At 69.8% G+C, this 108,557-nt stretch carries 63 protein-coding genes, 2 pseudogenes and 1 riboswitch; of the genes and pseudogenes, 33 read left to right on the top strand and 32 right to left on the bottom strand.

Annotated elements, in window-relative coordinates; translation table 11 throughout:
* Window positions 1–20: 20 nt before the first annotated feature.
* Window positions 21–470 (bottom strand): cold shock domain-containing protein, encoded by a 450-nt coding sequence (locus tag ACFW01_RS23130; RefSeq protein WP_234960508.1) that lies wholly within the window; start codon window positions 468–470, stop codon window positions 21–23.
* A gap of 168 nt (window positions 471–638) precedes the next feature.
* Between ACFW01_RS23130 and ACFW01_RS23125 the strand changes: the two genes are divergently transcribed.
* Genes ACFW01_RS23125 through ACFW01_RS23115 form a run of 3 tightly spaced genes read left to right on the top strand, consistent with a single transcriptional unit; the run spans window position 639 to window position 3,810 of the window.
* Entirely contained in the window at window positions 639–1,181 is a 543-nt protein-coding gene (locus tag ACFW01_RS23125; protein WP_384506201.1) for a PadR family transcriptional regulator, read from the top strand.
* Window positions 1,178–2,026, top strand: a complete 849-nt coding sequence (locus tag ACFW01_RS23120; protein ID WP_384506198.1) for an ABC transporter ATP-binding protein — start codon at window positions 1,178–1,180, stop codon at window positions 2,024–2,026. The genes ACFW01_RS23125 and ACFW01_RS23120 overlap by 4 nt, the downstream gene beginning before the upstream one ends.
* A gap of 2 nt (window positions 2,027–2,028) precedes the next feature.
* Complete coding sequence (locus ACFW01_RS23115) at window positions 2,029–3,810, top strand: ABC transporter permease (protein WP_384506195.1); 1,782 nt, start codon at window positions 2,029–2,031, stop codon at window positions 3,808–3,810.
* 367 nt (window positions 3,811–4,177) lie between these two features.
* Here the strand turns inward: ACFW01_RS23115 and ACFW01_RS23110 are convergent, their stop codons facing one another.
* The 6 genes from ACFW01_RS23110 to ACFW01_RS23085 form a co-directional block, all read right to left on the bottom strand.
* Window positions 4,178–4,927: a class I SAM-dependent methyltransferase gene (locus tag ACFW01_RS23110; protein WP_384506192.1), complete on the bottom strand. Its 750-nt coding sequence runs from the start codon at window positions 4,925–4,927 to the stop codon at window positions 4,178–4,180.
* Entirely contained in the window at window positions 4,896–6,179 is a 1,284-nt protein-coding gene (locus ACFW01_RS23105) for an MFS transporter (RefSeq protein ID WP_384506189.1), read from the bottom strand. Before ACFW01_RS23105 ends, ACFW01_RS23110 begins: the two co-directional genes overlap by 32 nt.
* Window positions 6,172–7,413, bottom strand: coding sequence for an ATP-grasp domain-containing protein (locus ACFW01_RS23100; protein WP_384506186.1), 1,242 nt, complete (start codon window positions 7,411–7,413; stop codon window positions 6,172–6,174). Before ACFW01_RS23100 ends, ACFW01_RS23105 begins: the two co-directional genes overlap by 8 nt.
* A complete protein-coding gene (locus ACFW01_RS23095) occupies window positions 7,410–8,432 on the bottom strand; it encodes a cysteine synthase family protein (RefSeq protein ID WP_384506183.1) in 1,023 nt (340 codons plus the stop codon). The genes ACFW01_RS23100 and ACFW01_RS23095 overlap by 4 nt, the downstream gene beginning before the upstream one ends.
* Complete coding sequence (locus tag ACFW01_RS23090; RefSeq protein ID WP_384506180.1) at window positions 8,429–9,352, bottom strand: hypothetical protein; 924 nt, start codon at window positions 9,350–9,352, stop codon at window positions 8,429–8,431. The genes ACFW01_RS23095 and ACFW01_RS23090 overlap by 4 nt, the downstream gene beginning before the upstream one ends.
* Window positions 9,353–9,486: 134 nt before the next feature.
* Window positions 9,487–9,652: riboswitch (cobalamin riboswitch) on the bottom strand.
* 211 nt (window positions 9,653–9,863) lie between these two features.
* Window positions 9,864–11,330 (bottom strand): non-reducing end alpha-L-arabinofuranosidase family hydrolase, encoded by a 1,467-nt coding sequence (locus ACFW01_RS23085; protein WP_234960552.1) that lies wholly within the window; start codon window positions 11,328–11,330, stop codon window positions 9,864–9,866.
* Between the two features lie 620 nt (window positions 11,331–11,950).
* Between ACFW01_RS23085 and ACFW01_RS23080 the strand changes: the two genes are divergently transcribed.
* The 3 genes and pseudogenes from ACFW01_RS23080 (at window position 11,951) to ACFW01_RS23070 (ending at window position 15,809) form a co-directional block, all read left to right on the top strand.
* Entirely contained in the window at window positions 11,951–13,381 is a 1,431-nt protein-coding gene (locus ACFW01_RS23080; protein ID WP_384506177.1) for an endo-1,4-beta-xylanase, read from the top strand.
* Between the two features lie 171 nt (window positions 13,382–13,552).
* Window positions 13,553–13,966, top strand: a pseudogene (locus ACFW01_RS23075) (DUF2399 domain-containing protein); the annotation flags it as partial.
* A gap of 190 nt (window positions 13,967–14,156) precedes the next feature.
* Window positions 14,157–15,809, top strand: a complete 1,653-nt coding sequence (locus tag ACFW01_RS23070; protein WP_384506174.1) for an N-6 DNA methylase — start codon at window positions 14,157–14,159, stop codon at window positions 15,807–15,809.
* Between the two features lie 9 nt (window positions 15,810–15,818).
* Here ACFW01_RS23070 and ACFW01_RS23065 read toward each other — a convergent pair whose 3' ends face one another.
* Genes ACFW01_RS23065 through ACFW01_RS23055 form a run of 3 tightly spaced genes read right to left on the bottom strand, consistent with a single transcriptional unit; the run spans window position 15,819 to window position 21,053 of the window.
* Complete coding sequence (locus ACFW01_RS23065; protein WP_234960555.1) at window positions 15,819–17,978, bottom strand: UvrD-helicase domain-containing protein; 2,160 nt, start codon at window positions 17,976–17,978, stop codon at window positions 15,819–15,821.
* Window positions 17,979–18,018: 40 nt separating this feature from the next.
* Complete coding sequence (locus ACFW01_RS23060; protein WP_384506171.1) at window positions 18,019–19,254, bottom strand: McrC family protein; 1,236 nt, start codon at window positions 19,252–19,254, stop codon at window positions 18,019–18,021.
* Window positions 19,251–21,053 carry a DUF4357 domain-containing protein gene (locus ACFW01_RS23055; protein WP_384506168.1) on the bottom strand — a complete coding sequence of 601 codons (1,803 nt, stop codon included), beginning with the start codon at window positions 21,051–21,053 and terminating at the stop codon, window positions 19,251–19,253. The genes ACFW01_RS23060 and ACFW01_RS23055 overlap by 4 nt, the downstream gene beginning before the upstream one ends.
* Before the next feature lie 191 nt (window positions 21,054–21,244).
* Between ACFW01_RS23055 and ACFW01_RS23050 the strand changes: the two genes are divergently transcribed.
* A complete protein-coding gene (locus tag ACFW01_RS23050; RefSeq protein WP_384506165.1) occupies window positions 21,245–23,494 on the top strand; it encodes a DUF2786 domain-containing protein in 2,250 nt (749 codons plus the stop codon).
* A gap of 101 nt (window positions 23,495–23,595) precedes the next feature.
* Here the strand turns inward: ACFW01_RS23050 and ACFW01_RS23045 are convergent, their stop codons facing one another.
* The 7 genes from ACFW01_RS23045 to ACFW01_RS23015 all read right to left on the bottom strand — a co-directional run bounded on the left by ACFW01_RS23045 (window position 23,596) and on the right by ACFW01_RS23015 (window position 32,370).
* Entirely contained in the window at window positions 23,596–25,233 is a 1,638-nt protein-coding gene (locus tag ACFW01_RS23045) for a hypothetical protein (RefSeq protein WP_234955464.1), read from the bottom strand.
* A gap of 11 nt (window positions 25,234–25,244) precedes the next feature.
* Entirely contained in the window at window positions 25,245–25,667 is a 423-nt protein-coding gene (locus ACFW01_RS23040; protein WP_384506161.1) for a hypothetical protein, read from the bottom strand.
* Complete coding sequence (locus ACFW01_RS23035; RefSeq protein WP_384506158.1) at window positions 25,664–26,656, bottom strand: hypothetical protein; 993 nt, start codon at window positions 26,654–26,656, stop codon at window positions 25,664–25,666. The genes ACFW01_RS23040 and ACFW01_RS23035 overlap by 4 nt, the downstream gene beginning before the upstream one ends.
* Window positions 26,657–27,311: 655 nt before the next feature.
* Window positions 27,312–28,550 carry an McrC family protein gene (locus tag ACFW01_RS23030; RefSeq protein ID WP_384506155.1) on the bottom strand — a complete coding sequence of 413 codons (1,239 nt, stop codon included), beginning with the start codon at window positions 28,548–28,550 and terminating at the stop codon, window positions 27,312–27,314.
* A complete protein-coding gene (locus tag ACFW01_RS23025) occupies window positions 28,543–30,666 on the bottom strand; it encodes an AAA family ATPase (protein ID WP_384506152.1) in 2,124 nt (707 codons plus the stop codon). Before ACFW01_RS23025 ends, ACFW01_RS23030 begins: the two co-directional genes overlap by 8 nt.
* Before the next feature lie 293 nt (window positions 30,667–30,959).
* The gene (locus ACFW01_RS23020; protein WP_384506149.1) at window positions 30,960–31,394 is read right to left on the bottom strand and encodes a hypothetical protein; all 435 of its coding nucleotides are present in this window, start codon (window positions 31,392–31,394) and stop codon (window positions 30,960–30,962) included.
* On the bottom strand, window positions 31,384–32,370 hold the full coding sequence (locus ACFW01_RS23015) for a hypothetical protein (RefSeq protein WP_384506146.1): 987 nt from the start codon (window positions 32,368–32,370) through the stop codon (window positions 31,384–31,386). The genes ACFW01_RS23020 and ACFW01_RS23015 overlap by 11 nt, the downstream gene beginning before the upstream one ends.
* A 382-nt stretch (window positions 32,371–32,752) precedes the next feature.
* Here ACFW01_RS23015 and ACFW01_RS23010 point away from each other — a divergent pair, with 382 nt between their 5' ends.
* Entirely contained in the window at window positions 32,753–34,114 is a 1,362-nt protein-coding gene (locus ACFW01_RS23010; RefSeq protein WP_234955478.1) for an endonuclease domain-containing protein, read from the top strand.
* 92 nt (window positions 34,115–34,206) lie between these two features.
* On the opposite strand, the gene ACFW01_RS23005 is transcribed toward ACFW01_RS23010, so the two are convergent.
* Complete coding sequence (locus ACFW01_RS23005) at window positions 34,207–35,511, bottom strand: hypothetical protein (RefSeq protein WP_384506143.1); 1,305 nt, start codon at window positions 35,509–35,511, stop codon at window positions 34,207–34,209.
* Between the two features lie 119 nt (window positions 35,512–35,630).
* Entirely contained in the window at window positions 35,631–36,110 is a 480-nt protein-coding gene (locus ACFW01_RS23000; protein ID WP_384506140.1) for an ATP-binding protein, read from the bottom strand.
* 167 nt (window positions 36,111–36,277) lie between these two features.
* Between ACFW01_RS23000 and ACFW01_RS22995 the strand changes: the two genes are divergently transcribed.
* Window positions 36,278–37,129, top strand: coding sequence for a Scr1 family TA system antitoxin-like transcriptional regulator (locus ACFW01_RS22995; protein WP_384506137.1), 852 nt, complete (start codon window positions 36,278–36,280; stop codon window positions 37,127–37,129).
* Window positions 37,126–37,311: a DUF397 domain-containing protein gene (locus tag ACFW01_RS22990; protein ID WP_384506134.1), complete on the top strand. Its 186-nt coding sequence runs from the start codon at window positions 37,126–37,128 to the stop codon at window positions 37,309–37,311. The genes ACFW01_RS22995 and ACFW01_RS22990 overlap by 4 nt, the downstream gene beginning before the upstream one ends.
* A gap of 114 nt (window positions 37,312–37,425) precedes the next feature.
* Here the strand turns inward: ACFW01_RS22990 and ACFW01_RS22985 are convergent, their stop codons facing one another.
* Genes ACFW01_RS22985 through ACFW01_RS22970 form a run of 4 tightly spaced genes read right to left on the bottom strand, consistent with a single transcriptional unit; the run spans window position 37,426 to window position 52,278 of the window.
* The gene (locus tag ACFW01_RS22985; protein ID WP_384506131.1) at window positions 37,426–38,781 is read right to left on the bottom strand and encodes a hypothetical protein; all 1,356 of its coding nucleotides are present in this window, start codon (window positions 38,779–38,781) and stop codon (window positions 37,426–37,428) included.
* Window positions 38,782–38,834: 53 nt separating this feature from the next.
* Entirely contained in the window at window positions 38,835–42,929 is a 4,095-nt protein-coding gene (locus ACFW01_RS22980) for an Eco57I restriction-modification methylase domain-containing protein (protein WP_384506128.1), read from the bottom strand.
* A complete protein-coding gene (locus ACFW01_RS22975; protein WP_384506125.1) occupies window positions 42,929–45,895 on the bottom strand; it encodes a helicase-related protein in 2,967 nt (988 codons plus the stop codon). Before ACFW01_RS22975 ends, ACFW01_RS22980 begins: the two co-directional genes overlap by 1 nt.
* A 29-nt stretch (window positions 45,896–45,924) precedes the next feature.
* The gene (locus tag ACFW01_RS22970) at window positions 45,925–52,278 is read right to left on the bottom strand and encodes a protein kinase (protein WP_384506122.1); all 6,354 of its coding nucleotides are present in this window, start codon (window positions 52,276–52,278) and stop codon (window positions 45,925–45,927) included.
* A gap of 342 nt (window positions 52,279–52,620) precedes the next feature.
* Between ACFW01_RS22970 and ACFW01_RS22965 the strand changes: the two genes are divergently transcribed.
* The 4 genes from ACFW01_RS22965 (at window position 52,621) to ACFW01_RS22950 (ending at window position 62,435) form a co-directional block, all read left to right on the top strand.
* Window positions 52,621–56,295 carry a sigma-70 family RNA polymerase sigma factor gene (locus tag ACFW01_RS22965; protein WP_384506119.1) on the top strand — a complete coding sequence of 1,225 codons (3,675 nt, stop codon included), beginning with the start codon at window positions 52,621–52,623 and terminating at the stop codon, window positions 56,293–56,295.
* A 64-nt stretch (window positions 56,296–56,359) separates the two neighbouring features.
* Complete coding sequence (locus tag ACFW01_RS22960; protein ID WP_384506116.1) at window positions 56,360–59,497, top strand: helicase-related protein; 3,138 nt, start codon at window positions 56,360–56,362, stop codon at window positions 59,495–59,497.
* Window positions 59,494–61,347 (top strand): DrmB family protein, encoded by a 1,854-nt coding sequence (gene drmB, locus ACFW01_RS22955; protein WP_384506113.1) that lies wholly within the window; start codon window positions 59,494–59,496, stop codon window positions 61,345–61,347. The genes ACFW01_RS22960 and drmB overlap by 4 nt, the downstream gene beginning before the upstream one ends.
* Entirely contained in the window at window positions 61,344–62,435 is a 1,092-nt protein-coding gene (locus tag ACFW01_RS22950) for a DNA helicase (RefSeq protein ID WP_234955499.1), read from the top strand. Before drmB ends, ACFW01_RS22950 begins: the two co-directional genes overlap by 4 nt.
* 1,116 nt (window positions 62,436–63,551) lie before the next feature.
* Here ACFW01_RS22950 and ACFW01_RS22945 read toward each other — a convergent pair.
* The 3 genes from ACFW01_RS22945 to ACFW01_RS22935 form a co-directional block, all read right to left on the bottom strand.
* Window positions 63,552–64,421, bottom strand: a complete 870-nt coding sequence (locus tag ACFW01_RS22945; RefSeq protein WP_384506110.1) for an IS5 family transposase — start codon at window positions 64,419–64,421, stop codon at window positions 63,552–63,554.
* Between the two features lie 368 nt (window positions 64,422–64,789).
* Window positions 64,790–65,266 (bottom strand): hypothetical protein, encoded by a 477-nt coding sequence (locus ACFW01_RS22940; RefSeq protein ID WP_234955501.1) that lies wholly within the window; start codon window positions 65,264–65,266, stop codon window positions 64,790–64,792.
* 19 nt (window positions 65,267–65,285) lie between these two features.
* Window positions 65,286–72,134, bottom strand: coding sequence for an RHS repeat-associated core domain-containing protein (locus ACFW01_RS22935; RefSeq protein ID WP_234955503.1), 6,849 nt, complete (start codon window positions 72,132–72,134; stop codon window positions 65,286–65,288).
* Between the two features lie 638 nt (window positions 72,135–72,772).
* On the opposite strand from ACFW01_RS22935, the gene ACFW01_RS22930 reads away from it, so the two are divergent.
* Window positions 72,773–77,602, top strand: a complete 4,830-nt coding sequence (locus ACFW01_RS22930) for an FG-GAP-like repeat-containing protein (protein WP_384506107.1) — start codon at window positions 72,773–72,775, stop codon at window positions 77,600–77,602.
* Between the two features lie 4 nt (window positions 77,603–77,606).
* On the opposite strand, the pseudogene ACFW01_RS22925 reads toward ACFW01_RS22930, so the two are convergent.
* Window positions 77,607–77,883, bottom strand: a pseudogene (locus tag ACFW01_RS22925) (hypothetical protein); the annotation flags it as partial.
* A 366-nt stretch (window positions 77,884–78,249) separates the two neighbouring features.
* Here ACFW01_RS22925 and panD point away from each other — a divergent pair.
* The 3 genes from panD to ACFW01_RS22910 are packed head-to-tail and all read left to right on the top strand — an operon-like array spanning window position 78,250 to window position 79,743.
* The gene (gene panD / locus ACFW01_RS22920; RefSeq protein ID WP_234955507.1) at window positions 78,250–78,669 is read left to right on the top strand and encodes an aspartate 1-decarboxylase; all 420 of its coding nucleotides are present in this window, start codon (window positions 78,250–78,252) and stop codon (window positions 78,667–78,669) included.
* Between the two features lie 31 nt (window positions 78,670–78,700).
* On the top strand, window positions 78,701–79,045 hold the full coding sequence (locus ACFW01_RS22915; RefSeq protein WP_234955509.1) for a GNAT family N-acetyltransferase: 345 nt from the start codon (window positions 78,701–78,703) through the stop codon (window positions 79,043–79,045).
* Between the two features lie 29 nt (window positions 79,046–79,074).
* On the top strand, window positions 79,075–79,743 hold the full coding sequence (locus ACFW01_RS22910) for an aspartate/glutamate racemase family protein (RefSeq protein WP_384506102.1): 669 nt from the start codon (window positions 79,075–79,077) through the stop codon (window positions 79,741–79,743).
* Between the two features lie 520 nt (window positions 79,744–80,263).
* Here ACFW01_RS22910 and gndA read toward each other — a convergent pair.
* Window positions 80,264–81,703, bottom strand: coding sequence for an NADP-dependent phosphogluconate dehydrogenase (gndA, locus tag ACFW01_RS22905; protein ID WP_234955514.1), 1,440 nt, complete (start codon window positions 81,701–81,703; stop codon window positions 80,264–80,266).
* Window positions 81,704–81,996: 293 nt separating this feature from the next.
* On the opposite strand from gndA, the gene ACFW01_RS22900 reads away from it, so the two are divergent.
* The gene (locus ACFW01_RS22900) at window positions 81,997–83,328 is read left to right on the top strand and encodes a transglycosylase family protein (RefSeq protein ID WP_384506098.1); all 1,332 of its coding nucleotides are present in this window, start codon (window positions 81,997–81,999) and stop codon (window positions 83,326–83,328) included.
* Here ACFW01_RS22900 and ACFW01_RS22895 read toward each other — a convergent pair.
* Window positions 83,318–84,541: a DMT family transporter gene (locus ACFW01_RS22895; RefSeq protein ID WP_384506095.1), complete on the bottom strand. Its 1,224-nt coding sequence runs from the start codon at window positions 84,539–84,541 to the stop codon at window positions 83,318–83,320. The genes ACFW01_RS22900 and ACFW01_RS22895 overlap by 11 nt on opposite strands.
* Before the next feature lie 227 nt (window positions 84,542–84,768).
* Here ACFW01_RS22895 and ACFW01_RS22890 point away from each other — a divergent pair, with 227 nt between their 5' ends.
* From ACFW01_RS22890 to ACFW01_RS22860, 7 genes are all read left to right on the top strand, one after another.
* Window positions 84,769–85,629 carry a (2Fe-2S)-binding protein gene (locus ACFW01_RS22890; protein WP_384506206.1) on the top strand — a complete coding sequence of 287 codons (861 nt, stop codon included), beginning with the start codon at window positions 84,769–84,771 and terminating at the stop codon, window positions 85,627–85,629.
* 55 nt (window positions 85,630–85,684) lie between these two features.
* Window positions 85,685–86,848, top strand: a complete 1,164-nt coding sequence (gene glgA, locus ACFW01_RS22885; protein WP_384506092.1) for a glycogen synthase — start codon at window positions 85,685–85,687, stop codon at window positions 86,846–86,848.
* 51 nt (window positions 86,849–86,899) lie between these two features.
* Window positions 86,900–88,120 (top strand): glucose-1-phosphate adenylyltransferase, encoded by a 1,221-nt coding sequence (gene glgC, locus ACFW01_RS22880; protein ID WP_234955521.1) that lies wholly within the window; start codon window positions 86,900–86,902, stop codon window positions 88,118–88,120.
* Window positions 88,121–88,285: 165 nt separating this feature from the next.
* A complete protein-coding gene (locus tag ACFW01_RS22875; RefSeq protein WP_384506089.1) occupies window positions 88,286–90,904 on the top strand; it encodes a PA14 domain-containing protein in 2,619 nt (872 codons plus the stop codon).
* A gap of 48 nt (window positions 90,905–90,952) precedes the next feature.
* Window positions 90,953–93,271 (top strand): GH92 family glycosyl hydrolase, encoded by a 2,319-nt coding sequence (locus ACFW01_RS22870; RefSeq protein ID WP_384506086.1) that lies wholly within the window; start codon window positions 90,953–90,955, stop codon window positions 93,269–93,271.
* A 166-nt stretch (window positions 93,272–93,437) separates the two neighbouring features.
* Window positions 93,438–94,778 (top strand): wax ester/triacylglycerol synthase family O-acyltransferase, encoded by a 1,341-nt coding sequence (locus ACFW01_RS22865; RefSeq protein WP_234955527.1) that lies wholly within the window; start codon window positions 93,438–93,440, stop codon window positions 94,776–94,778.
* Between the two features lie 103 nt (window positions 94,779–94,881).
* Window positions 94,882–96,375, top strand: coding sequence for an SDR family NAD(P)-dependent oxidoreductase (locus tag ACFW01_RS22860; protein WP_234955529.1), 1,494 nt, complete (start codon window positions 94,882–94,884; stop codon window positions 96,373–96,375).
* 19 nt (window positions 96,376–96,394) lie between these two features.
* Here the strand turns inward: ACFW01_RS22860 and ACFW01_RS22855 are convergent, their stop codons facing one another.
* Window positions 96,395–96,835, bottom strand: coding sequence for a hypothetical protein (locus ACFW01_RS22855; protein ID WP_234955531.1), 441 nt, complete (start codon window positions 96,833–96,835; stop codon window positions 96,395–96,397).
* A gap of 471 nt (window positions 96,836–97,306) precedes the next feature.
* Between ACFW01_RS22855 and ACFW01_RS22850 the strand changes: the two genes are divergently transcribed.
* A complete protein-coding gene (locus ACFW01_RS22850; protein WP_234955534.1) occupies window positions 97,307–97,483 on the top strand; it encodes a hypothetical protein in 177 nt (58 codons plus the stop codon).
* Window positions 97,484–97,539: 56 nt separating this feature from the next.
* Window positions 97,540–98,022, top strand: a complete 483-nt coding sequence (locus ACFW01_RS22845; protein WP_234955536.1) for a GNAT family N-acetyltransferase — start codon at window positions 97,540–97,542, stop codon at window positions 98,020–98,022.
* A gap of 17 nt (window positions 98,023–98,039) precedes the next feature.
* On the opposite strand, the gene ACFW01_RS22840 is transcribed toward ACFW01_RS22845, so the two are convergent.
* Window positions 98,040–99,383, bottom strand: coding sequence for an amidase (locus tag ACFW01_RS22840; RefSeq protein ID WP_234955538.1), 1,344 nt, complete (start codon window positions 99,381–99,383; stop codon window positions 98,040–98,042).
* Window positions 99,384–99,495: 112 nt separating this feature from the next.
* Window positions 99,496–100,542: a LacI family DNA-binding transcriptional regulator gene (locus ACFW01_RS22835; protein ID WP_234955541.1), complete on the bottom strand. Its 1,047-nt coding sequence runs from the start codon at window positions 100,540–100,542 to the stop codon at window positions 99,496–99,498.
* A gap of 242 nt (window positions 100,543–100,784) precedes the next feature.
* Here ACFW01_RS22835 and ACFW01_RS22830 point away from each other — a divergent pair, with 242 nt between their 5' ends.
* From ACFW01_RS22830 to ACFW01_RS22810, 5 genes are all read left to right on the top strand, one after another.
* Window positions 100,785–102,077, top strand: coding sequence for a sugar ABC transporter substrate-binding protein (locus ACFW01_RS22830; protein ID WP_234956166.1), 1,293 nt, complete (start codon window positions 100,785–100,787; stop codon window positions 102,075–102,077).
* A gap of 6 nt (window positions 102,078–102,083) precedes the next feature.
* Entirely contained in the window at window positions 102,084–103,010 is a 927-nt protein-coding gene (locus ACFW01_RS22825; RefSeq protein ID WP_234955544.1) for a carbohydrate ABC transporter permease, read from the top strand.
* On the top strand, window positions 103,007–103,921 hold the full coding sequence (locus ACFW01_RS22820) for a carbohydrate ABC transporter permease (protein ID WP_234955546.1): 915 nt from the start codon (window positions 103,007–103,009) through the stop codon (window positions 103,919–103,921). Before ACFW01_RS22825 ends, ACFW01_RS22820 begins: the two co-directional genes overlap by 4 nt.
* 31 nt (window positions 103,922–103,952) lie before the next feature.
* Window positions 103,953–105,239, top strand: a complete 1,287-nt coding sequence (locus ACFW01_RS22815; protein ID WP_234955549.1) for a cellulase family glycosylhydrolase — start codon at window positions 103,953–103,955, stop codon at window positions 105,237–105,239.
* 126 nt (window positions 105,240–105,365) lie between these two features.
* Window positions 105,366–108,389: a glycoside hydrolase family 38 C-terminal domain-containing protein gene (locus tag ACFW01_RS22810; protein ID WP_234955551.1), complete on the top strand. Its 3,024-nt coding sequence runs from the start codon at window positions 105,366–105,368 to the stop codon at window positions 108,387–108,389.
* Window positions 108,390–108,557: the final 168 nt, after the last annotated feature.

The following is a 108,557-nucleotide window of genomic DNA, read 5'->3' as shown; positions in this document are numbered from 1 at the left end:
CGTGGGGCCCTCTCCCATGCTCAGCCTTCGACCCAGCCGTGCCTCCTGCCGTACTCGACCAGGCGCTGCCGGAGCCGCAGGATCTGCTCCCCGGACAGCGACGGAGCCGCGCTCAGCATCAGTTCCGTCATCTCGTGGGTGAACTCCGCGGCGCCCAGCACGTCACACGTCGGCTCCTCGGCCTCGTGGAACGAGGGCATCGGCGAATGCGCCGGTGCGGCGGACCGCGGCGGCGCGACATGCGCCGGCGCCATGGACGGCGGCGGTCCGTCGGCCAGCTGGACGGACGAGGCCTTCAGCCCGCGGTCGCCCTCCTCCACCTCGAACTTCACCCAGGCCCCGGAACGCACGGACGTCTCGGGGATCAGCAGATCATTGGCATGCAGGAAGACGTCCTCCCCGCCGTGCTCGGGGGCGATGAACCCGTAGCCCCGCACCCCGTCGAACCTGACAACCCTGCCTACCGCCATCTCAACCACACACCTTCTCGCACCTCTGAGCCCCAGCGGCTCCACAGGATGGTAACTCCGGACCGCGCAACCCATCCCCGACGGACAACGAACCGGACACCGGCCGCCGTGCCTTGACGCCTCCATGGATAACCGCTATCCAATGAGATCGCTGAGGAGGGCGGCCGGATGCAGGACGTGGTGCTGGCGCTGCTGGTCAAGGAGCCGTCGCACGGCTACGACCTGCGCAGGCGGCTGGCGGCGGCGCTCGGACCGTTGGGAGAGACACTGAACGCGGGGCAGATCTACGTCACGCTCACCCGGTTGGAGAAGGCCGGACTGGTCGTCCGGGAACGTGAGGACGTGCCGGTGCGCGGCCCGCGACGCAAGGTGTACGCGCTGACCGCGGCCGGGCAGGAGCGGGCGGCCGCGTGGATGACCGAGGGCGGCGGGCCCAGAGCGGACGTGGCGGAGTTCCATCTGAAACTGGTGGCCGCCGGAGTCTCGGGTCTGGCCGACCCGGTCGCGCTCGTCGAGGCACGGCGGCGGGAGTTGCTGCGCAGCCTCGCCGAGGCCCAGCACGCCGCTCTCCTGGAGGACACGGATTCAGAGGCCGGGCTGCTTCTGGAGGGCATCGCGCTCCGGTTGCAGGCCGATCTGCGCTGGCTGGAGGCGTGCGAGCGGACCTGGTCCACCCGCGCCCCGCGTGGGAAAGGCGGAGCATTCGGATGACGAACGACGGTCGGCGGGCCAAGGGCCGGTCACGGCGCAGGGGCGCGGACGACGGTCCGGGCCCGGCACCGTTGGGGTACGGGTCCGACGTCGGAGGCGGCGACATGCGCGCACCGGTACTGCGGGCCATCGGTCTGACGCGGGTCTACGGTGAGGACGAGAGCGCGGTGTGGGCGGTCGACGGCGTCGACCTCGACGTGCCTGCCGGGCAGACACTCGCCGTGACCGGACCCAGCGGCTGCGGCAAGTCGACGCTGCTCCAGCTTCTCGGCGGGCTCGACCGGCCCAGTGACGGCGAGGTCTGGCTCGGCGGCCGGCGCGTCGACGAGCTCGGCGAGCGGGCGCTGGCCAGGCTGCGGCGCCGCGCCGTCGGCTTCGTCTTCCAGGACTTCCATCTGATGGACGAGTTGACCGCCGCGGAGAACACCGAGCTGCCCGCGCTGCTGGCCGGTGCCTCGCCGCGCGCCGCCCGGAACCGCGCCGTCGCACTCCTGGACCGGGTCGGGCTCACGGACCGGGCCCGGCATCTGCCCTCAGAGCTGTCCGGTGGCCAGCGCCAGCGGGTCGCCATCGCCCGCGCCCTGGTCAACGAGCCGCTGGTGGTCCTCGCGGACGAACCCACCGGCAACCTGGACAGCGCGGCGACCCGCGACATCCTGCGCCTCTTCGACGAACTGCGCGCCGGCGGGCAGACCCTGATCACCGTCACCCATGACGAGCGGGTGGCCGCGACGGCGGACCGCGTCGTCTCCCTGCGCGACGGCACGCTGGCCGGGGACACCCGCCTGGGCGGCGGCGGTGGCAGCGGCAACGAGCTCGGCGCGCTGCTGAGCTGGGAGGGCTGACCGTGGGCCGCCTGCTGCTGATCTGGCGTCTGGCCGTGCGCGACATGCGCCGCCGTCCCGGTGAGTCCGTGATGTTCGTGGTCGCCGTCACCGCCGCCATCGCCTCGCTGACCCTAGGGCTCTCCACCAACGACGCCGTCACGACGGCGTACCTGAAGACGCGCGAGGCCACCGACGGACCCGACATCGTCGCCATCACGACGGCCAAGGACCCCTCCGGCCTGGCCGGACGGCTGGAGCGGACACCCGGGGTGGCCGAGCAGGCCGATCCCGTCTTCGCCTTCGAGACCGAGATCCGGACGAACGGCCACACCGCGCGCTCCGCGATCGAGGGACGCGGTGACGAGCCGGCCAAGGTCGACCAGCCGCTGGTGACGTCCGGTTCGTGGGTGCGTTCCGGCGGCGCGGTGGTCGAGCGGGGCTTCGCGCAGACGCTCGACCTGCACGTCGGCGACCGCGTCACGATCAGCGGGCGCGACTACCCCGTCGTGGGCCTCGCGATCAGCGCGGCCACCCCGGTGTATCCGTGGAACGACTGGGCCCAGGGGCCCGGGACGTCCGACTACGGCGGCGGCAGGATCTGGCTCACCGCCGCCGACACCCGCGCCGCCGCGGGCGACACGGCGGGCGTCCACCTGTTCCATCTGAGGCTGAAGGACCCGGCCGCGACCCTGACATGGCGGGAAACCGTCTTCACCGACGAGCGCAGGGGCCCCGAATGGGTCAACACCCACCACTGGCAGGGCATCCTCCGGACCGACGCGAGCATGATCAAATTCGCTCAGCCCGCCCTGGTCGTCGGCGGCTGGCTGCTCGCCTCGGCCGCCCTCGTCACCCTCGCCGCGCTCGCCGCCGTACGCGCCACCCGTGACAACCGCCGTGCCGGGCTGCTCAAGGCCGTCGGCGCGGGCCCCGGCCACGTCGCCGCCGTGCTGCTGGCGCAGTACCTGCTGCTCACCGTGGTGGCCACCGCCCTAGGGCTGACCGCCGGGACCCTGGCCGCACCCGAACTGGCCGACCCCGGTGCCGGGTTGCTCAACACGGTCAGCGCTCCGACCACCGACACCGTCGTGGCCGCCGTGTTCCTCGCCGTCCTGGTCTCCCTGGCCGGGACACTCCGCCCCGTCGTCCGCGCCGCCCGCTCCAGCACGGTCCACTCCCTGACCGACTCGGCGCATCCGTCCACCCACCACCCACGGCTGAACGCCATGACCGCGTACCTGCCCACCGCGCTCCTGGTCGGCATCCGGCTGCTCGCCCGCCGACCCGGCCGCGCCGCCCTGACCGCCATCGGTACGGCGACCACCAGCCTCCTGATCACCGCGGTGCTCGCCTTCCACGCGGCACCCGACACCAGTACCGCTTACGCGCCGGACAACCCCCTCGCGGCACGCAACCTCGTCACCAGCCAGGCGCTGCACGGCGTCACCCTCGTCCTGGTGGCGCTGTCCGCGCTCAACACGATCTTCCTCGGCTGGAGCACCGCCGTGCAGGCCCGGCGCGCGCTGGCCATCACCCGCACCCTCGGCGCCACCCCCCGCGAGGTGGTCACGGCCCTGTGTGCCGCCCAACTCCTGCCCGCACTGCCCGGGCTGGTGGTGGGCATGCCGAGTGGACTGCTCGTGTACTGGCTGGTCAGCCCCGAGATGGCCATGCCCCCGACGACATGGCTGCTCGCCGCCGCATTCGGTGTCCTCCTGGCCGTCGGATCCCTGACCGCCCTGCCCGCCTGGACCCACACCCGCACCCCGGCGGGCCGCGCCCTCAACGCCGAACGGGCCTGAGCAATCGGGTTCGGCCGACCGCGCACAGCGCCGCGACCGTGGCGAGGTGGAACGTAGCAGGCGCACGAGAGCCTTCCCCTGTCCCCCTTCCCCCGGCCGAGGACTCCGACTGGTCTCCCCCGGCAGCCGGGGCTCGCCGCGCCCGGGACGCACGCGGCGACGAGCCAGAGCGGCCCGAGCCGACCAGTCGCGCTCCCATGCCGAGGAAGTCGGCGAGCAGTGCGGCCACGGTGATGTCGGCGGCGGGACCAAGACGCTTCTCCCGTGCTCCCGTGCTCCCGTGCTCCCGTGCTCCTGGGCAACGCGGTCGGGCCCGAGCCGGCGACGCATGGGCGCGTGAACCCGGCCGCGTGCCCACGCGCCTCCCTCAGGCTTCGCGGACCGCCCGGAGGACGAGCCGCTCGGCGTTCTCGTCGTAGGCCCGTCCGTCGAACCCGCCGAAGACCTCCACCTGGCCGAACCCCGCCTCCTCGGCCATCCGACGCAGTTCCACCGCGCTGTACACGAACCACGTCAAGGTCGCCCGCGTCACCCGCTCGCCCCTGACCAGCACCCACTCGCTGCGCAGCCGCGCCCACTCGTCGAGCACGGTGTCGGTCTGCACCATCACGTCCTCGCCCCGCCGCACCACCTTGGGCGGGGTGACCCTGCGGGCAAGGAGCTCCTTCCCGGCGAGGTCCAGGACGAGCGTGCCGCCGGGCGCCAGACAGGTGTGCATGGTGCGCAGCACACGTGCGTTGTCGGCAGGGTCCTCGAAGTACCCGAAGGAGGTGAACATGTTCAGGACCACGTCGAAGCCGCCGGGTTCGCTGTACTCGCGTGCGTCGGCCCGCACGTACGTCACGTCGGCACCGGCGTCGGCCGACCGCTTGCGCGCCCGGTCCAGCATGGCCGGGCTCAGGTCGACTCCGGTCACCCGGTGACCCCGGCGGGCGAGCGGCACGGTGAACACCCCCGGCCCGCAGCACAGGTCCAGGACACGTGCCCCCTCGGCGAGGGCGAGCAGGGGGGAGGTGTCGAGCAGGTCCTCGGCCTGTGCGTAGCGCTGCTCGGAGAAGAGGAAGTCGTGGAACTCGGTCCAGAAGTCATCGTCCTGGAATCCGCCCGTCCGTGTCATCGTGCGTCAGTGCTCCTTCATGGTAGTCGTCGGGGACGGGGCGCCGTGCCGCGCGGTGGCGCACCGTCAGCAGAAGAGGGGGCAGCAGCAGACATTGGGCGGCTGCCAGCAGCCAGAACCAGCCGGTGTGTCCGGCCCGTTCGCCGAGTCCGTACGCCTGCCCGCCCAGCACGCCGCTCGCGCAGGCGCCCAGGCCCGCCGCCAGCCGCTGCTGGCCGAAGACCACGGCGTCGGAGCGCGGACTGCGGCGCAGCGCCTCCAGGTCGTTCTTGAGGAACAGCACGATGTCCCCGAGGGTGATCAGCGCGCCGCCCGCCAGCAGTGCCGCCCGGGTGCCGGCCGCCAGCACGGCCATGCCCGCGGCCAGGCCCGTGAACCCGACGGCGAGGGCCAGGACGTACGGCATGCGCCGGATCAGGCCCGACGCGAGCGGCTGGACGACGATCACCAGCGTGAAGCAGAGCAGCAGCACCATGCTGTAGAACGCGGCGGAGGCACGCTCGACGGCGTACACCGCCAGGAAGTGCTGGAAGTGGAAGTAGAGGTAGAAGGCCAGCGCGTTGGCGGCGAACGGCAGGAGTGCCAGGCCGGCCAGGAGCCCCGGAGGAGCCGTCTTCCGCGACGCGGCGTGGTTCCCGCCGTCCGCGCCGTTCCCGTCGCTCCCCGGCAGCCGCGCGTGTCCCGCCGTGACCGCGAGGAACAGCGCCGTGACGGCCGCGAAGAGCCAGCCGGGCGACGACAGGACGAACGGTCCGGCGATGAGCGGGCCGACCGCCATTCCGGCGTTGATCGCCGCGTTGCCCGCCGACAGGAAGGCCGGGCGGCGCTCGTCCTCGACGCCGTGCACCAGGTACGCCTTGTTCGCGGGCAGGTACAGCGCGGCACCGCAGCACGTCAGGACCAGCGCCCAGATCGCGAGGGGCGGCCAGCGCAGGGCCGCGAGGAGCCCGGCGAAACCGGCGGTGCGTACGACGAGTGCCCACACCATCGTGCGGCGCAGCCCGATCCGGTCCGCGAGGGCTCCGCCGACGATGCCGCCGGAGAACTGCACGAGCGACGCCGCGGCCAGGACGACGCCGACCGTGCCCAGCCCCAACCCGAGCCGCTCGTGGAGGAAGACCGACATGAACGGCAGGACCATGAAGCTGCCGAGCGGAATGAGGAACGAGCTGAGCAGGAGGAACCGCAGCGGACCCGTGAGCGGGAACAGCGCGGCGCGCGGGCCCGGTCCCCGGGTGGTGCGCTCACCCACCGGGCGCGTCCCGGCCGGCCGGGACGGTGCGTACCCGCAGGGCGTTGGCGGCGGCCACCGCGCGGTGGGTGGCGAGTTCGGCGGTCTCCGCCTCCGCGTACACGATGCCCGCGTATCCCCGGCTGTCGCCCAGGTGCTCGATGAGTTCGCCGGCCTGCTTGGTCGGGTACCAGGCGGGTCTTCCCGGCATGCCGGTGAGCCGGTCCAGCCCGGCGACTCCGGTGAACACGCCGGGAGCGGCCGGGTAGCCGAGGACGAAGGCGACCGCCGGACCGCCGGGAAGGTCCACGTCCATGAGACCGGGGCGGCGGCCGAGCGCCGCCTCGACCATCGCCTCGTACACGTTCACGCCGAGGCTCCGGCACAGCCCTTCTCCGACCAGCGCGCCCCCGATGCGGGGATTGACCTCCACCACTTCCGGGCCGTCGGCGGTCAGTACGAACTCCACGTGTGCGAAGCGGTCGGTGTAGCCGATGGCTTCGAGGACCCGGTCGAGCCAACGCTCCAGGGACGTCGCCTGCGGGGCGGGGAAGGCGACCGGGAAGGCGGTGATCTCCTCCCGGAAGTGCGGCTCCGGTGACATCAGCCGGCTGGACACCCCCAGCAGCCGGGTCCGGCCCGCCCAGGTGAGCGTCTCGGCGCTGTATACCGGGCCGCTGAAATAGGGCTCCGCGAACAGGCGTCCCTTCAGCTCCCGGCCGGACGCCTGCGCCAGCGCCGCGTCGAGTTCGTCCTCGTCGCGCACCAGCCACACGTTCTGGCTCCCGGTGCCCGCGGTGTCCTTGAGCACGAGCGGCAGCCCCGCCTCCTTCAGCAGCAGCCCGCGAGCCTCGCGGTCCGGGTATGCGCCTTCGACGGCCCTCGCCCGGGTGAGACCCGCATCGTGCAGCCTGTTGCGTACGGCGGCCTTGTCCCGGGTCAGCCGCAGGACGGCTGGGTCGAGACCGGGCAGGCCGAGGCGTTCGGCGAGGGCGGCGCCGCTGAGAGTCCAGGTGTCGGTCGAACTGATCAGACCGCCCAGCCGCGGGATGCGGCGGAGCAGCGCGGTGACCCGGTCCACGTCGAAGGTGTCGGTCACGACGACTTCGAGGGCGCCGGCGGGCAGCCGGTCCAGTTCGTAGGCGTAGTAGGCGGGATCCCGGGTGAGGAGCACCAGGCGCTCACCGAGCCGGTCGGCGGCGCGGACCAGACGGCCGAGGCCGAAGGTCAGTGACTCCAGGCAGGCCACGGTCATGCGGCACGCTCCTTCCGGTCGGCCGGGCAGCCGGTGCGCCGCCACGTCATCCTCGACCAGGGCATGGCCATCTCCTCCGGAGTGCGGACCTCGACGGGTTTCAGCGCAGCTGGTTCCAGAGCCTCGGAGTGCCTGGCGAACACGCGCTCCACGTAGCGGTGTCCGGTGTCGGCCCCGATCACCAGGTGCAGTCGGTCGGGATGGCGGCGGCCCTCGTACGTCGCCGTGAGGTAGCCGGCACCGGTGGACAGCCCGGCGAACACCGCGTGCTCGCGCAGCAGGGCGACGGCACCGGACATGGCGTGGGTGAAGTCCAGCCAGTGCACGGTGTCGTAGAGATGGTGCCGGACGTTGTCGAAGGCGATGGACGAGCCGATGCCCGCGATGATCGCCTCGGGATCGTGATGGTCCTGGCTGCCGAAGGTGACGCTGCCGAAGGGCTGGACGCCGACCAGGCGCACCGAGGGGTCCGTGCCGCGCAGGCGCTCGACGATGCCGCCGGTCGAGGCGCCGGAGCCCACACCGCCGACGACGGTCAGCGGTGTGTCCGGGAACTCCGCCGCGATCCGGTCGGCGACCTCCTGGTAGCCGAGGTAGTGGACGTCGTCGTGGTACTGGCGCATCCAGTGGTGTCCCGGACGCTCGGCGAGGATCTCGCGCACCCGTCGCACCCTCAGTTCCTGGTCGAGCTTGAGGTTCCGCGACGGTCTGACCTGTTCCACGGTACTGCCGAGGATCTCCAGTTGGGCGAGGGTGGTGGCGTCGACCGTGGTGGAGGCGACGATGTGGCACCGCATGCCGTACCGGTGGCAGGCCAGGGCGAGGGCGTAGGCGTAGATGCCGCTGGAGCTGTCGATCAGGGTCTGTCCCGGACGGACGGTGCCCCGCTCCAGCAGATGGCGGACGGCGGCCAGAGCCGAGTAGATCTTCATCGACTCGAACCGCAGCAGGACCAGCCCGTCGGTGAGCCGGACGAGGTCCGGTGCTTTCAGGGCGTCGGCGATGTGGGGGTGGATCACCCGTAGCCTCCTTGGGCGAAGGTGCACTGGTGGCCGAGCGAGCGGAAGAACGCGGAGAGGTCGGACTTGACCCGGGCGCCCGGGCGCGAGGCGAAGAGATACCCGGCCAGGCAGCCGGTGTGGGCGACGAAGACGCCGTCGGCGCCGAACCGCTCACGATGGGCCTGCAGGCTGCCGAAGGTGGCCTTGGGCAGAACCTCCTGGGACAACGCGGCGCTGACCGACGCGGCACGGGCGACGGCGGCCGGGTCACCCGAGTCGAAGCCCTTCACCAGATCGGTCAGACACCGCTGGTACTCCTCGCCGCGGCGCCGGTAGTGGTCCAGCAGCAGGGGAGTGACGGCGGCGGTGTCCACCGTGCCGGGTTCCGTGACGTAGGCGGTGTGGAAGCCGAGATCCGGTCCCAGCCGCCGCACGACCCGGTGCCGGCCACTGAGGTACAGGGCGAACTCGTCGAGGAAGACGCTGTCGGAGCGCTCGATCCGCGCGAGGACGCCGCGGACCACCTCCGTGTCGTACGGCAGGGAGAAGACGCGGAACAGGCAGCGCAGCGTCGCCACGATGTCCGCCGTCGAACTGGCCATCCCCACGCCCACCGGCAGTTCGGAGTGGGTGTGCCAGTCACCGGGGGGCAGCGTGAGGCCGTAGTGGTCCAGGAAGAGCCGGACCGCCTCCACCGACTTCTTCCCGAGCGGCGGTGCGTGCGGCGGAGGGCCGGCCGCCGTCCTCGGAGTGAAATAGACCCACGCGTGGCGGTCCACGGGAAAGGACACCACCGCGATCTCGGGATCGGCGCCCACGCGCAACGGGCCCTGGTACAGCTCACCCAGAGTGCCCTGGCAGACACCGGACACCGTGCCGCCGTCCACGTCCGGCTCCCGGGGGCTGTACGGCCGACGCGAACCGGCTGGGTCCCGCACACCATCCTCCTCCGTACCGGGCCTTGAACGCCGACGGGGCAGGAGGCGCGGCCACCCGTACGACGTACGACCGCCCGTACCGCCGACCCAGTCCACGAGGTCACGTGCACAGCCCGCGCGGGACGCGGGCGCAGTGGCAGGTCTTCGGACTCGCGGGCACGTCCGCCGGAAGGGCGGACACCTACCGGCCGTCTCTTCCCCGGCCCTGACGGGGGCCCAGTGACATCGACGGCTTCCGTTCCCACTCACCGCTGCGGGACAGCCCCGGATTCGCACCGGGTTCCCTCTTGCGTCGCACCACCGGGCGCCCGGTCGGGCGGGAGGCGCGAACCGACTGCGGACATCAGCGTAGGGGGCCTCCCACGCCTGCGACAGTGCGGCTTCGACGGTTGTCCTGAATGTGGAGGGCGGCACGAACAGTGTCCCCTGTTCGGTTGTGGTGGCGGCTGTGGCCGGATAACGACTCTGGTGACCGCGCTGCCCGCAGTTCGTGCAGGATCCGCGTCTGCCGTCAGCGCTGCAGGGTCAGCAGTCCCGGACGGTAGGGCAGGAGGCCGTAGTCGCCGCCGGAGTTGGGGCTGCGTCCCTGGTAGAGCAGCTGCAGATTGCAGGGATCGACGGTCATGGTCTGATCGGGGCTGGTGCGGATCAGTTCGCCGTGGCTGATGTCGTTGGTCCAGGTGGCGCCACTGTTGGCCTTGCCGGCGAAGGGGTTGCTCTCGGTCGCGGCCTGGGGGGTCCAGGAGCCGTTCAGACTGGTGGCCGTGAACGAGCGGAAGTACCGGCCCTGTGAGCCGATCGCCTCAACGATCATGAGATAGCGGTTCTGGCCCTGCAGTTTGTAGACCTGCGGGGCTTCGAACAGGTTGTTCGTCGTATCGCTCATGATCACCGTCGAGGTCGAGCCGAAGCTGCCCGGGAAGTTCCCGATCGGCATGGCGGCCCGGTAGATCTTGCCGTTGTCACCGGCGAAGAACAGGTACATGTTCGTGCCGTCACCGATGAGTGTCTGGTCGATGGGGCCCGTCCCGGAGCCGGAGATGCTTCCGGAGAAGAGCACCTGCTCGGACGACCAACCGTTGGGGTTGGTGGGATCACTGGACGTCCGGTAGGAGAAGGCGGTCCCGCCCCACTGGTAGGCGAGCACCCAGATGTTCTTCGGCGCGAAGTAGAAGAGCGTGGGTGCGACGGTGGAGTTGTTCATCGTGTTCTGGCCGGCCGAGGCCATCTCCGGCCAGTTGGTGAACAGGCCGAAGTTCATCGAACCCCACCTCGTCCCCGTGTCATGCGTGGTGGCGTAGACGAGTTGTCTGCCGTTGTACGGGGCGACGGTGAAGTCCTTGAGCGAGACCCACCCCTGTTTGGGCTGCGCCAGCGCGCCCGTCGACGTCCAGCGGTAGTTCGACGGGAGGTCGCACGAGCCAGGGGTGCCTGCGCCGACCTCGACGAGCCGCCACTGCTGGTTGGTACCGCCCCAGTCGTCGTACTGGACGATGTTCGCGTTGTCGGCGGTGGAGGCGCCCTGTACTTCGAGGGCCTTGTTGCTGTGGCGCGAGACGAGCCTCACGTAGCCGTCCGGGCCGTCGGCCAGCCGCCACTGCTGGTTGGCGCCGTTCAGGTCGGTCCACTGGACGATCGAGCCGCCGTTCGCGGTGGACCAGTTGTGGACGTCCAGGACCTTGCCCGAGTGGCGGGACTTGACGCGGTAGTAGCCGTCTCCGGAATCGACGAACTGCCACTGCTGCTGGCTCTGGTCGTTCCTGGTCCACTGGGTGATGCGGGCGCCGTCGCCGGTCGCCATGTTGTAGACGTCCAGGGCCTTGCCGCTGCTGCGGTTGACCAGCACATACGAGGCGTTGGGGTCTACGGTCGCCGCCTCGGCGGGCTGGGCGCCGAGGAAGGCGGCCACCAGCAGCAGGGGCGCGAGAACCCCGAGTACGCGTCTTGGGCGGACCGGGAACGGGTGGCGAAGCCACATCAGGGGGCCTCCTTTGGGGGCGGGGTGGGGCGCCGCCGATGAACCCTGGAGCGGCAGCCGCGCCGGGCGCAGAGGATTCGAAACTTTCGCTTCGCTCTCGGATCTGTGACGCCACAAGCTAGGAAGGCGCGGTCCCCCGGTCAAGGTCTGTCGCCGATCTGTCCGCAAACAGCTCCTCCCCGAGTGTGATGAGCGCGCGCGTCACCTGCGGATCACCAGGTAGTTCGCGAAAGCGGCTCGCTGGTGCTGGGGTCCGCCGACCTGAACGGGTTTCCGAAATTTTCGATTTGACGGCGGAAATATTTCCGACGCAAGAGGATTGACGAGTCACCGTCAACCCCTCAATCATCTGTCTGGTAACTCGACCGAAGACCGAGATATCGAACAGCGCGGGATCGGGGCGGGCTGCGCCGTATGCAGAGCCGCGCACACCTGCCCCAACAAATCCGCGCGCCGAGACACCTGCGCCACTCCGCATGTCGTCCCCATGAGGCTCGCACCGGCACCCGGCGTACGTCACTCGGCGGACGACCGGGCCCGTCCGTGCCGATGGAGACCCTCCCGGGTCCCATGCCCCCGATGCCCGGTGACCCCGTTCTTCCTGCCTTGGAGGCACAGCCATGGGCTCATATGCCCTTCCCGGACCCGTTGTCCGGCGGAAAACCCGCGTTCTGCTGCTGGCGTTGGTCGCCGGCGTCCTGGGAGTGGTCGCCGCACTGGTCGCGCCGCCGCCCGCGCAGGCCGCCGAGAGCACGCTCGGTGCCGCGGCGGCGCAGAGCGGCCGCTACTTCGGCGTCGCCATCGCCGCGAACAGACTGAGCGACTCGACGTACGCGACGATCGCGGCCCGCGAGTTCAACTCGGTGACGGCTGAGAACGAGATGAAGATCGACGCCACCGAACCGCAGCGGGGCCAGTTCAACTTCACCGCCGCCGACCGCGTCTACAACTGGGCGGTACAGAACGGCAAGGAGGTGCGCGGCCACACCCTGGCCTGGCACTCCCAGCAGCCCGGCTGGATGCAGAGCCTCAGCGGCAGTGCGCTGCGCCAGGCGATGATCGACCACATCAACGGCGTGATGAGCCACTACAAGGGCAAGATCACGCAGTGGGACGTCGTGAACGAGGCCTTCGCCGACGGAAGTTCGGGAGCGCGACGCGACTCCAACCTGCAGCGCACCGGCAACGACTGGATCGAGGTAGCCTTCCGCGCCGCGCGCGCCGCCGACCCGTCCGCCAAGCTCTGCTACAACGACTACAACGTCGAGAACTGGACCTGGGCCAAGACCCAGGCCATGTACGCCATGGTGCGGGACTTCAAGCAGCGCGGGGTGCCGATCGACTGCGTCGGCTTCCAGTCGCACTTCAACAGCGGCAGCCCCTACAACAGCAACTTCCGGACCACCCTGCAGAACTTCGCCGCCCTCGGCGTCGACGTGGCCGTCACCGAACTCGACATCCAGGGTGCCTCTGCCTCGACCTACGCCAACGTGGTCAACGACTGCCTGGCCGTCTCGCGCTGCCTCGGTGTCACCGTCTGGGGTGTGCGCGACAGCGACTCCTGGCGTGCGGAGCAGACGCCGCTGCTGTTCAACAACGACGGCAGCAAGAAGCCCGCCTACACCGCCGTCCTCAACGCACTCAACGGCGGCTCCACCACACCGCCCGCGGACGGCGGAACGATCAAGGGCGTCGCTTCGGGCCGTTGCCTGGACGTGCCCGACAACAGCACCACCGACGGCACCCAGCTCCAGCTGTGGGACTGCCACAACGGCGCCAACCAGCAGTGGACGTACACCGATGCCGGTGAGCTCAGGGTCCACGGCGACAAGTGCCTGGACGCCGCGGGCACCGGCAACGGCGCCAAGGTGCAGATCTACAGCTGCTGGGGCGGCGACAACCAGAAGTGGCGCCTCGACTCCGGCGGATCCATCGTCGGCGTCCAGTCCGGTCTCTGCCTCGACGCCGTCGGGGGCGCCACCGCCAACGGCACCCTGATCCAGCTCTACTCCTGCTCGAACGGCGACAACCAACGCTGGACCCGGGCCTGACCGGCGCGGCGCCAAGACACCGCTGACGGCCGCGAGGGCCGCCGCCGCCACGACGGCGGCCCTCGCGAAGGGCACGGCACGGCACTGCATGGCTTGGAGCGGGTGACGTGCTCGGTCGCGGAGTACTCGGCTTTCCTCGCGATTGTGGTGCGGGAGTCGGGAAGGCCGGCCATGTGCCGGTGTGAGTCCTTCAACAGAGCAGAGGAACCGGGAGTTCCTTCGCGTTTCGTACGTCAGCAAGCGGTCAGCATGAGTGCTTGTTCGGTCTTGACGCCAGACGAGGGGCGCCGTGCGGTCGGGTGTGGGCCGCGGCCTCGACCACGCGTGGGTTCTCGCAGACGTGGACCGGGGTGCCGGACCGGCATGGCCAGGGTCAGGGTGCGTAGTTCGCGCACCACGGTGACTTCGACTGGCCCGGCATCGCCCTGGCCAAACCGGGTCATACAGCGGTACGCGGCCCAGCCGTGGCGCATGCGCGCGGCCGACTACGAGTACCTGGCGACCCGCACACAGCTGAACGGCACCCCGTCGATCGCCCTCACCGGGCCGTCGGCCGAGGCGGTGTGGGACACGGAGCTGGCCCCCGCCATGGACGTCCTGGGCATCGCCCTGCACGAGGAGGCGGCGCTCGATCTGCTGCTGGAGGTGCCCAGCCGGTCGTGTCGATCGAGAAAGGCTGTTACAGCCAGTACACGACGTGTCGCCAGATCCTCGTTGACGGCGTCAACAAATGCATACATTGATAGAGGCATGAGCCCTGTGTACGGTTGCCCGTATGACGGACACCCCCGCCTCGAAGGCCACCCCGCTGGTCACCGGCTCCGAGATCGCACGGCTGGCTGGTGTCACCCGTGCCGCGGTCTCGAACTGGCGGCGACGTTACGGCGACTTCCCCACGCCTGTCGGCGGCGGCGTCAACAGTCCGCTGTTCGACCTGGCCGAGGTGCAGGCCTGGCTGGACAGGCAGCACAAGGGGCAGGAAGTCTCCGTGGAGGTGCAGTTGTGGCAGGCGCTGCGTGGAGCCTACGGCGACGACATGCTCGCCGGGCTCGTGGACGTCGCCCGCTTCCTCATCGAGGGAGAGGCTGTTGAGGAGCTTCCGGCGGACGTCGCCCGGCTCGCGCGCGATCTCGCCGAGAGCGGTGGCGCGGCAGAGGCGGTGAGCGCCCTGGCGGAGCGCTTCACCGACTCCGTACGCCGAGCAGGATCGGACCAGGTCACCCCATCACGCGCCGTTCGCGCCGTACGCCACTTCGCCGGTGAGGTGGCACCTGACGCGACCCTCTTCGACCCGGCCTGCGGGATCGGCTCCCTCCTGCTCGCCGTCGGCTCAGAGCGCGGTCCAAGGCGCTGCGGGCAGGAGGCCGACGCCCGCAGGGCCACGTTCGCACAGCTGAGGGCCGTCCTCACCGCGAACGTCGGTGCCGACATCGTCGCCGGCGATTCCCTGCGCGATGACCAGTGGACGACCCTCAAGGCCGACCTGGTTGTCTGTGATCCGCCGGTCGGTGAACCGGACTGGGGACGCGAGGATCTGTTGCTCGACTCGCGCTGGGAGTTCGGTACCCCCTCTCGTGCCGAAGGTGAACTCGCCTGGTTGCAGCACGCGTACGCGCACACCGCGCCCGGCGGCCGGGTCCTCATGGTCCTGCCTGCCTCGGTCGCCTACCGCAAGGCCGGCCGCCGTATCCGCGCAGAGCTCGTACGACGTGGCATCCTCACCCAGGTCACCGCCCTTCCCTCCGGCACGGCGGCCTCGCATGCGCTTCCGGTCCACCTCTGGCAGCTGCGTCGCCCTCCGACCCCGGGGGATGCCGCCACCAGCGTCCGCATGGTCGATCTGACGGCCGTCGATCCGGACGGCTCACTGGAACCGGACCCCGAGCAGATCGCGGACGTGCCCCTGATCGATCTGCTCGACGATGCCGTGGACCTCACGCCAGGACGTCATGTCGAGGATTCCCATCGCGACTACGCGGTCGAATATCAGACCCTGCGAAGGGAGTTGACGGAGCACGTCCGGCTGCTGGCCGAGTTGCTGCCGGCCTTGGTCGCGGGCGACGGCCCCAACTCTCCGGACGGACCTACCGTCAGCGTCGCCGACCTCGCGCGCGCAGGGCTCGTCGAGTACGGAGATCCGGAACCGGTCTCGGCCAGCGACCAGCTCGACACCGACTATCTCCAGGGCTTCCTGCGCAGTGCCGGCAACACCCGGCGCTCGACCAGCACCAGCGGCACCTTCCGTCTCGACAGCAAGGGCGCCCGCATCCCGCAGATGGACATCACCGAACAGCGGCGTTACGGGGCGGCCTTCCGCGCGCTCCAGGAGTTCGAGGAGCGGGCGCGGAGAGTGGTCGAGCTGAGCCGGGACGTGACAGCCCTGGCGAGGGACGGGCTCGGCAACGGAGCACTCACCCCGGAGAAGTGACGCAGCCCGTCAGATCGTCTCGTCCGCGGGCCGATCAGGTCGGGGTACGAACGAACTGGCTGGCCGACCGCTCCAGGTCACCGACAGTGCCTCCCGTGCCCGGGTGCACGCCACGAACAGCAGACACCGCTCGCGCAGCAGATCCGCGTCGCGCTGCAGTGCGTCCACGGAGGCCGGCGTCACCTCGCGGGCGAACGGCACCGCGCCGGCCGTCACGCCCAGGACCGCGACACAGCGGAACTCCAGCCCCTTCATGGCGTGCATGGTGGCGAGCCGTACCCCGTCCTGGTCGGGCCCTGGGCTGTCCCTGACCCGGACGACGGGGATCCCGGCCGCGGCCAGCTTGCCGTAGGCCTTGTCGAGCAGCACGTTGAACCGCGCGCACACCCCGATCTCCGACGGCCGGATGCCCTGGGCGATCCAGCCCTCGACGCGTTCGACGAGTGCGGCGACCTCCGCCTGCTCGGAGCCGTACCCGTTCACGTACGGCCGGCGGCCGTGCAGCAGGGAGCGGTAGCCGGCCAGGGTGTCGCTGCCCTCGCCACCCAGGTCGTCGACCGAGACCGGGCTGAGAATGCCCGTCGACCAGACCAGGATCTCCTCCGTCGAGCGGTAGTTGATCCGAAGACGGTGCGTCCTGCCGGTCACCGGGATACCCAGGGAGCCGAGGGACACCTTCGAGTCGTAGATGCGCTGGTGCGGGTCGCCCGTGATGAACAGGTCGTCACCGCCGGCCGCCACCGCGCCGCGCAGGACTCGCCACTGCGCGGGATGCAGATCCTGCGCTTCGTCGACCACGACGTGGTCGTGCGTGGGAGCCGTCCCGGCCAGGAGGTCGGCCGCACGCGCGCACACCTTCAGGTGTGTGGTCGCCTTCTGCGCGCGCAGCATCGACTCGAACAGCTCGACGGCCGACCACAGTTGATCGCGTCGCGCCGACGGCAACGCGCTGCCGCGTCCGCGCCGCAGGGCGCTGCGGTAGGCGTCGGCGGTGCGCAGGTCCTGAGCGAGAACGACATTCCGGTACTCCTGGGCCAGGAACTGTTCCGTCCACGGCAGGCCCAGCTGTTTGACGACCCGCTGCCACAGCTGCCTCTCGTCCCGGTCGTTGACGGGGGAGGGGGCCCGGCCGTCGAGGCGGGCCACGACACCGTGCGCGTAGGCGTTGACCGTGGTCACATCGACGCGGCCGAGCAGCGCCTGGTCATCGTCCAGGAGCAGTGACAGGTTCTCGCGCAAGGAGGAGGCCAGCGCGTTCGTGTAGGTGGTCAGCAGGACGCGGGTCTCCGTCGAGCGGGAGAGGAGGTGCTTGACGCGGTGCAGGGCCGCGACCGTCTTGCCCGTGCCGGGGCCGCCCGTGATCTGGACCGGGCCGCCGTACGACACCCGGTAGGCGACCCGGCGCTGTGAGGGGTGCAGGAACACCCGCCAGGCCGTGAACGGCTTCTCCAAGATGTCCGCCAGCTCTTCGGGACCACTGACCAGCTTGATGCGGCTCGTGGTGTTGGCGATGGCGACGGCGAGGCTCTCGTCGGGGTCGGGGCCCGCGTCGACCGGGCGGCGGACGGCGACCACGTCCCGGTACACCTCGTCGGGACCGAACCCTTCGGCGAGGTACTGGAGCACCTCGCACTGGTCTTCCGGCAGCAGTGTCTCGAACGCCTTGAGCTGCGCCTCGTCGACGATGGTCCGCACCGCGCGCAGCACCTGCTCGTCGATGCCCAGTTCGCGCAGCACGCCGTCCGAGTACTTCGCGAAGAGCAGGGAGTCGGCGGCGGCAGCCGCCTTCTCCAGGGCCGGAGTCAGCTGTTCGAGCGCGACCACGTTGCGGACTTCGAGGGCGCGCGTCGCGGAGTTCGTCGTGTACAGCCGCTTGGCCGCCCAGGTGTACGCGTCGTCGTGCCGCACGACGTTGACGAGCAGGAACACATCGCTGCCGTCGTCCGGGGCGAGGACGACTCCGCGCCAGAAGTCGTTGATGCGGATCGTCCGCATGCGGGTGTCCTGCGCGTTCTGCACGGACTCGAGGTGGAGTCCCTTGTCCGCGTGCAGCTGGGGCACGGAGAGCAGCTGGAACTTCTGCATCGCCTTGCGCACGCCGGCCTTGACGGGCTTCTCCAGGGAGTCGTAGCTCTCCCAGAAACTGTTGGCGAACGCGAGCTGCGGCACGAGGTGAACTCCCCACCCTGGTCGGACACTCCGCAGTCGATCATACGCGCGGGGTGTCCACCAGCCGCTGGGCCAGTTCCCCGACCTCCGTGAGCAGTCCGGCGGGCTGCAGGCCCAGGTCGAGGGCGTGCTGATGGATGACGGTGCCCGCGTGACGTACCTGGTGGGAGGCGTGCGGGGCATTGCCCTTCGCATAGACGAGGTGGCCCTCACGCAGGTCGAGGGCTGTGCAGTACGCCAGCATCTGATAGAGGTCGGCGTCCGGGTAGCCGCCCCGTTTCTCCGCCTTGTACTTGGCGTCCACGACCGCGCACGGGACGCCGGCGCGCCCGTACAGCACGAAGTCGGGCTTCATGCGGATCGCCGCGGCCTCGTCGAGGTGGTGCGCGTCCTGGAACCGGACGGTGTGACCCGAGTCCATGGTTCGGAAGGCCTCACGCAAGGCGACCGTCACGAAGTCCTCGAAGAGCTTGTTCATGTCGAACAGAAACCCGTCGATGCGCAGACCGCCGGGCGTGTGCTCGACGGAGGCACCGTCCAGGACGACGCGTGCGAGACGCAAGGCCCGGTGATAACGGGAGTTGAGGCGGGTGGGACGCCAGTCGGGGATCGGCTGTCCGCGCACGATGGTGGTGACGTCGGCCAGCCGGGCACGTTGGTGCAGCAGTCTGCGACGGACGTCGCGCGGTATGCCGGGCAGCCGGAGGAAACGCTCGACGGCCGTGCGCAGGATGCGGTTCTCCGCGATGTCGGTCGTGAACTCGTCGTACGCCACCTCCACCGGCAGCACGGCCCCGAACCGGCGCCGGATCTGTTCGGCCTCCCTGATCCGGCCGCGGACGACGAGCGCTGATTCCTCGGTCTCCCGGTATCCCTGCAACAGGCCTTGTCGCAGGGCCCGGTCCACCTGCCGCTCCACGGCGTGGGCGAGCGCCGGCAGCAGGTCGCGGTGCTCGGCGACCGCGACCTCCCCGTCCCGCCAACTTCGTCGCGGATCAGACGTGTAGCCGAGCAGGAAGAAGAGCCGGGCGATGGACACCTTGGGTGTGACCCGCACCGTGACCGGGGCCCCACCCCCCGGGGCCGTGACGGCCACCGCCCCGACCTTGCTGCCGGCTCTCAGGGACCAGAACCCGGGCGTGTACGGGTCCGGGGCCGCGTCCACGACGTCGGAAGCGGCAAGGGCACGACCGACGGCGTCCGGCAGCGCGAGACGGGTCGCCGGCGCGTGCTCGACGAGTTCCACGGACCGCACGGCCTCCCCGGCGGGCGTCACGCCAGGGACTCCCGCAGCGCGGCCAGCCCGTACCGCTTCTCGATGTCCAGGCCCTCCCCGTAGTGGTGCTCTTCAAGGAGGGGGAGGATCTTCGTACGCCAGGTCCGCTCCAGGCCGCCCTCGCGGTACACACCCTTCTTCATCAGGTACGAGGGCCCGATGTGGAAGTCGGGATCGTCGATGCGTGAGTTCAGCACATCGAGCAGGTCGGCGGGCTCCGGGTCCTTGCCTTCTCCGGCCAGCCAGCGGCGCAGCAGGCCGCGTGTGGGTTCCGTACGCGGTGACAGCTCGACGAAGGCGAATCGGCGGCGCATCGCGGCGTCCACGAGAGCGATCGAGCGGTCGGCGGTGTTCATCGTGCCGATCACGAACAGGTTCGGCGGCAGCGCGAAGTCGTCGCCGGAGTAGGTGAGCCGCACCGACTTGTTGCGGTATTCCAACAGGAAGTACAGCTCGCCGAAGACCTTCGCCAGGTTGGCCCGGTTGATCTCGTCGATGATCAGGAAATGCGGGATGTGCCGGTTGCCCTCACGGGCTGCCAGGTCGGCGAGTTCGCGCAGCGGGCCCGCGGAGAGCCGGAAGGCGACCTCCCTGGTCTGCGCGTCCTCCTGGGGCCGGAAGCCCTCGAAGAAGTCCTCGTAGGCGTACGACGGGTGGAACTGCACGAGCTTGACCTGCTCGGGACCGCCGCCGAGGAACTCGGCGAGTCTCAGCGCCAGGTAGGTCTTGCCGGTACCGGGCGGCCCGTACAGCACCAGCTGCCGCTCGTCTGCCAGCAGTTCACGCACCTCGCGCAGCCACGCGGTGTCGTGTACGAGCAGCTCGCCCGCCAGTTCGTCCGTGGGGTCGGGTAGTTCGGGCTCGCGGCGGGCGACGATCGCCGGGAGTTCGACGCTCGGGTCCCGGTCTATGGCCCTGGCCTCCGCCGTCAGCTCTTCGTCGCTTCGGCCCAGTCCTTCGACAAGGGCCTGGACGGGAGTCAGGTCGACGACGTCGTGCTGGATCGAGAGCTTCTGCTGGAGGGCCTCCGGCACCTCGTCGTACGGGATTCCGGACGGCCTCCACCTGGCCCTCCGGCGCAGATTGGACAGCCCGCCCTCGGACTCGACCTGCTCGGCCTCACCGGTGACCGTGCCCACGTACAACTGCCCGTCGGAGATGGCGCAGAGGGTGTCACCCAATCGCATCTGTGTCAGGAAGTAGTGCAGCTCGTCGACCATGGTCTGCTTCTGGCTGTACGAGGTGGTGGCGTCGTACCCCTCCTGGACGTACCGCCGCAGCACGCTCTTGGTGGGGTCCGCCTCGTCCACCTGCGGCAGATGCGTGGCCGCGAGCGTCACCCAGCCGTCCGGCACCCACAGCCGCCGCACCAGGTCGCGTCCGGACACATTGGATCCCCGCACCAGCCAGGTCTTGTGCGGCGTGCGCCACGAGCTTCCGAGGTAGTCGACGAGCGGGAAGCCTTCCTCCGTGCGCCACTGCGCCAAACCGTCGGTGCTGCGCCCCGCCACCACGGAGGCGGCCGCGGAAGGGGAGTTGCACTCGATGTCCCGTGTCGTCTCCCAGTGATCCGGCCACCGGTCCGACTCCCTGCGGATGCCGCCGTCCGCCACGAGCTTCTCCCGTTGGGCCGCGGGGTACGGCGGGATGCCGGGGGTTGCCTCGGGATGTACGGGCGAACCGGCGAGGACGAGGAATTTCAGACTTCCGTTCATCCCCTTCTCGGGGAGCACCCGTCCCCGGGCCGCCATCTTGCCGTTCGGCAGCCTCAGCCGGAACTCGGGAAACTCGTCGGCCATGGACATCCCCTCAGCACGTACCGTCCTCTGCTGCCTGCAGCGTAGTGGCCACCGCCGACAGCCCGGCTTCTCTCACACGCGACCCGGCTTCCTAGGATGTCCTTTCGCATCGGGGAGGGGATCACATGACAGCGATGAGCGGTACGGGCGGGTTGTCGGAGCAGGAGTTCCGGCAGGGGCGAGCGGATTGGATGAAGACCAGAGCCGGGGACCTCGCAACCGTCCTGGAGACAGCGGGGCCGCGGCTGTTGAGGCTGCTTCCCACCGATCTGGGTGACCTGACACTGGTCGCGGCGGTCACGACCGCGCGGGTGGCCGCGGACGAGGCGCGGGCCCAGTCCGTGGCGGAGACGGTCCACTGGCTGGAGCGGCTGATACCCGGGGGACCCCTCCACGATCTGGAGGGAGCGGTACGAGAACTCCGGTCCCGGCTGGCGGCGAGCGTTGAGCCGGCCTTGTGGTCCTGGAACGCCGAAGGCTGGGAGGAGATGCTGCTGTGGTGGTGGAGTCGGATTCAGCCGGGAACCGGTGACCCGGCCGCCGACTTCGCGGGGTGGCGGGCACGGTGGTCGGCGGAGATCCCGTGGGACGGTGAGATCGACCGTCCGGAGTCGATGCCACGCCGACACGGCAGGCAACTCCTCACGCCCGCCGAGTTCTTCGCCGACGAGCCGGAGCCGTTGCGGTTTCTGGCACAGGCCGTGCTGGACGCACCCGGTACCCTTGCCGCGGTCCAGGACGCGGTGCTGCTGCGGGAGGAACACCTCCAGGGCGCGGGGCACCTGGTGTGGCTGGCCGAGCAGCAGGCCTGCGTCGAACAGCTCGAAGTGTGGCGCCGCAGACAGCAGGCCACCGGATCGGAGGCCACCCGGGCTTTCCTCGTGGAGCTGTCCGAAGCGGTCAAGCGATACATGTCGCTCGTACTCCAGCCGGTCATCGACGCCCTCTCCCTGTGCGAGCGGGCTCTGCTCGGTGACAGCAAGCACGGTGCGCGACGCTCCGCCGCCGACTACCTGGACGCCTTCCTCGACGCGCAGGAACAGCCCGGCGCGGATGCCTGGCGGGACGAGCGGCTCGGCACGGACGTCGAACAGCAGGCGCGGGAGCACCATGATCGGGGGGAGACCACCTGGCACGGCATGCTCGGTACGGTTCCCGTCTGGTACCGCGTCGTGGCCTCCCGCGAAGAGCGGGCGGCCGCGCTGGCCTACTCCGGGAAGCCGTCGACGTCCGTCGTGCGGGTCAGGACCGGCACGGCGACGCAGAGCCTGCTGACCGACCTGTTCGGATTCGGGGGCCCGGACGACGAGCAGGAGGAGTGGTACCCCGAACCCGGGATCGAGATCGCCTACGACCCGGACCGCGCCTTCGACCTGTGTGCGCTGCTGGCGGTCGCCCAACTCGGCCACGCACGGCTGGAGTTCCTCGTACGGCGTGCCGACGGAAGTTTCCAGCGGCTTCGCTCGGTGCGAGCACGGGTCCGTCGTGACGACACCGTCGCGTGGCGGCTCTGGGCGCTCAAGGTGCTGTCGGAACTGGTCCCGGACCCGGAGGACCTGGCGGACCTGATCGCCCGGGAGGACGACGAAGGCAGGGACGAGAGCGACGCGGCGGACGCCCGGACGCGCGCCGACGACCGCACCTCGTCCGGCTCCGGCATGTCCGGGTCCGGCCCCCGGGCCGTGCGCGACGGACTGCCCGAGGCGCTGCTCGGCAAGGTCAGGTCGCTGCTGCGGAAGGCGGAGAACGCAGGCGCCACCGAGGAAGAGGCCCGCGTCTACCTGGCCAAGGCCACCGAGCTCATGGCCAAGTACGGCATCGAGCAGGCCATGCTCGACGACGTGACAGAGCCCGAGCGGCCCGCGGACCGGATCGTCGACCTGCACCCGCCCTACGTCAAGGAGGGGCGACGGCTGCTCGCCAGGATCGGCTACGAGATGCGCTGCCGATCGGTGTACCCCGGTGGGAAGGCCAACCGTCACCGTGTCCACCTCTTCGGTTTCGAGGCCGACATCCAGGCCACCGAGGTGCTGTTCGCGAGCCTGCGTCTGCAGATGTTGGAGGGCGCGGACCGTGCGGACCGCCTGCATCGCCCCGAAGGCGAGGACGCCCGCGCCTACAAGCGTTCATGGATGCTCGGCTTCATCCGTGAGGTGACCGCTCGGATCGGTGCCGCCCAGCAGGCTGCGAGGGCCGCCGCCGAGCAGCGAACCGAAGCGGAGGGAGAGGGGCGGGACGGCCGCAGCGTGGCGCTGGTCCTCGCCGACCGGACAAAGGTGGTCGAGGCGCGGCTCGCCGCCCAGTACCCGAAGCTGAACAAGACCCGTCCGACGAAGTTCAAGGGCACCGGCTACTGGCAAGGGGTCGCCGACGGGCGGGACGCCGACATCGGTGGACCTGCCTTCGACGAAGAGGGCCAGGCTCCCCAGCTCGCCCTCTGAGCCACGTGTCGCCTGGTGACCAGGAGGTTGCGGGGCGGGGAAGCCCCCCGTCCCGCACCGGTCGGCCGGGGCGCGGTGGTCCTTGCGGGGGCCGCGTCAGGTCATGTCATGGTGTTGGTCAGGTGCGGACCCATGTAGCCGACGTAGATTCCGTGATCGGTACAGGCTCCGTCGTAGTAGTGCAGGCGGGGCGCGATGGTGTTGCCACCGCCGATCCGCAGGTGGGCGCCCATGAACAGCTTCCCGTCCGGATGCACGTGGCGGGGCACGGGGAATGTGCGCGCCCGGCTCCACTCACCGTTCGCCTTCACGGACTTCGACTCGTCCCTGACGACCTTGCGGGGCGAGATGACATGCGCTCCGTCGGGTGCGTCCGCACACCACTGCTTGAAGTCGCAGTTCGCCTCGCCGCTCGCGACGGCTTCCGCGAAGTCCTGGAGTGCCAGCAGTGCGTCCCAGGCCATCCGGACCCAGGACGAGCCGTAGGCCTGGTCGTCGAGTTCCAGGGTGTCCTTGCGCCGGCCGCTGAAGTGGACGCGCCGCATGTCGCCGATCCGGTCCAGGATCTCGGCGAAGGAGGTGGGCGCGTCCAGCGAAGGTTCTACCGCCGCGTACGCCTGCTCGGCGGCGCCGAGCCTGAGGAGTTCTCTCTGAAGTTCCCGTATCTGCGCCTTGGCCCGGTGGAGTTCCTTGTACTGCTCGTCGTAGTCGACGACGGCCTGCACCTCGTTGTTCTCCGCCTGACGCAGCTCCCGCTTGAGGTCACGGATCTCGTCGGCCCTGACGCGCTGTTCGCGTGCCGCCTCCTCCAGGATCTCGTGCAGGGCGTCGTTCTCGTCGCGCAGCCGTTCCTGTTCGGAGCCGCCGACTCCGTCCCTGGCTCGTGTCCGCATGAGCGGCACGGAGTCCAGGGCGTCGGGCAACGGCAACCGGGTGGCCAGTCCCTGAGGGAGCTGGTTCAGGATGCGGGCGGCGAGCCGAGGATTCTCCGTGATCAGCCGTTTCGACATCACACGGTGCCGCTGGCCGTCGGCGGGCCAGGCCGGGTCGACGCCCGGCAGGTAGGTGCGGATCCCGCCGTTGTACACGCGATGGTGTTCCAGGGCCCGGTTGAAGACCGACTCGGCTTTCGGGGTGAGCACGTAGAGGATCGCCAGCCCGACCAGGGGACGGACGAGAGGGTCGATCGTGCCCTCCAGCCAGTCGTCGAAGTCGACGTCGTACGGCGTGCTCGCCATGACGACGGGGAGGCGCCGGTCGGCGTCGCACAGTTCGTCGATGACCGCCTCGACATCCTCGGCCTCGACGACTTGGGGCATGGCCGTCACGTCTGCCAGGCCGTCGTGCGCGTCGAGCGCCTCCAGCAGGTGCCTCGCGAGCCGGGGAGTCTTGGCCGGCACCGGGGCCGCTTCGGCGTCGTCGGGAAGGTGCTCGACGTCGAGCTGGACCCAGGTCGGCCCGTCGGTGATCTGCCGCGTCACGAGGGTGGTCTGCCAGGTGCCGCCGGGCGCGGTCTCCCGGAGCCGCCATCGTCCGTAGGCACCGGAGACCCCTGTGACGGAGTCGTGGTCGAGCGTGACTCCTCCGGCTATCTCATTGCGGCCCTCGGCGAACGCGTCGACGTTGTAACGCTTGGGTGGTTGGGCGAGCCAGCGGCGGAGTTGCTCGTCGACGAGTGCACCGGTGCGCACGTAGTCGGTTCGGCTGGTGACCACCATGCGGTAGCGGCGTGTGTCCATCGGTCTGCTCCTCACGTGTTGCGGCGGTGTGGTTCGGGCGCGGACGCGGCCAGGATGCGCAGCAGTTCGCTCACGTCCTGGTGCCAGGCCCGTACCTCGGCGGGGGTGGGAGGCAGGTCGTACGTGTGGTAGTGACACGCGGCGCTGAGGCCGGACCAGACGGTGTACCACTGGCGTGCGACGGAGGGGCTGACGTACCACTGCAGGCAGAGCATGCGGGTGCGGCCAGTGCTGCGGGTCATGCGAGGGCTGACCGACCGCCAGAAGACGTCGAGGGTCTCGTCGAGGGCCAGCCGGAGCAGGGTGGCCGCGGCGCGCGCCCGGACACCGGGGGAGAGCGTGGTGCCGTCCGATGGATTGAGCAACTGCTCTGCGGCGGAGAGAAGTTCGCTCGTGGGGAGGACGCGGGGGGATGAGCGCGCGGGAGTGGTCACCGGGCCAAGACCTCCTTTGCGAGGCGCTTCGTACGGTCGACCAGGGCCGCGCGGTCCCCGACGGGCTTGGCCGGTGCCTGGTGCGATGCCTGGTTCAGCCCCTGGATCAACTCCCTGGCCCACGTGCCATGGTCGCGGGCGACGGCGTCCAGCACCTCGCGTCCCTCCTTGCCCGGCATACCCATGGCGAGGGCCGCGAGGCCGGTGAGGGGACCTGGCCGGGTGACCCGCTCCTGGATGTCGCGTTGCCCGACCCCGGCCTCGCGCAGAGCGCGCCGCGCGGTGTCCTGGTAGGCGGCCTCCAGCGCCAGACGGCACATCGAGGGCAGCACCCGGTCGGCGACTTCCGGCGGCAGGTGCGGATCGAGGGCGATGGCCCGTGCCTCCGCCAGGGCCTGGCTCACGGGGTCGCTGACGGAGGCGACGTGGACGACGGAGTCGGTCTGCCGGGACACCCGCAGGACCGTCGCCCGCAGACCGAGGCGCTGGACGGCCTCTTCGAGCCGGGTGTCGTGAGTGAAGACGACGACCTGCCGGTGCTGCGCGTACAGGTCGAGAACCTTGGCGAGGCCGTCGACCTTCTCCGGGTCCATGGACTGCACCGGGTCGTCGATGACCAGGAAACCGAAGGGACTGACCCGGTGGGTGGCGCGCGGGACGAACAGGGAGAGGGCGAGTGAGTGCAGTTCGCCCTGGCTCATGACGCCGAAGGCGGGCGCGTCGGCGTCGTCCACGGAGACGGGGAGACTGACCTGCCGCTGCGGGCCGACACCCGTGAGCCCGATCGCACCCAGCGACACGCTGCTGCGCTCGCACAACAGCCGCCAGATCTGCCCGGACTGCTCGGCGAACGGCTTGAACCTGGCGTCCCGCAACTCGTCGGTGAGCGCCCGCACCCAGTCGCGTACGGCCTTGACCTGCTTGCGGGCGGGTTTCGCCGCCTGCGCGGCCTCCGCCTGCACCAACCATGTGGACAGGCGTACGGCCACGGGCTGCCAGCGGCCGTCCTGCACTGTGACGCGTCGGCGGGCGTCCTCACGGACCTGATCACAGGCATCACCGAGGACTGCCTCGGCGCGTTCCGCACGGTCGGCCAGCTCGCGTGGGTCACGAACCGTTTGCCGGAGCCGTTGCGACCCGCCACCAGCGTCAGACCGGGGCCGGGCTTCAGCCGGACGGTGGCGGTGGGGCCGATGCCGCGCCAGCCGGAAGCTGTGATGGACCGCATGTACACGGTCCCGGAATGGCGACTGTTCCGGGGCTGAGAGGCGGGCAGCAGATCGCGCAGCAGGGCCTGCTCCTCGGCAGAGAGCCCTGATTCGGGCAGCCGGGCGAGAAGCAGGTCACGAAGGCTGGTGGTGTCGCTCATCGCTCGGACTTCCTTAGGTGCTCTGGACGGCTGCGGTGGGTGTGCCCAAGGCGACGCGAGGGGACGATGAGCCGTTGTCGATTCGAGCATGGCGGAAGTGTGTTAGCGACGTCAACAGGCTTTCATGGATTCATGGATGAAGCCTTCTGTGTACATGTGCTCTAGTGTCATACCTGACTCGGGAGCGTGTTCGACTGATGCGTCCGTCGAGATGGACGCCCGCCGACCACCTCACGACCCGCGGCGGCCGTCATCGACCGCTCGGCGTCGGATGTTCAGCCCAGCACTGAGCCGATCCAGGCCGCCGCCTGCTCGGGTGTGGCGCGGGTGTCCACGCCGAGGACGGGGATGATGCCCAACAGGCCGCTGGGGCCGCGCACCCGGAGGGTCCGCTGGGCGTGGCCGCCCGGCCGGGGATGGACGATGACGGCGAGCGGCGTGTCGGCGGACGCGTAGCCGCTGCTGTAGGTGAGGAGCTGGTGGACGTCGTCCGAGCTCACCGCGTGACGGTCGTAACGCTTGTACTTGGCGTCCACCGGCAGCAGCGTGCGCTGTGCCGCGTCATGTCCCGGAAGGCTGAGCAGGAGATCGGGCCGGAAGGCCGAGCCGTTGCCCAGGTCTCCGCGGACGGTGATGCCGACGCCGCTCCCGCCGGATACGGCGTGGCCGCCGTGCGGGCCGAAGGCCTCGGTACCGAGGCGGCGGACGACGGCTTCCCAGAGGGCGGGCATGGCGAGCAGAAGACCATCCGCCATGGCGCCCTGGTCGCTGAGCAGGTCCGTCACACCGCCCCCGCGCAGCAGCAGGCGGGCCCAGGTGTGGGCGGGGCGGTAGCGGGTGTTGAGGCGCGTGTAGCGGGTGCGGTCCAAGGCGCGGAGTGCCGCGGCCGGGGTCGGGGCCTGCGGGAAGGTGCCGGCGGCTCCGTGCAGGGCACGGGCCAGGTCAGGGCTGGCAGTGAGACCGAGAGCCGCCCTCAGTGCGCTCCCGAGAACGCGGTTGTCCCAGATGTCCGCCTCCCGGTCGAAGGTGCGCACGTGCAGCTGGTCCAGTTGCCCGAAGCGGCGGGTGGCCTGGGCGGCCACGTCCAGACGCCCCCGCAGCACCGGTTCGACACTCCGGCGGCGCACGTAGTCCCGGCGCAGTCCCTCCCGCAGGAGCCGCTCACACTCTTCGAGCAGGGCGGCGGCGACCAGATCGGCGTATCCCTCGGGGCCGGTGGCCCACCGCCTGGCCGTCGCCGGGACGGGCGTGCCGAGTGCGTAGGCGAGCCAGCTCATGAGCTGCTCTCCGGGAATGGCGAACTTGGGCGAGATCACCACGCGGACACGGTCGAGGACCAGGACTCCGACGGTTGCGTCGGCCTTGAGCCGCCACCCGGTGCGCTCCCTGGTCAGGGTGAGACGGCCCCGTGCCTGGAGTGCGTGCAGACGGTCGATGTCCCGGGAAGTGAGCTGACCGGGCTCGAGCGGAGCGGACTCGTACTCGCCGAGCTGGACCGGCGTGCTGTCAGACATCCGGACCGTTGGCGCCGCTGGTGAACTCGGTCGCCAGTGCGTCCGCCAGGTCCTGCGGGGGCATGAGGAGCGGACGCCCGGTCTCGGCGTCGACCAGGGCGCCGAGGATGCGGTGCAGCAGATCCGCCCGGCCGAGGCAGTAGTCCTCCAGGAGGGGGATCACCTCGTGGTGGAAGGCCGCGGCCAGATCCTCCTCGGTTGCGAGGGGCTCACCGTCGCGCAGCAGATACGCGTGCCCGATCTGGTGGTCGGCGTCGAGATGGTGGGAAATGCGACTGTTGAGGGATTCGAAGAACGCGGCCAGGTCCAGGGGGCCGACGGTTCCGGAGACGGCGTCGGGGTCCGGGCCCACGTGCAGGAAGGCGAAACGGCGGCGGACCGCGGCGTCCAGGTGGCTGATGCTCCGGTCGGCGGTGTTCATCGTGCCGATGACCCGGACGTTCGGCGGGACGGAGAAACTTCGCTTGCTGACGGGCAGGGCGACCGGCAGGTTCCGTTTGTCGAGTTCGAGGAGCGTGATCAACTCGCCGAAGATCCGGGGCAGGTCACCGCGGTTGATCTCGTCGATGACCAGCAGGAACGTCTGATCGGGATGGGCGGCTGCCCGGCTGCACAGGCCGTGGAACAGACCGTCGGTGAGGGCGAGGGAGAGCCCCGGGCCGGTAGCACTCAGGTCCGGCTTGAAGCCCTCGACAAAGTCCTCGTACCCGTACGAGGGATGGAAGGTGACCATGTGGATACGGTCGCCGTGCAGCATCTCGCTCTGCGCCCGGGCACGTTGGCGGGCGTCGGCATCGGCGCCGAGCACGCCCGCGCGGCCGTCCAGGGCGAGGGCGGCGCCGAGCGCGAGCCGCGTCTTGCCCGTACCGGGCGGTCCGTGAAGGATCACCTGGCCTTTGCGTTCCAGGGCGTCCAGTACGGCCTGTACGTCCTCGGGCAGTGCGACGGGCATGCCCGCCTGTGCCTGGTTCGCACCCGCGGCGGAGTCGGAGCCGGAGCCGACGTCGTGCGCGGTGAACCTGGCGAAGAGGGAGGGGTCGACCTTGGCGAAGGTGGACCGCCAACCGTGCTGGGGCTTGGACAGTTTCTGCGCGTGGGAGAGGTCCCAGGTCACCGGGACGACGTGGTGGAACTCCGGCCGGTCCGGGTCGTAGCGGTAGCTCCCGTCGACCTTGCCGGTGGCCAGGACCTCGTCCGTCCCGCGGTTGGCCACGATCCGGTCTCCCGTCTCCAGGTCCCGGAAGGCCAGTAGCCGGCGGGCGAGGGTCAGGCTTCCGCCACTGCTGCGCGGCCAGTGCGCGCCCAGGGCCTGCTTCAGCTCCGTGTCGCTCTGGTACTGGCCGAGATCGCCGAGCTCGTCCCACCCGACGCAGATGAACCCGCCGTCCCGGCATTCCTCCCACAGCCGGCCGCGCTCGCCCGGGGCGATCTTCCAGATGGTGCGTTGCCGGGGCCGAGGGTCGAAGTGCTCGTACAGGAAACGCATCACTTCATGGCTGGTCCAGCCGTCGAACTCCGGCTGGACGCGGACGAGTTTGAGCAGGCGGCGATTGACGCGCCAGGCCGAGGCGTCGCCCTGGTCCACGTCACCCAGAAGCAGGGTGACGAACCTGCGTAGGTGTTCCCCCGCGTAGATCGGCAGAAAATGCTCGGGGAAGTAGGTCGCCAAGGTCTTCGTCACCAGTGCTGGTCCGTAGCGCAGCACCTTGAGGTCGTCCAAGGCGTCGAAGTCCCCTGCCCCGACGGCGTCGAAGGCCCGGACGAACTGTCCTCGCAGTTCCGCCCAGGCGTCCTGCGGATCCATCCCCTTCAGCGGAGCGGCCAGGCGCCATTCACCGGAGTTGTGGTGGAACATGATGTGCTTCGCGGCACTGCCGCCCTTGATGCTTCCCAGGTGCGGGGTGCCGAATTCCATGAGCCGGCAGTACGTCGGCCCCGACCCGGGCGCCTCACCCTGCCCGAGGGCGTAGCGCTCCAGCGGCAGCTCCGCCCACTCCTCCAGCGGAAACCGGGAGAGCACCTGCTTGCGCTCGTCCTCGGCGGCCGACTCGGCGTCCGCTACTGCCGTCCGGTCGAACTCGGCCGCAGCCGCGCGCACATCCACCCCGTTCGTCATGGGGCCATCATGCCGGAGTGCGACGTGGCGCCCCATCGCTCGGCGAAGTTGGGTAACTTCCGGAGTGCGACCAGGTGGCCGGCAGAGAAACAACGCAGGTACGCACTGGAGGAAGTTGCCGCAGGATCAATGCCCCTCAGCCGGCGGTGAGTCACCGGTGCTCCGGGGGAGCCTGACACCTTGGTCAGGACTTCTTCGGACAGGTCTTTGAACACGCGCGTACGTACTTGGAGGCCTGCGCCGCTGCCGGAACAGTTCGTGTCGGCAGCGGTGCCACTCTTAACGCGTCGCGGTCAGAGCTCCCATACTTGATCCGGGTCGTCCAGTGCCGCCCGGACCTGAGAGAGGTCTCCGATGTCCGCGAGCGGCGAGCTCTTGGCGATGTCGACGATCCCCCGCACGACGGTGTGCAGCACTTCGCCGTTGCCCTCGTCGAGTGCCCTGTCCAGCCGGGCGAACATCTCCTCGTAGAGGTTGCGTCGTTCCGCGAATGCCTGCGCGAAGTAGTCCTTGAGGACGGCTTCAGCGGCCCGGATCCGAGCGACTTCCGTGGCTTCGTAGGCCTCCAGCCGGGCTCTCTTGGTGCTCTCGACCTCGTGAATGTGGATGCACTCTCGGGCGGCATCGACAATTTGGTTCAACGCGGCGAAGCCGTCCATCGCCCGAACGGAGCTCTTGGCCGCGTTGACGACCTTGCCTACATGCACCTTGGGCCGGTCAGTCATCATGAGTCTCCTCGGTCAAGGGTCTGTACCTGATGGTGAGGTTTGCGCTGCGCTCGTCCAACTTGCCTTCACTGTCGACAATCGGAGTCGCTGCCACGTCGCGGACCGCCATGGTCAGTGTCATGGCCCGCTGGAAGCGCGCGGCGTGCCTCGGCGGGTTGAACGGCTCGGACTCCAGAAGCTCCAGTGCGTCGAGGGCTCGGAGGGCGAGGTCCGTGAGAAGCCCGTGCAGCTCAGCGGCGCGGACGTCGACGCCTTTCAGGCGGGCGTCCGTCTCGTCAAGCTCAGCCATTGCCACGGCGATCTGCGCCTCGAACTCCCTCGCCCGGGTGAGCGCCTTCGTGCCCTGGCCCTTGACGACCAGTCCACCCACGAGCAGCGCGGGGCCGATGGTGACGAGGTTGAGCGCCGTGGCTCCCAGGGCCATCCCGCCGCCACCCGATGCGAGCGACCCACCACCCAGGAAGGCGAGGGCCGCGCTCTCGGCCGCGGCGCCCGTCAAGCCGGAGATCGCCACTCCGGTGCTCGCGACTCCGAAGCTGCTCGCCGCCGCCGTGATCCCGGCGCCCGCGCCCGCTCCCGCCGCCGCGGATCCGAGAGCCCCGCCGATCCATGTCACCGCGTCGACATCGAGGTCGCGAAGCCCGGGGATCTTGGTCATGGTGGCGTCGACGCCCTCCACCAGCAGCCGCTCGCTCTCGCGCACCTGTCGCTCGTGGCGACGCAGGAAGTCGCCCATGCGTACGACGACATCGGTGAACGCCTGCCTCTGCTGCTCCCCCAGTGCCTCAAGGGCAGTGTTCGTTGCCGCCAGTGCGTTCTCGGTCTGGGCTCGGCGTCGCTCGTAGCCCTGGCCCGCCTCCTTGAGCCGCTCTCTCGAACGCTTCAGGTCGTGGGCGCCTTTGCCGCCGAGGATGACGCCGCTACCACCGGTCGCCACCCCGACACCGATGAGTAGGACTGGAATGAAGAATGGCACGTCTCCCCCTTGGTGCCCCTTGCCCCTGGGTGAACCAGTAGGTTCAGCCGTCTGTCCCGTTGCTGGGTGCAGCGGAAGGGGCCACGCGTGCTATTGATGCGCCTTGTTGGCGCTTCAAGCATGGTAATAGCTTGTTAGCGTTGTCAACGCCTTGTTCGATTTGCGAGTATCCGAATGTGTGTACGCTCTGGGGGTGCCGGGCCGGTCGAGCGATCCCGCCAAGGTGCTGTGCCGGCGAGAAGCGCTGCCGCTCGGGCACATGCGCCGCTTCAGGCCCGTCCATCTCGGCCCAGGCGGTCTTGCCGCTCGGCGGGTACGGCTCCACGCCCCAACGGTCGGCGTTTGGAGCCCGTTGCCGCGTCGGCGCCGTTAGCCTGTGGGCATGTCGGAGCGTGTCATGCCCGGTCGCACGGACGGCCTGATCACCCTGGGTGCCGCGGACGCTCTGTGGGTCGATCTGACGGCCGACAGTGCTGTGCCGACGGCTTCTGGGGCATTCACCTGCCCTCCCGCCCATGCCCGGGTGGGGTACGTCCTGCTCGGCGGCCATGTGGTGGCGACGGTGAGGGCGAGCGCCGGTCAGTGGAGTGTCCCGGAGGGCGAGGTGCGCCGGGCGGCCGCGGAACTGAACGCGGTGGGGATGGATCGACAGGACCTGGTCCGCATCGGTCCGTTTCGTGGGGCGCCGAGGCAGGAGCGCGCCGAGGAGACGCTGCTGCGTTGGCGCCGGCGCATCACGGGGGAACTGCGGGAGCCGGGCGGCCCCGAGCGGGCAGCACGACGTGAAGTCGGCCGGCCGTACCATCTGGCGGGGATCGACTGGCGACAGATACTCGTGGAGCAGACCCGCGACGGGACGCAGCGGACGTGGTGGCTGCCGCGCACCGTGGTCAGGCTGCTCGACGCGGCCGAGCACACCGAAGCGCGGTGGGTGCAAGCCGCGCGGACCCGCCAGGCAGGAGCAGCCGCCACCGAGCCACGCTCCCGCCCTCGGCGGGCCCGGGACGCCGGCGGTCGGCGAGACGCCGACGGCCGGCAGACGACAAGCCCCGAGGGCCCCACCGCCTCACCGCGCCCGTACAACGCAGAGCTGGAAGGCCAGCTGTACTCGGTGCTCAGCAGGAAGCCGGGCACCTCCCGCAGGGTGGCCCGGTGGGCCTGCGCCGTCTGCCGCACTACGCCCGCCACCGTGCTCGACCACTGCCACGAACACGACTACGTCCGCGCCCCCGTCTGCCAGTCCTGCAACACACTCGAACGCCCCGACCACCTGTACAGCAACGACATCCGCGTGGCGAACCGCTACACACGCCTCTTCCACACCGACACCGACGACTGGCTCCGCCACTGGCACCGCTGCCCCGGCTGCCGCGCACGCACCACCCTGCCCCTGCCGCACCTCGCCGCTTGGACCGCCCACACAGCCTGCCGATCGCTGCGCCCGACCCACCGAGCCCCCCGCGGGCGCACGCCCTGCGGTGTCCTGCGCGTGTCCTGGACGGGCAGTCAGAACGCGCCCCGTTCCTGCCTGCTCACTGTCGCCGTCGACTGCTGCCCGTCCGGCGAGCACCGTGTCCTGGCGCGAGTCCCCTACCGCGAAGCCGCCGAACGGTTTCGCGCTTGGCTGGCCGAGACGGCCCCCGCCGTGGCCGCCGCGGCCGGTCCCGACCGCGTGGACGGCCTCCCCGCCCAGCCCCGGCCAGTCATCGCGGACACCAGCGGCGAGGGCCTGGCACTGTTCTGAGCGGGCACCGGGAGACTGACGCCCCAACGTCCCCCCCCCGCGTGGCAAGGTTGGCCCACTTCCTGGCCCCGTGGGCCGGGCGGAGCTGGAACTCAGTCGGGCAAAGTGTTCGACCAGGGTTCCAACTCCCGCTCGGCCGGCTTCGTGTGCGGCAGAAGTGCTTCGCGGGCGCGTGCGTTCAGGGCCATGAGCTTGCCCGCCGTGTGGTCGACGCAGAAGACGAACGCCTTGGCAGTGTCGGCGAAGTCCGCTGCCGGGCGGCTGATACCTGCTGTCGTGACCACGATGAGTCGCTTGGGTACGTCCTCACCGGCCGCCGCGGCCAGCCCGTTCAGCCGCTGCACCTCGGAAGTGGACAGGTTCTTGGCCCGGTCGTGCCATTCGACGTGGAACGTGTCGGACCGGATGGGGCTTTCGGCATCGCCTTCTTCGACGTCGCCGAAACCGAACGCCGTCAGCTGATCGAGAACCGTGTCGGTGACGTGCCGAGGGCTGGTCGGGCGCCGCGAGGCCCTCGGCGTCGAAGGCTCGATGAAGTGACCGAGTTCGACGTCGAAGTCGTCCAGCGGCTCGGGCAGAGCGGCTTCGTCCGCGAAGAGGGACTCCTGCCACTCGGACCGGCGCCCGGGGGGAACCGGTTCTCCGCTGCCGACCGGCTCGCATGACACCTCCACGTCCCAGGCCTTGAGGCCCTTGCCGAGCACGTCGGCGATGTCCGCCACCGACGCGTCCGCACGGGGAATGCCTGGCGCGGGCCGGGTACTGCGCCAGAGGTTCCAGCCCAGATCGACACGGCCCCAGGCCCCGCACTCCGCGAGATACACATCCACCAGCCAGCCGAGGGCGGGCTTCAGTGAGGCGCGGACGAACGCGTCAGGGAACTCGGCCTCGACGAAGCAGCCGTCGTGTCCGCCCACGATGTCGAGTTTCGGCGAGTGGCGTGGGCCGTACGGGAAATAGCCGTTCCCCGCCGCCACGCGACGCACTCGCACACCTCGGGCGTCCAGGAGGTCGGCCAGCTCGGTCATGTCGGACGGCTCGCACTCGTTCCAGCGCCACGGTGAGGAAACCGGTACGCCGGTGAGGTGCGCCGACGCCACGGCGTAAAGGGCGTCGACGAGCACCTCGTCAGGTGTGTCCAGCGGCCAGAGGGACGGCTCACTGTTCAGTACGGGATCCAGCACCGCCCAGACGATCGAGTACTCCATGCGCACCTGCGCCAGAGCGACCGACTGTCTGCCGGACAATGTGACCTTCAGATACATCAGGCGGTTCGCATCGTCGAAGTGCACCCGGTCGGCCAGCTCGGGATGACGCTCGCACAGAGCCTGCTCCAGGCTCTTGAAGTGCAGGTGTCTGCCGAAGGCAGCGACCATGTCACCGGGCGGGAAAGGCAAGGGACACACTCCTGTTGAGTAGTGGTGTGGCGGCGTGGTGTGGCGTGGCCGGGGATGCCGTGATCCGCTGACGGAGCGTAGGTCGAGCGAATGCCGCTACTCAAAGCCTTTCGCCGCCTTCAACGGCATTGGACGTAGGTTTGGCCGGATACCGCCTTCGGTCGTTCGCCGTGCTGGTCGATCTCCGCCCAGACGGTCTTGCCGGAGGGCGGGCGGGGTTCCGTGCCCCAGCGGTCGGCCAGGGCGTCGACCAGGAGCAGTCCGCGCCCCGACTCGTGGTCCGGGCTCCGCTCTGGAGGGATAGCGGGGCGGCGCTCGCCCCGCATGTCGCTCACCGCGATGCGCAGGGTGCCGGCCGCCTCGTCCAGGGTCAGCGCCAGCAGGAAGTCGCGCCCTTGGACGCGGCCGTGCAGCGCCGCGTTCGCCGCAAGCTCCGCTACGACGTGTTCTGCTCGCTCGATGACTTGAGGTGACGTCTCCCAGGCGCTCAGCCGTTCCACGGCCAGGAGCCGGGCGAGACGGGCGCCGCGGCGGGTGGAGGAGAGCTGCTGCGCGAACGTGCGTGCGGTGGCGTGGGTGTGGGGCGTGGAGGCGTGCATGGGACAACCGTGGCGGGCGTGCGGGCGCGTGTTCCAGTAGCGCGGCCCGTACGCTGCGTCAGCGTACGGGCACATTCTGTGGACGGTACGGGGATCTTGCCGTCACTCTGGGTGCTGTCGATCGCGGAGTAACCGCAGAGGACGTACGCACCTGGAGGTGGCCGCGCATGACGGACAGCACCGACGTGACGACTTGCGACTGGGAGCGCGAGCCCGACCCTTCCGACAGTCTGCGGACCTTCGGCGCAGTCGTCCAGGCCCTGCGCGAGCACGCCGGGTTCAGCCGGGCCGAGTTCGCGGCGCTCGTACGGTTCTCCAAACACACCGTGGAGTCGGTGGAGCTGGGGCGGCGGATGCCCGACGAGTCGTTCGTGGAGCGGGCGGAGGAGGCGCTGGGGAATACGGGGGCGCTACGGAAGGCGGCTCGGTTTCTGACGCGGGGGGAAGCGGGGCTGGCGGCCTGGTTTCGGCGGTGGGCTCGGCTGGAGAAGGTGGCGGTGAGTCTGTGCACGTATGAGTGTCGGTTGGTGCCGGGGTTGTTGCAGTCGGAGGGGTACATGCGCGCCCTCTGTGAGGAGGACATCCCGCCCATGTCAGACGACGCCCTTGAGACTACGGTGCGGGCCCGTGTCGAGCGTCAGCTGCTTCTGAGGGAACGGCCCAACACCACCTTCGACTTCATTGTGGAAGAGGCTGTGTTCATGCGCCGCCTGGGTGGAGTGGACGTGACCCGTGATCTGATCGATCACGTCCTTGACGCGATTGCTCCGAGGAACGTCACCCTGCAGATCATGTCGGCCAACTCCGAGCACCACGCATGCATGGCCGGGCCCATCCAGTTGCTGGAGACTCCTGAGGGGAGTTGGCGTGGTTACTCGGAAGGGCAGGAGAACGGCCGCTTGATCGCTGACCCGAAACAGGTCAGCCGACTGCACATGCGCTATGCGAGACTGCGCTCGCAGGCCCTCCCTCCGAAGGACTCCGTGGGCTTGCTGGAGCGGATTCGAGGAGCGCTATGAGTACGTCGGAACTCGACTGGTTCAAGTCCAGCTACAGCAGCGCGCAGGGAGACAGCTGCGTTGAGGTGGCCGTCACTGAACAGGCCATCCATGTACGGGACTCTAAGGACGTGACGCGCCCGTCTTTCGCGGTAACCGGTGGCGGCTGGACGCTGTTCGTGCAGTACGTCGCCCGAGGCTGAGGCGTAGCGAGGGCGGCCCTCCCTGCGGGCAGCCGCCTGATTAGTCCGTCCGGAAGGACCGCGCCTGTCGGACCGGTTTCCGGACGACCGGGCCGGTGGTACCACACCTGACTCTCAGGTGTACGACGTGGCGGTTATAGCTGCGACGATCAGCCACGCCCAGATCACGTTGAGGGCGGACTTCGGCATGCGGGTTGTCGTCCCCTCGTTCTTCCACTGCCGGCGTCTTCTGATCCAGTGCCCGTAGATGTAGGCCGACACCGCCACGTGCCCCAGACCCAGCAGCGTGGACACCCACGGTGGCGCGCCGATGAGTACCGGCGTGCAGGTGAGCGCTGAGAGGAGGTAGAACCCGACCGGTATGAGCCACCGCAGCCCAGGCCGTTTGGTACCGGCTCGCACGGGCGATGCTTCCGGCTTCGCCACGGACACCGGTTTTGGAGTGAACAGGCCTACGGGCGCTTGGGGACGAGGCGCATGCCTGGGAGGCTTCTGAACAGGAGACTTGTTCGTTCGTGCCGGCGTGGGTGGTGTCGGCCGAACTCCACGGTTCCCCGACCGACCGCGGAAGAGGGGGGCGCCGTGCGTGGCGTACGAGGCCTCCAACTGCTCTTCCAGTCGGGCTAGTTCTTTGGCGATGACGTCGTACTGAGCCCGTTTGGCGGCAGCGGCACGCTCGGCGTCGCGGTCCGCCTCCGCCAGCCGGGCAAGGGCCGCATCGAGGGCGCCCTTGGCCTCCGTGCGTGCCTCATCTGCGACGGATTCCGCTGTGGCCTTCCTCGTCTCCAGCTCCGCTCGCCGCCGCTTTGCCGCTTCCTCGATCCGTTGGCGGTCGGCCAGAGTGATGCGCTTCGGCGCCCGGTCCTCGGCACGCCGCACACAGGACCGGCGCCACTCGACGAGCACCTTCGCGCGGTGCTCCCCGATGCCGTTGACGTGCACGCGGTGGCCGCTGGCCATGATGATCCACATGACCTTACCGCCCTTGCCGTTCGGGGCGGCGCCACGGCTCACACCGGTGAAGTCGGCGGCGGTACGGACACCGCGGGCCGCGAGATCATTGATCAGGCCCGTGCCGAGACCGTTCAGCTCCTTGACCGACAAGTGTGCTCGGCGGAGTGTCTTGTCGATGAACTGCTCTCGCAGAAGACGTAGTTCCTTCGCCTCGGAGTTCTGCTGGTCGCTGTCCAGCGCACGCAGCTGATGGGCGACGGTCTGTTGCTTCTGCTGTTTGTCGCGGTCCGCGGTGGCCAACGCCGCCTGATAAGTACGGTTTGCCTTGTCCCGGGACACCGAGGCTATGAACCGGCGCCGCTCTTCGGCCTTCTCGAAGGCCGCGCGTCCCTTGAGCAGGGAACGCTTGGCGCGTATGGCCTCACGGAGGCGCCGCTGCTCGGCACGGAGTGCGGCACGATCAGGTGTGGTAAGGCGTGCCGAGGAGGCTGATTTCTGAGACATCCGGTCACTCATCTGGAGTGTCCACACCGGTTGGCGCGGGCGTGGAGGGTGGGGTGGGGAGGTGTTCACGCTGTGTCGGGGGTCTTCGCGGGGTGGCGGGGGCCGTGGCCTGGCGGCGGTGTGAGGGTGGAGGTGTAGTTTTCGCCGTCCACCAAGGGGTTGTCGAGGGTGACCCCGGCGGCGGCCATGCGGTCGTACTCGGCGAGGATCAGTTCTTTGGTGCGGTACGAGCCGTACTTGGCCTCGTCCTTGCGGCGGACGATGGGGAAGGTTTCGAGGATGTAGTCGGCGTCCTCGCGGGAGATTCCGTAGAGGTGGAAGAAGAGGGCGTCGAGTTCGGCGCGTATAGCCTGGCGGCGGTATTCGTTCCATACGAAGGGCGTCCCGACGTCGCCCGCTTCGACGGACAGGCCTGCCATGTCGGCGCTCGTGTAAGCGAGTTCGACGACACGAGGAATGATCCAGGACTTGTGCGCAGTGAGTTGGGTGGGCGTGGGAACGGGCAGTTGCTTGACGGTGAAGAACTTCAAATGGGTGCCGCCCAGATTCTGGCGGGCCGTGTAGTCAAACGCGAAGGACGACCAAGCGGCGCAGAGCAGCATCGGTGCCCGTGAGAACGCAAGCAGGAAGGTATCACCCACACCCGTCGCGGGCATCAGTGCGCTGATCATGCTGCGTTCGTCAGTAGCACGGCAGATGTCACGCCAGCCGAGCAGAAAGTCGTTCTCCCACCCCTTGCCGACGAGGCGAGTGCGGACACCTGGGACGGAGATCTCCTCGCCGTTCCTGTCGAATTTGCCGGACGGCATGTCCCGCTCCGAGACCCAGTACCGGGGCAGTGCTAGGACGTCCGCGCGGCGCTTCTCCTCCTGGGCGAGCGCGCGGGTCTGACCGTCTTCCTCGTACGTTGCCCAACGGTGGTCGTAGTGGTGCAGCATCTTCGCCTCGTACAAAGGCAACATGCGGGCGCCGTCCTTGATGAAGGTGGTCCCATCGAGGCTCCAACCGGCGCTCTCCAGCTCTTCACGGGGAGCGAAAAGAGCGGAGTCGTGGCTCATGTGCAACATGGCGAGGAGCGATACCTCCCACGGGTTCCCGCCCGGTGCCTGCTCCTTCCACAGGACGGGCAGCCGGTGGTAGATCCCAAGGGTGATCTCGGCGTCCCGGCGGGACCTGAAGATCGGAAGTGTCCCGGTGTTGGGATTGAGCAGCTCGATTTCCTGAGAAGTGAGCGCGAAGGTCTTCTCCGCGTCGTCTAGCTCGGCCGGGTCGTGGAGGAAGAATGCGAACCGCGCTGCTGGCTCACGCAGGGAGCGGCCGGTGAGCGACAGGATGCTGAATTTGAAGGAGCGGTGCACGCCAGGGAAGAGAGGGGTGGCATTCTCGAAGTCGTACAGCGCTGAGATGGACCCACTCTGCACCAGGTCCCTGGAGAAGTACTGCGTTCGGGAATCCGTGACGATGCCCGTCGGTACGATTACCCCCGCCCGCCCCTTCGGCCCAAGCAGGATCCGGTCCGTTTCCGTAAAGACGGAGTACGTGTTCAAGTTCCCCTGACCGGTCAACGGAACCCGCCCCGACCTCCGCAGGAAGTGGCTCTCCGCGTACACCTTCCGCTTGCCCGCCTCGAACTCTTCGTACAGCGGCAGGGTGTCCGGGGAATCCTTGAGCGCTTCGATCATCTTCTTCCGGACGGATGTGCGGGACGCCTCGGCGATGTCTGGTGCCCGCTGCGCAAAGAACTCCTGCTCGCGGAAGTCCACGCTGTCCCACGGCGGGTTGCCCACCACGGAGTCAAAGCCGCCGGTCCAGCCGGTCGCAGGGGAGACCCCCTGGCCGTTCTCCGGAACGGAGAAGACCTCGGGGTATTCGAGGTGCCAGTGGAAGAAGCTGTACTGGTCGCGCAGACGCTTGATCTCCGCACGGGTCTCCGCAGCGACACCACCGCCACTCTGGTCCTCCAGCGCCTTGAACACCGAGTGCGTCACCGCGCGCGGGGCCTCCGGTGTCTTGAGCCACACGAACGCCGCGCACCAGGCGTCGGCCACACGCCGGGCACGCTTGTACGCCGATGACCCGGCCCACTCCTCGTACGCCTCCTCCTGGCGGCGGACGTCCGCCAGTTCCTCCGCCTGAGCCAGCGTGATGGACCGAAGTCCGCTGGCGAAGACGGTGTTGGCGACCTGGACCGACTCATCACCGATGTCGAAGAGGCTGCCCTGTCCGACCCGCTCTTGCTGGTTGATCTTCTCCAGCGCCTTGGCGTGCTTCTTGTCGTCGCCCTCTGTCGCGATGAAGGCGTCGTCGGGGATGCCGTCCCGCAGCAGTTTCGGCGTCGCCCCGATCAGCCCGTTGCCGTGCTTCACGTGGGCGTCGAGGAAGCCGAGCGGCTTGCCCGGTTCCAGCGCCTCCAGCCACAGCGACACCTTGGCCAGTTCCACCGCCAACGGGTTGAGGTCCACGCCGTAGATGCACCGTGCGACGACCTCATGCAGCGCATGACGCACCGCATCCAACGTCGGCTCGGGGTTGCGTTCCCGTACGGCCGCCACCTGCTTGGCGATACGCCTGGCCGACGCCACCAGGAAGTGGCCGGAGCCGCACGCCGGGTCGCAGACCGTCAGGGACAGCAGCTCGTTCACGATCGCGTCCGCCGGGTCGGTCGCGCCCGACTTCGACGCCGCTTCCTCGCCCCGCTTCACCGCGTCCCGTATCACCGGGTCCAGAGTCGAGTCCAGCAAGCACTCGATGAGCGAGGACGGGGTGTAGTAACTACCCGTGGTCTTACGGGTGTTGCCCGCCACCTCGACCAGCGTGAACGTACGGTCGGCCGTGCTGTGCTTGGGCTCCAGTTCCAGCAGGGACTCGTAGACGGAACCCAGTTCCTCCGCGTCCAGGTGCCGGTAGTCGATCGCCCGCCAGCGTCCCGAGCTGCCGTCCCGCACCTGCGACAAGTGCCGTACGGCCGTCAGCAGTGCCTCGTTGGACAGCTTCAGGCCACGCAGCGGGGCGTCCGCGTCCGTGTCGTTGAAGAGGCCGCCGAGACCGGGCAGGCCCAGCTCGGGACGGCCCGCCTCGTCCCCGAGGGCGTCGATGACGATACGCAGGGCCTCGTACAGGTCACCGTGGGCCGTACCCCGCCGCTTCCTCGCGTGCGCACGCAGCCGCGCCGACGAGAAGTACGCCTTGTATCGCTCGCGTGCCACCGCATCCGCCTTCGGCGACAGCAGAGCATCCCGGTCCTCGGCCACGAAGACGAACAGCAGCCGGTACACCAGCCGCAGCAGCGCGGCCTGGAGAGCCTTCGGACGGACGTCTTCCCGCAGAGCAGTGTTCTCCGGGCGCCGTAGGAAGCCCGTACCCAGCGCGGTGATCGCGTCCTGGACGCCCTTGCGGAGCTGGTCCAGTGCCCGCGTCCCCGACGCGATGGCCTCCGTACGCCACTTCTCCAGCCGGCACGCGGACGGCGGCGCGTCCTCCGCCACCTCGAACCGCGACACGTGCAACACCCGGTACAGCAGCACGAACTCGCTGAACAGCTCGCCGTCGAAGATAGCTTCGAGGTCGAACTCGACGTAGGAGGCCGTGGCCAGTGCGCTGGAGTCACGCAGCAGCCGAACCTGACGACCGTTCGTCAGGACACCCCACAGGTGGGCCTCCGTGCGGTTCAGGCACTCCTGGAGCATCGACTGCGGCGGGACCGTGCCCGGGCCTCCGGGGCGCTTGTCGAGGTCTGCGTTCCAAGCCGCCTGGTGGATCAGCGCGTGCCGCCAGCGGTGGGAGACCGGGAACTTCTTCTCCGAGTCCGAGTCGGCAGTGACGCCCACCGCCCCGACCTGCGTCAGCGGGCCGAAGCCCAGCTCCCGCCAGAGCGGGGCAAGCCAGTCGGCCGCGGCGCGGCCCGTCGGGTCGGCCGCCGGCAGGCCCGTCTCCCGGTCCTCGGGCAGGTGCTTGCGCAGCTCGCGCCAGAGCGGCTTCAGGTACTCCCAGCTGCGTTCGGCCTCGTCGCGTACCGAGCGGGAGGACGGCAGGCCGTAGTCGGCCGGCTTCGAGCCGGGGACATCCTTGCCCTCGGAGATCCGTACCAGCATGTCGGCAGGCAGCAGCCCCCCAACCGTGTGGACGGCGGTGAACACCTGGTTGCGGGTGACGGCGGACATCAGGCGGACACTCCAGAAGCAGCAGGGGCGACGGCCGGGGCAGCGGCGGGGACGGCGGGCAGGTACACGTACGCGCCGAGGATGTCGGCGGGCTTCTGCACGGTGACGGACAGGCCGCGGACGATCTCGCCCGACGCCTGGCGCACCCGGCGGTGCGAGGCGTCCAGCTCGGCGGCCAACTCCTCGCCGTACGGCTCCAGATGGCCGTACACATCCGGGAGCTGGGAGAGCAGACGCGTCATCGTGCGCTCGGCGTAGTGGCGGTCCGTGCTCTCCGACGCCGTCGCGTCGAGCAGATCCTTCGCCCGCTCCGGCGGCAGCCACTCCGCCTTCCTGGCCGAGCCCTCGAAGGCGACCAGCCGCGCGTCCTCCGCGACGAGCTGCTTGTCGCCACTCCGGGACGGCAGTGTGAGGTGGAAGCGGTAGCGGACCAGGAGCAGGGTGGTCATGGTGCCGACCGCGTCCGTCGTCACCACGCCGCAGCGGCGGGCCGGGCGGGCACCGTCCGCCTGGGGGTCCAGGGCGGCGTTCAGGACGTGGGACGCCAGCGCGCCCACGACAGGGTCGGTCCGCACGAGCGCCGCCTCACCCCGCGCCACCGCCGGATCCGTACGGAAGGGGATCGCGCGGTCCCTCTCGATCGCCTCCGCGCCCACCACCGGCGCGAGCGCGTCCCGCAAACCGATGGGCGTGCCGCCCACCTGGGCCGTGAAGTCCGCACCCTCCCCGCGGAGCACGGCACCGAGGGCGCCCAGCGACTCTCGGACGAACGTGTCGATCTCGCCCGCGCCGCCCAGCGCCTCCCGGACCGCGGCGACCTCGCGCGCCACCTCCTGCGGATGCACCGACCGCTGTGCGAACCGCGAGCGGGACGCCTTCTCGCGCTCGGCCGCGGAGTTCCAGTCGCTGTCCAGCTTCGCCGTGCTCACCTTGAACGCGTCCGCGCTGAACAGGGCGTCCTGGTCCTCACGGCCGCGCATCAGCAGCCACTCGACGATCGCGTCCGTGACGCCCGTCGACAGCTCGTCGGGGACGGAGACGGAGATGCCGAGGTCCTTCTTGATCTGGCGGTGCTTCTTGATCAACACCTCCAGGACCTTGCCGTCGATGCCGTTGTCGTCGCCGTACAGGGTGATGACGCGGACCTGGTCCCTGCGCTGTCCGTAGCGGTCGACGCGGCCCTCGCGCTGGTCGTGGCGGGTCGGGTTCCAGGCCAGGTCGTAGTGGATGACGGCGTCGAAGTGGTGCTGGAGGTTGACGCCCTCGGACAGGCAGTCCGTCGCGATCAGGACACGGCGGGCGGCCGCGTCCTCGCCGGCCTCCTCCGCGAGCTTCTCGATGCGCTCCAGGCGCTGCTGCGGGGAGAGCGTGCCGGTGACCGCCTTGACGACGGTCTTGGCGCCGAGCGGGCCGCGCCTGCCGTTGTCCTTGTCGTTCTCCAGCTGCTCGGCGAGGTACTCGGCCGTCGGGATGTAGCGGCAGAACACGATCGGGTTGTGGCCGTCCGCGAGGAGCGCCTTGAGGTGCTTGATCAGGGCCTTGAGCTTCAAGTCCTTGGACGGGCCCTCCAACTGCGCCGCGATGTCGGCGAGTTCGCCGAGGTAGGAGCGTGGGTCCTCGGTGTCCACGGTCGTCTCCGCGCCCGGGGCGACGTCCATGCCCTCCATCGCGTCGCTGTCGGCCGCGTCGCTGTTGAGGGGCGCTCCCAGCTTGTCGGCCTCCTCCGCCGACGAGGCGATCGCCGCCGCCGAGCGGGTCCGCAGCGTCTGTGCGGCGGCGCGCGGGGAGGACACCAGCGAGCGGAGCAGCGCGATCGCCGACCACCAGGCGATGCGTGCCTCCCGCTTGCCCTGGCTGCCCGCCTGCTCGACGCGCTCACTCGCGTACGCGATCGCGTCGTCGAGCAGGGCCCGGTACTCCGGCGACAGCTTGTACGTCTCGTCCTTGAAGTAGCGGTCCGAGGGGAACGCCGTCCGCTCCGCGAGGGAGTCGTCGCCGAGGCCGTCCTCCTTGGTGAGGTACTGGCGTACGTCCGCCCGCTTGCGCGCCACGAAATGCCGGGCGAGAAGCTTCCTGCCCGCCTCGGAATCCAGGCTCACGTCGGCCAGTTCGGGCTTGACCAGGCCGAGGAGGTTGCGGAACGCGGACTCCTTGCCGCTGTGCGGGGTGGCCGTCACCAGCAGCAGGTGCCGGTTCTCGTCCTGCGCGACGCGGCGCAGCAGCTCGTAGCGGAGCTGGTTCTGCGAAGCCGTCGAGGTGTCGTCGGCGACCACACAGGTGTGCGCCTCGTCGACGATGACCAGGTCGGGGCAGTGGCGCACGAAGTCGTCGCGGTGGCGGGGGGACTTGATGAAGTCCGTCGAGACGATCACGTGCGGGTACTTGTCGAAGAGGGACTGGCCCAGGTCCAGGCCGCGTTCGAGGCGTGAGACCGTCGAGGACAGGACCAGCTCGGCGTCGATGCCGAACTTGGTGCGCAGCTCCTGCTGCCACTGCTCGGCCAGCGCGGGGGAGCAGAGCACGGCCAGGCCCGTCGCCTCGCCCTGCGCGAGGAGTTCGCTCGCGACCAGGCCCGCCTCGATCGTCTTGCCGATGCCTACGTCGTCCGAGATCAGCATGCGGACCGTCTTCTGCCGCAGCGCCATCAGGAGAGGAACCAGCTGATACGCGCGCGGCTCCACCGCGATGCCGGCCAGCGAGCGGAACGGTCCCGCGCCCGAGCGGAAGCCGACGCGCAGGGCGGTACGCAGCAGGCCCGCCGCGCGCTGGTCACCGAGGTCGCTCGCTTCCGGCGGGGCGAACTTCGCCTCGTCGACCGTCTCGAACGCGGGGAACACGGCGGCGATGTCGTCGTCCGAGCCGCCCAGCGGGCGCAGGACGAGCAGGTCGGGCTTGCTCTCGGGGAGCACCACCCATTCGCGGCCGCGGGCCTTCACCAGGGAACCGGCGGAGTACGTGAGTGCCATGTGAGTCTTCGAGTCCTCTGGGTGGGCGGTCAGTTGGCGGCCGGAGAGCCGAAGTAGCGGGCGTTGGCGGCGGCGACGGCGTCCCAGTCGGCGCCGTGTGCGAAGCGGATGACGTCCCAGCGGGCGTTGAACAGACGGTCCTCGGCGTCCTCGTCCCGGGAGCTGTCCTGCTCCTGGTCCGGCAGGTCCACGAAGACCGCCACGTTCACGCCGGGCAGGCGGTACACGTAGTCGGGGGTGGCCATCGCCTCGGTGAGGAACGAGCCCGGTTCGTCCGGCAGCCGCAGGCCGCGTGCCTTCGCCCAGCCCAGGAAGTCGCCCCGTGCGGCCAGCTCGGCCGCCGACGCCCCCTCGGCCGATGCCTCGACGGCCGTCCGGACCGCCGTCCCGGCCGCCGCCTCGACCGGTGTGGGCTCGGCGGCGGGGGAGACCTGGTCGAGCAGCCGCCGGTACTGCTCCGACCGCGACTCCCCGCGCGCCTCCCGCCGGGCTGTCGCCGACGCCAGCCGCACCAGCAGGTCCCGTACCGAATGCCGGTTGATGAGGGCGTGGTTGAGCTGGTTGCCGTACGTCAGCAGGCACTCGTAGCAGCCGAGCGCGCACGGCCGGTCGGGGTGGGGGCCGCCCAGGTCGTTGCCGTCCGTGTCGAAGTGGCAGATGTCCAGGGCGCGTACGGCCGCCTTGGCCAGGGCGTCCTTCTCCGCCTGGAGACGGCGCAGCACACCCGCCCCGCCCTCGGCCGCCTCCGTGAAGAGGATGCGGCCCCGGGGGCCGTCGTCCGGTGGCAGCAGCTCGCTGGACAGCTCGGCGTCCTCCAGCTCGAACGCGGCCTCGATGCCCCGCTCCAGTGCGTACATCAGGGAGAGCGCCACCGGCTCCGGCAGCGGCTCGTCCAGGGTGACGACGAGTATGTTGCGGCGGTCCTCCACGTACGGGATGACCCGCTTCTTGCGGCGCCGCTCGTTGCCGTCCGCGTCGATCACGGGCAGCTCGCTGGAGTCGCCGGACGCCTCGGCGGCGTCCTTGTCGTTCATCCAGCGGCCGTCTGCGAGGTCCAGCCAGTACCCGGCCGGCTCGTCGGCCTTGGCGCGCACCCGGCCGGTGTTGGTGATGCGGACGGTCGCCGAGTCGCCGTACGCCACCTCGGCGAGCGGCGCGCCCGAGGCGTCGGCGACCGACGCGTTCAGCCGGCCCTTGCGGGTGCCGTGGTCCTGGAAGCGGTACGACGTCTCCAGCTTGAAGCCGGCGCGGCGCCGCTCCTCCTCGTCGGACGAGATCCGCTCACGGCGGGTGGTGTACACGGTGTGCAGGTGCAGCAGACCGTACGTCGCGGCGCCCAGCGGCTCGTCGCACATGGCGCAGCGGTCCTCCAGCTGCTCCGGGTCGTGGTGGTAGCCGCAACTCGCGCAGCGGCGGGCCTCGCTGGTCGCCAGCTCGCCCGAGGAGTCCGGCGGCAGCTGGATGCGGGTCACCTGGTAGCGGGCGCCCTCGTGGTAGATCAGCGCACCCGGCCCGAACTCGCGGATCGCGAGGAAACGCGGCCGCTGGAGGTAGTCGCCGTCCCCTCGGCGCCGGCCGACGGTCGGGATGTACGCGGCGAGTGGGAGCCGCGGGAAGCTGTAGCCGGGCAGGAAGCCCTCGGACGCGAGATAGCGGTACGGGTTGAAGTCGGAGAGGACCGACTTGCTGTCGACGCTCTCGTTCATCAGCAGGTTCAGCTGTGTCTCGGCCTCACGGCGGCGGGCGTTGGCGCGGATACGGTCGCCCTCGGTGAGGCTGTAGTCCAGGCGGCGCCTGTTCTGGATGTACTGGTCGTCGAGCGCGGAGCGGAACAGCTGCCGCCAGCGGTCGAAGGCCCGGTCGAAGCGGGCCGCGACCGTCGCCACCCGGTCCTGGATCCAGTCGTCGTGCCACCAGGTGGTGTCGGCGAAGTCGGGCAGGAGCGGGCCGAGGACGCGCAGGGCGGCGTCGACGGTGCGGCGCCGGGCGCTCTCGTCGAGGGAGGCGGCGAGGATGTCCGGCAGCAGCTCCAGCGCGGGGTTGGGGCGTTCTCCCGTGTCCGGGTACGACACGTCGAGCACCTCGGGGACGGCCCGGCCCAGCTTCAGGCCGGCCTCCGCGATCCAGATGCCCTGGAGGTGGGAGAGGACCAGGTCTTCATTGGCGAGGTCCAGGCGCGGCGGGGCGACGGCGCCCGCGACCATGCGCTCCGAGCGGCGGAAGTAGTACTGGTCGTGGCTGTTGCCCGTCGCGCAGTACGTGGTGACGAGGGCGGGCTGTCCGCTGCGGCCCGCGCGGCCCGAGCGCTGCGCGTAGTTCGCGGGTGTGGGCGGCACGTTACGCATCATCACCGCGTTGAGCTGCGAGATGTCCACGCCCAGCTCCATCGTCGGGGAGCAGTACAGCAGCTTCAGCTCCGCCTTGCGGAACGCCTCCTCGCGCTGCTCCCGCTCCTCCGGCGACACCTGCGCGGTGTGCTCGCGCGCGAACAGGCCGGACAGGGCGCCCGCCGCGTCCTTGTACAGGTCGCGGAAGAAGGTGTTGACGCGCGGGCCGTCGCCGCTCTGGTAGGTGCGGGTCAGCGGGTCGTGCGTGCCGCGCTCGCCCCTGCCCGCACGCCAGACGAGGGACTGGGCGGCCACCCGGTAGCCCGTGGCGGCCGGGGCGGAGGTCCTGCGGTAGCGGCCCGCGCGCTGCGGCGTCTCCGTGACCTCCTTGACCAGGCCCGCCTTGGCCAGGACCTTCAGCAACTCCTCGATGACCAGTTGGAGATCGGCGGTGTCCAGCTTCTTGAACGAGGTGTCCGCACGCCGCAGGTACTTGCCGAACTTGCCGCGCGCCGACAGGAACAGGGCGGAGCGGTCCATGCCCGGACGGGAGGGGTGCGGATAGGCCGTGCCGACCTTCGGCCGGTCCGCGGTGGACAGCACCCACGGGTCGATCAGCCGCTCCTCACTCGCCCGCTGGAGCGAGTCGAAGTCGTCACGGAAGTAGGACACGTCGATGGCGAGGGAGCGGCGCATCTCGTTGAGCAGCGCCTTCATCACCTCGGCCCGCAGCGCCGGGTCGGCGTCGCGCAGCGCGCCGTGCGTGCCCGCCCACCGGTCCTGCTTGGCCGCCACCCAGTCCAGGTCCTCGTAGCCGATCTCCAGCAGCCCGGTCTGCTCCAGGTTCGGCATGGTGATGCGCCAGCCGCGCTCCAGATCCAGATACAGCCGGAACGCGATCACGTCACGGAGGGTCTTGGCCGCGTTGCGGGCGAGGGAGGGCGGCAGGTCGCTCTCGCCGGTGTAGTCGGCCGGCTCGATGGCGAGCGCGTTGGTCACCGCCGAGGCCAGCTCCTCGTGGTGGACACCGTCCTCGCCCGCGTCCAGAGCCGCCCGGTACAGGGCGCCACGCAACTGCGTGATCTGCACGAAGTCGTTGAAGTGCCCCGCCTGGAGGGACGCGTCCTGCCGGTTGTCGACGAAGGTGAGGAGCTTGCGCGCCTCCTTGTCCAGGGTCTCGACCGGAACCGACTTCAGTGAACGGACCACCGACGCCGAGATGAGCGAGGTCGCCGACGACCGGCCCTCCTGGTCGAGCGTCGCCAGCTTCGCGAAGTCCCGGCCTCGTGTCTGCTCGTACGCGACCCCGCAGTGCAGACAGAAGAGGAAGGGGGAGGGGACGAACGCGGCCTGGAGCCCGCCGCTTCCCTCGCGGCCGAGCGGATCGACCATGACGGCCCGCGGTACCCGGTCGCGGTACGACTTCTTCACGACCTCCTGGCCCTTGTCGTCCAACTCCAGCCAGGACTCGGGCAGTCGGCGTTCGTTCACGGCGTGCTGGACGTTGGACGGCCAGGCCCGCTCGTGGTCGACGTACAGATAGCCGTCGCCCTGCCGGCCGCCCGTCGCGGAGGTGTCCCGGCGCGCCTCGTACCGGACCTCGCCGTCCTTCTCGGTCCGCCACACCGTCAGGTACTCCTGGCCGCATTCGCGGCAGAACGCCAGCGGCATCAGCACCTTGCCGTCACTGCCCGGCTGTTCGAGCTGGTACGAGCGAGTGAGGTGACGGGAGAGCTTGTCCTCCAGGGTGACGTACACGGTGTCGCCCTTGGAGAGGAACTGGTGCAGCCGGAACGCGAACAGCGGCCGCTCTGTCACCGGGTGGCGCGCCTGCGAGCCTGCCTCCAGAGTGGCGCGGATCGCGGCGGCGCACTGGTCCTCGGCGACCCCGGTCCGCTCGTGCAGCTCCCTCGCCGCGACCTCGATCTTCGTGGGCCGCTGCCGGACCAGCCGTCCGGTGGCCTCGTCCGTGGCCAGTCCGAAACGGGTCTCGATCCAGCGGGCCAGCGGATCGCGCACGAGATCGTCGTACGCTCGGGGCGCGGCGGGGGAGGAGAGGCGCTCGGCGGGAACGGCCTCGGGTGTGTCACCGGTCGCGCGCACCAGGGTCTCGCCGATGACGTGCTCCGGACGCACCGGCGTACCGAACAGGGTGCTCGCCACCCCGGCCACGACCTTCTTCTGGTCGTCGAGGGTGCCCTCCGTCGACATCGTGGCCGACGTGCCGATGCACTGCAGGTCCTGCGCCTGGCACGCCTCGCGGACGCGGCGGATCAGCAGGGCGACGTCGGCGCCCTGCCGGCCGCGGTAGGTGTGCAGCTCGTCGAAGACCAGGAACTCCAGGCCCCGCGCCATCTTGATGAGACTCGCCCGGTCGGCCGGGCGGGTCAGCATCAGTTCCAGCATCACGTAGTTGGTGAGCAGGATGTCCGGCGGGTTGTCGCGGATCTCCTTGCGCTTCTCGTCGTCCTCCTGGCCCGTGTACCGGGCGAAGGTGACCGGCTCGCGGCCAGCGCCGTATCCGTCGCGCAGGTACTTCTCCAGCTCCTTGAGCTGGCTGTTGGCGAGCGCGTTCATCGGGTAGACGATGATCGCCCGGACCCTCTTGGAGGGGTTCGGTCCCTCGGCGTCCCGCTGGTGGAGCACCTTGTTCACGATCGGCACGATGTACGCGAGCGACTTGCCGGACCCGGTGCCCGTCGTCAGGACGTACGACGCGCCGGACGCGGCGGCGTCGATCGCCTCGCGCTGGTGCTGGTGAAGCGTCAGCGGACGGCCGTCGGTGACCGTTCCGCCCTCGGTCTTCCTCGCCTGGAAGATCCGGGCGCACTCCTCGTGCAGCACCTTCTGCCCGGCGAGCTCCACCACCGTGCCGCCGCTCTGGAAGAACGGGTTCAGCGACAGCCACGGGTCGGGCCACTGCGACTTGCTGTTGAGGTCGTCCTCGACGAACGCCGCGATGCGGTCGTCACGGATGACGGTGCCGCCCTCGGTGAAGGAGCGGTAGTCACGGATGAGCGTGCGGTGGACGCCAAAGACGTCCATGCCCGATCCGGTGGCGGTGACCGGCACCGGCTCCGGCTTCGGGGGGTCGGCCAACCGGGCGGGAACGCGGGCGGCGGACGTACGCAGCGGGCGGGTCGGGTCCAGGGCGCCCCAGTGCGGCAGCCGCGACATGTCGCCATCCTGCCCGGCCAGCGGAAGCAACGCGTCGCGTACGGCCACGGCGTCCGCGGGACGTGCCGCCGGGTCCTTGGCGAGCAGCCGGTCCACGAGCCGGGCGAGCTCCGCGGGAATCTCGCTGCGGATGAGCGTGATGGGCGTCGGCGCCTCGCGAGTGTGCTTCGTGGCCAGCTCGAAGGGCGACTCGCTGGTGAACGGGGGTACGCCCACGAGCATCTCGTAGAGCACACAACCCAGTGCGTACAAATCGGCCGCCTGCGTGACCTGCTTGGCCTCGAACTGCTCGGGAGCCATGTAGCGGGCGGTGCCCACGCTGACGCCCGTGCTGGTCAGCCGGGCCTCGTCCGGGTCGTCGACGATCCGGCCCATGCCGAAGTCGAGGACCTTGACGGTGCCGCCCTGCGTCAGCATGACGTTGGCGGGCTTGAGGTCGCGATGGACGATCTCGGCGGCGTGCGCGGCGGCGAGGCCCGAAGCGATCTGGGCACCGATGGCGGCCGCCCAGGAGACGGGCATCTGCCGCTCTTCCGCGATGAGGTCACGCAGGGTCTCGCCGCTCAGGAACTCCATCGCGAGGTAGGGAAGGCCGTCCTGGTCGTCGGCCACCCCACCGGCGACGATGCGTGTGAGGTGGACGTCGTCGAGGCGACGCATGATGCGCACCTCGCGGGCGAAACGCTCGGTGGCCTTGAGGTCCGCACCGGTGTCGATCCGGGTGCCCGTGCGGCGGCGCAGGATGGTCTTGACGGCGACCGTGCGCTCAGGAGTGCCTTCGGCGGCCTGGAGATCCTCGGCCCGGTGGACCTCTCCCATGTTGCCCTTGCCGATGACATGTCCGATGCGGAACCTGCCGTCCAGCAGTTCCTGGCTCACTGCCGCTCCCCTCGTTCTCCGCCGCCCCGTTCCCGCCCTCGCGCCTGAGGGTAAGGAATCGGAACGTGCCCCCTGCACGCGTTGCAGCTCCGTCCGCTCATCGTGACAGAGCGGAGGTGCAGTGTCCGTAACGGTACACGACCATACTTTATCCAACAGCTCATCAGTGCGTTGACATTGTCAACGCGCAATCATACGCTCTGTCATGTCATCGGCTAGGGGGTGGGCGGTGTGAAGTATCAATCCGACGGAGACTGTGGGGCGCCAAGTGGTGCGTCCGGGTGGGGTCCGGGCCGCGCGGCGGGGGAGGCACAGGGTGCTCGGTCGGGTCGCGGACCCGGAATGAAGGCTGCTCTGACGGAATTGCTGGATCGCCTGCGTCATGCGGCGGTCGACGGCGTCGTGCCGGAATCCGTGTTCCTGGAGCAAGCCGGCGCGCTGGGTCTCGGTGATGCCGAGCGGGAACGGCTTCGCGAGGAACTGGCAGGGCTGGGGCTGCCCGTCCTGGGGGCGGTAGTGCATGCAGACGGTGACGGTCCGAATGCGGAAAAGGTTGCACGAACTCGTGAAGAAAATGTGTCCGCCCCCGCACTTCCTGTCGGCGACGCCGTTCGGGCTCTGCTGAGCCGGTACGCCGACCCCGACGGCTACGTGACTGCTCGCGCACTGGATGGCGTCGTCCGTCTGGCCGGACTCGGCGCGCGAGAGGCAGCGGCTCTGCGGGCCGGGGCGCGTGTGCGCAGCGATGCCGTTGCCACGGCTGCTGCGGCGCTGACGAGCGCGGAGACCGCGATCACACTCACCGACGTCGAGGAACTCGCAACGCTGGATGGTGAGGAGAACGAGCCCTTCCCGCTGCCGGACACGGAGACCGCACAGGGTATCGGGGATCTCACGGCCGCTGTTGCCGCCGCACAGGCCGTCCTGGAGAACGACCGCTTTTCCAGGCGGCCGGAGACACGTCTGCTGAGTGCCGAAGCGGAAGTGGGACTCGCCGTGCTGGTACGGGGCGGACCGGACCGCATGACGGAGGAACCCGACGACGACACGCTGAGCGGCCTGCCGCCCGACGACCTTCGGATCCGAGCCCGGGACTGTCTCGTCCTGCACAACCAACGACTCGTGCACAAGATGGTGCCCCGGTATCTGGAACAAGGGCTGGACTACGAGGACCTGTTCCAGCACGGCGTGCTGGGGCTGATGAGGGCGGCGCGGAAATTCGACCCGGCCAGGGGCTTCAAGTTCTCGACGTATGCGACCTGGTGGATCCGCCAGTCGATCAGCCGGGCCATCGCGGACGAGGGCGCCGTCATTCGCATCCCGGTCCACATGCACGAACAGATGCGCAAGGTGGCGCTGGCGGAGCGCACCCTCGCGGTACAGGGGCGGCCCGCCGGAGTCGCCGATGTGGCAGTGCACTGCGACATGACCTTGCAGAAGGTCGAGGAGATCCGGAAACTGAGCCGGCGCACCGACTCCCTCGACCGCGTCATCGGGGACGGGGCCACACTGGGCGACTTCATCGGACGGACGAATCCACTGCCACCGGTGGAGAAGGCCGTGCTCGACACCATGTTGCTGGAGCAGATCATGAGCGTGGTCGACACGCTCCCCGAACGCGAGGCCCATATCCTCATCCGGCGTCTGGGACTGGACGGAGCTGAGCCGTCGACCCTGGACGAGTTGGGCAAGCAGATCGGACGGACCCGCGAGCGCGTGCGGCAGATCGAGTCGAAAGCCAAGAGCAAGTTCCAGCACCTGCTGGTGACAGTGGGACTCACCGCCGCGTACCGGGACGACGGGGGCCTTCCAGAGGAAGACGACAGGGCTGCGGGCCCGGCCGGCGTGCGGCGAACCGGCAGCGGGGCGGCAGCCCGGAAGGAGAGCGCCGGGGCACAGCGGGTGCCCGGCATTTCGGCCGACTCCGCAGCGAAGCAGGGTCTGCCCCAAGGAACAGAGCAGTCCGCCGAAGCGGGGGAGTCGCTGGACGGGGCATGCGCCAGAGAGCGAACGGCTGCCGACCCGGAAGCGGGCGAGACGTCGACTGACTCTGCCACAGACGAGCCGGCGGAGGCCCAGACCGCACGTGCGGTCGAGCTCGGTGAGCAGACGGACCGCCGGTCCGGGGGGCATTGCGATGATCCTCTAACGGTGGCGGAGCCAGAGCTTGGACCAGCGGCCGTCGCGCATGATGCCGAATCGGATAATGGTCTGGTGCCAAGCCCACGCACGGAGCCGGTACCGGCGTCTGCGCCGGTGTGTCCACGTTCGGCGCAGATTGCCACCGAGGCGAGCGGACCGTCAGTCCCCGGGCCGGTGGTTCCCGAATCCACGCGGTACCCAGCGGACTGGCAGAAGGCGCTGCGGATGCCGCCTGAGTTCGGCGGCGGAGTGGCATGGCTCGCCGAGTACGCCCTGCTGGCAGTGGGACATTCGCAGCTCATCGTGCTGCTCGGTCCCTCCTCGGCCGACGCCGTCGCGCGCGCCGCGCGCGACAGGGGAATGCTCGACCGGCCGGTGATAGCGGCCCTGGAGGTACTGCGGCGCGTGTTCGACGCCGTGAAGGAGGCTGAGCTACAGCCGGAGGACTTCCTGGAGAGGCCGGCCGAGGCACTGGTCGGCATGGCTCCCCGCGCTTATCTGGCAGCCAAGCCCTTGGTGCTGGCCGAGTCGCGCCTCGCACTGCGTGACTCCTTGCGGGAGTTCGGTGCCGAGGTCCCGCTGCGTGCCGGTCCCGGGGGAGCACCCGAGGGCGGTTCGCCGGGCCGCTTCGTGGCAGGGCCCCGTTCGGAGCGGGGGCCGGCGCCCGAGGACGGCGCGCAGGTGCGTGTGGCCGGAGAGCCGCACGACAGGTCGGCCTTGCCCGACCGCTCTCCGGCTGACCCGTACGAGCTCTGGGCGGATTCGCCGGACGAGGTCCGGGATGCGGCAGCTCGCGGAGATGAGCCGCTTGAAGTCGGCCAGGGGGACGCAGAGGCCGACGCCGTGGCAGGCCGCGAGCGGCCCCAGGAAGGCACCGCCGGGACGCAGACACGGCCGCTCAGAGCGAGCGACCCGTCGGACGAGCACGGCAAGGCTGAGGCACCGGCAGCCCAGGAGGTGCTCATGTCTCTGCTCAATGCCAGGCGCGAATCCAGGTCCGCCAGCAGACCGGGGGACATACCCCAGGCGAAATCCGCGCACCCCGGCACCGGGCGGGGAGAGGCGGAAGCAGAGGCCGAACGGCGCCTCGACGACGTACGCCGGGCGCACGAAGCCGAGCTGACAGGCGAACGGGACGAAGCCCGAGGTCGCCTCGCGGCGGAGCGGCAGGCCGCGGACGCCCGGCGCATCGCAGCCCTCGCGGACACCGAGCAGCAGCTCGATGCCTTGGAGGAGACGCTCCTGCGCCGAGCGGACAGGGCCATGCTCCGCAAGGAGCAGCATCTGCGCGCACAGGCGGACGACCGGATCGCGCGCCTCAAAGACGGGCATCGCGAGGCGCAGCAGACCCTGATCGAGCGGGCGGAACACGCCGAGGAGAGAGAACGCGCGGCCCGGACAGCACTGGCCGCGTCCGGCGAGCGCGGTGCCCGGGCGGAGCAGCGCGCCTATGAAGCCGAGCAGCTCGCCCATGCGGCCGAACGGCGTGCGCACGAGGCGGAACACAAGGCGACAACGGCCGAAGAGCGGGCAGCGGTACTGCACCTGCGGGCGAACGAAGCCCAACGGAGGGCGGAGGGAACCAGCCAGCTGCTGCGGCGCTACCGCGAGGAAGGAGAAGCCCGCATCGCCGGCCTCGAGCAGCGGCTGCGGCAGGCAGAGGCCCAGCTCGCCGAACGCGACAGGGCTCTCCATGCTGCCCAGCAGCAGGCATCTGCTCAGGTCGCGGCGGCCGAACAGCGTGCCGCAGCGCGCATCGCCCAGACCGAGCACGACGCCTGGGCCCGCATCACCGAAGTGCAGCAACAACTCGTCGCCGAGCGCGAAGCCGCCGCGGATCGCCCCACCCTTCGGGATCGCTGGCGCCGGTCCTGACCCGGACCCATCCCCCCCCGCGTCCCGTGCCCGACTCACTCGTACCCGCTTCAGGAGCACCACGTTGGATCCCAGACAGCAACTCGTCTCCTCCTTGCACCGCCGGCTCGTCGGTCCCGCTTTCGGGGCACACGAGCTGCTCGAAGCGCCGCCCGACCGCGAATACCTCATGGGCACCCTGTATCCACAGGAAGCAGACCTGCAAAGACAGTTGGACCTCGCAGCAGAGCAGCTCGACGGCGCCGGCACAGAGAGCGGCGCCGAGGACACGGCGCCCGCGGCGGACCCCGTGCCCGAGTCCAACTCCTGGCTGCCCTCTTCACTCGGCCTCAGCTTCTACACCGACGCAACGACCATCGACGTCCGCTGCGCCGGAGCCCGCTACAAGACCCTCGCCGCCACCGGTGAGCGGGGCCGCCGCTGGGAACGCGTCCCCCTACCCGAAGAGACGCACGCACTCGGACCCGACCGGGACCACGTCCCCGTGCTCGACGGACGCGCCGAGATCCGCATCCGCAGGCGCGCCTTCGGCTCCGGACAGCTCGTCACCGTAGCCCTGGTGAACACCGCCCACCACGAACCGAACCTGGGCAAGGCGACGCAGTGGGATCGGATGCTCTTCCAGATCGAACTGGAAGCGCGGCCCGCGGACGGCGATGTTCTGCCCTACCCGAGCGTGCGGCTGGCCAGCCGTGACCCGGAGGAACAGGAACTGCGCCTGCAGTACCGGCACGTCCGCACACACGCCGTCGGCCACGGATGTGCCGTTGAGGAACGGTATGCCGAACCCGACGAGCGCGGCGAGCGGGCGGTCGTGGCTCTGAAGGCCGCCGTCATGCCGGAGGCCGAGGTCAGCGGGGTACGGGCCGCCGGCTTCACCGGATCGCCGGTACTGAACGTGCTCCACCTCGCCGACCCTGCCGTGCCTCTTGCTCAATTGCACGAAGAACTGGCGGAGTTCGCCGCCGACTATCGGGCCTGGTACGTGGGACAGCTGAACACCGAGGTCCCCGCATGGGGCCGGGAGGCCGCCGACCGGGTCTTGGCCCGCGTCAACGCCGCCGTCACCCGGATCGAGTCCGGCGTGCGCACCCTCTGCGACCCGGCGCGGACCGAACTTCAGCGCGCGTTCCGCACCGCGAACCGGGCGATGGCCCTCCAGATGCGGCACTCCGCCCGAGACCAGGCAGGTGAACGCCGGGCCCGCCGTGACACGGTGCTCCTCGACCCGGAGCCCAGCCAGGACGCGGTATGGCGGCCCTTCCAGCTCGCCTTCTTCCTGCTCGCCCTCGACGGCGTGGCAGACCCCCGGCACCGCGACCGGACGACAGCCGACCTGATCTGGTTCCCGACCGGCGGCGGCAAGACGGAGGCCTATCTCCTGCTGGCCGCGTTCGCGATGGTGCTCCGCCGGGGCGAGGAGGACGGTGGGGGCACCGCGGTGCTGAGCCGCTACACCCTGAGCCTGCTCACCACCCAGCAGTTCCAACGCGCGGCCACCACCGTCTGCGCTCTGGAGACGCTGCGCCGCGCCGACCCGGCCCGCTACGGGGACGAGCCCTTCTCCATCGGCCTGTGGGTCGGCGAGGCCACCTCCCCGAACTCGTATGAGAAGGCACGCGCGGTCTTCGACGACGTGCGCGGTGCCGCCCGGCCCGACGACGTCTTCATCCTCGACCGCTGCCCGTGGTGCGGCACACGCATCATGCCCGCCCACAAGTCACCCGACATCGGGGACTACGGAGTACGCGCCACCGCCGACTCCTTCACCTTCTACTGCCCGCGCGAGGAGTGCGCCTTCCACGACGAGCTGCCCGTCGCCGTCGTCGACGAGCAGCTGTACGACCGGCCGCCCACCTTCGTCCTGGGCACCGTGGACAAGTTCGCCCGGCTCGCATGGGAGCCGCGCTCGGGACGGCTGTTCGGCGCGGGCAGCGGGAACCGGCCGCCGTCCCTCGTCATCCAGGACGAACTGCACTTGCTCACCGGCCCGCTGGGCACCACCGTCGGCCTCTACGAGGCGGCGGTACTCGGGCTGTGTACGGACCGTGACGGCATCGGACCCAAGGTCGTGGCCTCGACGGCGACGATCCGCCGCTCCGGCGAGCAGATCCGCGCCCTCTACGGCAGCCGCGCACAGCTCTTCCCGCCCGCCGGACTCGACGCCCGGCACTCCTACTTCGCCGAACCCGATACGTCGCGCCCCGGCCGCCGCTACCTCGGCGTCATGGCCCAGGGACACACCGCAGGACGCGCCGCGGTCGCCACCGCCGCCGCGATGCTGCAAGGCGCCCACGAACTCCCCGAGGAACACCGCGACGCCTACTGGACGCTGGTCGCCTACCACCACAGTCTCCGCGAACTCGGCCGTACGGTCACGGCCGCGGCCGACGACATCCCCGCACAGCTCACCGGGCTGGACTCGGGTTCGGGAGTCAGAGCACTGCCCGACCACCAGGTACAGGAACTCACCAGCAACCTGCCGCGCGCCGAACAGCCCGTCCTCCTCGACCGGCTCGAAAAGCCCTGGAGCGATCCGCAGTCGGTGTCGTTCCTGCCCTGCACCAACATGCTGTCCGTGGGCATCGACGTGAAAAGGCTCGCCCTGATGCTCATGCAGGGGCAGCCCAAGACGACGGCCGAGTACATCCAGGCCACGAGCCGGGTCGGCCGGCACACCGTGCCCGGTCTCGTCGTCACTTTCTTCAACGCCACCCGCCCCAGGGACCGTTCGCACTACGAGACCTTCGACGTGTACCACCGCTCCCTCTACCGGCACGTCGAACCGACCAGCGTCACCCCCTGGTCCGTCCACTCACGTCGGCGCGCCCTGCACGCAGCGCTCGTCATCCTCGTACGCCATCGCCTCGGCCTCGCCGCCGAGAACCGGGCCGGGCACATTCTCGACCGGCTGCCTGAAGTGGAAGCCCTTCTCGATGAGCTGGCGGCGCGGGCCGCCGCCGGTGAACCGTATGCCGCCGACGCCGTACGCAAGGAACTCGCGGAACTCCTCGCCGACTGGGAGGACGCCGCCCGCGAGGCCCGCAAGGACGGCCGCGAGCTCTACTACCGCAGCCAGGGCAAGGGACAGTCCAACCTGCTCAAGAGCTTCGAGCAGCGCTACGGCCTGTGGGAGACACCGAACTCCATGCGCAACGTCGACCGGGAATGCCAGGTGATGGTGAAGGGGGCCGACCTGTGAGCCGCACACTCCGCGTACGCCAGTCGCAGACCGTTCTGCCGTTCGGGGTCGGGGCCGTCTTCGACATCCAGGGCGAGTCCTTCGTCGCCACGGGGATCGGCGACTGGTCGCAGAAGGCCAGACAGCGGATCGAGTCGCCGCGGCTCGCCGGCCGACTCGGCGTCACGGGCTTCTACGCCGCACCTCCCACCGCCAACGACCGCTTCGACAGCCCCGACGGTCCCGGAGCTCCCTACATCCGGTTTCCGTCCTGGCTGTTCTGCGGGGCCTGCCGGCGTATGAAGCGATGGCGCATCGCCGACGAGAAGCCGGGACAGCCGCCTCGCTGCCCCTCATGCTCACCCGGCCGGACTCTCGCCCCCATACGGTTCGTCCAGATCTGCGCGGCCGGTCACCTGGGCGACGTCGACTGGTGGTTCTGGGCCCACTCGCGGCGAGAAGCAGGCGAACGGCGGCAGTGCGGCGAACGCGAGAAGCTCCGCTTCCACGTGTCCGAGCGTGCCTCCGGCCTCGAAGCGCTCTCCGTCACGTGCACGGCCAAGGAATGCGGGGCATCCCGCGACCTGCTCGACATCCTCGGCACCCACGGCATGCGCTGTTCGGGACGCAACCCCTGGCAGCGGGCCAACGAGGCCACCGAGTGCGCCATGCCCGTCCAGATCGTGCAGCGCACGGCGGGCAACCTGTACTACCCGGTCGTGCACTCGGCGCTCGACATCCCCGAGTCCGACGCGTCCGCGACGCACGGAGACGAGGAACTCGCCGGACGCGTACGCGAGCACGACCTGTGGGTGTCGCTGTGCCGGGTCGCAGGCACGCCGCGGGCCGACGTCTTCCGCACGATGATCCAGGAGGACACCGGCGCCGACGACCACCTCCTCGATGCCCTTCTCGCCGAGGAGACCGGGCAGTCTCTGCCCCTCGCATCTTCCGATCCGGCAGGCGCCCCCGCCCGCCCCGACCTCAGCCGCGAGGAGTGGGCTGCCTTCACCGCGCCGACCCCGCCCGCCACCCGGGACTTCGCCCTGCGCGAGACCACCCTCGGACTCGGGCAGGAGACCGTCGAACCCTGGGCCGGCCTGCACCGCCGCATCGGCCGGATCGTGCTCGCCGACCGACTGCGCGAGGTACGCGCGCTGTCCGGCTTCAGCCGGGTCTCCCCGGACGCGGCTCTCGTCCCCGCCGACACCGCCCGGCGCCTCAAGTGGCTCCCGGCCGTCGAAGTCTTCGGAGAGGGCATCCTCCTCACCCTCGACAAGGCGGAACTCGCCGCGTGGGAAGGCGGCCCGGAGGTGCGCCGACGCGTCGCGGGCATGCGTGCCGACCTCGACCGCTCCTTTCAGAAAGAACGGCTCCAAGCCCTGACCGGGGAAGAACTCTCTCCGCGCTTCGTCCTTCTGCACACCCTTGCCCACCTGCTGATCCGCCAGCTCTCCTTCGAATCCGGCTACACGACGGCCAGCCTGCGCGAACGGGTCTACGCACGCCCCGAACAGGACCAGTACGGCATCCTCGTCTACACCGCCGCGGGAGACGCCGAGGGCACCCTCGGCGGACTCGTACAGCAGGGCGAACCGCCTCGCCTCGCCGAGACCCTGCTGCGGATGACCGAAGCCGCCGCCTGGTGCTCAGCCGACCCGCTCTGCGCCGAACACACCGGCCAGGGCTTCGGCAACCTCAACCGTGCGGCCTGCCACGCCTGCGCCCTGCTGCCCGAGACGAGCTGCGAGACCGGCAACACCCTCCTCGACCGCGCTCTCGTCGTCGGCGGCGAACAGGTACCCGGTTACCTGGAGTCGATCGTCACGGCTGCCCGGAGCTCCGCGGTGAATGCCCTGGAGGACATGTGACCCTCACCTACCTCGACCTCATACCGGAACAGCGCTCCTGCCTCGACGGCCTTCCCTTTGACGGTAATCACCTGATCAGCGGCCCGCCCGGCAGCGGCAAGAGTCTCCTGGCGGTCCAACGGGCCATCATGCTCGCCCTCACCGGAACCCCGGCGGTCCTGCTGACCCGGTCCAATCTGCTCCGCCAGTCACTGGCCGCGGCCGTACACGCGCTCGGCCCGGCGGACCGCAGCGTGCGCGTGGCGACCGCGCACGCGTGGCTCACGGAGTGGTACGGCGGACAGCCCTCACACGGCGCTGACGGCTGGTTCGACTGGCCCGCCTTCTACGAACGTGCCGTGGAGACCGGGCCGATGCCCGGACTCACCCTGGTCGTCGACGAAGGGCAGGACCTCCCACCGGAGTTCTATCGCCTCTGCCGACTGCTCGGAGCCCGGACGACCGTGTTCGCGGACGAGTGTCAGCGGCTGACCGAAGCCAACTCCACGCTCGGTGAGATCGCCGAGCGGTTGGGCCGTTGCGCATCTCGCACACTGGACGGCAACCATCGCAACACACGCCAGATCGCGTCCTTCGCCGCCCACTTCCATACCGGAACCGGCCTGCCCGTCCTCCCGGAACGGGAAGGGCCGCCCCCGCGCCTGCACCGGCTGCCGCACGGGAGCACGGCGGACCTGCTGGTCCAGCTGGCGCAGAGGCACCCGCAGAGGAGCATCGGCGTGATCGTGAACTCCACCGACACCCAGTTCTCACTGCTCGGCAGTCTGCAGCGCAGAGCACCCCGGCTCAGACCGCAGGTGTACACGTCCCGGGCCCGGGACGCCCGAAGCCGTTACCGCACGCTGGAACTCGACCGCCCGGGGATCGTGCTCGTCCACCGGGCGAGCGCCAAAGGGCTGGGCTTCGACACCGTCGTCATCCCCGACACGCACACGGACGCGGCCGTCGACCCCACCTCGGCCGCCCTGCGCATGACGTACTACGTTCTGGCGACCCGGGCACGACGTGAACTCCACTTGGCGTACGAGGGAGAAATGGAGCCACCCCTGTGTGCGCAGGTGGGGTCCGGGGACCTACTACGCGGATGACGAGGGCTGAAGGCGCAGGCATCGGCATATACGTCTTCGTTGCGGCCAGGTACAGGCGCCGGTGGTAGAGGTGTGCCCGCCCGGTGCGGGGTGGGTGAGGCCGGCAGTTGCGGACATCGCCGGTCACCCAGCCGTGCTGATGGGCGTCGCAGCGGCCTGGTTCGCGCAGAGACGCAGGCAGGCCGTCTTCTCGTCGGAGTGAAGCGCCGTTCCTCACAGTTTTCAAGTTCAAGCGCGTGTCCGCTGTAAAGTGAAGGCCGCCTTTGACCTGCACAAAGCAGGCAGGGAGCAGACAATTGGAGCCACTCCATGTTCCGTACCATGTTCAAGTCCAAGATCTAGTATCTGGGCGTTTGTGCAGGTCAGAGCTGTGATGATCCCGCTCCGGTCAGCAAATGGTCAGCATCGGGTGCGAGGTGTGTCCTGGTTTGCTGACCTGGTAACCGCCGTGGTGGGGGCCTGGGCGCAGATGTCCAGCTCTCGTTCGGAAGGTTCGCTACGTGGCTCGTCCGCTCGCCCGCGCTATGGGCTCGTTTTCGCGGACTGTGGCTGCCAGGCCGACGCGGTGCCCGTAGCCGTACACGATCCGTTTCCGCAACGGTCTGGGGGAGGCAGATCGAGGAGGACGGGGTCGACACGATGGGTGACGCACTTGAACGCCTCACGCAGATGTACGCGGAGAAGTAGTGCACCGCGCCGTCAGTCGCGGAAGCGCGCGGGGAGCTGGGGCCAAAAGACGGAAGCGGAATACGCGAAGCAATGGCTGCCGGCCAGCGCCGGATGACCGCATACTCCACGGGCGAGCACGTCAGCAACTCCATCAACACCCCTATCGTTCGCAAGGCGATTCTGCGGGACGCCTACGACGAGAGGGCGAGGGCGGATGATCCGGCCAAGGGGCGCAGGAGCCGGACTGCGTTCGCCAGAGGGTGGTCATTGCGGCCCCGGCCTATCTGGAGCAGGTCCCTGGATGTTGCGGGTGACGAATGGAGATCGTGATGATGGCGGAGGGGCGGACTGCGTACCGGCGAAGCCCGGGCCGTGGACATCAACGTGGTGGCGGGCGACGTGTACCGGGTGCGTGAACTCCTTTAGAGGTCGTTTTCTCCCGTTGTTTCATCCCGGAATCTGGTGGTTGGTCTGCGGTGTCGGGGCGCGCCAGGAGATGGTGTTCTCGCCGGTGAGGCGGCGGGCCATGAGGTCGGTCATGGCGATGTGGATTATGGCTTCGGAGCGGGTGGGCAAGGTTTCGTAGTCGCGGGCCAGTCTGCGGTGGAGCATGAGCCAGCCGTAGGTCCGCTCGACCACCCACCGCTTGGGGATCGGGCTGAATCCTCTGGTCCCGGGTCTGCGTTGAGTGATTTCCATGTCGATGCCGAGGGCGGCTGCGTGCTCGACGAGGTGCTGGCGGTAGCCGCCGTCGACCCACACTTTGCGGATGCTGGGATGGTCGGCGGCGACCTGGTCCAGGAGCTGGGTGCCGGCGATGGAGTCCTGCACGCTTGCCGCGGTGACCAGCACAGCGAGTAGAAGGCCGATGGTGTCGGTGACGATACTCCGTTTCCGTCCGACGATCTTCTTGCCGGCATCGATGCCCTGACTGGTGGCGAGCACGCTGGTGGAGGTTTTCACGCTCTGCGCGTCGATCACGCAGGCCGACGGTTCGGCCTCCCGGCCTTCCTTCTGCCGTAAGAGCTGGCGGAGCAGGCCGTTGAGCTGGGCGAACACACCCTCGTCCGCCCACTTGGCGAAGTAGCTGTAGACCGTGTTCCAGTGCGGGAAGTCGTGCGGGAGGTAGCGCCATTGGACGCCAGTGCGGTCCACATACAAGATCGCGTCCATGATGTCGCGCAGGTCGTGCTCGGGCGGCCTGCCGAAGTCCAGAGCTCTGCCACGGCGCTCGAAACGCCAGGCCGCCAGGACCGGCCCGACCAACTCCCAGCGGGCATCGGACAGATCACTCGGATACGGGCGTCGCGTCGGCATGCCTCCGGAGTACCGCCGCGGACCGAGTGCGCCCAGGCGCACAGCGATGACGACGGAAGCACGCAGCCTGGGAAGCCGGGCATCCTGGGATGAGACAGGAACGAGCAGTACTCCGCCCCAACAGTCACACCTCAGGACTCATCGACCCCAGCCACACCGGCTGCCCCTCTCGCATCGCATCCTCACCCACCGAGAATCCATCTATAAACAGGTAAGACAGATGAAAACGACCTCTTGGGACCTCATAACCTTGGTCGGTAATGCGCGCTCAATCACGGCGAGGGCCTCAGCCGTGAGACGTGTAAGTACCGAAGCGGGCCTGTTCGGTTCCTGCATGGTCGAGCCACGCATTGCTCGCAGACGGGATCTTACGGTGGGGCAAGTTTACCCTTGTCGTCATCTTCGGCCAGCCACTCATTAGATTCGTGAAAATCAATGAGTTGGCGAATCCACGCTCGTTCTCGAGCTTCCAGAAGAGAGTACTTCTCGTTGAACGAGTGCACTGATTCATCGGAGCGGGCGACGATTAGAAGGATATTTCCACTCCAGCATTCCGGTATCTCCGTGAGGGCGGCTCCAGATTCCGCAACGCCAGCACCCAGGACCTTCAGGGGGAATCGTTCGAGGGCCGATATAGCGGATTGATATGCGCCGAAGTCTTCCTCGACTCTGAACGATCGGACGAGGGCGGCGACGCCCGTGACTCCCTCGTCACCGCTTACGTTGTCAGCCAGTTGGACGTAGCGTTCCCACAGGCGAGCTCCTTCGTCCTGTGTATCCTCTGTGTTCTCTTGGGGAAAGTTGCCGCAAGCAAAGATTTCATCACGCCATGTCGGTGTGAACATCGGAAGCCCTTCTGCTTGATTATGGACTCTGGCTCTGAATCCTCTGCGCCCACTCTCTTACAGCTCGATTAGAGCTTAGGCTCATCCACATCTCGGTGATTGCTGAATCGTATCTATCACCGAAACGTGCACGGATGTCATCCACGTCCATTTGGATTGCACCTCGAAGATCTCCGGCGTCTAGGAGTTCTTTTTGCCTCATGTGCCACGCTTGAGAAGGGGCCCCGAACCCTGTGCTGTAGACAGCCCGATGATCCGCTCTGTCCATGCGAATAGCAGGCCCACTGTGAAGAGATATTCCCGTGGACTGTTTGAGTGGTGCCTTTGCTGGCATGTGATTGACTTCTTTGCCGGCCCCAGAGCCCTTTTTCGTGAGAGCGCCGTACCAACCTCCGTCTGCACCGCTATTGCAGTTGTGAACGAGGACCGGCGTAGCCCCCGCCACCACATAGTACGTGTGGGTGTCGGTGACGGTGAGGTTGTGGACGCTGGTGTTGGGCGCGGTCCAGGCTTGGACGGCCGTGATCTGGACGTATGTGCCGTTTCCGGTTTGGAGCCAGGTGCCGGCTTGGAGTTGGTCGGCGCGGAGCCACTCTCGGAGGTGGGGGACCCAGAAGGGGTGTCCGTCGGTAGCGGTGACGGTCTCTGTGTGGGTTCCTTCGCTGCCGTCGGTGTCGATGGTGATTTGGACGAGGTGCTTTTCGCCCTTGCCGATGATCGCGGCGGAGACGGTCTGGGCTTCGGTCGTGCCGGTTTCGGGGTCGGTGGCGATGACGGTGTCGCCGGGGTTGATGTCCTTGATGGGTTTGGTGGTGCCGTCGGCCATCAGGACGAGGGTGCTGGGGGTGAAGCTGTTTCTGGTGCAGGAGGCGGCTCCGCCGCTGCCGCCGTTGCCTGGGCTTGATCCTCCGCTGTCGTCGGCCTTCTTCGCTGCGGCTGCTTTGGCTTCGTCTGCCTTCTTCGCTGCTTTGGCGGCGTCAGCTTGCTTCTTCCAGTCGGCGTAGTCCTCGGCGTACTTGGCCATGGCCTTGGCGTCGTGCTCGGCGCGACGTAGGACGCCGGTGGCCCATTTGACCTCGTCTCCCCACTTGTTGTAGGCGCTCCAGGCTCTCTTGAGGGCCTTGTAGACGCGTTTGCTCTTGGCGGCCCACGGCACGGCGGCTTCAATAGCGAGTTTGCCGCAGGTCTTGAGGTCCCAGCTCAGGCAGGCCTTGATGTCGTCGTATCCGCTGACGTCCTTGAGGACTTGCTTGGCCACCTTGAGTGCGACATCTATGGGCCGCTGGGTTTTGACCCAGGTGGCTTTCTTGACGTCGGATTCGCTGACGGTCTGGGTCGGGGGCGCGGGCGGCGGGGGTGTGTAACTGTCGCCGCCGCCACCGCCGCCACTTCCGCCACCGCTGGGCTTGGGGCCGGGACCGCACTGGTTCCAGCCGCCGTCACAGTCGGCCAGGCGCAGGCCGCTGGGGTCGGAGAAGGTGACGGGGCTGTTGCCGGCGTAGACGTATGGATGGAGGGCCGCGGAGTCGGCGGTGTCCATGAGGGGGTCGACGGAGATGAACCGTCCCAGCGCGGGGTCGTATTCGCGGGCGCCGAGGTGGGTGAGTCCGGTGGATTCGTCGAGGGTGCCGCCGACGAAGCCCTTTTCGCCCGGCCACAGGGAGGGGGCGGGGCCGCGGGTTTCGCCGTAGGGGGTGAACTTGCGGCGGGTGACGGCTTTGGATGTGGCGTCCACGGCGGTGGTGGCGGTGCCGTTGCGGTCGCTGAGCAGGTAGGAGGTGGTGATCTTGCCTGCTTGGGCGGTGCGGACCATGACGGGTCCGGCTGGGTGCTGGTAGTAGCGGGTGCCCTTCAGCGTCGAGGTGGCCTTGTCGAGGCGGACTTCGGTGCCGGGCAGGTACAGGGTGGTGCCGGTGGGGTCGCGGCGGATGAGCCGGTTCCCGCCGGCGTCGTACACGTACTCGGTTGTCTTGTCGGCCTGGGTGACCGAGGTGAGGTGACCCTCGAGATCCCAGCTGAGGTCCTGGGTGGTGCCCATGACGGCACGCTGGGTGGTGTTCCCGGCGGCGTCGTACCGGTAGGTGTCGGTGCGCTGTCCTTCTGGGCCGGTGGTGTGGACACTGGCGAGACGGCTGGTGGTGGTGCCTCCGGTTTCGTAGGCGTAGGTGCGCTGGACGTCCTTCGTGGTGTCGCCGGCGGGATTGTGCTGGAGCTCGGTCTTTCGGTTTCCGACCGCGTCGAAGGTGTAGGAGGTCCAGTACGGGTCCGGGCCGCCGACCTTGGGACCACTGCTGGGCTGGGTGGCGGTGGGTTTGGCGGCGCAGTCGTCGGTCGCGGTCCAGGCCTCGGTCATGCGTCGCTGGTAGTCGTAGGCGAAGCATTGGGTGTCGGTGGTGGCCGCGACGGGGTTGGGTCCCTGGGCGTCCTTGATTTTGAGGATGTTGCCGGTGGGGTCATACGTGGTGGTGGTGTCGCTGATCCTGGTGGTGCTGGTGGTGCCGGTCTCCTGGTCGTGGACGGTGCGGGTGGGCCGGCGGGTCTGCTCGTCGAACTCGTAGCTGGAGATGAGTTGCTGGCCGGCCGGGCCCACCCGGGTGCGCAGGAGGTCGCCGAGAGGGCTGTACTCGGTGGAGGCGACGAAGGTTTTCCCTCCGACTGCCATGGTGGTGATCTGGTCCAGCCCGTTGTAGCCGGTAGTGACGCGCTCTTGCGGCAGGCCGCCCGCGGCCGGCTGGGTCTGGGCGATCGGCTGGCCGATGGTCTTGCTGTAGTAGTTCGTGTAGACGTACTCGCCGGCGAGTTTGCCTTCCTTGGCCGGGATGGTGATCTTCGTGCCGGTTGGGCGGTACTCGGTGTCGTATCCGGTGATGGTCTGCGTGTAGGCGGCGCCGTCGATGTAGCGGGTGGAGGCGACGGGCTGACCGACTGCACCGGGCAGACTGTCGTAGGTCTGTTCGGTGAGCTTGGGGCCGTCCAGCGTGGTGTCGTGGGTGGCGGTGGTGCGGCCTAGAGCGTCGTAGGCGAAGGCGATGGTCCTCTTGTTGTTGGTGACGGTCAGGGTCCGGTCGCCCTTGTCGAAGACGGTGGTCGTGGTGCCCTTGTCCGGGTCGGTCGTCTCGTAGGGACGGCCGCGCAGGTCGTACTTGTAGCCCCAGGTATTGCCGCCCTGGTCGTTCACCGTGGCCAGGCGGCCCTTGCGGTCATAGCGGTAGTTGATGGCGTCGTAGGCGCCGGTGGGGGAGGTGCCCTTGAACTGCTGCAGTTGGGTCTTGCGGCCCTGTGCGTCGATCAGGGACTTGGTCGGGGTGTCTCCTTGGGGCGGGTCGACGGCGATCCAGTCACCACCGTAGGTGGTGGTGGTGCGCCAGGTCTCTTCGCCGAGGGTGCGGGAGATGGTTGCCACCGGGCGGCCCATGCCGTCGTAGTCGGTGCGCGTGGAGGAGGGGATCTCGTTGTCGTTGGCGTCGAACAGCTCTGGTTCAGCGTCAGAACTGTTGAAGTATGCCCCGTTCTCCTTCCAGACCAGGCCGCGGCTGTTGTAAAAGGTGTCGGTGACGACACGGCCGCCGTCGAGGGCCCTCTGCTGGGTCTGAATCAGGCGCAGCCTGCCGTCGTAGAGGTCGTAGCTGGTGCGGTAGGTGCCGTTCTCGAGCAGCCGCTCGTTGGTGATGACGGTTGGGCGGCCGTCCGAGCGTACGTCGTAGGTGAACTTGGCGTCGGGGATGGTGGTGGCCGGGGCGCGGTCGGGGGACCAGGTCTTGGTGAGGCGCCCGAGTGCGTCGTACTCCATGGAGGTGCGGCGCTTGTTGGTGTCTTCCTCGGCCAGGACCATGCCCCGGCCGGCGTCGAGTTCGACCGTGCTGGTGTGGCCGAGGGTGTTTGTCGTGGTGACCTTTGTGGCGATGGAACCGGAGGCCGGCGCGTAGGCCACGGTGGTCGTCTCGCCGTAGACATCGGTGACCGAGGTGGGGCGGCCATAGGCGTCGACGGTGGTTTCACCGGTCAGGGTGTACTTCGGTGTGGAGCCCTCGTACGAGGACAGAGACTCGGCCTTGGTGACGTTTCCCTTGTCGTCGTAGTGGACGCGGATGTCGGAGATGACGTCGTCGGGCCGTGCGATTCCAGTGGCGTCACACGCCTTGGAGAGGGTCTCGACTCGCGTCTGCAGCGCCGGCATCCAGGTAGCCGAGCCGGTCAGGTACTCGTAACGGGTGCACGTGTCGTCGTCGCTCTTGCCCAGGTCGCCGCGGTCGGTGGTTTCCTTGACCAGGCCGTAGGAGCCATAGGTGTGTTCGGCAGTGGTGCGGCGCTGGCCGCGGTTTCCGGACAATACGGTGCGGGAGGCGGTCTTGGTCGGGGTGCTCACCCATGCCTCGAGGGGTTCGGCGCCCTCGTTGCGTTTGCGGGTGGCCGTGGGACCCTGGCGGCCGGGCGTGTAGAGGGTGGCGGCCTCCAGAGGGCCGCCCTCGCCGTTGTAGTAGAGCGTTTCACGGATCTGGCCGGCGTACTGCTCGAGGTCGTCGGTCGTGCCGCCTTCGGAGTCGGTGATCTGCACGTCTCGTTTGCCGCTGCTGGCGGACGGCAGCCTGTCGCCGTGCATGCCGCGGTAGTAGACGTTTTCCACCAGGGAGCGTTGGTCCGGGGCGATGCCCTGGAGGGTGCGGACCTTCTGGTAGCCGCGCCACTGGTTCCAGGTGCGGGCCTTCTCGCTGAGCATCTCGCTGTCGTCGTCCCACGCCCAGGCGGGCTTGCCGACGTACTCGTAGGCGACTTCTGTGGCCGTGGAAAGATCGTTCTTGTCCTGCTCGCGGACTTTGGCGACGACGTGCTTGTGGAACCAGTCGGTGGAGTAGACGCGCTTCATGCCGGTGGGGTCGGTCGGGTCCGCGGACTCGATCACCACCGGGTAGCAGCGCATGGTGTTGGTCTCGGGGGAGGCCGGCAGCTTCTTCGGGTCGCTTTTTGCGCTGCACTCCGTCGGCAGGTACTCGACGCCGATGACGCCGCCCGTTTCGGTGTGGATCTGTTCGACGCGCCAGCGCAGGTAGGGCGGGTTGCCGTCGGTGTTGTCGTCGACCCGGTTGGGCAGCTGCTTGCCCGTAAAGGTGACCGCGGGCATGGTGATGGGTGTGCTGCCGGTGCCGTTCTTGCCGGTGTGCTGAATCTTGGCGAGCCACAGCGGATAGTCGCCGTCGACACCGCCGTCACCGGTGGGCGGGAAGTTCTGCGTCAGCTTCCAGGTGTCCACAGGCTCGTGCGTGCTGCCTCTGAGGACCTCGGTCGTCACCGCGGTCAGCTGCTTGCGGCTGAAAAAGGTGGGGGAGTAGCGGTCCTTGCAGTCCTTGCCTGCGGCGCACAACTGGTCGGCCGGCACGTCGGGCCAGTTGCGGGCGACCTCCCAGGTGGCGTCCGGGGTCAGCTTGTCCTCGTCGCAGTCGAAGGTATCGGTCTTGACGCAGCGTTCGGCGACGGCGAAGGACACACGGGCGGGTGCGGGGGCGAATAGGTCGGTGTTTCGCAGGCCGTAGTCGATGCGCTCGAGCCAGCCGCCCCGGCCGTAGCCGCGGTTGGTGGACTTGCCGTCCTTTTGGACGTTGGACCCGTAGTGGTTGGTCTCCTTCTTGTACCAGTAGGTCATGGCGTTGCCGCGGGGGTCGACGACGTAGTCGAGGTTCCAGCGCCAGACCTGGTCGCACACCGAGTCTGCGTAGGACGTCTTGTGGCAGTCCTCGCCGGGATGGTTGCCGTAGACGGGCACTTTCCAGGCGGAGTTGGTCTGTGCTTTGCCGGACTTCCATGTGGGGAGCAGGTTCAGGCCGAAGTAGTACTGCAGGCCTTCGGTAGTCGTCACCCGCCAGTACTGCCGGGCCACGCCCTCGAGGGTGTCGGAGATGAGATCGACCTTTGAACCGTCGTCGCTGGCCGGGTGCCACTTCTTTGTCTCGTCGTCCAGGACGAGCTGGGTAGAGGCGCCGTTCAGCGACATCGTGACCATGGGCGGGCCCTGGCACAAGTCACCGGTGGGCTGTTCGGGGTTGTTGTACCCACTCTTCTTCCGGTCGTTCGCGCAGGGTACGAAGGTCCGCTCGACGTAGTTCGATCCCAGGTCCCAGCCGTCACCGACCCAGGAGGCTTGCTGGGATGAGGCGGACGTGCGGCCGTCGACCGCGGCAGAGGAGTACGACAACCCAAGTGCGGGGCCCGGACCGCCCAGGGAAGCTGGCATCTCCATGGGGTAGGACCAGGAGAAGCCGCCCGAGGAGCCGCCCCCCTGCCAGGACCCCGAGGGGGACAGCGACGTGGCCCGGTAGTCGCCCTTGGGACCCTGAGCGCCTGCGGTGGCGGCAAGCACTACCGGAGAACTCGCGCTGGCCCCGGTGGTTGCCGGCAGCTGAACGCTGGCCGTGAGTCTGCCGGCGGCCGCGTCGTTCTCGGTGGCGACGGGAGTGCGGGTCTGGCACTTTGCGGCGGCCGGGTCGGTGAGGACGCATGCGGGCAGTGCGACGAACTTCAGGCGCGAACCCCAGCCGCCGCCGTAGGCGTTGCGGAAACCCTTGTAGTCCAGTTCCACGTCAACCGGAGCTGAACCGGTGGCGGCGTCGGTGCGTTCCACGGTGAGGAGTACCCCGTCGACGCCGACCCGGTTGGCAGACTTGCGGTCCCGCACCGTGACCTTGGCCCGTATCGGGTCCTGGCCCGCGGGTGCGGCGGAGCCGCGTTTGCTGGGCGAGCTTGGTCGGGTGGAGAGCCGGACGGGGAGGTGCCCCGCCTTGGCGCTGTCCTGGTCCGTGGCGTCGTGTTGTGCAAGCGTCCGGCCGGACGCCCTGGGGAGGTCCACAGAGGAGGAGCCCGACGTAGGCCAGTCCACGCTCGGCGACTTCTTCCAGGCACGTTTCTGAGTCTCGTCCGTGTGCTCCTGAATGCGTGGCTGTACCGATTTTCCGGACACATCGGCCAGCTCTTGCTTGTCCGGCAGGGATCCACCAGTTGCCGCTTGCGCCGGCAAGGCGGGCAAACCGGCTACCAAAAGCGCCCCGGTCGCGACCGAAAGGACGATCCGGGCACGGTTGCGCTTGTGCCTTCCGCGCCCCCCGCGGTGCGAACGCATGCCGAACGACTTCAACCCAGCCCCCCTGGACGGTCACGAGTTGACCCGGAAGTTATCACTCGATGATCACAACTGAAAGGGCAAATCTTTACCGAGTCCCGACCCCCTGATGTGGACAGTTGCTTCATAGCGATCAAACCAGGTTGAACGATGCCAATATCGGGTGAACGGTGCGGTGTCGTGGCAGTCAGGACAGGAGTGCCGCCGACGTTCGCAGGCTGCTAAAAATCTGTGCAGCAACCCTCGAGCGGCATCCGCCGGCCTCGCCGGCAGGGGAGCCGGGGAGGAAACGGGGCGCCGCCGGAACAGATGAAGACGGCGATAGAGAAACGGAAGGCAATTCCTTGGCATACACAAAAAGGACTGCTTCTGGTCCTGGGGGGATCCGCAAGAAGGCGATGTCCGCGCTCACCCTCATGACCCTTGCAGCAACCTTCCTCGCCCTTCCTGCAACCACTGCGAGCGCATCACCCAAAGAATCTGACGTGACCCCGTCCGCCCTCACGGAAAACGAAAAACTTCAGAAAGAGATAAGTCAGGCAAAAGAAAGGGCGAAAGAAACGGGGGAACCCGTTGAAGTGCAGTCGGGACGCACCGAGACGGACGACGTCTACGTCAACCCCAACGGGACTCTTCGCGTCGACCAGTCTCTCGTACCCGTCCGAACTTGGCGCAGCGGTTCGCTGGTGCAGATCGACACTACGCTCGCGGTGAAGAACAACCGCATCGAACCCAAAGCCGTCGGTCTTGACCTCTCCCTGTCGAACGGCGGGGACAAGAAGCTTGCAACCCTCGGCAGCGCCGGCAGGACCATCACTTTGACCTGGCCCCACAACCTGCCGACGCCGACACTGGACGACAACACGGCTACCTACCCCGAGGTGTTCCCCGGAGTCGACCTCAAAATCACCACCGGCGGTTCCTCAGTCTCCCACTCACTGATCGTCAAAAGCGCCGAAGCCGCCGAGAACCCCGACCTCAAGAGCATCAGCTTCGGAATTGACAGCAAAGGACTCGACCTTCAGGCGTCACAAAACGGCGAGGTACGCGCCGCCGACGCCGCAGGACAGACCGTGTTCGCCACCCCCACCCCTCGGATGTGGGACTCGGCAGGAGCTGCAACCGAGAACGACACGAAAGCAAACCAGCAGACGCGAGCTGCCGGCCTCAGCACAGCCCCGCACGACCCCGCCGACGGCTCACCAGAAGGCTCACGGCAGGCAGACCTCAAAGTAGCCCTTGACGACACCACCCTCACCCTCACGCCCGACCAGCAACTTCTCACCTCACCCGACACGGTATTCCCCGTAGTCATCGACCCCACCTGGGCCAAACCTGCCTGGAAAAACGCGTGGTCAGTCGCATACAAGCACAGTGCCTGGCCCAGCACCGCCAACACCGTCTACTACAACGGCGGCACCCTGTCCAAGAGCGCCCGCGTTGGCTACGCCAACGACAACCAAAACGGCGGCACAGTCCGAGCCAACACCTACTTCCGAATCGGCACCGGCAACCTGGCAGGCAAACAGATACTCGAATCCACACTGCGCATCAAGCAGACACACGCCGGGTCATGGTCATGCAAGTCAGGACAGCTGCAGATCCGGAGCATCGGAAAGACCCTCCCCACCAACATCACCTGGAACAACCAACCCACCTGGGGAGGCGTCGTCGACTCCTCCGGAGAATCCTTCGGTGGACGCAACTGCCCCGCCGACAGCGCCGGACTCGTCGAATTCGACGTCACGTCGGCAGTCAGCTCGGCCGCCCGTGCCAAATGGGCCAACTGGGCGTTCGTTCTGACCTCGAAGAACACCACCATCGACACGTCCTGGCGGCTCTTCGACCCCGACACCGCCCGCATCTCCACCTACTACAACACACCCCCCACCAAACCCACTGAACGCTCCATCAACCCCTCCGTCCCCTGCACCGGCGGCACCATCGGTCTGACCGACCACATCACCCTGCGTGCACGCATGAAGGACGCCGACGACGCTACCCTCACAACAGAGTTCCTCTACGCACCCCTCAACGCCGACGAGGACGTCGTCCGGACCAAACGCAGCGGAGCGCGCAACACCTACGCCTCCCTGCGCATCGACACCAAGAACCTTCCCACGGGCACCTACTGGTGGGACGTGCGGGTCAGCGACGGCCACGCCAACAGCCCCTGGGCCGGCCGCTGCGAATTCACCATCGACAAAGAACGCCCAGCCAACCTCCCTGGAGTAACGTCCCAGCAGTTCCCCGAGAACACCGACGGATCCCCAGCTCGGACCGAGGGCACCTTCGTCTTCACCGCGAACGGAGTCAAAGACGTCACGCGTTACGCATGGTGGACGGAAGACGACACCACCGAGCGCTACGTCAACGCCGCCACCCCTGGGGGACCTTCCCCGGCAGTCAAGTACACCCCCCTTGCTGCAGGCCCTCAGTACCTCTACGTCCGCAGCCTCGACGCCGCCGGCAACCGCTCCAGCGTGCGCACCTACCTCTTTACCCCGACCCGGTCGGCCACGCGCGACAAAGCCGGTGACCTGAACGGGGACAACAACGTCGACCTGTGGTCGGTCGACCCGGGATCCGGCGCACTGCGCATGCACCCCGGCCTGGGCAACGGCAAGTTCGGCGTCAGCCGCGACGCAGCCTCGGCCTCCTTCGCCGGCACCACCCTCGCCCACCGAGCCAGCTGGAACGAGGACTACTACGAAGACCTCGTCACCCTCCAGAACGGAGCCGAGGACCCAAACCGTAAGGAACTATGGGTCTACACCAACAGCGGCAACGGAGAACTCAACGAGCAGGACAGCGGGCGCTACGAACTGACGGTGCTGGAGGAGAGCGAGAACCGCTGGCACAACGCCGATCAGATCCTCTCCGTCAGCAGCCTCAACGACGACAACGACGACGGTGTCATCACGGACGCTGACTCCCCCGACCTGCTCGTCAAAACCGGAGACCAGTTGTGGCTGTACCTCGGTTCACGAGGCAGCCCCTACCTGGACGAGGTCAGCTTCCAAGCCATCCTTCTCGGCAACACCGACTGGCAAGACATGACGCTCCTGGCGCCCGGCGACCTCAACGGCGACAGCCTCCCCGAACTGTGGGTCCGCAACACCCAGAGCGGCAATATCCACCAGTACACCAGCCGTCTGCTCACCGACGCCGATTCACGTACCAGCGCCGACCTGTCCGTCTACGGCGATACCGCCGTACGCCAGACCTCCATCGGCACCGGCTTCACCGGCGCCCGATACCCGCACCTTGCCACCAACGGTGACTTCGAGAACGACGGGTACGCCGACCTGTGGGCGCGTGACGGAGAAGGGAAGGTCATCGAGTTTCCCGGGCGAGCCCTCACCAACGGCAGCGCTTTCGCTGCGGCACGCGACCTGGTCATGAGCGGCACCCCGTGGGCGGAGTGCGAGTCGTTTCCCACCTCTGCCGGGGCTACGACCACACACCAGTTGTGCGGCCCGGTGCTGGCGAAGTACAAGGCCCTGGGAGGCTCCTCGGTCTTCGGCTATCCCAGTACCGACATCGTCACGGCACCCGACAAGGTCGGCCGATACGCCCACTTCCGGTCCAGCGACTCCACCAGCAACAACCGATCCATCTACTGGAGCCCGGCCACCGGAGCCTGGTCCGTACGCGGTGGTATCTGGGCGAAATGGACTGCCATGGCCCGCGAAGGCGGAAGCCTCGGCTACCCCACCAGCGACGAACGACGCACCAGCGACGGCGTCGGATTCTTCTCGACCTTCAGCAAGGACGGACGAGCCGGAGCCATCTACTGGATCTCCGAGTACGGAGGACACTCGATACAAGGAGGCATCTACGCCCGATACCGCGATATGGGTGCCACAACGGTCATGGGCTACCCGACCACAGACGAGCTGACGCTCCCGATCCGCTCGGGCAGGTATCAGCACTTCCGTCGACGGGGCGAAGCTGCCGACACCGGCTCCGTCTACTGGACCAGCGCCACCGGAGCGTGGCCGGTGACCAACGCGATCCGGACCAAGTGGCTGGCCCTGAACGGAGCCGAAGGGTGGCTCGGACTTCCCCGCTCCACTGAGGAAGAAGTCACTGGCGGTGTGAGCACGACCTTCGAGAACGGCTACATCCGCTGGAACCGCCACAGCCGCACCGCCCTCGAGCACAAGCCCGAGGACCGTACAGCCCACCTACGCACCGACCTGATGGGCGACGTCGACGGGGACGGGCGCTCCGACCTGATCACCGCCTACGACTACCAAGCAGGCACCACATCACTGCACACCTTCACCGCAGACGAACAGGGCCGCTTCGCTCCGCCGACACAGGCATGGGCCAGCGGAAAGGGAAACTTCCACTACGAACACGCCCGCTTCGCCACAGGCGACTTCAACGGTGACGGCCGTGACGACGTGGCCGCACTCTACGGATACTCTGACGGAACGACCATCGCGATGACCTTCATCAGTGAAGGCGATGGCACCTTCAAGCACTGGGTCAAGAGCGCCGAACTCCCCTCTGGCTGGGACTGGAACCGAACCAAACTCGTTGCCGGCGATTTCAACGGCGACAAACGGTCCGACCTCGCCATCGTCTACGACTACAGCGACGGCGTCACCGGCACCCACACACTCCTCGCAAAAGAAGACGGTACCTTCAACACCCCAATAGCCAGCTGGAAGTCCGGTACGGGCAACTGGTACTCCTCCAACGTCACCTACTCCGCAGGCGACGCCAACGGCGACGGCCGAGACGACATCATCGCCTACTACGCCTACAGCAGCGGAGAAGTGGCACTGTTCACTCTCCCCGCCACCGCAAGCGGCGGCTTCACCACCCCAGTCAAGTCCTGGAACGCCGCGGCCGGCACATGGGACAAGGCAGACATCAAATTCACCACCGGTGACTACAACGGCGACGGCCGCCACGACGCAGCCTTCATCTACGACTACGGCGACGGCGTAACCGGCGCCCACACCTTCACGGCCAACACCGACGGAGGCTTCACCCCGCCCGTAGCCAGCTGGAAGTCGGGCACCGGAAACTGGTACTCCACCAGCACCGGAGCCGTCGTCTCCGGCGACACCAACAACGACGGCCACGCCGACATCGCCACCATGTACAACTACGCCATTGGCGCCAGCCGCGCCTACACACTGCTCAGCCAACCGGATGGCACCTTCCCCGGACCGCGTGGGTCCTGGTACGCCGACCCAGGCACCTGGTAACCGGTCACAGCAGAAGGGCTGCCGCACAGCACGAGTTGCGCGGCAGCCCTCGCTGTCCTCGCCAGTAAGGAGCGCTTCGTAGATAGGCTCGCTGTTCCCGGCGAATCCGTAGGCGTCGGAAGCCGTGCAGCCACGCGAAGGTTCTCTCCACGCCCCGGCGGTCGGTGCTCAGTCCATCGCCGTGCTTGGGTGCCGTGGTGGGTGATCGCGGCCACGATGCCCTGGCGCGGACCATCCTGCGGGCCACGCACAGGCGACGATGGGGCATCAAGCAGTCGCAGATTCACTCGACCGCCTAATGCTTTGGTGCCGGATGAAGCCCCAGGCTGCCGGGTTCGTTGAACGACTTCCAGGTCGACGCAGAGGATGGCTCCGTGCTCAACGTAGTGCCTTCCTGGCGCATCGTCAGGTAAGTCAGCATCTGGTCAGTATGAGTCCCCGCATACTCCGAGGCAGGTACTCGAGCGGGTCCTTGGACGGCGATAGCGCAACAGCCTGATACTACGCGGATTGGCAGGTGAGGAACCTTCTCACCCGAGATGGATCGATGTTCCTCAGCATCTTCGAGTGTGAGGATTGTCGGTGTACAGTGAACAACGCCCCTGACCTGCAGAAAGCGGCGGGGAGCCGTCACATAGGAGTCCAAAGTGCTGCGCACTGTTCTCAAGTCCAAGATCCACCGCGCCACCGTCACCCAGGCCGACCTGCACTACGTGGGATCGGTGACCATCGACGCCGATCTGCTCGACGCCGCCGACCTGCTGCCCGGGGAACTGGTGCACATCGTGGACATCACCAACGGGGCCCGGCTGGAGACGTACGTCATCGAGGGGGAGCGGGGGTCCGGGGTGGTCGGGATCAACGGGGCCGCCGCGCATCTCGTGCACCCCGGGGACCTGGTGATCATCATCAGCTACGCCCAGGTCACCGACGCCGAGGCGCGGGCGCTGCGGCCGCGGGTCGTGCACGTGGACGGCGACAACCGTATCGTCGCCCTGGGTGCCGACGCGTCCGAGCCGGTGCCCGGTTCGGACCAGGAGCGCAGCCCGCAGGCCGTGTCGGTCTGACGTACCGATCCAGGGGACGAGGAGCGTGGCCGTGAGCGACATCGAGATCCGTGACGACCGGGCGGCGGGCCGGCTGGAGGCGCTCGCGGCCGGCGAGGTTGTAGGCCGGGTCGAGTACTTCGTCCTGGAGGCTCCCGAGCGGGCCCTCGTCCCCGTCCACACCATCGTCGAACCGGCCCACGAGGGCCGGGGGATCGCGGGCTCGCTGGCGCGTGAGCTGTACGCCCTGGCACGCCGCGAGGACGTCGCCGTCGCCCCGCTCTGCCCGTACGTCGTGAAATGGGCCGAGCGTCATCCCGACGAGGCGCCCGCCGCCGATCCCGAGCTGCTGCGCGCGGCCAAGGAGTGGCTCGTGGCGCACCCCGAGCAGTTCTGACCGGGGTCGAGGGACCAAGGAGAGCGCGCTTGCTGGCACTGCTGCACACCTCGCCCGTCCACGTCCCGGTCTTCGATGCCCTGCGCGACGCGGCGCACCCGGGTCTGGAGCTGCGGCATCACGTCGACGCCGGGTTGCTGGAACGGGCGCGGCGCGAGGGCCCCGAGGCGGTGACGGACGCCGTTCGTGGCGCCTTGCGGCGGGCCGCGGCGGAAGGGGCGAGGGCCGTGCTGTGCACCTGCTCCACCATCGGTGCCGTCGCCGAGGGCGCCGCCGGGGAGGCCGGGGTGCCAGTGCTGCGGGTCGACCGGCCCATGGCCGCCGCCGCGGTGGCGGCCGGTCCACGTGTCGTCGTCCTCGCCGCCCTGGAGAGCACGCTCGCCCCGACGGCGGCCCTGGTCGAGGAGGAGGCCCGGCGTGCCGGACGTGCCGTGCGGCTGCGGACCCGGCTGGTCGAGGGGGCCTGGGCGCGGTTCGAGGCCGGTGACACCGAGGGCTGTCTGCGGCTGGTGACCGAGGCCGCCGACGCCGTCACCGGTGCCGACGTGATCGTCCTGGCCCAGGCATCCATGGCGCCGGCCCGGGAGTCGGCCCGAACCCGTGTCCCGGTGCTCGCCAGCCCCGCGCCCGGACTGGCCGCCGGAGCGGAGGCGGCACGCCTCGGCCACCTGGGCCCGGGGGTTCATGCGGGGGAGTGAGTGCGGCGGCGGGCGGCGGGTAGGCGGGGGACAAGTCCAGAGCCGACGTCGACCGACTGGCCGGAGGACAGCGCCATGACGAACCCGTATCCGGATCCCGTTCCGCCGGGGCCCACTCCGGGGCCCGCACCAGGTCCGGACCCGGAGCCCCAGCCGCACCCCGACCCGGTGCCGCCACCGAGCCCGGGCCCGGAACCGACCCCGCCGCCTCCGCCTCCGGGGCCCGGCCCGGAACCCACGCCGCAGCCCCCGGGCCCCGGCCCTCAGCCGCCGGGGCCTCCCGAGCCCTCGCCGTCACCGATCCCGCCGGGACCGGAGCCGGTGCCCAACCCGGAACCGGGACCGCCCCTCACCTGAGGGACACCCGGGCCGACCAGGGGCAACCAAGGCAACCAAGGGGAAGGGGCCGGTGGACGGGTCCCACCGCGCTCTCACGCACCGCGGTCTCACCGCGATCCCACCGCGGCCGTCCACCGGCCCCTTCGGCCTGCCGTCGCCTCGCCGCGCGTTACGCCGCGCGTTACGCCGTGACCTCCGACCGGTCCCCGCCCCACAGCGTGTGGAACGCGCCGTCCCGGTCCGTCCTCCGGTACGTGTGCGCGCCGAAGAAGTCACGCTGCCCCTGCGTCAGCGCCGCGGGCAGCCGCTCGGCGCGCAGCGCGTCGTAGTAGGCGAGGGCGGCGGCGAAGCCGGGCGTCGGCACGCCCTGCCGGGTCGCGGCGACCAGGACCTCGCGCCAGTCGTCCTGGGCGGCGGCGATCTCCTGGGCGAAGGTCTCGTCCGACAGCAGACTCGGCAGGTCGGGACGGGCGTCGTACGCGGCGCGGATGCGGTCCAGGAAGGCCGCGCGGATGATGCAGCCGCCACGCCAGATCGCGGAGACCGCGCCCAGGTCGATGTCCCAGCCGTACTCCTCGCTGCCCGCCGCGATCTCGTGGAAGCCCTGCGTGTACGAGACGATCTTCGACGCGTACAGCGCCTGCTCGACGCGGTCGGCGAAGGCGGCCGCCTCCGACTCGCCGAGCGCCGACGCCTTCGGCCCCTCCAGCCCCCGCGAGGCCTCCCTCAGCGCCGCGTGCCCGGACAGGGACCGGGCGAAGACGGCCTCCGCGATACCGGACACCGGCACGCCCAGGTCCAGCGCGATCTGCACCGTCCAGCGGCCCGTGCCCTTCTGCTCGGCCTGGTCGACCACCACGTCCACGAACGGCTTGCCGGTCTCCGCGTCCACGTGCGACAGCACCTCGGCGGTGATCTCGATCAGGTACGAGTCCAGCCGGCCGGTGTTCCATGTGCGGAAGATGTCGGCGATCTGGGCGGGGGAGTACCCGGCGACGTCGCGCAGCAGCTGGTACGCCTCGCCGATCAGCTGCATGTCGGCGTACTCGATGCCGTTGTGCACCATCTTCACGAAGTGCCCGGCCCCGTCGGGGCCCACGTGCGTGACGCAGGGCGCCTCGTCCGCGGCCTTCGCGGAGATCTTCTCCAGCATCGGGCCCAGCGATCCGTACGACTCCTTCGAGCCGCCCGGCATGATGCTCGGGCCGTGCAGCGCGCCCTCCTCGCCGCCGGAGATGCCCGTGCCGACGAAGTGGATGCCCTGCTCGCGCAGTTCGCGTTCCCGGCGCCTGGTGTCCGCGAAGTGTGCGTTGCCCCCGTCGATGATCATGTCACCCGGTTCGAGGAGCGGGGCGAACTCCTGGATCACCGCGTCGGTCGGGTCACCGGCCTTGACCATGATCACCAGTCGACGGGGCCGCTCCAGCGCCGCCACGAACTCCTTGGCGGTCTCGGTCGCGACGAAGTCGCCCTCGCCGCCGAACTCCTCCACCAGCGCGTGCGTGCGCGACGCCGTGCGGTTGTGCAACGCGACCGTGTAGCCGTTGCGGGCGAAGTTGCGGGCGAGGTTGCGGCCCATGACCGCGAGACCCGTGACGCCGATCTGCGCTGTGCTGCTCATTGGGATGGCTCCTAGTGACCTTGGTGTCGGTGGTGCCGGTCGTGTCCGCCAGTATGGCCGGTTCCGCCCCGTGACCATCCTGACGTGCCCGTTCGCCGGTCGCACTTTCTGGCCCGGCGGGCTCCAGTACGCACGGAACAGGCTCCGCGCCTCAGCGGGCGGACGGTGCATCCGGCCAACGGGCGTCCATTCCGCGCCACTTGACGGGACGAACCGGCCGATTGCCGTCTTGTCATGGCCTGTTCGCGGCGCTTACTTTTGCCCCTCCTGACGCAATGTCGAGGGGGACCTCCATGGCCGTACGCGGCCGGCACCGCCGGTATCAGCCGAACAGGATCAACCGCGCCTCACTGACCGTCACCGCGGGCGGCGCGGGTCTGGCCCTCCCGCTCGTCGGTACCGGCACGGCCCAGGCGGCCGACGTGGAGACCTGGGACAAGGTCGCCGCCTGCGAGTCCACCAACGACTGGGACATCAACACCGGCAACGGCTACTACGGCGGGTTGCAGTTCACCCAGTCCACCTGGGAGGCGTTCGGCGGCACCCGGTACGCCCCGCGTGCCGACCTGGCCACCAAGGACCAGCAGATCGCCATCGCCGAGAGGGTGCTCGACGGACAGGGACCCGGCGCCTGGCCGGTGTGCTCGCAGCGGGCCGGACTGACCCGGGGCGGCGACACGCCGGACATCCGGCCGGCCGGGGGAGGAGCGGGGGACCAGAAGTCCGCCGGCACGCCCTCAGAGAAGTCCGCCAGGAAGCCCGCCGCCGAGGCGGACTCGGTGAAGGACATCCAGCCGCAGACCACGCCGCAGTCCCGGGCCGGCAAGGGCCGCATGTACACGGTGGTCACCGGCGACACCCTCTCCGGCATCGCCGACACCCACCGGGTCGGCGGCGGCTGGCAGGGGCTGTACGAGGCCAACCGCGACGCCGTCGGATCGGACCCCGATCTGATCCTGCCCGGTCAGCGCCTGTCGCTGCGCGGTGGGACGGCGGGTACGGCCCCCCGCACCGGCTCCGGGACCGCCACCCCGCGGCCGAAGCAGGAGCAACCACGGGAGCGGGAGAAGCCGCGGGAAAAGCAGGAGAAGAAGCAGGAGAAGCCGCAGAAGCAGCAGGAGCGGGAGCAGCGGAAGGCCCCTGGGAAGTCCTCCTCCGACAGCGGCACCAGCAAGGCCAAGAGCAAGACCAGGACCAGCGAGGACAAGGCCACCACGCACCGCGCCGTCGTCGCTCCCGTCGACGGCGCCGTCGGCACGCCCTACCACCAGTCGGGCTCCTCCTGGTCGAAGGGCTACCACACCGGCGTCGACTTCCCCGTCCCCACCGGCACCTCGATCAAGTCGGTCGCGGCCGGCCGGGTCGTCAGCGCGGGCTGGGGCGGTTCCTACGGGTACCAGGTGGTCGTCCGGCACACCGACGGCCGTTACTCGCAGTACGCCCACCTCTCGGCGATCTCCGTCCGGGACGGGCAGTCGGTGAACGCCGGTCAGCGCATCGGACGATCCGGCTCCACCGGCAACGTCACGGGCCCGCATCTGCACTTCGAGGTGCGGACCGGGCCCGGCTTCGGTTCCGACGTCGACCCGCTGGCGTACCTGCGGGCCGGAGGGGTCAGGATCTGACCCGGACCCGGTGCGGGCTGAACAGGGGCGGCGGCACGAACGGGCCGCCGTAGAAGGGGCCGTAGGAGAGCGGGGCGTCGTCGCTCTCCGCCCGGCTCCGTGCCGCGTACAACTCCTTCGCGGAGTCCTCGGCGGGCGCGGCCGCCGGCACCGACGGTGGCACCGGGAAGGGCACCAGGACCTTCTCGGGCAACCGCGCCACCTCAACGCCCGCCGCCTCCGCCGCGACAGCTGCCGGAACCGGACCCGTCGATACCGGGACCGGACCCGTCGATACCGGGGCCGGGCCCGTCGGCATCGCGACCGGTTCCGCCCCGTCCGCTCCAAGAAGCACCTCGGGCTGCTCGGCTTCCCGCGCCTCGCCCTCCCCGGCGGACGCCGACTCCCGTGCGATCCGCTCCGTCGTCAGCAGGATCAGTCCGCCCGCCGCGACCACGCCGCAGCTCAGGGCGAGCGCGGTGCCGGTGGTGCCGTACCGGAAGGTTTCGCCGAACATCGTGATGCCGACCACGGCGGCCACCACCGGGTTCACCACCGTCAGCGTGGCGAGCGGGGCGGCGAGGCCGGCGCCCCGGTAGGAGGCCTGCGACAGCACCATGCCCGCCGTGGCGAGCACGCCGATCACGGCCATGGACGGCAGGTCGGCGGCGGACAGCCCGCCGCTCCAGTCGACCGCGACCGTCTTGGTGAAGACCGAGGACATGCCGAACGCGATGCCGGACGCGACCGCCAGCAGGATGCTGCGGACCGCCGGGTGACGGTGTACGGCCCGGGCGGCGATCATCAGCGCGACGATCACCGCGCCGGTGACGACGGCCGCGCCGATCCGCTGTGCCGTGTCCAGCGACTGCGCGTCGGCCGCGCCGACCAGGGAGAGCAGACCGGCGAGGCCGACCGTGGCCATGACCGCGCCGCGCCAGGCCGTGGCACCGGCCTTGCGGCCCACGAACAGCGCCGCCATGGGCAGCGCGAAGACGATGGTCAGCGCACCCAGCGGCTGCACCAGGCTGAGCGGACCGAGAGCGAGCGCCACGACGTGCAGCAGGCCGCCGAGGCCGTTGAGCGCGACCGCCGCCCACCAGCCGGGCCGGCGCAGCGGCGCGTACTGAGCGGCCGAGGAGGACGCCGCGACCTGCTCCTGCACGATCGCTCCGCCCGCGTATGCCACGGCGGAGACGAGCGACAGAAGCACGGACAACGCGAGGGCGCTCATCGGCTGATCCTCTGCGTGAGGCGGGGGCGCTGGGCCCGGCGCGGCGAACGGTCGTCTTCCATGGACAACACGATGCCGCCTCAGGGTCTTCCCGTCGTCGTCCCTGAGACTTCATTGGGTCCTACTACCGATGGAGTACGACGACCCCGTCGTCCTCCCCAGGGTGGGCGACTTTGGTCAGGTACCCCTGGTCGCGACCCCTACGGGGCTTGATAGTACTGCTGTCCGTGGACCTCGACCCCGCCCTCGCCGTACTCCGCCCGCTCGGCGGCTTCTTCGTCCTGCGCGCCTCCCGGCCGTCGCCGCCCCGGCCCCTTCCCACCCTCGCCCACGCCTATGCACCGGATTACGGGAACACCGGCCCGGACGTTCATGTTCCGGTTCCGCCCGGACCGTCGGGCGACCTCCTGGCCGACCCTCTGGCCCACCGCGTCCGGAGGGTGGCGGACGCCCTGCGCGCCCCCGAGGCCCGGGTCGCCGCGTCCGTCGCCCAGCAGGGGCTCGCGGCCCGCCTGTGGTCGGTGGCGCTGGCCTGCGCCGCCCTCACCGGCCGGGTCCCCGACCTCGCCCCGGGCCTGCTGCGCTGGGACCCCGACGCCACCGCGCCCGACGACCTCTGGCTCGCCGAGGTGCGGTCCGCGAGGCCGGCGGACACCGACACCCTCGCGGACATCGTGCTCACCGCCCACCTGGCGCCCCTGACGGCCGCGGTGCACGACAGGTACGGCGTCGCGACCGGGCTGCTGTGGGGCAACGCGGCCTCCGCGCTGGCCGGCGCCGGCCGGGAACTGGACCGCTGGGCCCGCCGCCACGGCCGTACGGACACGGCAGGGCGGGCCGCGGCCCTGACCGCGGGACTGCTCGCCCACCCCTTGCTCGCCGGGACCGGCACCCTCACCGGCACCGCCTTCCGGCGCCGCAGCTGCTGCCTGTACTACCGGGTTCCCGGAGCGGGCGTGTGCGGCGACTGCTGCTTCCCGCAGCCACCGGGATCGCAGCCGCCGGGATCGCAGTCACCGGGATCGCAGCCACCCGGACCGCGGCCGCCGGGATCCTCCCGGTCTCCGCGGGCCCCGCGCTCTTCCTAAGGCGCCCCGTCTGGGTGACCATGAGGGGACCAGCCGCTAAGACGGGAGGTTCCGGGTGCGTGTGGGACTGCTGACCCGGGAGTACCCGCCGGACGTGTACGGGGGCGCGGGTGTCCACGTCGAGTTCCTCGCCCGGGAACTCGCCCGCCTCGTCGACCTCGACGTGCACTGCTGGGGCGAGGGCCGCACCGACGGTGTGCTGCGCCACCGCCCCTGGTCCGCACTCGACGGCGCCAACGACGCGCTGCGCACCTTCTCCGTCGACCTGGCCATGACCGCCGCCCTCGAGGGCCGCGAACTGGTCCACTCCCACACCTGGTACGCCAACCTGGGCGGCCACCTCGCCAAGCTCCTGTACGGCATCCCGCACGTGGTGACCGCCCACTCGCTGGAGCCCCTGCGCCCCTGGAAGGCCGAACAACTCGGCGGCGGCTACGAGCTGTCCGGCTGGGCCGAGCGCACCGCCGTCGAGTCCGCCGACGCCGTCGTCGCCGTCTCCGGGGCGATGCGCGAGGACATCCTCGGCTGCTACCCGGCCCTGGACGCCGCCCGCGTGCACGTCGTGCACAACGGCATCGACACCGCCCTCTACCGGCCCGACCCCGGCACCGACGCCCTGGACCGGATCGGGCTGGACCGCTCCCGCCCGTACGTCCTGTTCGTCGGCCGCATCACCCGGCAGAAGGGCGTCCCGCACCTGCTGCGCGCGGTACGGGACATCGACCCGGCCGCGCAGGTCGTGCTGTGCGCCGGCGCCCCCGACACCCCCGAGATCGACCAGGAGTTCCGCGACCTCTACGCCGGGCTGAGCCGCGCCCGCGAGGGCGTGCACTGGATCCCGCGCATGCTGCCGCGCCCGGAGGTGATCCAACTGCTCACGCACGCCGCCGTGTTCGTCTGCCCCTCGGTCTACGAGCCCCTGGGCATCGTGAACCTGGAGGCCATGGCCTGCGGCACCCCGGTCGTGGCCTCCCGGGTCGGCGGTATCCCCGAGGTCGTGGCGGACGGTGAGACCGGCGTGCTCGTCCCCAGGGCCGAGGGCCGGGACGACGCGTTCGAGGCGGGCCTCGCGCGGGCGCTGGACTCCGTCCTCGGCGACCCGGCGACCGCCCGGCGGATGGGCGAGGCGGGCCGCGAGCGGGCGGTGGAGGAGTTCGGCTGGGACGCGATCGCCCGCCGCACGGTCCGGCTCTACGAGGAGATCCTCAAGCAGGCTTAGGCGTCCCGCCCCGGGGCAGCCGAGGGTGAACGAGGGTGAGGGGAGCGGCCCATGCGTCGTGGAGGTCCTTCGGTGCTCGGCATCGTGCTGGCGGGCGGAGAGGGCAAGCGGCTGATGCCCCTGACCGCGGACCGCGCCAAACCCGCGGTCACGTTCGGCGGCACCTACCGGCTGGTCGACTTCGTACTGTCCAACCTGGTCAACGGCGACATCCTGCGCATCTGCGTCCTCACGCAGTACAAGTCGCACTCGCTGGACCGGCACATCACCACCACCTGGCGGATGTCCAGCCTGCTGGGCAACTACGTCACCCCGGTCCCCGCGCAACAGCGTCTCGGCCCGCGCTGGTACCTGGGCAGCGCCGACGCGATCCTCCAGTCCCTGAACCTGGTGCACGACGAACAGCCCGAGTACGTCGCGGTCTTCGGCGCCGACCACGTGTACCGGATGGACCCGCGGCAGATGGTCGCCCAGCACATCGAGTCCGGCGCCGGAGTGACCGTCGCCGGGATCCGCGTCCCGCGCGGCGAGTCGTCGGCCTTCGGCGTGATCACTCCCGGCTCCGACGGCCAGACCGTCACCGGATTCCTGGAGAAGCCCGCCGACCCGCCCGGACTCGCCGACGACCCCGAGTGCGTCTTCGCCTCGATGGGCAACTACGTCTTCACCACCAAGGCCCTCGTCGAGGCCCTGCACCGGGACGCCGAGGACGAGAACTCGGTGCACGACATGGGCGGTTCGATCCTGCCCCAGCTCACCGACCGGGGCGAGGCCGCCCTCTACGACTTCAGCGCCAACCATGTGCCGGGGGAGACCACCCGGGACCAGGGCTACTGGCGGGACGTGGGCACCCTCGACGCCTACTACGACGCCCACATGGACCTCATCGCCGAACGGCCCGCGTTCAACCTCTACAACCGGGACTGGCCCGTCTACACCCACTCCGCGCAGCTCTCGCCCGCCCGCTTCAACGCCGGCGGCATCGCCAGCGAGTCGATCATCAGCGCGGGCTGCCTGATCCGAGGACAGGTCACCCGCTCCGTGCTCTCGCCGGGCGTGGTGGTCGACCCGGGTGCGGTGGTCCAGGGCTCGGTGCTGCACGACAACGTGCACATCGGCCGGGGCGCGGTGGTGCGCGGGGCGGTGCTCGACAAGAACGTCGAGGTGCCCCCGGGAGCGACGATCGGCGTCAACCCGGACCGGGACGGTGAGTTGTACACGGTCTCCAAGGGCGGTGTGATCGCGCTCGGCAAGGCGCAGCGGGTGCCCTGACGGCCGGGCCGACGTCGTACCCCTGGGCCTCCTGGGCCGTTGTCATGTCCCTGGACGCGAAGCGGAATCCGTGTTGTCATGCCTCTGCTGTTACATCGATGTACGAACGGTATGACATCGATGTCCTGAGCCATCGGCCACCACCCGTTCCCAAGGAGAGGGTCCGTGCGCACCAAACGACTCAGAGACAAACTCGCGCTGCTCCTCGTCGCCGCGCTCGGCGCGGCGGGCCTCGCCGCCGTACCGGCCGCGCACGCGGCGGACACGGCCGCCGACGATATCCAGGGCCTCAAGGGCGAGTACTACACCCAGTCCGCCCCCGGCGCCTTCGACTTCCACGAGCTCAAGGCCACCGGCTTCGACCCGCAGGTCGACTTCGCCACCCTGGAACCGCGACTCGCCTTCGCCACCGGGCAGTCGGACGACGTCAGCGTCCGCTGGACCGGCAAGCTCGTCCCGGAGAAGAGCGGCGCCCACACCTTCTCGATCACGGGCGACAACGGCTTCCGCCTCTGGGTGGGGGACCGGCTCGCCGTCGACCACTGGGTCGACGACTGGGACCGCGAACAGACCTCCGCGCCCGTCGAGCTGACGGCGGGGCAGTCCTACGACATCAAGCTGGAGTACTTCGAGCACTTCGGCGGCTCCAACCTGCACCTGCGCTGGACCGAGCCCGGCGGCGCCAAGGAGGCGATCCCGCAGTCGGCCTTCCGCCTGCCCGACGGCTTCGACTACAACGGCGCCACCGCGACCGCCGTCCAGTCCACGGGCCGCACCCTCAGGCTGGACTTCGCGAGCCCCCTCGCCGCCGCCCCCGACGGTCTCACCGACCACCTCGAAGCGGTGATCGGCGGCGCCAAGTGGCCGCTCGGCGGGACGAAGGTCGACCCGGCAGACCCCAGCGCCCTGCTCGTCGCCCTCGGTGAACCCGTCGTCGGCAACAAGAACGGCGACGCACCCGGCACCGCCGACGTCCGCTACGACGGCGAAGGCGGCCTCACCGACACCGAAGGCAACGTTGTCAACGCCTTCTGGAGCAGCGGCGGCAACCACTCCACCTACGAGCTGCGCACCGACTGGGCCGACGAGGTGGGACCGGACAACGCCCTCCCGGAGTACCCGCGCCCGCAGTTGACCCGCGACGAGTGGCGGAACCTCAACGGCCGCTGGCAGTTCGCCGCAGCCGAGGCCGGTGAGAGTCCTCCGGTCGGCCAGAACCTGAAGGAGCGCGTCCTCGTCCCGTACCCGGTGGAGTCCCAGCTCTCCGGAATCCAGCGGCACGAGGACCGCATGTGGTACCGCCGCACCTTCACCGTGCCCCGCGACTGGCACATCGGCTCCGGACAGCGCCTCAAGCTCAACTTCGGCGCCGTCGACTGGCAGTCCGAGGTGTACGTCAACGGCACCAAGGTCGCCGACCACAAGGGCGGCTATGACAAGTTCAGCGCCGACGTCACCGACGCGCTGAAGCCGGGCCGCACCCAGGAGCTGATCGTCGGCGTCTACGACCCGACCGACGCGGCGGACGGCGAGAACCCGCCGGTCGGCAAGCAGCGCCTGGACCCGAGCGGCATCTGGTACACGCCCAGCTCCGGCATCTGGCAGACGGTCTGGATGGAACCGGTCGCCCGGGACCACGCCGAGTCCCTCAAGCTGACCCCGCACGTCGACGGGGCGGCGCCGGGCACCCTGACCGTCGAGCCGAAGGGCGTGCGCGACGGCGTTCCGGTGAGGGCGACGGCGTACGCAGGGCACCGCAAGGTCGCCACGGTGAGCGGCCGTACCGGTGAGCCGCTGACCCTGAGGATCCGAGACCCGCGTCTGTGGTCGCCCGACGACCCGTTCCTGTACGACCTGAAGGTCACCGTCGGACACGACCGCGTCGAGAGCTACTTCGGGATGCGCTCCATCGCCGTCGAGAAGGTGGACGGCGTACCGCGCACCATGCTCAACGGCGAACCGGTCTTCATGATGGCCACCCTCGACCAGGGCTTCTGGCCGGACGGCCTGCACACCGCCCCCACCGACGAGGCCCTCGCGTACGACCTTGAGCTGCACAAGCGGCTCGGCTTCAACTCGGTGCGCAAACACATCAAGGTCGAACCCGACCGCTGGTTCTACTGGGCCGACCGGCTGGGCCTGCTGGTGTGGCAGGACATGCCCGCGATGACCGCGGGGAAGAACCCGTCGGCCGCCGCCCGCGCCGAGTACGAACGCGAGATGAAGGAGATGATCGACGAACACGTCAGCCACCCGTCGGTCATCATGTGGGTCACCTTCAACGAGGGCTGGGGCCAGTACGACATCAAGCGCGTCGCCGAACAGGCCAAGGCATGGGACCCGACCCGCCTCGTCAACAACCAGTCGGGCCTGAACCTGGGGGCCGACGGCGGCGCCGGCGACATCATGGACGAGCACGGCTACCCGAGCCCCGCCCTGCCGCCGTCCCCGGACGGCGAACGCGCCCTGGTCTCCGGCGAGTACGGCGGCCTCGGCCTCGCGGTACCGGGTCACGCCTGGTCCGTGCAGCAGTCGTACGTCGACGTCGACCCGCAGACCTACACGGACGACTACCTCACCAAGCTCGACGAGGTCCGCGCCCTGGTCTGCCGGGGCGGCAACGGCGCCGTCTACACCCAGATCTCGGACGTCGAGGGCGAGCTGAACGGCCTGACGACGTACGACCGCAAGGTCCTCAAACCGGACGTCGAGCGGGTGAAGGCCGCCCACGAGGCACTGATCCGCGACGCGTCGCAGCCCGCCCCGGCGGGATGCACCGGCTGAGCACCCGCACCACGAACCGCACGGCAGAACCTCCGGAGGGCACCGCACATGAGAGTCACCCGGCGTCTGCGGCTGTGCGTGGCCGGGGTGGTGGCAGCGTCCGCGCTGCTCACCGCCCCGGCGGCGCAGGCCGCCCCGACGACCGACCGGCACCTGACCGACCTGGTGAACCCGTTCATCGGGACGGAGAACGAGGGCAACACCTATCCCGGGGCCGCCGTGCCCTTCGGCATGGTGCAGTTCTCGCCGGACACCGGCCACAACACCGGCTACGACCACTCCGACACCCACATCCGCGGCTTCTCCCTGGTCCACCTCTCCGGCGTCGGCTGCGGCCTCGGCGGTGACCTGCCGGTGCTGCCGACCACCGGCGACGTCACCGAGACGGACTACGCGAAGTACGCCGCCCCCTTCAGCCACGACGACGAGGAGGCGAGCCCCGGCTACTACCGCGTCGGCCTCGAATCCGGCGTCGACGCGGAGCTGACCGCCACCGAACGCACCGGTGTGCAGCGCTACACCTTCCCGGCCACCGACAAGGCCAACGTCCTGCTCAACGCGGGCCAGTCGCTGCACAAGAACATCAGCACCGAGGTCGAGATCCTCGACAGCCGCACCGTGCGCACCGCGATCACCGGCAGCGGCTTCTGCCAGGACACCGAGCCCTACACCGTCTACACGGTCACCCGCTTCGACCGGCCCTTCGCCTCCCACGGCACCTGGGACGACTCCACCGTGACCGCGGGCGCGAAGACCGGCGGCGACGGGGCCTACGTCCGCTTCGACACCACGAAGGACCGCACCGTCGAGGCCACCACCGCCCTGTCCTACGTGGACGCGCGGGGCGCCGCGCTCAACCTGCGCGCGGAGGGCGGACGCTCCTTCGACGCCGTGCGCCACGGCGCGCAGCGCACCTGGGAGAAGCGGCTCGACGACGTCCGGGTCCGGGGCGGCGACGACACCCTGCGCCGCACCTTCTACTCGTCCCTCTACCGGTCCTTCCTCGCGCCCAACGTCGGCAGCGACGTCGACGGCCGCTACACCGGCTGGGACCAGGAGATCCACCGCGCCAAGGGCTTCACGTACTACCAGAACTGGTCCCTGTGGGACACCTACCGCACCCAGTCACAGCTCCTCGCCCTCCTCGCGCCCGGTGAGGCGCGGGACATGGCGATCTCCGTCATCAAGATCGACGAGGAGAGCGGCTGGCTGCCCAAGTGGGGCTACGGCACGGTCGAGACCAACATCATGACCGGCGACCCAGTGACGCCCTTCCTCACCAACGCCTACCAGCAGGGCCTGCTGCACGGCTGGGAGGAGCGGGCCTACCGGGCCCTGCGGAAGAACGCCGACGGGGTGCCGCCCGCGGACTCGCCCGCCGTCGGCCGGGAGGCCAACCGCGAGTACCTCGCCGACGGCTTCGCGCCCTACGTCAAGGGCCGCCCGCACGCCAAGCCCGGCGACTCCGACTACGACCACGGCGCCTCCGCGACCCTGGAGTACGCCCTGTCCGACGCCATGCTCGCCCGGATGGCCGGCGACCTCGGCCACGACGACGACGCCAGGCGGTACGCCGAGCGGACCGGGAGCTACCGCCACGTCTTCGACGCCTCGACCGGCTTCTTCCGCGCCCGCGACGCCGACGGGGCCTTCACCGGCCCGGCCGACCCCGCGCAGAGCGAGGGGTTCCACGAGGGCACGTCCTGGCAGTACCAGTGGCTGGTGCCGCAGGACCTGCCCGGCATGATCGACCTCATCGGCGGGACCGAGGCAGCCAACGACCGGCTCGACTCCTTCTTCGCCTACGACCAGCTCCTCGCCGACCCCGCGAAGACCGCCCGCGAGGTGTGGGTGAACGGGCCGTACGACTACTACAACGCCGACAAGTACAACCCGCAGAACGAGCCCGACCTGATCGCCCCTTACACCTATCTGTCGACCGGGCAGCCCTGGAAGACCACCGACGTGGTGCACGCGGCGCTCACCCTGTTCACGGACACGCCGACCGGCATGACCGGGAACGACGACCTCGGCACCATGTCCGCCTGGAACGTGCTGTCCTCGATAGGGATCTTCCCGATCCAGCCCGGCTACGACACCTGGGGCCTGTCCACCCCGGTCTTCGACCGCGTCGACCTCAGCCTCGACCGCCGCTACTACCCGCGCGGCGCCCTGACCGTCACGGCGCCCGGCACCTCGGACACGGACCGGTACATCCAGTCGGCCCGCGCCGACGGCGCGGCCTACGACCGGACGTACCTCACGACTGATGCCCTGCGCTCCGTCCGGTCGCTCGGGTTCACGGTCGGCCCGCACCCGTCCGGGTGGGGAACCTCGGCCGAGGCGGTGCCACCGCCGCTGACGTGAGCACAGACGCCCCATGAGTCACAGCAGTCCCGCCCCTGCCAAAAGGGGCGGGACTTTAATCTCCTGTTAACTGTGCGTAGCTTGATCGTACTTGACCGTAATCGGCAGAGGACGATTGACTGCTTGTCCATCCGTTGTCGACGCGTCGTCCCTGCGAGGCAGACCCTTGACTCCCGATCCGCTCGCTCCCCTCGACCTGGCGTTCTGGAACATCGAGTCCCCCGAGCACCCCATGCACCTCGGCGCGCTCGGCGTCTTCGAGGCCCGGTCGCCCACCGCCGGCGCCCACGCGGCCGACCTGCTCGCCGCCCGCGCGCCCGCGGTGCCCGGACTGCGGATGCGGATCCGGGACACCTGGCAGCCGCCGCTGGCGCTGCGCCGCCCGTTCGCGTTCGGCGGCGCCACCCGCGAACCCGACCCGCGTTTCGACCCGCTCGACCACGTACGGCTGCACGCCCCGACCACGGACTTCCACGCCCGAGCCGGCCGCCTGATGGAACGGCCCCTGGAACGCGGCCGGCCCCCGTGGGAGGCGCACGTCCTGCCGGGCGCGGACGGCGCCTCCTTCGCGGTGCTGTTCAAGTTCCACCACGCCCTCGCCGACGGCCTGCGCGCCCTCACCCTCGCCGCGGGCGTCCTCGACCCGATGGACCTCCCCGCCCCCCGGCCCCGCCCCGAGCAGCCCCCGCGCGGGCTCCTGCCGGACGTGCGCGCCCTGCCGGACCGGCTGCGCGGCGCCCTGTCCGACGCGGGCCGCGCGCTGGACATCGGCGCCGCCGCGGCCCTGTCCACCCTCGACGTGCGCTCCTCGGCCGCGCTCACCGCCGAGTCCTCCGGCACCCGCCGGATCGCGGGCGTCGCGATCGACCTCGACGACGTGCACCACGTCCGCAAGGCCACCGGCGGCACCGTCAACGACGTACTGATCGCGGTCGTCGCCGGGGCCCTGCGCCGCTGGCTGGACGAGCGCGGCGACGGCAGCGAGGGCGTCGCCCCCCGCGCCCTGATCCCCGTCTCCAAGCGCCGCCCGCGCACCGCCCACCCGCCGGGCAACCGGCTCTCCGGCTACCTGATGCGGCTTCCGGTGGGCGACCCCGACCCGCTGTCGCGCCTCGGCACGGTCCGGGCCGCCATGGACCGCAACAAGGACGCCGGACCGGGCCGGGGCGCCGGAGCCGTCGCCCTGCTCGCCGACCACGTCCCGGCGCTCGGCCACCGGCTCGGCGGGCCACTGGTCTCCGGCGCCGCCCGGCTCTGGTTCGACCTCCTGGTCACCAGCGTCCCGCTGCCCAGCCTCGGGCTGCGGCTCGGCGGCCACCCGCTGACCGAGGTCTACCCGCTGGCCCCGCTGGCCCGCGGCCACTCCCTGGCGGTGGCCGTCTCGACGTACCGCGGGCAGGTCCACTACGGCCTGGTCGCCGACGCGAAAGCGGTGCCCGACCTCGACCGGTTCGCGCTCGCCCTCGCCGAGGAGGTGGAGACGTTGCTCACGGCGTGCGGGCCCTGACCCCGGCGGGTTTGGATCCGGGCCCGGCGCTGAATAAAATCCGCTGTTCGACAGCGGTCGCGTCATGGAGCGCCGCGACGGTGACCAGGGAACGGCAGCGGCGATGACGGTGACACAGGACGGTGCGGCGAGCACGGACGAGGCGGTGTACGGCCCCGGGATCGACCCGGAGCGGCTGGCCGTCTGCCTGAGCGTGCTGGAGGAGCTCGACGGGCTCGACGTCGACCACCCGGACGCGATCCGGGTGCGCCGGGCCACCTCGCACATCTACCGCATGGTCAAGCAGCGCCGCCGCCAGGACCGCCGGGCCGCCAAGACCGCCCACGACAAGGCGGTCACCGAGGCCACCGCCACGGGCTCCGCCGAGCGCATCGACGACGAGACGGAGGGCCTGCTGCCCTCCTCCCGCACCGAGCAGGGGCGGATCGCCGGAATACTGCAGCGCCCGCGCTCCTGCTACATCTGCAAGCAGCGCTACGTCGAGGTCGACTACTTCTACCACCAGCTCTGCCAGACGTGCGCCGCCGAGAACCGCGAACGCCGCGAGGCCCGCGCCGACCTCACCGGCAAGCGCGCGCTGCTCACCGGCGGCCGCGCCAAGATCGGCATGTACATCGCGCTGCGGCTGCTGCGCGACGGCGCGCACACCACCATCACCACCCGTTTCCCCAAGGACGCCATCCGCCGCTTCAAGGCCATGGACGACTCCGCGGACTGGCTGCACCGCCTGGAGGTCGTCGGCATCGACCTGCGCGACCCCGCGCAGGCCGTGGCCCTCGCCGAGCGGGTCACCGAGCCGGGCCCGCTCGACATCCTGATCAACAACGCCACGCAGACCGTGCGGCGCCTGCCCTCCGCGTACGCCGCGCTCGTCGAGGGCGAGAGCGCCCCGCTGCCCGCCGGTGAGCTGCCCGCCCACCACGTCATCGGCGCCTTCAACTCCGGTGCGGTGGACGGGCTGGCCGCGCTGCCCGTCGGCACCTCCGGGCTGGACGCGCAGAAGGTGGCCGACCTCGCCCTGGTCGCCGGCCACGCCAGCGTGGTCCGGCACCGCGAGGGCACCGCGATCGACGCGGGCGGCCTCGTTCCGGACGTCGTCGACTCCAACACCTGGGTGCAGACCATCGAGCAGATCTCCCCGGTGGAGCTGCTGGAGACCCAGCTGTGCAACTACACCTCGCCGTTCATCCTCATCAGCGCCCTGAGGCCCTCGATGGCCGAGGCCGCGCGCCGGGCGTCCAAGGGCCGCGCCTACGTCGTCAACGTCTCCGCGATGGAGGGGGTGTTCGCCCGCGGCTACAAGGGTGCCGGCCACCCGAACACCAACGCGGCCAAGGCCGCGATGAACATGGTGACGCGGACCAGTGCCCAGGAGATGTTCGACACCGACCGGATCCTGATGACCTCCGTGGACACCGGCTGGATCACCGACGAGCGTCCGCACTACGACAAGCTCCGCCTGGCCGAGGCCGGCTTCCACGCCCCGCTCGACCTGGTCGACGGCGCGGCCCGGGTCTACGACCCCGTCGTGCGCGGCGAGGCGGGCGAGGACCTGTACGGCGTCTTCCTCAAGGACTACGCGCCCGGCAAGTGGTGACCAGAGGGCCGGAAAAGCGCTAGTCGACGGCGCCCAGCCGCGAGTTGCGGGCCGCCGTCAGCTCCAGCACCGGGCGCCAGTCCTCCAGGACACCGGCGTCGAAGACGGCGGTGCGCGCCTCCTCGGCCGCCTGGTGCAGGCCGGCCAGGTCGTCGTCGTGCGCCCACGCCTCGGGGTGAGCGACCCGGCGCAGCAGCCGGGCGACGCGCGCGCCCAGCAGCGGCCGCACCGCGTCGGCGGTCCGGACGGCCGGGGCGCCGGGCCACAGCAGCCGGCCCACGGGCGCCACCAGACCGGCGACCTGGAGCTCCTTGTCGGCGGGGCGGCGCCGCCGCAGCAGCGCCGCGGTCCGCAGCGCGTGCCCGTGCAGGTCCACGGTCTCACCGCCGTACTCCCCGGACCGCTCGCCCCGGCAGGCGTACAGCAGGTCCATCAGCTCCTCGACGCTGCGCAGTTCCATGTCCCGGTCCTCCCGCGAGACAGCCGTTGCCGACGGGCAGCAGACCATGGCGAGCTTGCGCCGCAGCCAACGGCGACTGAACGGCGCGACCGTGGCCGCCGGCATTCGAAGGAGCGGTCGGCGGTTGGGCCGAACGGGTGAGCATCGCACCGTGCGGACGGGGAGGAATCACGGCAAACTGGTGCCAACTGTGCGCGGGGCGAAGGGCAATGGTTCTCCCATGTTTTGAGCCCCATAGAGCGCACCCCCGCTCATTTGGTTAATCTGGATCGGGCGGACCGCAGCACAGGGCACTACCCACACCCGAGGTCCGTCCGGGGGCAGCCGGTGCACAGCGGTCTGCTCTCCTGCGAGGTACCGGCGCCACCGCGTCCGTAGTGCATCTCGACCCACACCCGAGCGGGGGCCCGGTGCCGGACGGAAGACTGGCCGACAGGCCCCGAGGGTGATCCGACACATAAGGAGTGCGCGGTGACACCGGAGACGACGACGAGCCCAGAGCAGCGCCCCAAGGAACGCACCGAGCGTGCGCACCGCCGGCCCGGCGAGATCGGCAGCCTCGACGTGTGGGCGCGGTCCGCCCCGATCCGCCTGGCGGGCTACGAGGACGACCTGGCCGAGCCCCACATCCTGCCCAGCGTGGACTGAGCCCGCGCCGCCCCCCGGGCAGCCGCCGGACGCATGGGCGTGCGAGACTCACGCCCATGCTGATCAGGGAAGCCGCTCCCGACGACTGGCCGCGCATCTGGCCCTTCTGGCACCGCATCGTCGCCGCCGGCGAGACCTACGCCTGGGACCGGGACACGTCCGAGGAGGACGCCCGGTCCCTGTGGATGAACCCCGCCAAACGCGTCTACGTCGCCGAGAACGACCGTGGCGCCGTCGTCGGCTCCGCCTACCTCACTCCCAACTACGGCGGCCCCGCCGCCCGCGTCGCCAACGCCGGCTTCATGGTCGACCCGGACCGGGCCGGCCGCGGTACCGGCCGGGCCCTCGCCGAACACGTCCTGGCCGCCGCCCGCGCCGAGGGATACCGGGGCATGGTCTTCAACGCCGTCGTCGAGACCAACCCCGCCGTACGGCTGTGGACCTCGCTCGGCTTCACGATCCTGGGCACCGTGCCGGACGCCTTCGACCATCCGCGCCACGGCCGGGTCGGCCTGCACGTCATGCACCGCGCCCTGTAGCCCGGTGGCCCGCCCCGTCACTCCACCGGGGCCGTCCGCCGCCAGGGTCGCAGCGCCTCGATCCGCTCCGCCAGCTCCAGCAGCGCCGCCTCCGACCCGGGGCGCCCGGCCAGCTGGACGGCGCAGGGGGCGCCCGACGGCAGGGAACCGACGGGCACCGTCATCGCGGGCCAGCCGGTGAGGTTCCACGGCGGAGTGAAGGGCGAGTACGCCGAGTTGGCGGCGATGTTGCGCAGCCAGCCCCGCTCGTGCCAGGGGCCCGCCTTGGGGGAGCGGCGGGCCAGCGCGGGCGTGAGCAGGACGTCGTACTGAGCGAAGAACGGCTCCAGGCGCCCGCGCAGCGCGTCACGGGCCGCGCCGGTGGTGACCCCGCGGACGAAGGGCCGCCCGAGAGCCGCGTGCACCCGGGTGCGCCGGGCCAGCCGCCGCCGGTCGAGGTGGCGGGCGTCCACCGAGGTGCCCGCCGTCCAGTGGGTGAGCGCGGTCATGCTCAGCGACGCCGGGTAGGACGGGTCCGCCCGCCGCACCAGGTGCCCCGCCCGCATCAGCACCCCGGCGGCCTCCCGGACGGCGTCCGCGTAGGGGCGGGAGACGGTGACACCCGCCAGGGGGCTGCGCAGGGAGGCGGCGACGCGCAGGGCGCCGGAGTCCGCCCGGCGGGGCGCGGCGGTGTCCGCGAGGACGGCGAGCATGAGGCGGGCGTCCTCGACGGTGGTGGCCAGCGGCCCGTTCTCGGACATGCCGAACCAGTCGCCCTCGCCGATGCCGGCCGGCACCACGCCGTGGCCCGGCTTGAGGGTGACCAGACCGCAGTTGGCCGCCGGTATCCGCAGCGAACCCATGCCGTCGTTGCCCAGCGCGAGGGGTACCATCCCGGCGGCGACCGCGGCGGCGCTCCCGCCCGAGGAACCGCCCGCGGAGCGGGCCGGGTCCCACGGGTTGCGGACCGTGCCGTGCACGCCCTCGCTGGTGCCGAACACACACAGCTCGGGCACGTTGGTAAGGCCCACCACCACCGCACCGGCCGCCCGCAGCCGCGCGACGGTGACGTGGTCGGCCCCGGCCGGCGTGTCCGGGGTCGCCGCCGAGCCGACCCGGGTGGACTCGCCGCGCACCGCGAGATTGTCCTTGACCGCCACCGGCACGCCGGCCAGGGGCAGTTCGCCGAGATCACCCCGGGCGCCGGTCTCCCCGGCCTCGGCGAGCGCCGCCTCGGCGCGCACCGTGCGGAAGGCGCCGACGCGGCCGTCGAGCCGCTCGATCAGGGCCAGGTGCTCCGCCACCACCTCGCGGGGGGTGGTCCGCTTCTCGCGGACGGCGGCGGCGATCTCTGCGGCGGTGCGGCCTGCCCAGTCGGTCACGAGGGCTCCTCGGGGTGCGGTGGAACGGGATTACCGGCGAGTACGCAGACAGCACTCTGCCCGCCCGCCCGCCTCCGCGTCGAGGCCCCGGCCGCCCCCCGGGTCGCCCGGCTCAGGACGACCGGGCCGGGCCCGTGCTGTCCCGCTCGATCAGCCGCGGCACCGGCACCCGCACCGTGCGGGCCGGGCCGCCGTCCAGCAGGGCGGTCAGCTCGGTCGCCGCCGTCCGGCCGAACTCCACGCTGTCCCGGGAGAGGGCGGACAGCCACGGCTTGACCATGCGGCACAGCGCGGAGTCCTCCCAGGCCACCACGGAGACGTCGGCCGGCACCGAGAATCCCAGCTCCGCCGCGGCGGCGACCCCGGCGACGGCCATCACGTCGTTGTCGTAGATCAGCGCGGTCGGTGCGACGGGGGCCTCCAGGACCCGGCGGGTGACGGCGGCGCCCTCCGCGTCGGAGTAGTCGGTGGTCACCGACTCGACCTCCGTCAGGCCCCGCCGCCCGGCCTCGGCCCGCAGGGCCCGGATCCGGCGCTCGGTGTGGGCGAGGCCGGGCAGACCGGCGATGTGCGCGATCCGCCGGTGGCCGAGCGCGTAGAGCCCGTCCACCAGCGCGGCCATCGCGCCCGCGTCGTCCGCCCACACCGTCGACAGTCCCGGATGACGTTCGTCCGGTGCGCCGCCGATCACCACGGCGGGCAGCCCGAGTCCGTCGAGCAGGTCGGGGCGCGGATCGTCGGTACGCGGGTCGACCACCAGGACGCCGTCCACCCGGTGTTCGGCCCACCAGCGCCGGTAGACCGCGCACTCGTCCTCGACGTCCTGCGCCACCTGGAACAGCAGGCCCAGATGGCGCCGCGCCAGCACCTCCTGGATGCCCGAGACCAGTTGCAGGAAGAAGGAGTCCACGCCCAGGGTGTGCGCGGGCCGGGCCAGTACGAAGCCGACGGTCGCCGCACCCTCCCCGGACAGCGCCCGCGCCGCCGTGCTGGGCCGCCAGCCGAGCTGTTCGGCGACCCGGCGGACCCGGTCCCGGGTGATCTCGGAGACCCCCGGCCGGTCGTTCAGCGCGAACGAGACCGCGCTCTCGGATACCCCGGCCCGCCGCGCGATGTCCTTCATCGTCGGCCGGCGCGCGGCGGGCCGCTTGGCCGGCATGCGCGCTCCCTTCTGCGGAACGTGAACGAAAGCGCCTTCTGGACACAGCACGCTAAAGCGCTTGAGTGGAAAGATCCTAAAGCGCATTAGTCTTAGCTGGCAAGTGCCTTCGTGCACCGCTCTGAGCTGGGCTAATGTCGTCTCAATCGCATTAGTTCTCGTGAATCCATTGACTTTCCCCGAACGTGCCGTGCATGGTCGCTGCCATCCAGTCGCCGACGTCCTTCAGGAGACGTGTCACCGTGCCCACCTCGCGCAGAACATTCGCCGTCGCCGCCGTCGCCGCCCTCGTCCTCCCGCTCAGCGCCTGCGGTTCCGGAGGCGACGGCGGGGGCTCGACCGACGCCTCGGGCAAGGTCGAGGGCGACATCACCTTCCAGACCTGGAACCTGCGGGCCAACTTCAAGCCCTACTTCGAGGACCTGATCGCGGACTTCGAGAAGAAGTACCCGGGCACCGAGGTCAAGTGGGTCGACCAGCCCGGCGAGGGCTACGCCGACAAGATCAGCGCCGACGCCGCCGGCGGCACCCTGCCCGACGTCGTCAACGTCTCCCCGGACCTCGTCGCCCCGCTCGCCAAGGCGGGCCTCGCCCTCGACCTGGACAAGGCCGCCGGCCAGTACGAGAAGGAGTACCTGGAGGGTGCCTGGGCCAGCCACCGGATACCGGGCATGGACGGCACGTACGCCTTCCCGTGGTACCTGAACACCGGCCCGCTCTTCTACAACAAGTCCCTCTTCGAGAAGGCCGGACTCGACCCGGAGCAGCCGCCGAAGACGTACGACGAGGTCTTCGACGCCGCACTGAGGATCGCGGACAGGACCGGCGGCGACACCGCCACCCTCGCCAACGTCCCCACCATCGAGGACTTCGGCCGCTACGGCGTACCGCTGATGAACAAGGAGGGCACCGCCTTCACGTTCAACGACACCAAGGGCGTCCAGCTCCTCACCCGGTACAAGGAGCTGTACGAGGCCAAGGCGCTCGACTCCCAGGCGCTGACCGCCACCCCCGAGTCCTCGGGCAAGAAGTTCCTCACCGGGGCGGTGGCGATGAACCCGGGCAGCGCGCTCGACCTCGCCAACTTCAAGAAGCAGGCCCCGAACCTGTACAAGAACATCGGCATCACCGACCAGATCACCAGCACCGGGCACGTCAACATGTACGTGATGGGCCTCATGGTGAACGCGCAGAGCCAGCGCAAGCCCGCCGCGGTGGCCTTCGCGCACTTCGTCACCGACGCCGCGCACCAGATGTCGTTCGCCAAGCAGGTCGCCATCTTCCCGAGCACCGCCGGTTCGCTGGACGACCCGTACTTCACCAAGGAGGACGGAACCGACGAGACCCGCGTGCGCGTCGCCGCCGCCAAGTCGCTGAAGAACGCGGTCAACTACACGCCGGTGCTGTTCAGCGAGCAGATGAAGACCGAGCTGCGCAACGAGGTCGCCAAGGCGCTCCAGGGCAAGCAGAGCCCCGAGGAGGCCCTGGACAACGCTGTCAAGGCGTGCGACCGGCTCCTCCAGCAGCAGGGCTGAGACGTCATGGCGAGTCCCACCGTCACCGGCACCCGGCACACCCGCGAGGGCGGCACCCGGCGCGTACGGCGCCAGCTTCCCTCCAGCCCGTGGCTGTTCGCCGCCCCCGGGCTGCTGATCACCGGCGCGTTCATCCTCTACCCGTTCGTCTCGACGCTCGTCAACTCCTTCACGGACCGCCGGACCCTGGTCCCGGGCGAGTTCGTGGGCCTGGCCAACTTCCGCGAGCTGCTGCACGACGACATGTTCTGGACCGGCCTGCGCAACAGCACCCTGTACGTCCTCGGGGTCGTCCCCGCGCTCGTCCTGCTGCCGCTGCTGCTCGCCCTGCTCGTGCAGAAGAACATCCCCGGCATCACCTTCTTCCGCTCCGCCTTCTACACCCCGGTGGTCGCCTCGATCGTCGTCGTCGGGCTGATCTGGGTCTGGCTCCTCGACGAGCGCGGCCTGGTCAACTCCCTGCTGGAGACGGTCGGCGCCAGTCCGATCGGCTTCCTCAGCGACCAGTGGCTGATCCTGCTCAGCGCCATGGCCGTCACGGTCTGGAAGGGCCTCGGCTACTACATGATCATTTACTTGGCGGCGCTCGCCAACGTCCCGCGCGAACTGCACGAGGCCGCCGCAGTGGACGGCGCGGGCGCGGTCCGCCGCTTCCTCACCGTCACCGTGCCCGCCGTCCGTTCCACCATGGTGCTGGTCGCCGCGCTGTCCTCGGTCGCCGCCTTCAAGGTGTTCTCCGAGGTGTACCTGATGGCGGGCCCGAGCGGCGGCCCGGCCGGCGAGGACACCACGCTCGTCATGCTGGTCCAGCGCACCGGCACCGGCCTGACCGGCCGGGTCGGCTACGCCTCCGCCATCTCCGTCGTCGTCTTCGTCGTCACCGTCGCCCTGATGCTGCTCGTCCTGCGCGCCGACCGGAAGGAGGAGTCGTGAGCGTCCTGGAGAAGACCCGGCCCACGGAGAAGCCCCGGGCCGCCGCGCGGGAACGGGAACCCCGGATCACCGACGAGCACGGCCGGCGTGTACGCGTCTGGGAACTCGTCCTGCGCTACCTGCTCCTGCTCGGCGTCCTCGCCCTGACCATCGGCCCGTTCCTGTGGCAGCTGTCGACCTCGCTGAAGGGCCCGACGGAGGACATCTTCAGCTCGCCGCCGAAGTTCCTGCCCTCCGATCCCACCCTGCACAACTACGAGCGGGTCGCCGACACCATCCCCGTCTGGGACTACGCCCTCAACTCGCTGCAGGTCGCGGCCGCCAACGTGGTGACCAACTGCGTCGGCGCCGCCCTCGCCGGATACGCCCTGGCCCGGCTGCGCTACCGCGGCCGGCGCGTCGCCACCCTCGTGTTCATCCTGGCGATGCTCGTGCCGGTGGAGGGCATCATCATCGCCCAGTTCACCACCATGCGGGAGCTGGGCCTCAACAACACCCTGGTCGGCGTCCTGCTGCCCGGCTGCGTCAGCGCCCTGAACGTCCTGCTCATGCGCAACGCCTTCCTCAACCTCCCCTACGAGATCGAGGAGGCCGCCTACGTCGACGGCGCCAACGTCTGGCAGCGGTTCTGCCGGATCGCGCTGCCCTCGGTCAAGGGCACCCTCGCGGTCGTCGCGATCTTCGCCTTCATGGGCGCCTGGGACGACTTCCTGTGGCCGCTGATCGTGCTGAGCGACCCGTCCAAGTTCACCCTGACCATCGGCCTCAACTACCTGCACGGCACCTTCGCCAACGACGAACGCCTCGTCGCCGCCGGCACGATCATCGCCGTGGCGCCGCTGATCGCCCTCTTCGCCTGCCTCCAGCGGTACTTCTTCCGCGGCGTCGGCGAGGGCGCGGTCAAGGGCTGATCCACGTACTTCTTCCCCACAAGGACACCGCATGCCCCCTGCCGTGCGCTTCGGCGTCAACTACACCCCGAGCGAAGGGTGGTTCCACCACTGGCTCGACTTCGACCTCGACTCGGTCCGGGCCGACCTGGACTCCATCGCCGCGCTCGGCGTGGACCACGTCCGCGTCTTCCCGCTGTGGCCCTACTTCCAGCCCAACCGCTCCCTGATCCGCGAGCGCGCCGTCGGGCACCTGGTCGCGCTGGTCGACGCGGCCGGCGAACGCGGCCTCGACGTCAACGTGGACGGCCTCCAGGGCCATCTGAGCAGCTTCGACTACGTGCCGGCCTGGACCCGCACCTGGCACCGCCGCAACCTCTTCACCGACCCCGAGGTCATCGACGGACAGGCCACCTACCTGCGCACCCTCGCCGCAGCGCTGGCCGGGCGGCCCAACTTCCTCGGCATGACCCTCGGCAACGAGGTCAACCAGTTCTCCGCCGGACCCCACCCCGACCCGGACCGCGCCACCAGCGAGCAGATCGACACCTGGCTGGAGCGGATGCTTGCCGCCTGCGAGGAGGGTGCCCCCGGCGGGATGCACCTGCACGCCGAGTACGACGCCACCTGGTACCAGGACGACCAGCCCTTCACCCCGGCCCAGGCCGCCCGGCGGGGCGCGGTGACCGCCGTCCACTCGTGGGTCTTCAACGGCACCGCCCAGCGCCACGGCCGCACCTCCGTGCCCAGCGAGCACCACGCCGCCTACCTGATCGAGCTGAGCAAGGCGTGGGCCGACGACCCCCGCCGCCCGGTCTGGCTCCAGGAGGTCGGCGCCCCTGCGCCCCTCGTCCCCGCCGAGCACGCCGCCGCCTTCACCGAGGCCACCGTCGCGAACGCCCTGGACTGCCCCGACCTGTGGGGCGTCACCTGGTGGTGCTCGCACGACGTGTCCCGGGAGCTGGCCGACTTCCCCGAGCTGGAGTACGGCCTCGGACTGCTCACCAACGACCGCCGTTCCAAGGACACGGCCCGGGTCCTGGCCCGCGCGGCGCTCGCGGCCCGCGAGGGGACCCACCCCGCCCCCGCCCCGCGCACCACCGCCCTCGCCGTCCCCGCCGACCCGGCGACACGCTCGGCCTGCGCCCCCGGCGGCCCGGTCTTCGACGCCTTCTTCCACCTGGTCGCCGACGGCGCCCGCCCCACCACCGTCCTGGACACCCGCGCCGCCGACACCGGACACCTCGCGGCCCGGGGCATCACCGAGGTCGTCACGCCCGACCAGGTGTCGCCCACCCCGCACGGACTCCGCGTCCGCCGGGCAGACGCCCGCCCGTGACCTCCGTACGGTTCGAACCAAGCGCGGTGGGGGAGCTGTACACCACATCCCGGCCCGCCACCGCGATCCACACCTGGTAACCCCCCACACCGCCCGCACCCGCCCCGTCCACCAGGAGCACCCCTCATGCATGACGACCGCAACCTGGTCGAAGCCCGCCTCAAGCGCGTCCTCGACGAGCGCGTCCGCCCCGCCCTCTACCCCGAGTCCGTCCCCCTGGACGTGGCGGTGTGGCACGCGCCCGGCGAGCCCGTCCCGGTCGAGGAGGGACTCGCCGCGAAGCCCGAGCCCATCCAGGTCGGCGCCCGCTGGGGCGCGCCCTGGGGGACCAGCTGGTTCCGCGTCACCGGCACCGTCCCCGAGGAGTGGGCCGGGAAGACCGTCGAGGCGATCCTCGACCTCGGCTTCGACGAGAACATGCCCGGCTTCCAGTGCGAGGGCCTGGTCTACCGGCCCGACGGCACCCCGGTGAAGGGCCTCAACCCGCGCAACCAGTGGGTGCGGATCGGCGCCCCCGTCGAGGGCGGCGAGGAGGTGCGCCTGCACGTCGAGGCCGCCTCCAACCCCGTCATCCTCGACTACCACCCCTTCGTGCCCACCCACCTAGGCGACCAGGACACCGCGGGCAGCGACCCGCAGTACCGGCTGGCCCGCATGGACCTCGCCGTCCTCGACGAGACGGTGTGGAACCTGGTGCTCGACCTGGAGGTCGCCGGTGAGCTGATGGCCGAGCTGCCGGTCGACTCGCCGCGCCGCTGGGAGATCCTGCGCGCGATCGACAAGGCGCTGGACGCCATCGACCTCCAGGACGTCAACGGCACGGCGGACGAGTCGCGTTCCCGCCTCAGCGAGGTCCTGTCGGCCCCCGCCGTCCCGTCCGCCCACCGGATCAGCGCAGTCGGCCACGCGCACATCGACTCGGCGTGGCTGTGGCCGCTGCGCGAGACCGTGCGCAAGGTCGCCCGCACCACCTCCAACATGACCGCTCTCCTGGAGGACGAGCCGGAGTTCGTCTTCGCCATGTCCCAGGCGCAGCAGTGGGCGTGGGTGCGCGACCACCGGCCCGAGGTGTGGGCCCGGGTGAAGAAGGCCGTCGCCGACGGGCGGTTCGTGCCGGCCGGCGGCATGTGGGTGGAGTCGGACACCAACATGCCCGGCTCCGAGGCGATGGCCCGGCAGTTCGTGCACGGCAAGCGGTTCTTCCTCGACGAGTTCGGCGTCGAGAACGACGAGGCGTGGCTGCCGGACACCTTCGGCTTCGCGGCCGGGCTGCCGCAGATCATCAAGGCGGCCGGCGCCAAGTACCTGCTGACGCAGAAGATCTCCTGGTCGCAGACGAACAAGTTCCCGCACCACACCTTCCGCTGGGAGGGCATCGACGGCACCCGGATCTTCACGCACTTCCCGCCCGTCGACACGTACAACTGCTCCATGAAGGGCAGCGAGATCGCGCACGCGGCCCGCAACTTCAAGGACAAGGGCGTCGCCCGGCACTCCCTCGCCCCGACCGGCTGGGGCGACGGGGGCGGCGGCACCACCCGTGAGATGATCGCCAAGGCGGCCCGCCTGCGCGACCTGGAGGGCTCGGCGACGGTCACCTGGGAGACCCCGCACGCCTTCTTCGAGAAGGCCGAGGCGGAGAACCCGCAGCCGCCCGTCTGGGTCGGCGAGCTGTACCTCGAACTGCACCGCGCGACCCTCACCAGCCAGGCCAAGACCAAGCAGGGCAACCGGCGCAGCGAACACCTGCTCCGGGAGGCCGAACTGTGGGCGGCCACCGCGGCCGTGCGCGCCGGGTTCCCCTACCCGTACGACGACCTGGACCGCATCTGGAAGACGGTCCTGCTGCACCAGTTCCACGACATCCTGCCCGGCTCCTCCATCGCCTGGGTGCACCGCGAGGCCCGCGCGACCTACGACCGCGTCGCCGACGAGCTGAACGCCGTCATCGACGCCGCCCAGCGGGCCCTGGCCGGGCAGGGCGACACCCCGCTGGTCTTCAACTCCGCCCCGCACACCCGCTCCGGCGTCCAGGCGGGCGCCGCCGCGGCCCCCGCCGCCGAGGGCCGCACCGAGGTCACCCCCCGCCCCGGAGGCGGACACGTCCTGGACAACGGGATGCTCCGGGTCGAGATCGACGGCCAAGGGCTGGTGGTGTCGGCGTACGACCTCGCCGCCGACCGCGAGACCATCGCGCCGGGCACCGCTGGCAATCTGCTCCAGCTGCACCCCGACTTCCCGAACATGTGGGACGCCTGGGACGTGGACGAGTTCTACCGCAACACGGTCACCGACCTCACCGACGTCGACGAGAGCGCCCCCGGGGACGACGGCGCCTCGGTGCGGATCGTCCGTTCCTTCGGCTCCTCCCGCGTCACTCAGGTGCTGACCCTGGCGCCGGGGGAGCGGCGCCTCGACGTGGACACCGAGGTGGACTGGCACGAGACGGAGAAGTTCCTCAAGCTGGCCTTCCCATTCGACGTGCACGCCGAACGGTACGCGTCGGAGACCCAGTTCGGGCACTTCCACCGGCCGACCCACACCAACACCAGCTGGGAGGCGGCCAAGTTCGAGGCCTGCAACCACCGCTTCGTCCACCTGGCCGAGCCGGGCTGGGGCGTGGCCGTCGTCAACGACTCGACGTACGGCCACGACGTGACCCGCACCGTCCGCACCGAAGGCGACGCCGGTACGACCACCACGGTCCGGGTGTCCCTGCTGCGCGCCCCGCGCTTCCCGGACCCCGAGACCGACCAGGGCGTGCACCGCTTCCGGCACGCGCTGGTGCCCGGCGCGGACATCGGCGACGCGGTGCGCGAGGGCTGGCGGATCAACCTGCCCGAGCGGCGGGTCACCGGCTCCGGGGAGGTCGCGCCGCTGGTGACGGCCGACCGGGACGCGGTCGTGGTCACCGCCGTCAAGCTCGCCGACGACGGCAGCGGTGACGTCGTGGTCCGCTTCCACGAGGCGCACGGCGGCCGCGTCCGGTCCACCCTGACGGCCGGTTTCCCGGTCGCCGGGGTGGAGGTCACCGACCTCCTGGAGCGCCCGCTCGCCGACACGGAGGACGCCGTCGAGACCGACGGCGACCGGATCGCCGTACGGCTGCGTCCGTTCCAGCTGATGACCCTGCGGCTGAAGCGCGCTTAGGGCCTGTCCGCCGGGCAGACCCTGACGCACCCCGTGGGCCCGGTCCGCCACCCGGTGGGCCGGGCCCGCGCCGCTAGTCTTTTGAGTCAGGAATTCTGTTCAGATAGCTGGCGAGGCGTTCGAGGATCTCGTCTGCGGTCTTCGTCCAGACGTAGGGCTTGGGATCGG

Source organism: Streptomyces sp. NPDC058985 (assembly GCF_042740985.1).
Lineage (GTDB): Bacteria > Actinomycetota > Actinomycetes > Streptomycetales > Streptomycetaceae > Streptomyces.
This window is presented reverse-complemented; position numbering and strand designations above follow the sequence as displayed.

Excerpts from the sequence above, each read along its gene's own strand:
- ACFW01_RS23130 (WP_234960508.1), bottom strand. The coding sequence starts at position 470 with ATGGCGGTAGGCAGGGTTGTCAGGTTCGACGGGGTGCGGGGCTACGGG.
- ACFW01_RS23125 (WP_384506201.1), top strand. The coding sequence starts at position 639 with ATGCAGGACGTGGTGCTGGCGCTGCTGGTCAAGGAGCCGTCGCACGGC.
- ACFW01_RS23120 (WP_384506198.1), top strand. The coding sequence starts at position 1,178 with ATGACGAACGACGGTCGGCGGGCCAAGGGCCGGTCACGGCGCAGGGGC.
- ACFW01_RS23110 (WP_384506192.1), bottom strand. The coding sequence starts at position 4,927 with ATGACACGGACGGGCGGATTCCAGGACGATGACTTCTGGACCGAGTTC.
- ACFW01_RS23100 (WP_384506186.1), bottom strand. The coding sequence starts at position 7,413 with ATGACCGTGGCCTGCCTGGAGTCACTGACCTTCGGCCTCGGCCGTCTG.
- ACFW01_RS23085 (WP_234960552.1), bottom strand. The coding sequence starts at position 11,330 with ATGTGGCTTCGCCACCCGTTCCCGGTCCGCCCAAGACGCGTACTCGGG.
- ACFW01_RS23080 (WP_384506177.1), top strand. The coding sequence starts at position 11,951 with ATGGGCTCATATGCCCTTCCCGGACCCGTTGTCCGGCGGAAAACCCGC.
- ACFW01_RS23070 (WP_384506174.1), top strand. The coding sequence starts at position 14,157 with ATGACGGACACCCCCGCCTCGAAGGCCACCCCGCTGGTCACCGGCTCC.
- ACFW01_RS23055 (WP_384506168.1), bottom strand. The coding sequence starts at position 21,053 with ATGGCCGACGAGTTTCCCGAGTTCCGGCTGAGGCTGCCGAACGGCAAG.
- ACFW01_RS23050 (WP_384506165.1), top strand. The coding sequence starts at position 21,245 with ATGAAGACCAGAGCCGGGGACCTCGCAACCGTCCTGGAGACAGCGGGG.
- ACFW01_RS23045 (WP_234955464.1), bottom strand. The coding sequence starts at position 25,233 with ATGGACACACGCCGCTACCGCATGGTGGTCACCAGCCGAACCGACTAC.
- ACFW01_RS23030 (WP_384506155.1), bottom strand. The coding sequence starts at position 28,550 with ATGTCTGACAGCACGCCGGTCCAGCTCGGCGAGTACGAGTCCGCTCCG.
- ACFW01_RS23025 (WP_384506152.1), bottom strand. The coding sequence starts at position 30,666 with ATGACGAACGGGGTGGATGTGCGCGCGGCTGCGGCCGAGTTCGACCGG.
- ACFW01_RS23020 (WP_384506149.1), bottom strand. The coding sequence starts at position 31,394 with ATGATGACTGACCGGCCCAAGGTGCATGTAGGCAAGGTCGTCAACGCG.
- ACFW01_RS23010 (WP_234955478.1), top strand. The coding sequence starts at position 32,753 with ATGTCGGAGCGTGTCATGCCCGGTCGCACGGACGGCCTGATCACCCTG.
- ACFW01_RS23000 (WP_384506140.1), bottom strand. The coding sequence starts at position 36,110 with ATGCACGCCTCCACGCCCCACACCCACGCCACCGCACGCACGTTCGCG.
- ACFW01_RS22995 (WP_384506137.1), top strand. The coding sequence starts at position 36,278 with ATGACGGACAGCACCGACGTGACGACTTGCGACTGGGAGCGCGAGCCC.
- ACFW01_RS22990 (WP_384506134.1), top strand. The coding sequence starts at position 37,126 with ATGAGTACGTCGGAACTCGACTGGTTCAAGTCCAGCTACAGCAGCGCG.
- ACFW01_RS22985 (WP_384506131.1), bottom strand. The coding sequence starts at position 38,781 with ATGAGTGACCGGATGTCTCAGAAATCAGCCTCCTCGGCACGCCTTACC.
- ACFW01_RS22980 (WP_384506128.1), bottom strand. The coding sequence starts at position 42,929 with ATGTCCGCCGTCACCCGCAACCAGGTGTTCACCGCCGTCCACACGGTT.
- ACFW01_RS22975 (WP_384506125.1), bottom strand. The coding sequence starts at position 45,895 with ATGGCACTCACGTACTCCGCCGGTTCCCTGGTGAAGGCCCGCGGCCGC.
- ACFW01_RS22965 (WP_384506119.1), top strand. The coding sequence starts at position 52,621 with ATGAAGGCTGCTCTGACGGAATTGCTGGATCGCCTGCGTCATGCGGCG.
- ACFW01_RS22945 (WP_384506110.1), bottom strand. The coding sequence starts at position 64,421 with ATGCCGACGCGACGCCCGTATCCGAGTGATCTGTCCGATGCCCGCTGG.
- ACFW01_RS22940 (WP_234955501.1), bottom strand. The coding sequence starts at position 65,266 with ATGTTCACACCGACATGGCGTGATGAAATCTTTGCTTGCGGCAACTTT.
- ACFW01_RS22930 (WP_384506107.1), top strand. The coding sequence starts at position 72,773 with ATGTCCGCGCTCACCCTCATGACCCTTGCAGCAACCTTCCTCGCCCTT.
- gndA (WP_234955514.1), bottom strand. The coding sequence starts at position 81,703 with ATGAGCAGCACAGCGCAGATCGGCGTCACGGGTCTCGCGGTCATGGGC.
- ACFW01_RS22900 (WP_384506098.1), top strand. The coding sequence starts at position 81,997 with ATGGCCGTACGCGGCCGGCACCGCCGGTATCAGCCGAACAGGATCAAC.
- ACFW01_RS22895 (WP_384506095.1), bottom strand. The coding sequence starts at position 84,541 with ATGAGCGCCCTCGCGTTGTCCGTGCTTCTGTCGCTCGTCTCCGCCGTG.
- glgC (WP_234955521.1), top strand. The coding sequence starts at position 86,900 with ATGCGTCGTGGAGGTCCTTCGGTGCTCGGCATCGTGCTGGCGGGCGGA.
- ACFW01_RS22870 (WP_384506086.1), top strand. The coding sequence starts at position 90,953 with ATGAGAGTCACCCGGCGTCTGCGGCTGTGCGTGGCCGGGGTGGTGGCA.
- ACFW01_RS22860 (WP_234955529.1), top strand. The coding sequence starts at position 94,882 with ATGACGGTGACACAGGACGGTGCGGCGAGCACGGACGAGGCGGTGTAC.
- ACFW01_RS22855 (WP_234955531.1), bottom strand. The coding sequence starts at position 96,835 with ATGGAACTGCGCAGCGTCGAGGAGCTGATGGACCTGCTGTACGCCTGC.
- ACFW01_RS22845 (WP_234955536.1), top strand. The coding sequence starts at position 97,540 with ATGCTGATCAGGGAAGCCGCTCCCGACGACTGGCCGCGCATCTGGCCC.
- ACFW01_RS22835 (WP_234955541.1), bottom strand. The coding sequence starts at position 100,542 with ATGCCGGCCAAGCGGCCCGCCGCGCGCCGGCCGACGATGAAGGACATC.
- ACFW01_RS22825 (WP_234955544.1), top strand. The coding sequence starts at position 102,084 with ATGGCGAGTCCCACCGTCACCGGCACCCGGCACACCCGCGAGGGCGGC.
- ACFW01_RS22815 (WP_234955549.1), top strand. The coding sequence starts at position 103,953 with ATGCCCCCTGCCGTGCGCTTCGGCGTCAACTACACCCCGAGCGAAGGG.
- ACFW01_RS22810 (WP_234955551.1), top strand. The coding sequence starts at position 105,366 with ATGCATGACGACCGCAACCTGGTCGAAGCCCGCCTCAAGCGCGTCCTC.